This is a genomic window from Terrabacter sp. NPDC080008, assembly GCF_040702505.1.
GTDB lineage: Bacteria > Actinomycetota > Actinomycetes > Actinomycetales > Dermatophilaceae > Terrabacter.
In genome coordinates, this window is sequence record NZ_JBFBLC010000001.1 from 169,220 (window position 1) to 282,096 (window position 112,877).

Annotated in this window: 107 protein-coding genes (1 of these 107 cut by a window edge); 54 read left to right on the forward strand and 53 right to left on the reverse strand. The window is 71.1% G+C overall.

Annotated features, from left to right (window positions below):
* The 6 genes from AB0316_RS00805 to AB0316_RS00830 all read left to right on the forward strand — a co-directional run.
* Positions 1-1,249, forward strand: partial view of a cytochrome P450 gene (locus tag AB0316_RS00805; protein ID WP_366269614.1) — the 3' portion only. The gene continues 101 nt to the left of window position 1, outside the view; only the last 1,249 of its 1,350 coding nucleotides appear in the window; the start codon falls outside the window, past its left edge; it ends in the stop codon at positions 1,247-1,249.
* 108 nt (positions 1,250-1,357) lie between these two features.
* On the forward strand, positions 1,358-2,788 hold the full coding sequence (locus tag AB0316_RS00810; RefSeq protein WP_366269616.1) for a cytosine permease: 1,431 nt from the start codon (positions 1,358-1,360) through the stop codon (positions 2,786-2,788).
* Positions 2,785-3,258, forward strand: a complete 474-nt coding sequence (locus AB0316_RS00815; protein WP_366269618.1) for a nucleoside deaminase — start codon at positions 2,785-2,787, stop codon at positions 3,256-3,258. Before AB0316_RS00810 ends, AB0316_RS00815 begins: the two co-directional genes overlap by 4 nt.
* A 68-nt stretch (positions 3,259-3,326) precedes the next feature.
* Positions 3,327-3,914: a DUF6529 family protein gene (locus tag AB0316_RS00820; RefSeq protein ID WP_366269619.1), complete on the forward strand. Its 588-nt coding sequence runs from the start codon at positions 3,327-3,329 to the stop codon at positions 3,912-3,914.
* A 122-nt stretch (positions 3,915-4,036) separates the two neighbouring features.
* Entirely contained in the window at positions 4,037-4,687 is a 651-nt protein-coding gene (locus AB0316_RS00825) for a ribonuclease H (RefSeq protein WP_366269621.1), read from the forward strand.
* A 48-nt stretch (positions 4,688-4,735) separates the two neighbouring features.
* On the forward strand, positions 4,736-5,350 hold the full coding sequence (locus AB0316_RS00830) for a YdeI/OmpD-associated family protein (protein WP_366269623.1): 615 nt from the start codon (positions 4,736-4,738) through the stop codon (positions 5,348-5,350).
* Between the two features lie 13 nt (positions 5,351-5,363).
* On the opposite strand, the gene AB0316_RS00835 is transcribed toward AB0316_RS00830, so the two are convergent.
* On the reverse strand, positions 5,364-6,272 hold the full coding sequence (locus tag AB0316_RS00835; protein ID WP_366269625.1) for an alkaline phosphatase family protein: 909 nt from the start codon (positions 6,270-6,272) through the stop codon (positions 5,364-5,366).
* A 221-nt stretch (positions 6,273-6,493) separates the two neighbouring features.
* Here AB0316_RS00835 and AB0316_RS00840 point away from each other — a divergent pair, with 221 nt between their 5' ends.
* Positions 6,494-8,044 (forward strand): HNH endonuclease family protein, encoded by a 1,551-nt coding sequence (locus tag AB0316_RS00840; RefSeq protein WP_366269627.1) that lies wholly within the window; start codon positions 6,494-6,496, stop codon positions 8,042-8,044.
* Between the two features lie 66 nt (positions 8,045-8,110).
* Positions 8,111-9,313 carry a DUF4236 domain-containing protein gene (locus AB0316_RS00845; RefSeq protein ID WP_366269629.1) on the forward strand — a complete coding sequence of 401 codons (1,203 nt, stop codon included), beginning with the start codon at positions 8,111-8,113 and terminating at the stop codon, positions 9,311-9,313.
* 16 nt (positions 9,314-9,329) lie between these two features.
* Here the strand turns inward: AB0316_RS00845 and AB0316_RS00850 are convergent, their stop codons facing one another.
* The 8 genes from AB0316_RS00850 to AB0316_RS00885 all read right to left on the reverse strand — a co-directional run bounded on the left by AB0316_RS00850 (position 9,330) and on the right by AB0316_RS00885 (position 19,679).
* Positions 9,330-9,677: a DUF2200 domain-containing protein gene (locus AB0316_RS00850; RefSeq protein WP_366269631.1), complete on the reverse strand. Its 348-nt coding sequence runs from the start codon at positions 9,675-9,677 to the stop codon at positions 9,330-9,332.
* A 79-nt stretch (positions 9,678-9,756) separates the two neighbouring features.
* Positions 9,757-11,655, reverse strand: a complete 1,899-nt coding sequence (locus tag AB0316_RS00855; protein WP_366269632.1) for an ABC transporter substrate-binding protein — start codon at positions 11,653-11,655, stop codon at positions 9,757-9,759.
* 239 nt (positions 11,656-11,894) lie between these two features.
* On the reverse strand, positions 11,895-13,100 hold the full coding sequence (locus tag AB0316_RS00860) for a Gfo/Idh/MocA family oxidoreductase (protein ID WP_366269634.1): 1,206 nt from the start codon (positions 13,098-13,100) through the stop codon (positions 11,895-11,897).
* A 5-nt stretch (positions 13,101-13,105) separates the two neighbouring features.
* Positions 13,106-15,508 carry an excinuclease ABC subunit UvrA gene (locus tag AB0316_RS00865; RefSeq protein ID WP_366269635.1) on the reverse strand — a complete coding sequence of 801 codons (2,403 nt, stop codon included), beginning with the start codon at positions 15,506-15,508 and terminating at the stop codon, positions 13,106-13,108.
* Positions 15,509-15,564: 56 nt separating this feature from the next.
* On the reverse strand, positions 15,565-16,293 hold the full coding sequence (locus tag AB0316_RS00870; RefSeq protein WP_366269637.1) for an alpha/beta hydrolase-fold protein: 729 nt from the start codon (positions 16,291-16,293) through the stop codon (positions 15,565-15,567).
* Between the two features lie 24 nt (positions 16,294-16,317).
* A complete protein-coding gene (locus AB0316_RS00875; protein WP_366269639.1) occupies positions 16,318-17,469 on the reverse strand; it encodes an alpha/beta hydrolase-fold protein in 1,152 nt (383 codons plus the stop codon).
* Positions 17,466-18,437 (reverse strand): hypothetical protein, encoded by a 972-nt coding sequence (locus AB0316_RS00880; protein WP_366269640.1) that lies wholly within the window; start codon positions 18,435-18,437, stop codon positions 17,466-17,468. The genes AB0316_RS00875 and AB0316_RS00880 overlap by 4 nt, the downstream gene beginning before the upstream one ends.
* Before the next feature lie 12 nt (positions 18,438-18,449).
* Positions 18,450-19,679 (reverse strand): ATP-grasp domain-containing protein, encoded by a 1,230-nt coding sequence (locus AB0316_RS00885; protein WP_366269641.1) that lies wholly within the window; start codon positions 19,677-19,679, stop codon positions 18,450-18,452.
* Between the two features lie 309 nt (positions 19,680-19,988).
* Between AB0316_RS00885 and AB0316_RS00890 the strand changes: the two genes are divergently transcribed.
* The gene (locus tag AB0316_RS00890) at positions 19,989-20,681 is read left to right on the forward strand and encodes a DUF308 domain-containing protein (RefSeq protein WP_366269643.1); all 693 of its coding nucleotides are present in this window, start codon (positions 19,989-19,991) and stop codon (positions 20,679-20,681) included.
* Positions 20,682-20,765: 84 nt separating this feature from the next.
* Here the strand turns inward: AB0316_RS00890 and AB0316_RS00895 are convergent, their stop codons facing one another.
* From AB0316_RS00895 to AB0316_RS00915, 5 genes are all read right to left on the reverse strand, one after another.
* Positions 20,766-21,131: a YciI family protein gene (locus tag AB0316_RS00895; RefSeq protein WP_366269645.1), complete on the reverse strand. Its 366-nt coding sequence runs from the start codon at positions 21,129-21,131 to the stop codon at positions 20,766-20,768.
* A gap of 129 nt (positions 21,132-21,260) precedes the next feature.
* Positions 21,261-21,875 carry a response regulator transcription factor gene (locus AB0316_RS00900; protein ID WP_366269646.1) on the reverse strand — a complete coding sequence of 205 codons (615 nt, stop codon included), beginning with the start codon at positions 21,873-21,875 and terminating at the stop codon, positions 21,261-21,263.
* Positions 21,872-22,996 (reverse strand): sensor histidine kinase, encoded by a 1,125-nt coding sequence (locus tag AB0316_RS00905; protein WP_366269648.1) that lies wholly within the window; start codon positions 22,994-22,996, stop codon positions 21,872-21,874. The genes AB0316_RS00900 and AB0316_RS00905 overlap by 4 nt, the downstream gene beginning before the upstream one ends.
* A complete protein-coding gene (locus AB0316_RS00910; RefSeq protein ID WP_366269649.1) occupies positions 22,993-23,739 on the reverse strand; it encodes an ABC transporter permease in 747 nt (248 codons plus the stop codon). Before AB0316_RS00910 ends, AB0316_RS00905 begins: the two co-directional genes overlap by 4 nt.
* Positions 23,736-24,743 (reverse strand): ABC transporter ATP-binding protein, encoded by a 1,008-nt coding sequence (locus AB0316_RS00915; RefSeq protein ID WP_366269651.1) that lies wholly within the window; start codon positions 24,741-24,743, stop codon positions 23,736-23,738. The genes AB0316_RS00910 and AB0316_RS00915 overlap by 4 nt, the downstream gene beginning before the upstream one ends.
* A 109-nt stretch (positions 24,744-24,852) precedes the next feature.
* Here AB0316_RS00915 and AB0316_RS00920 point away from each other — a divergent pair, with 109 nt between their 5' ends.
* Genes AB0316_RS00920 through AB0316_RS00940 form a run of 5 tightly spaced genes read left to right on the forward strand, consistent with a single transcriptional unit; the run spans position 24,853 to position 28,482 of the window.
* Entirely contained in the window at positions 24,853-25,299 is a 447-nt protein-coding gene (locus tag AB0316_RS00920) for an SRPBCC family protein (RefSeq protein WP_366269654.1), read from the forward strand.
* Positions 25,300-25,345: 46 nt separating this feature from the next.
* Positions 25,346-25,702, forward strand: a complete 357-nt coding sequence (locus AB0316_RS00925; protein ID WP_366269656.1) for a lycopene cyclase domain-containing protein — start codon at positions 25,346-25,348, stop codon at positions 25,700-25,702.
* On the forward strand, positions 25,695-26,132 hold the full coding sequence (locus AB0316_RS00930; protein WP_366269658.1) for a lycopene cyclase domain-containing protein: 438 nt from the start codon (positions 25,695-25,697) through the stop codon (positions 26,130-26,132). The genes AB0316_RS00925 and AB0316_RS00930 overlap by 8 nt, the downstream gene beginning before the upstream one ends.
* Positions 26,114-26,911 carry a class I SAM-dependent methyltransferase gene (locus AB0316_RS00935; protein ID WP_366269660.1) on the forward strand — a complete coding sequence of 266 codons (798 nt, stop codon included), beginning with the start codon at positions 26,114-26,116 and terminating at the stop codon, positions 26,909-26,911. Before AB0316_RS00930 ends, AB0316_RS00935 begins: the two co-directional genes overlap by 19 nt.
* A 17-nt stretch (positions 26,912-26,928) precedes the next feature.
* On the forward strand, positions 26,929-28,482 hold the full coding sequence (locus AB0316_RS00940; protein WP_366269661.1) for an NAD(P)/FAD-dependent oxidoreductase: 1,554 nt from the start codon (positions 26,929-26,931) through the stop codon (positions 28,480-28,482).
* Between the two features lie 21 nt (positions 28,483-28,503).
* Here the strand turns inward: AB0316_RS00940 and AB0316_RS00945 are convergent, their stop codons facing one another.
* Genes AB0316_RS00945 through AB0316_RS00960 form a run of 4 tightly spaced genes read right to left on the reverse strand, consistent with a single transcriptional unit; the run spans position 28,504 to position 33,141 of the window.
* Positions 28,504-29,559: a DUF5914 domain-containing protein gene (locus AB0316_RS00945; RefSeq protein WP_366269663.1), complete on the reverse strand. Its 1,056-nt coding sequence runs from the start codon at positions 29,557-29,559 to the stop codon at positions 28,504-28,506.
* Entirely contained in the window at positions 29,556-30,479 is a 924-nt protein-coding gene (locus AB0316_RS00950) for a phytoene/squalene synthase family protein (RefSeq protein ID WP_366269664.1), read from the reverse strand. Before AB0316_RS00950 ends, AB0316_RS00945 begins: the two co-directional genes overlap by 4 nt.
* 2 nt (positions 30,480-30,481) lie before the next feature.
* Entirely contained in the window at positions 30,482-31,981 is a 1,500-nt protein-coding gene (gene crtI, locus AB0316_RS00955; protein WP_366269666.1) for a phytoene desaturase family protein, read from the reverse strand.
* Positions 31,978-33,141, reverse strand: coding sequence for a polyprenyl synthetase family protein (locus tag AB0316_RS00960; RefSeq protein ID WP_366269667.1), 1,164 nt, complete (start codon positions 33,139-33,141; stop codon positions 31,978-31,980). The genes crtI and AB0316_RS00960 overlap by 4 nt, the downstream gene beginning before the upstream one ends.
* A gap of 156 nt (positions 33,142-33,297) precedes the next feature.
* Here AB0316_RS00960 and AB0316_RS00965 point away from each other — a divergent pair, with 156 nt between their 5' ends.
* The 6 genes from AB0316_RS00965 (at position 33,298) to AB0316_RS00990 (ending at position 38,807) form a co-directional block, all read left to right on the forward strand.
* Positions 33,298-34,821 carry a molybdopterin-dependent oxidoreductase gene (locus tag AB0316_RS00965; RefSeq protein ID WP_366269669.1) on the forward strand — a complete coding sequence of 508 codons (1,524 nt, stop codon included), beginning with the start codon at positions 33,298-33,300 and terminating at the stop codon, positions 34,819-34,821.
* A 142-nt stretch (positions 34,822-34,963) separates the two neighbouring features.
* Positions 34,964-35,638, forward strand: coding sequence for a fasciclin domain-containing protein (locus AB0316_RS00970; RefSeq protein ID WP_366269670.1), 675 nt, complete (start codon positions 34,964-34,966; stop codon positions 35,636-35,638).
* 63 nt (positions 35,639-35,701) lie between these two features.
* Positions 35,702-36,313: an ECF RNA polymerase sigma factor SigK gene (gene sigK, locus AB0316_RS00975; RefSeq protein ID WP_366269672.1), complete on the forward strand. Its 612-nt coding sequence runs from the start codon at positions 35,702-35,704 to the stop codon at positions 36,311-36,313.
* On the forward strand, positions 36,310-37,197 hold the full coding sequence (locus AB0316_RS00980; RefSeq protein WP_366269673.1) for an anti-sigma factor: 888 nt from the start codon (positions 36,310-36,312) through the stop codon (positions 37,195-37,197). Before sigK ends, AB0316_RS00980 begins: the two co-directional genes overlap by 4 nt.
* A 328-nt stretch (positions 37,198-37,525) precedes the next feature.
* Positions 37,526-38,284 carry a hypothetical protein gene (locus tag AB0316_RS00985; RefSeq protein WP_366269674.1) on the forward strand — a complete coding sequence of 253 codons (759 nt, stop codon included), beginning with the start codon at positions 37,526-37,528 and terminating at the stop codon, positions 38,282-38,284.
* Positions 38,285-38,363: 79 nt separating this feature from the next.
* On the forward strand, positions 38,364-38,807 hold the full coding sequence (locus tag AB0316_RS00990; protein ID WP_366269675.1) for an AAA family ATPase: 444 nt from the start codon (positions 38,364-38,366) through the stop codon (positions 38,805-38,807).
* Positions 38,808-38,937: 130 nt separating this feature from the next.
* Here AB0316_RS00990 and AB0316_RS00995 read toward each other — a convergent pair whose 3' ends face one another.
* Together AB0316_RS00995 and AB0316_RS01000 are read right to left on the reverse strand one after the other, a co-directional pair.
* Positions 38,938-39,894, reverse strand: coding sequence for a carbon-nitrogen hydrolase family protein (locus tag AB0316_RS00995; protein ID WP_366269676.1), 957 nt, complete (start codon positions 39,892-39,894; stop codon positions 38,938-38,940).
* On the reverse strand, positions 39,860-40,189 hold the full coding sequence (locus tag AB0316_RS01000; RefSeq protein ID WP_366269677.1) for an antibiotic biosynthesis monooxygenase: 330 nt from the start codon (positions 40,187-40,189) through the stop codon (positions 39,860-39,862). The genes AB0316_RS00995 and AB0316_RS01000 overlap by 35 nt, the downstream gene beginning before the upstream one ends.
* 236 nt (positions 40,190-40,425) lie before the next feature.
* Here AB0316_RS01000 and AB0316_RS01005 point away from each other — a divergent pair, with 236 nt between their 5' ends.
* Positions 40,426-40,803 (forward strand): nuclear transport factor 2 family protein, encoded by a 378-nt coding sequence (locus AB0316_RS01005; RefSeq protein ID WP_366269678.1) that lies wholly within the window; start codon positions 40,426-40,428, stop codon positions 40,801-40,803.
* Between the two features lie 196 nt (positions 40,804-40,999).
* Positions 41,000-41,347, forward strand: coding sequence for a YciI family protein (locus tag AB0316_RS01010; RefSeq protein ID WP_366269680.1), 348 nt, complete (start codon positions 41,000-41,002; stop codon positions 41,345-41,347).
* A gap of 90 nt (positions 41,348-41,437) precedes the next feature.
* Here the strand turns inward: AB0316_RS01010 and AB0316_RS01015 are convergent, their stop codons facing one another.
* Positions 41,438-41,851 carry a hypothetical protein gene (locus tag AB0316_RS01015; protein WP_366269682.1) on the reverse strand — a complete coding sequence of 138 codons (414 nt, stop codon included), beginning with the start codon at positions 41,849-41,851 and terminating at the stop codon, positions 41,438-41,440.
* A 29-nt stretch (positions 41,852-41,880) separates the two neighbouring features.
* On the opposite strand from AB0316_RS01015, the gene AB0316_RS01020 reads away from it, so the two are divergent.
* The 6 genes from AB0316_RS01020 (at position 41,881) to AB0316_RS01045 (ending at position 45,279) form a co-directional block, all read left to right on the forward strand.
* A complete protein-coding gene (locus tag AB0316_RS01020; RefSeq protein ID WP_366269683.1) occupies positions 41,881-42,357 on the forward strand; it encodes an NUDIX domain-containing protein in 477 nt (158 codons plus the stop codon).
* Positions 42,354-42,833: a hypothetical protein gene (locus AB0316_RS01025; protein ID WP_366269686.1), complete on the forward strand. Its 480-nt coding sequence runs from the start codon at positions 42,354-42,356 to the stop codon at positions 42,831-42,833. Before AB0316_RS01020 ends, AB0316_RS01025 begins: the two co-directional genes overlap by 4 nt.
* A 30-nt stretch (positions 42,834-42,863) precedes the next feature.
* Positions 42,864-43,805 (forward strand): phosphotransferase, encoded by a 942-nt coding sequence (locus AB0316_RS01030; protein WP_366269687.1) that lies wholly within the window; start codon positions 42,864-42,866, stop codon positions 43,803-43,805.
* Between the two features lie 39 nt (positions 43,806-43,844).
* Complete coding sequence (locus tag AB0316_RS01035) at positions 43,845-44,399, forward strand: hypothetical protein (RefSeq protein ID WP_366269689.1); 555 nt, start codon at positions 43,845-43,847, stop codon at positions 44,397-44,399.
* 78 nt (positions 44,400-44,477) lie between these two features.
* Complete coding sequence (gene trxA, locus AB0316_RS01040) at positions 44,478-44,855, forward strand: thioredoxin (RefSeq protein ID WP_366269691.1); 378 nt, start codon at positions 44,478-44,480, stop codon at positions 44,853-44,855.
* Between the two features lie 16 nt (positions 44,856-44,871).
* Positions 44,872-45,279, forward strand: coding sequence for a DUF302 domain-containing protein (locus AB0316_RS01045; RefSeq protein ID WP_366269693.1), 408 nt, complete (start codon positions 44,872-44,874; stop codon positions 45,277-45,279).
* Here AB0316_RS01045 and cobA read toward each other — a convergent pair.
* The 8 genes from cobA to AB0316_RS01085 form a co-directional block, all read right to left on the reverse strand.
* Entirely contained in the window at positions 45,276-46,514 is a 1,239-nt protein-coding gene (cobA, locus tag AB0316_RS01050) for a uroporphyrinogen-III C-methyltransferase (protein WP_366269695.1), read from the reverse strand. The two genes, AB0316_RS01045 and cobA, sit on opposite strands and share 4 nt — an antisense overlap.
* Complete coding sequence (locus AB0316_RS01055) at positions 46,502-47,854, reverse strand: GTP-binding protein (protein WP_366269697.1); 1,353 nt, start codon at positions 47,852-47,854, stop codon at positions 46,502-46,504. The genes cobA and AB0316_RS01055 overlap by 13 nt, the downstream gene beginning before the upstream one ends.
* Positions 47,854-48,846 carry a sulfate adenylyltransferase subunit CysD gene (cysD, locus tag AB0316_RS01060; RefSeq protein WP_366269699.1) on the reverse strand — a complete coding sequence of 331 codons (993 nt, stop codon included), beginning with the start codon at positions 48,844-48,846 and terminating at the stop codon, positions 47,854-47,856. Before cysD ends, AB0316_RS01055 begins: the two co-directional genes overlap by 1 nt.
* Positions 48,843-49,592, reverse strand: a complete 750-nt coding sequence (locus AB0316_RS01065; RefSeq protein WP_366269700.1) for a phosphoadenylyl-sulfate reductase — start codon at positions 49,590-49,592, stop codon at positions 48,843-48,845. Before AB0316_RS01065 ends, cysD begins: the two co-directional genes overlap by 4 nt.
* Positions 49,589-51,313, reverse strand: a complete 1,725-nt coding sequence (locus AB0316_RS01070; protein ID WP_366269702.1) for a nitrite/sulfite reductase — start codon at positions 51,311-51,313, stop codon at positions 49,589-49,591. The genes AB0316_RS01065 and AB0316_RS01070 overlap by 4 nt, the downstream gene beginning before the upstream one ends.
* A 211-nt stretch (positions 51,314-51,524) precedes the next feature.
* On the reverse strand, positions 51,525-52,376 hold the full coding sequence (locus AB0316_RS01075; RefSeq protein WP_366269704.1) for a lytic transglycosylase domain-containing protein: 852 nt from the start codon (positions 52,374-52,376) through the stop codon (positions 51,525-51,527).
* A 109-nt stretch (positions 52,377-52,485) separates the two neighbouring features.
* Positions 52,486-54,099, reverse strand: a complete 1,614-nt coding sequence (locus AB0316_RS01080; RefSeq protein WP_366269706.1) for an urea amidolyase family protein — start codon at positions 54,097-54,099, stop codon at positions 52,486-52,488.
* Between the two features lie 36 nt (positions 54,100-54,135).
* Positions 54,136-54,894, reverse strand: a complete 759-nt coding sequence (locus AB0316_RS01085; protein ID WP_366269707.1) for a 5-oxoprolinase subunit PxpA — start codon at positions 54,892-54,894, stop codon at positions 54,136-54,138.
* 160 nt (positions 54,895-55,054) lie between these two features.
* Between AB0316_RS01085 and AB0316_RS01090 the strand changes: the two genes are divergently transcribed.
* Positions 55,055-58,225 carry a discoidin domain-containing protein gene (locus AB0316_RS01090; protein WP_366269709.1) on the forward strand — a complete coding sequence of 1,057 codons (3,171 nt, stop codon included), beginning with the start codon at positions 55,055-55,057 and terminating at the stop codon, positions 58,223-58,225.
* 10 nt (positions 58,226-58,235) lie between these two features.
* On the opposite strand, the gene AB0316_RS01095 is transcribed toward AB0316_RS01090, so the two are convergent.
* Complete coding sequence (locus AB0316_RS01095) at positions 58,236-59,597, reverse strand: 6-phospho-beta-glucosidase (protein ID WP_366269710.1); 1,362 nt, start codon at positions 59,595-59,597, stop codon at positions 58,236-58,238.
* A gap of 168 nt (positions 59,598-59,765) precedes the next feature.
* Here AB0316_RS01095 and AB0316_RS01100 point away from each other — a divergent pair, with 168 nt between their 5' ends.
* Positions 59,766-60,887, forward strand: coding sequence for a PfkB family carbohydrate kinase (locus tag AB0316_RS01100; RefSeq protein ID WP_366269712.1), 1,122 nt, complete (start codon positions 59,766-59,768; stop codon positions 60,885-60,887).
* 170 nt (positions 60,888-61,057) lie between these two features.
* Here the strand turns inward: AB0316_RS01100 and AB0316_RS01105 are convergent, their stop codons facing one another.
* The gene (locus AB0316_RS01105; RefSeq protein ID WP_366269714.1) at positions 61,058-61,528 is read right to left on the reverse strand and encodes a VOC family protein; all 471 of its coding nucleotides are present in this window, start codon (positions 61,526-61,528) and stop codon (positions 61,058-61,060) included.
* A 47-nt stretch (positions 61,529-61,575) separates the two neighbouring features.
* Between AB0316_RS01105 and AB0316_RS01110 the strand changes: the two genes are divergently transcribed.
* Positions 61,576-61,908, forward strand: coding sequence for a cupin domain-containing protein (locus tag AB0316_RS01110; protein WP_366269716.1), 333 nt, complete (start codon positions 61,576-61,578; stop codon positions 61,906-61,908).
* Between the two features lie 43 nt (positions 61,909-61,951).
* On the opposite strand, the gene AB0316_RS01115 is transcribed toward AB0316_RS01110, so the two are convergent.
* From AB0316_RS01115 to AB0316_RS01130, 4 genes are all read right to left on the reverse strand, one after another.
* On the reverse strand, positions 61,952-62,803 hold the full coding sequence (locus AB0316_RS01115; RefSeq protein WP_366269718.1) for a carbohydrate ABC transporter permease: 852 nt from the start codon (positions 62,801-62,803) through the stop codon (positions 61,952-61,954).
* Positions 62,803-63,729, reverse strand: a complete 927-nt coding sequence (locus AB0316_RS01120) for a sugar ABC transporter permease (protein WP_366269720.1) — start codon at positions 63,727-63,729, stop codon at positions 62,803-62,805. The genes AB0316_RS01115 and AB0316_RS01120 overlap by 1 nt, the downstream gene beginning before the upstream one ends.
* 74 nt (positions 63,730-63,803) lie before the next feature.
* Positions 63,804-65,117 carry a sugar ABC transporter substrate-binding protein gene (locus AB0316_RS01125; RefSeq protein WP_366269721.1) on the reverse strand — a complete coding sequence of 438 codons (1,314 nt, stop codon included), beginning with the start codon at positions 65,115-65,117 and terminating at the stop codon, positions 63,804-63,806.
* 196 nt (positions 65,118-65,313) lie between these two features.
* Positions 65,314-65,844 (reverse strand): hypothetical protein, encoded by a 531-nt coding sequence (locus tag AB0316_RS01130; RefSeq protein WP_366269722.1) that lies wholly within the window; start codon positions 65,842-65,844, stop codon positions 65,314-65,316.
* A 173-nt stretch (positions 65,845-66,017) separates the two neighbouring features.
* Here AB0316_RS01130 and AB0316_RS01135 point away from each other — a divergent pair, with 173 nt between their 5' ends.
* Positions 66,018-66,935 carry an SDR family oxidoreductase gene (locus AB0316_RS01135; RefSeq protein ID WP_366269723.1) on the forward strand — a complete coding sequence of 306 codons (918 nt, stop codon included), beginning with the start codon at positions 66,018-66,020 and terminating at the stop codon, positions 66,933-66,935.
* A 158-nt stretch (positions 66,936-67,093) separates the two neighbouring features.
* Here the strand turns inward: AB0316_RS01135 and AB0316_RS01140 are convergent, their stop codons facing one another.
* The 5 genes from AB0316_RS01140 to AB0316_RS01160 all read right to left on the reverse strand — a co-directional run bounded on the left by AB0316_RS01140 (position 67,094) and on the right by AB0316_RS01160 (position 73,784).
* Positions 67,094-68,140: a LacI family DNA-binding transcriptional regulator gene (locus AB0316_RS01140; protein ID WP_366269725.1), complete on the reverse strand. Its 1,047-nt coding sequence runs from the start codon at positions 68,138-68,140 to the stop codon at positions 67,094-67,096.
* Positions 68,141-68,229: 89 nt separating this feature from the next.
* Complete coding sequence (locus AB0316_RS01145; RefSeq protein ID WP_366269726.1) at positions 68,230-70,083, reverse strand: ABC transporter ATP-binding protein; 1,854 nt, start codon at positions 70,081-70,083, stop codon at positions 68,230-68,232.
* Positions 70,080-71,012 (reverse strand): ABC transporter permease, encoded by a 933-nt coding sequence (locus AB0316_RS01150; protein WP_366269728.1) that lies wholly within the window; start codon positions 71,010-71,012, stop codon positions 70,080-70,082. Before AB0316_RS01150 ends, AB0316_RS01145 begins: the two co-directional genes overlap by 4 nt.
* Positions 71,009-71,998: an ABC transporter permease gene (locus tag AB0316_RS01155; protein ID WP_366269729.1), complete on the reverse strand. Its 990-nt coding sequence runs from the start codon at positions 71,996-71,998 to the stop codon at positions 71,009-71,011. The genes AB0316_RS01150 and AB0316_RS01155 overlap by 4 nt, the downstream gene beginning before the upstream one ends.
* A 100-nt stretch (positions 71,999-72,098) precedes the next feature.
* Positions 72,099-73,784 carry an ABC transporter substrate-binding protein gene (locus AB0316_RS01160; RefSeq protein WP_366269730.1) on the reverse strand — a complete coding sequence of 562 codons (1,686 nt, stop codon included), beginning with the start codon at positions 73,782-73,784 and terminating at the stop codon, positions 72,099-72,101.
* Positions 73,785-73,963: 179 nt separating this feature from the next.
* On the opposite strand from AB0316_RS01160, the gene AB0316_RS01165 reads away from it, so the two are divergent.
* The 3 genes from AB0316_RS01165 to AB0316_RS01175 are packed head-to-tail and all read left to right on the forward strand — an operon-like array spanning position 73,964 to position 81,895.
* Positions 73,964-77,347, forward strand: coding sequence for a cellobiose phosphorylase (locus AB0316_RS01165; RefSeq protein WP_366269732.1), 3,384 nt, complete (start codon positions 73,964-73,966; stop codon positions 77,345-77,347).
* Position 77,348: 1 nt separating this feature from the next.
* Complete coding sequence (locus AB0316_RS01170) at positions 77,349-79,568, forward strand: glycoside hydrolase family 3 N-terminal domain-containing protein (protein ID WP_366269734.1); 2,220 nt, start codon at positions 77,349-77,351, stop codon at positions 79,566-79,568.
* On the forward strand, positions 79,565-81,895 hold the full coding sequence (locus AB0316_RS01175) for a beta-galactosidase (protein ID WP_366269736.1): 2,331 nt from the start codon (positions 79,565-79,567) through the stop codon (positions 81,893-81,895). The genes AB0316_RS01170 and AB0316_RS01175 overlap by 4 nt, the downstream gene beginning before the upstream one ends.
* Before the next feature lie 630 nt (positions 81,896-82,525).
* On the opposite strand, the gene AB0316_RS01180 is transcribed toward AB0316_RS01175, so the two are convergent.
* Positions 82,526-83,269 (reverse strand): DUF2971 domain-containing protein, encoded by a 744-nt coding sequence (locus AB0316_RS01180; protein ID WP_366269737.1) that lies wholly within the window; start codon positions 83,267-83,269, stop codon positions 82,526-82,528.
* 800 nt (positions 83,270-84,069) lie between these two features.
* Between AB0316_RS01180 and AB0316_RS01185 the strand changes: the two genes are divergently transcribed.
* Both AB0316_RS01185 and AB0316_RS01190 read left to right on the forward strand, forming a co-directional pair.
* Complete coding sequence (locus AB0316_RS01185) at positions 84,070-85,371, forward strand: AAA family ATPase (RefSeq protein ID WP_366269739.1); 1,302 nt, start codon at positions 84,070-84,072, stop codon at positions 85,369-85,371.
* A gap of 68 nt (positions 85,372-85,439) precedes the next feature.
* Entirely contained in the window at positions 85,440-86,009 is a 570-nt protein-coding gene (locus AB0316_RS01190; RefSeq protein ID WP_366271266.1) for an HNH endonuclease, read from the forward strand.
* A 306-nt stretch (positions 86,010-86,315) separates the two neighbouring features.
* Here AB0316_RS01190 and AB0316_RS01195 read toward each other — a convergent pair whose 3' ends face one another.
* Entirely contained in the window at positions 86,316-86,789 is a 474-nt protein-coding gene (locus AB0316_RS01195; RefSeq protein WP_366269741.1) for an NAD(P)-dependent oxidoreductase, read from the reverse strand.
* 453 nt (positions 86,790-87,242) lie between these two features.
* On the opposite strand from AB0316_RS01195, the gene AB0316_RS01200 reads away from it, so the two are divergent.
* From AB0316_RS01200 to AB0316_RS01210, 3 genes are all read left to right on the forward strand, one after another.
* Positions 87,243-88,139, forward strand: a complete 897-nt coding sequence (locus AB0316_RS01200; protein ID WP_366269743.1) for a TIGR04255 family protein — start codon at positions 87,243-87,245, stop codon at positions 88,137-88,139.
* 101 nt (positions 88,140-88,240) lie between these two features.
* Positions 88,241-88,879, forward strand: a complete 639-nt coding sequence (locus AB0316_RS01205; RefSeq protein ID WP_366269745.1) for a hypothetical protein — start codon at positions 88,241-88,243, stop codon at positions 88,877-88,879.
* A gap of 4 nt (positions 88,880-88,883) precedes the next feature.
* Positions 88,884-89,822 carry a hypothetical protein gene (locus tag AB0316_RS01210; RefSeq protein WP_366269747.1) on the forward strand — a complete coding sequence of 313 codons (939 nt, stop codon included), beginning with the start codon at positions 88,884-88,886 and terminating at the stop codon, positions 89,820-89,822.
* A 232-nt stretch (positions 89,823-90,054) separates the two neighbouring features.
* Here the strand turns inward: AB0316_RS01210 and AB0316_RS01215 are convergent, their stop codons facing one another.
* Entirely contained in the window at positions 90,055-90,774 is a 720-nt protein-coding gene (locus AB0316_RS01215) for an NAD(P)-dependent oxidoreductase (protein WP_366271269.1), read from the reverse strand.
* A gap of 25 nt (positions 90,775-90,799) precedes the next feature.
* On the opposite strand from AB0316_RS01215, the gene AB0316_RS01220 reads away from it, so the two are divergent.
* On the forward strand, positions 90,800-92,377 hold the full coding sequence (locus AB0316_RS01220; protein ID WP_366269749.1) for a Na+/H+ antiporter: 1,578 nt from the start codon (positions 90,800-90,802) through the stop codon (positions 92,375-92,377).
* A 123-nt stretch (positions 92,378-92,500) separates the two neighbouring features.
* Positions 92,501-94,867 carry an excinuclease ABC subunit UvrA gene (gene uvrA / locus AB0316_RS01225; protein WP_366269751.1) on the forward strand — a complete coding sequence of 789 codons (2,367 nt, stop codon included), beginning with the start codon at positions 92,501-92,503 and terminating at the stop codon, positions 94,865-94,867.
* A 99-nt stretch (positions 94,868-94,966) separates the two neighbouring features.
* Here uvrA and AB0316_RS01230 read toward each other — a convergent pair whose 3' ends face one another.
* Complete coding sequence (locus AB0316_RS01230) at positions 94,967-95,314, reverse strand: YciI family protein (protein ID WP_366269753.1); 348 nt, start codon at positions 95,312-95,314, stop codon at positions 94,967-94,969.
* A gap of 163 nt (positions 95,315-95,477) precedes the next feature.
* On the reverse strand, positions 95,478-95,732 hold the full coding sequence (locus AB0316_RS01235) for a Smr/MutS family protein (protein ID WP_366269755.1): 255 nt from the start codon (positions 95,730-95,732) through the stop codon (positions 95,478-95,480).
* A gap of 162 nt (positions 95,733-95,894) precedes the next feature.
* Here AB0316_RS01235 and AB0316_RS01240 point away from each other — a divergent pair, with 162 nt between their 5' ends.
* Positions 95,895-96,311, forward strand: a complete 417-nt coding sequence (locus AB0316_RS01240) for a nitroreductase family deazaflavin-dependent oxidoreductase (RefSeq protein ID WP_366269757.1) — start codon at positions 95,895-95,897, stop codon at positions 96,309-96,311.
* Between the two features lie 134 nt (positions 96,312-96,445).
* Here the strand turns inward: AB0316_RS01240 and AB0316_RS01245 are convergent, their stop codons facing one another.
* Positions 96,446-97,345, reverse strand: a complete 900-nt coding sequence (locus tag AB0316_RS01245; RefSeq protein WP_366269759.1) for an NAD(P)-dependent oxidoreductase — start codon at positions 97,343-97,345, stop codon at positions 96,446-96,448.
* Between the two features lie 93 nt (positions 97,346-97,438).
* Between AB0316_RS01245 and AB0316_RS01250 the strand changes: the two genes are divergently transcribed.
* On the forward strand, positions 97,439-97,903 hold the full coding sequence (locus AB0316_RS01250; RefSeq protein WP_366269761.1) for a cupin domain-containing protein: 465 nt from the start codon (positions 97,439-97,441) through the stop codon (positions 97,901-97,903).
* 87 nt (positions 97,904-97,990) lie between these two features.
* Here AB0316_RS01250 and AB0316_RS01255 read toward each other — a convergent pair whose 3' ends face one another.
* Complete coding sequence (locus AB0316_RS01255; RefSeq protein WP_366269763.1) at positions 97,991-98,206, reverse strand: hypothetical protein; 216 nt, start codon at positions 98,204-98,206, stop codon at positions 97,991-97,993.
* A gap of 184 nt (positions 98,207-98,390) precedes the next feature.
* Between AB0316_RS01255 and AB0316_RS01260 the strand changes: the two genes are divergently transcribed.
* From AB0316_RS01260 to AB0316_RS01270, 3 genes are all read left to right on the forward strand, one after another.
* Positions 98,391-99,662: a threonine/serine exporter family protein gene (locus AB0316_RS01260; protein ID WP_366269765.1), complete on the forward strand. Its 1,272-nt coding sequence runs from the start codon at positions 98,391-98,393 to the stop codon at positions 99,660-99,662.
* Positions 99,663-99,823: 161 nt separating this feature from the next.
* Entirely contained in the window at positions 99,824-100,630 is an 807-nt protein-coding gene (locus AB0316_RS01265) for a GTPase (RefSeq protein ID WP_366269767.1), read from the forward strand.
* 156 nt (positions 100,631-100,786) lie between these two features.
* Entirely contained in the window at positions 100,787-101,350 is a 564-nt protein-coding gene (locus tag AB0316_RS01270; RefSeq protein ID WP_366269769.1) for a GNAT family N-acetyltransferase, read from the forward strand.
* 17 nt (positions 101,351-101,367) lie between these two features.
* Here the strand turns inward: AB0316_RS01270 and AB0316_RS01275 are convergent, their stop codons facing one another.
* The 3 genes from AB0316_RS01275 to AB0316_RS01285 form a co-directional block, all read right to left on the reverse strand.
* Complete coding sequence (locus tag AB0316_RS01275) at positions 101,368-102,294, reverse strand: NAD-dependent epimerase/dehydratase family protein (RefSeq protein WP_366269772.1); 927 nt, start codon at positions 102,292-102,294, stop codon at positions 101,368-101,370.
* A 52-nt stretch (positions 102,295-102,346) separates the two neighbouring features.
* Entirely contained in the window at positions 102,347-103,201 is an 855-nt protein-coding gene (locus AB0316_RS01280) for a hypothetical protein (protein ID WP_366269774.1), read from the reverse strand.
* Between the two features lie 442 nt (positions 103,202-103,643).
* Positions 103,644-104,006 (reverse strand): hypothetical protein, encoded by a 363-nt coding sequence (locus AB0316_RS01285; protein WP_366269776.1) that lies wholly within the window; start codon positions 104,004-104,006, stop codon positions 103,644-103,646.
* A 196-nt stretch (positions 104,007-104,202) separates the two neighbouring features.
* Here AB0316_RS01285 and AB0316_RS01290 point away from each other — a divergent pair, with 196 nt between their 5' ends.
* Positions 104,203-104,799, forward strand: coding sequence for an excalibur calcium-binding domain-containing protein (locus tag AB0316_RS01290; protein WP_366269778.1), 597 nt, complete (start codon positions 104,203-104,205; stop codon positions 104,797-104,799).
* A 68-nt stretch (positions 104,800-104,867) separates the two neighbouring features.
* Here AB0316_RS01290 and AB0316_RS01295 read toward each other — a convergent pair whose 3' ends face one another.
* Entirely contained in the window at positions 104,868-105,437 is a 570-nt protein-coding gene (locus AB0316_RS01295) for a dihydrofolate reductase family protein (RefSeq protein ID WP_366269780.1), read from the reverse strand.
* 144 nt (positions 105,438-105,581) lie between these two features.
* Here AB0316_RS01295 and AB0316_RS01300 point away from each other — a divergent pair, with 144 nt between their 5' ends.
* Entirely contained in the window at positions 105,582-106,391 is an 810-nt protein-coding gene (locus AB0316_RS01300; protein WP_366269782.1) for an LLM class flavin-dependent oxidoreductase, read from the forward strand.
* Between the two features lie 18 nt (positions 106,392-106,409).
* Here AB0316_RS01300 and AB0316_RS01305 read toward each other — a convergent pair whose 3' ends face one another.
* Together AB0316_RS01305 and AB0316_RS01310 are read right to left on the reverse strand one after the other, a co-directional pair.
* Positions 106,410-106,994: a sugar O-acetyltransferase gene (locus AB0316_RS01305; protein WP_366269784.1), complete on the reverse strand. Its 585-nt coding sequence runs from the start codon at positions 106,992-106,994 to the stop codon at positions 106,410-106,412.
* Positions 106,995-107,061: 67 nt separating this feature from the next.
* Positions 107,062-108,081, reverse strand: coding sequence for a zinc-dependent alcohol dehydrogenase family protein (locus AB0316_RS01310; RefSeq protein WP_366269786.1), 1,020 nt, complete (start codon positions 108,079-108,081; stop codon positions 107,062-107,064).
* Between the two features lie 160 nt (positions 108,082-108,241).
* Here AB0316_RS01310 and AB0316_RS01315 point away from each other — a divergent pair, with 160 nt between their 5' ends.
* From AB0316_RS01315 to AB0316_RS01335, 5 genes are all read left to right on the forward strand, one after another.
* Positions 108,242-109,165, forward strand: coding sequence for a helix-turn-helix transcriptional regulator (locus AB0316_RS01315; RefSeq protein ID WP_366269788.1), 924 nt, complete (start codon positions 108,242-108,244; stop codon positions 109,163-109,165).
* Positions 109,149-109,559 carry a cupin domain-containing protein gene (locus AB0316_RS01320; RefSeq protein ID WP_366269790.1) on the forward strand — a complete coding sequence of 137 codons (411 nt, stop codon included), beginning with the start codon at positions 109,149-109,151 and terminating at the stop codon, positions 109,557-109,559. The genes AB0316_RS01315 and AB0316_RS01320 overlap by 17 nt, the downstream gene beginning before the upstream one ends.
* Before the next feature lie 263 nt (positions 109,560-109,822).
* Positions 109,823-111,673 carry a sialidase family protein gene (locus tag AB0316_RS01325; RefSeq protein ID WP_366269792.1) on the forward strand — a complete coding sequence of 617 codons (1,851 nt, stop codon included), beginning with the start codon at positions 109,823-109,825 and terminating at the stop codon, positions 111,671-111,673.
* 247 nt (positions 111,674-111,920) lie between these two features.
* A complete protein-coding gene (locus AB0316_RS01330) occupies positions 111,921-112,223 on the forward strand; it encodes a hypothetical protein (protein ID WP_366269794.1) in 303 nt (100 codons plus the stop codon).
* Between the two features lie 72 nt (positions 112,224-112,295).
* Positions 112,296-112,757, forward strand: coding sequence for a phage tail protein (locus AB0316_RS01335; protein WP_366269796.1), 462 nt, complete (start codon positions 112,296-112,298; stop codon positions 112,755-112,757).
* Positions 112,758-112,877 lie beyond the last annotated feature (120 nt).

The following is a 112,877-nucleotide window of genomic DNA, read 5'->3' on the forward strand; positions in this document are numbered from 1 at the left end:
GCGCACCGCGCTGCGACGAGCCGCCGAGCAGGGCGACCTCCACGGCCGGATGTTCGTGGCCAGCCAGTCCGGTGGGCGGGAGGCGCTCGAGCCGGTGCTGAGCGAGCTGCGCGCCCACACCCCCTTCTACCGCGGCAAGTTCGCCTCGGTCACGGCCGACCACGCTGCCGTGCGGGCCCTGCTGTCCAACCCGGACGCCGGCGCCCGCTTCCGCGCCGACGGGCAAGGCACCCTGGCGCGCCTGCAGGCGTGGGCCATGGAGGACGCGCCGCTCGGCCCCCTCACCCCGCCCTCCCTGCTCGTCACCGAGCCCCCGGACCACACCCGCTACCGCAAGCTCGTGTCGCGGGTCTTCACCGCCCGGGCGGTCGAGAGGTTGCGCAGCCGCACCCAGCAGATCGCCACCGAGCTCCTCGACCGCATCGACCCGAAGACCCCGACCGACCTCGTCGCGGCGTACTGCGGCCTGCTCCCGGTCACTGTGATCGCGGAGATCCTCGGCATCCCGGCGCGCGACCGCGACAAGGTGCTCCGGCTGGGTGCCGCGGCCGCGCCGAGCCTCGACCTCGGCCTGCCCTGGACGACCTTCCGCCACGTCGAGTCCGCGCTGCGCGAGTTCGACCAGTGGCTCGGGCAGCACCTCGAGGACCTGCGTCGATGCCCGGGCGACGACCTGCTCAGTCAGCTCGTCGTCGCCCAGGAGGACGGGGTGGGCCTCACCGAGGTCGAGCTGCGATCCACCGCCGGGCTGGTGCTCGCCGCCGGCTTCGAGACCACCGTGAACCTCCTCGGCAACGGCATCACGCTGCTCGCCGGCAACTCCGACCAGCGCGCGCTGCTCGCCGAACGGCCGGACCTGTGGCCCAACGCCGTCGACGAGGTGCTGCGGCTCGACCCGCCGGTGCTCCTCACCGGGCGGATGGCCATGGCCGACACCGAGGTCGCGGGCGTCCCGATGCCGCGCGGCTCCGTCATGGTGGCGCTGCTGGCCGGCGCCAACCGTGACCCCCGGGTCTTCCCCGAGCCCGACGCGTTCGACGTCGAGCGGCCCAACGCCCGCGAGCACCTCTCCTTCTCCGGCGGGCGGCACTTCTGCCTCGGGGCGGCGCTGGCCCGGATGGAGGGCGAGGTCGGGCTGCGCAGCCTCTTCGAGCGCTACCCCGACGCGCGCGTCGAGGGCGGCGCCGTGCGCCGGAGCACCCGCATCCTGCGCGGCTACGAGCGCCTTCCCGTGACGCTCAGCCCCTGACCTCGGCCGCCTGCCCCCTGCCCCGGCGGCACACCACTCAGGATCCACCCAGCGTTCCGTTACACCTCCGACACCTGCGGGCCGGGCCGATGCGCGAGCATCGTCACCATGACACCAGCCGAGGGGCCGGGCCTCTCCGTCGAGGACGCCAACCCCATCGCCGCCGAGCACTACGGCGCCAAGACGCTGGCGGTCGAGCCGGGTGGGATCGAGCAGATTCCCGAGAGTGAGCGGCACGGCAGGCCGATCAACCTCCTGTGGACCTGGATGAGCCCGAACCTCGAGTTCGCGACCGTCGCCGTGGGCATCATCGGGCCGCTCTTCTTCGGCCTCTCCTTCGGCCAGACGCTGGGTGCGATCGTCCTTGGCACGGTCCTGGGCTCGGCGACGCACGGCGTCCTGTCGAGCTGGGGCCCGCAGCACGGCCTGGCGCAGATGGTGCTCTCGCGCACCGGTTTCGGCTACCGCGGCAACATCCTGCCCGCGGGGCTCAACGCACTGGTCGCCGGCATCGGCTGGTTCGCCGTCAACAGCATCAGCGGCGCCCTCGCCCTGCACGCCCTCGTGGGCGGCCTGCCCACGTGGGTCTGCCTGGTCGTCGTGGTCGCCGCGCAGCTGCTCATCGCCTTCCTCGGGCACAACCTCGTCCACGCCTTCGAGCGCTATGCGCTGCCGCTGCTCGCGGTCGTCTTCGCCCTCGGCCTCTACTACGTCTTCTCGAAGGCCGACCTGGGCGCGGCGGGCAAGCCGGTCCCCGGCGCCTTCCTCATCCAGACCGCTGCGGCGTTCGGCTACGCCTGCGGGTGGAACCCGTACGCATCCGACTACACGCGCTACCTGCCGCGGACGTCGCGGTCCAGGACCGTCGGGTTGTATGCCGCCCTCGGCATCACCATCTCGTGCGTGCTCCTCGAGGCGGCCGGCGCCGCGATGGTCACCGCCGCGGGCAAGACCGCCGCTGTCGACCCGGGCGTCTACACCGGGCTCATGCCGACCTGGCTGGGCGACCTCACCCTCCTCTGCATCGCCCTGGGGGCCGTCGCGGCCAACGCGCTCAACGTCTACTCCGGCGCCATGTCGTTCCTCGCCCTCGGCATCCACCTGCCGCCGCACCGGGCCCGCGCCATCGTCGCGATCGTCTTCGGCGTGCTCGGACTCGTTCTCGCGCTCTTCGGCCTCGCGAACGCCGGCACCAACTACGAGAACTTCCTCCTCGTCATCGCCTACTGGATCGGCCCGTGGCTCGGCGTCGTCCTGACCGACCGCTTCCTCCGCCGAGGCGACCCCCGGGCCGAGGTGACCGCGATCGCCACCGACCGCCGCTACGTCAACTGGGCCGGGTCCATCGCTATGTTCGTGGCCATGGTCGTCTCGATCTGGCTCTTCTCCAACCAGACGCTCTACACCGGCGTCGTCCCCCAGGCGAGCCCCGGCGTCGGTGACATCACCTTCCTCGTCGGGTTCGTCCTCGCCGGGGGGTTGTATGCCGTCCTGCGGCGTCTGCTGCCCACCCGCACCTCCGCGGGGGTGACGGCATGAGCGTCACGCCGTCCGCCGGGTCCGACGCCGACCGCGAGATGCTCGCCGTCGCCCTAGCCGAGGCACGGGCGGGGCTGGCCGAGGGCGGCATCCCGATCGGCGGGGCGCTCTTCGCCGCTGACGGCACGCTGCTCGGCCGCGGCCGCAACCGCCGCGTCCAGGAGGACGACCCCTCCATCCACGGCGAGACGGACGCCTTCCGCAAGGCCGGCCGGCAGCGCTCCTACCGCGGCACGACGATGGTGACGACGCTGTCGCCCTGCTGGTACTGCTCCGGGCTGATCCGCCAGTTCGGCATCAGCCGGCTGGTCGTCGGCGAGTCCCGGACCTTCACCGGTGGGCACGACTGGCTCGCGCAGGACGCCGGAGTCGAAGTGGTCCTGCTCGACGACCCCGACTGCGTGCAGATGATGACCGACTTCATCGCGGCGCGCCCCGACCTGTGGAACGAGGACATCGGCGTCGACTGACGTCGCCTTCGGCTGGTTGCGAGCGCGTTCCCCGGCGAGACGGGCAGGGCCGGGAGCATCCTGATCCAATGGCAACCAGCACGTCGCCGAGGGCCCTGGCCATCCCCCTGGCCGGGTTCGTCGCCGGCGCGGTCGTCGCCCTGCTCGTCGGGGTGTTCGGCACGGTCCACGACCCGACCCTCGCGGGCACGACGACGTTCGGCTTCCGCACGGTCATCGACATGAAGGTCGTGCTGTCCGTGGTGATCGGGGTCCTCGCCGTGCTCCAGCTCGTCGGGGCGCTCTGGATCTACGGCAGGCTCGGCGCCGCCGCCCCCTCGTGGGCCGGGACCGCCCACCGGATCTCCGGGATCGTCGCTGTCGTGCTCATCGTCGTGGTCGCCTACCACTGCCTCTGGGCGCTGGGCCTGGAGACCGGCACGTTCGCCGCCGGCGGATCCGTGCCGACCCGCACCGTCGTGCACGGGGTCCTCGGCTGCGTCCTGATCGGCGCCGTGGTGGTCAAGGTGGTGGCGGTCCGGTCGCACAGTGCACCGGGGTGGTTCCTCCCCGTGGCCGGCGGCCTGCTCTTCGCCCTCATCGTCGCCGTCGTGCTGACCTCGGCGGGCTGGTACATCGCCGCCAACGGCTGGCCCGGCACGGGCGGCTACGGCTGACCCCACAGGCCGCATACCGGTCCTCCGTCGCTGTCACTACGCTCTCCCCTGCACATCGGGTGTCCGCATGTGCAGGCCGCCTCCCGCGCGGTGGCCGCGTCGACCAAGCCTCGAGGAGAACCGTGCTGGCCAAGTTCCCAGGACGCTGTACGCGTTGTCAGTCCCCCATCCGGGTCGGCGACGAGATCGTCGGCGCGGGCAAGAACGGCACTGGCTGGGCACACGTCGACTGCGGGAGCGAGCTTGCGCTGCCTGGCCTGGCCACGCAGACGTCGGCACCGTCGAAGACGCCGCGGGCCAAGGCGGCGGGCACGGTGCGCGCGCCGAAGCCAGCGATGGTCGCTCCCGACGGCGCGACGTTCGTCTACACCGACGGCGCGTGCTCCGGGAACCCCGGCCCCGGCGGCTGGGCCTGGGCGATCGACCACGACCGCTTCGCGTCGGGCTCGGAGCGCCCCAGCACGAACCAGCGGATGGAGATCCGTGCCGCGCTCGAGGCCGTCACCGCGATCCCCGGTCCGCTCGTCGTCGTGAGCGACTCGACGTATGTTGTCAACTGCTTCCGCGACAAGTGGTGGGACGGCTGGCTCAAGCGCGGCTGGACCACCTCCGCGAAGAAACCGGTTGCCAACCGTGACCTGTGGGAGCCGCTCGTGCTCGCCGTCCAGGAGCGCGGCGACGTCGCGTTCCAGTGGGTCAAGGGCCACTCGGGCCACGAGATGAACGACCTCGTCGACCAGCTCGCCGTGGCCGCCAGCCTCGGCAAGGACTGACGGCGCGCAACCCTGCCGGCGTCGGCGGTGCATGCGAGGGTTGGACGCGTGAGTGACGATCTGCCCACGCTGACGCTGGCCGACCGGGCCGCCTGGCGCGCCTGGCTCTCCGAGCACGACGGTGACGAGCGCGGCGTGTGGCTGACGCTGGCCAAGAAGGGCGCTTCCGAGCCGACGAGCCTCACCTACGACGAGGCGCTCGAGGAAGCGCTGTGCCACGGGTGGATCGACGGGCAGCTGCGCGGTGGCGACGCATACAGCTATCGGCAGCGCTTCACCCCGCGCACGGCGCGCAGCGGGTGGTCCAAGCGCAACGTCGCGATCGCCGAGCGGCTCATCGCGGAGGGGCGCATGGCGGCGTCGGGACTCGCCGCAGTGGAACGGGCCAGGGCCGACGGTCGGTGGGACGCGGCATACGCGGGACAGGCGAGCATCGAGGTGCCGAGCGATCTCGCCGCGGCACTCGACGCCGACCCTGCCGCCCGGGAGATGTTCGAGAGCCTCAACGGGCGCAACCGCTACGCCGTGCTCTACCGCGTCGAGACGGCCAAGCGTGCCGACACGCGGAGCCGACGCATCGAGCAGCTCGTCGCGATGCTCGCCCGGGGAGAGACCATCCATCCGAACGGCACCAGGGCGCAGCAGGAGCCGCGCGACGCCTAGCCCGACGCGCGCGTCAGGAGCCGGCGAGATGCAGGCCGAAGGCTGTGGCCATGGAGGGAGCGGTGGCTGCCTCGGCGAGCGGCTTGGCCCCGAGGACCTCGCTGTAGAGGCGCGCGAGCGAGTAGTGGGTCAGGGGTGTGGTGACCACGGCGCCGTGCAGTGACGGGTGGGCCACGACGGTGAGGACGAGGTTGTCCTGGTGGTCGTCGTCCTCGTCGGCGGTCACCACGATCGCGAGGTGCCCGCTGCGCCAGTCAGGGCCGGTCATGACCTTGCCGACCTGGGTCCGGAGCCACTGGTCGGCGACCGAGAGGTCGCAGTTGTGGGCGTCGTTGCACAGGTCGGGGACCACCATGCCGGCGTTCGGCAGTGCGGCGTTGGTGACGTCCTTGCCCAGCTGCGTGGCCGGCACGTCAAACTGGTTGCACGAGGAGCGCTCGCCCAGGTGGTAGGCCCACGGGTTGTGCTTGACGGCGTACTGGTCCGAGCTCTCGAGGGCGCAGTTGCCGGGCATCGCCTCGGCGTAGACCTTCGCCGTCCTGCCCTTCGACAGCGCTTGCCCGAACACCGACGGCGCGTTGGTCGTGTGGCTCGAGGGCGGGTCGTCGTCGGTGACGCCGTGCGTGCTGCCGCCGGTCATCGCGAGGTAGTTGGGCAGCGAGGGGTGGGCCACCGCCCGATAGCTCATCGCGAGCGCGTACTGCTTGCCCAGCGCCGCCACGTAGGGCATCTCGGCGCGCATCTGGTCCAGCGAGTGGTTCTCTACGACGAACACCAGCAGCTTGGTCACGGTGGCCGGCTGCACCGTGGCGAAGGTGACCGGCGGGGCAGGCGCGGACGGCGCTGGTGTGCCGCAGCCGGCAAGGACGGAGAGCCCGGCGGCAACGGCCGGGCCGGCCACTGCGGCCCATCTGTGTGACACGAGTCCTCCTCCGCCCGAGACGGGCTGCCCGGTCGACAGTACCTGCCGTCCGTGAGCGTGAGCTGGGGTCTGCTGCGCCGGCTCGACGCGGTCGCGACGGGAGTCTGCCTTCGGCGGCCCCGGGGTTTCTCGATTCGAGGACGGGGGCCAAATCAGTGGATACGGTGCCGAAGGCGGCGATCCGTGTCCGCCACGATCCACCCAGGGACTGCTGACTACACATGGCTGCTGCGTTCAACCCACCTCCGGGCTGGCCCGCTCCCGACCCCGGTTGGGTGCCACCGAAGGGCTGGCGACCCGATCCGTCGTGGCCGCCGGCACCGCCGGGGTGGCAGTTCTGGACGAACCTGCCCGACCAGACCACTGGAGCAGCGGGCTTCCCCGCCGTGCCGGGCGGCTCGATGTCTGGGTTGGCTTACGGCAGTGCGGCTCCCGTCGTCGCCGACACCCCGACGCGCGGGTCCGCCGGCTCGCGCACCGCCCCGTGGTGGGGCTGGGGCGGCTTCGCGGGGTGCGCGCTGCTCGGGCTGACCTCGGGCCTCGGCGGCGTCATCGGCTTCGCGGGGGTGTTCGCGTTCGTCGTCGCGCTCGTGGCGCTGGTCCGCGGTCACGTCCGCTGGGCGCACCTCCCGGGGCGCGCGGCCGGAGCCATCGCGCTCGTCGCGGCCGTCGTCGCCGTCTCGGTCGGCTCGGCCCTGAGCCCGGCCACGGCACCCGTCTCCGCCTCCACGTCCGCAGACCAGAGCGGCGCGCCGGCGAGCCGGGCGCCCGACCCGTCGCCGATGGCGCCGTCCGCGGACTCGACGAGCACCACGACTGTGGCTCCCAGCCCGACCGGCGCCACCACCACGACCAGCGCCACCGCGCCGGACCCCGAGCTCGAGGCGGTCAGTGCCGCGCATCCCGGGACCGCGCTGGCGCTCGTGGGCACACTCGTCGTCAAGGGCCGCGGCCCGATGACCGGCTACTCGCGCGCGGCCTTCGGTCCGGCCTGGACCGACACCGACCGGAACGGCTGCGACCAGCGCAACGACACCTTGCGCCGCGACCTGCGCGCCGTCACGCTCAAGGCCGGCACCAATGGCTGTGCCGTGATGACCGGCACGCTGACCGACCCCTACACCGCAGCCACCATCTCCTTCTCACGGACGGCAGGGGCCTCCGCGGTCCAGATCGACCACGTCGTCGCGCTCGCGGACGCCTGGGTCAAGGGCGCCGCCGGCTGGCCGCAGTCCGAACGCACCGCGTTCGCCAACGACACGCTCAATCTCCTTGCGGTGTCTGGGTCCGCGAACGCCGCCAAGGGCAGCGGCGACGCGGCGACCTGGCTCCCCCGCAACACGGCATACCGCTGCTCCTACGTGGCGCGGCAGGTCGCGGTGAAAGCGAAGTACCACCTCTCCGTAACCTCGGCGGAGCGCGCCGCGATGGTGCGGGTGCTGAGCACCTGTGCCACCACCACCCCTCCGACCGCGACGGTCGCGAAGCTGGGTGGTGCTCCGCTGTATGCCGTTCCGACCCCCAAGACGTCCCCCTCGCCGGCGGCCCCGCCGGCGCCGAAACCCACGTCGAAGCCCGCTCCCAAGCCGGCGCCCGCTCCCCCGCCGGCACCCAAGCCGGCGCCGAAGCCGGCGAGCCCGGCGACGGTCCAGGGAGTGCACCCCGGCGCCTTCTGCGCCCCGCAGGGAGCGCTCGGCTACACCGTCAAGGGCACCCTGATGCGCTGCACCTTCAAGTCCGGCGACATCCGGGCCCGCTGGCGCTCGGCCTGAGATAGACCGTTGAGCGGCATGGACGAGCAGGGTCGGCGGCTGCCCGCACCCGGGAAGGACCGATAGATGGGGCTCGGTGTCTCCTTCCGGATCGCGCCCGGCGTGCGCGTCCGGGCCTCGAGCCGGGGCATACGCGCGAGTGTCGGTCCGCGGGCAGCCCGCGCGCACGTCGGCGCGGGTCGCACCCGCATCTCCACCGGTGCGGGCCCGGTCACGTTGTCCACGACTTTGGGCGGCAGTGGGAGGCGCCGCGCGCCCTCCGGGCCGTCCACGCGGTCCCGCCAGTCGTCGGCGCAGTCCTCCTGGTCGTCCACGCCGTCGAGCAGCACCCCGGTCGCACGCACTCGGCAGCCCACCGTCGCGCAGCTGCAGGCGCAGGCGCGCGCCGCCGAGCGAGCGCAGGAGGTGGCCGGTGTCGCCGCCCTCGAGAACTCGCTGACCACGCTCCACCAGGCGGCCTTCGCGGACTCCGCCCGGCAGGTCCTCACCCCTCCGCCCGCACCGGGTCGCGCCGAGATCGAGGCGGTCCGGCGCGAGCTCTACCGCACCGCGACCACGTCGGTGCCGCTCTGGAGACTCGCCCAGCGCCGACAGGCCAAGGAGTGGGCCGGGCAGCAGGCGCCCGTCGAGGCCGAGCGGCGGCACACCGGCGACCTCGTCGGCGTGCAGTGGGAGCAGTCGCAGCTGGACCTGCACTGGCAGGCGCTCTGCGACCACGACCAGCACACCGTCATCGAAGCCGTCGACGACGCGTTCGCCGACAACGCCAGCGACTCCACCTGCGTCGACGCCGGCACCGTGGCCGAGACGGGCGCCCGCTACGTCACCGCTGTCGTCACCTACGCTGGCCTCGAGCTCATGCCGGAGCACCGCGCCGACCGCACACCCGGCGGGAAGCCGACGCTGCGCAAGCGGACCAAGACCGACCGCAACGCGCTCTATGCCACCTCCATCGCCTCGACCGTGCTCGCCACCGCCAAGGAGGCACTCGCCGTGGCGGTGGCGGCCACCGAGGCCCGCGTGCTCGTCGTGCGCCCCGACGGCATGGGCGACGTCGAGCCCGTCTACGCCGGCACCCTGCGTCGCGACCACCTCGCCCACCTCGACTGGGCCACGATCGACCCGCTCGCCGTGGCGATGGAGGCCGAAGACGCGCAGATGAGCCGCAAGGGCAGCACCCGGGAGGTCGTGGCCCTTGCGGTGGAAGCGAACTCGCCGGCCGCAGCACTCCTCGGCGCCTGGTCGCAGCCCGTCGACGAGGACAGCTGACCGCCAGGGGTCCGACTCAGGCCTCGGCCCGCAGGACCTTGACCATCGGCCGGCCCTTCGCGAGCTCGTCGACCAGCTTGTCGAGGTAGCGGATCTTGCGCATCAGCGGGTCCTCGACCTCCTCGACGCGCACGCCGCACACCTTGCCGGTGATGAGCGCGACGTTGGAGTTCAACTCGGCGTCGGCGAAGAAGTCCTCGAACGTGGTCCCTGCGTCGAGGTGGTGCTGCAGCTCGGCCTCGGAGAAGCCGGTCAGCCACTCGATGACCTCGTCGAGCTCGGCCTTCGTGCGGCCCTTCCGCTCGACCTTGGCGAGGTACGCCGGATACACCGACGCGAAGGACGTGGTGAAGATGCGGCTCATCTCGCCCACCATAGCGACGAGCGGCCACCGGTTGGCCCGCACGCCGGCCGAGGCCCGAGGGCCCGTGCCGGCCCCGCGGTCAGTGGATGCGGGCCAGGTCGAGCGTCCAGACCGGGTTGCCCGGCGCCGCCTCGACTCGCGCCCCGCTGGCGACGCGCGTCGCCGGCTGGAGCAGCGGGACGAACGGGCTGCGCGCGTTCATCGCGAGCTGCCACGCGGCATACGCGGCCGCCCGGTCGTCGCCGACCGACGCGCTCGCGGCCTCGGTCAGGTCGTCGAGGGCCGGGTCGGTGCCGCGGCGCCAGCCGGCACGCGACCCGAGCAGCTCGCCGGGCCCGAACGCGAGGTAGTTCTCCGGGTCGAGGTAGTCCGGGCTCCAGCTCCAGAGCCCGAACGCGGTGCGCCCCTCGCGGTAGGCCGCGAGCGCATCGCGCGCCGGCGCCGGGTTGAGCTTCACCTTGACCCCCACCTCGGCGAGCTGGTCACGCACGGCCGTCGCGAGAGCGGTCCGCGGGATGCCCTGGATCGGCAGGTCGGCGGCATACGTCAGCGGGATCGGCTGGCCGGCGTAGCCGGAGCGCTTCAGCGCCGCCCGGGCGGCCGCGAGGTGGCGCGGCGGGACGAGGGGCAGCGTCACGACGGGAGTGGGTATGCCGTCCGCCCCAGTGGTGACGACCGCGCTCGGTCCCCCGGCGGGCCCGGTCGCCGACGTCACCGGGCCGCCGGGCGTGCTCGACGTGGTCGGGGTGCTCGGCGTGCTGACCGTGGGGGTCGGCGTGCCGGTCGAGGCGGTGGGGCCGCCCGCTGTGGTGGTGCCGCTCGGCGTCGGTTGCGGCACGACGTCCTTGAGCGCGCCGACGATGCCGGCGGGGACGAGGCCGGCCGCGGGCTCGGACCCCGGCGCGGAGTCGGCGAGGGACACGCGGTCGAGGCCGAGGCGCACGGCATCGACGAAGTCGGGGTTCGAGGTCCAGGCGTTGACGGCCTTGGTCCGGCTCAGCGCCAGGTAGACGAGGGTGCTCGACCGCATCGTCTTCACCGTCACCGCGGGCATCTCGGGGGCCGGCGCCGCGTCGGGGCCGGCCGTCGCCGAGGGGCTCGCGGTGGGGTCGACCCCGGCCCGGGCGACCTCGCTCGCCTGCGACGGGGAGAGGTCGAGGGCGACGTCCGCGCGACCCGACGTGATGTCGGCGAGCTGCTGCTGGGGGGCGACGTTGCGCACGAGCAACTCGGGGAACTTCGGCCGCGTGCCGGTCCAGTGCGGATTGGGCGCCAGGCGCACCTCGGAGCTGCCGCGCACGCCGTCGAGGACGTAGGGGCCCGAGCCCGCCGAGTGCGTGGACAGGTAGCCGGTCGCCGTGTCATCAGGGCCGATGGTGCCGCCGTTGGCCTTGACCACCGTGCTGTTGAGGATGCCGAACGCCGGGTTGGCCAGGATCGCGGGCAGGGCGAAGTTCGCCGACGGGGAGCTGAGCGTGAAGGTGCGCTCGTCGACCTTCACGGTCGAGACCTGGCCGAGCAGCGAGGCGACCGGTCCGCCGAGGCCCTTGGCGCGCTCGATCGTGAAGAGCACGTCGTCGGTCGTCATCGGCGTGCCGTCGGAGAAGTGGACGCCCTTGCGCAGCCGGAAGGTGAGCCAGCGCCCCTCGGGCGAGATCGTGTAGTCGGCGAGTCCGGGCTCGACCTTCGTCGGGTCGCCCGGGTCGAGGCTCGTCAGCGTCTCGTAGAGCGCGTGCGAGAGCATCGACCCGCTGCGGTTGAACTGCTGGGTCGGGTCGAGGCTCGTGTGGTCGAAGACCGCGTCGACGACCAGCGGCTTCGGCGGCGCCGTCGTCGTGGTCACCGCCGCGGGCGTCTCCCGGGGGCTGGTGCCGCCGGTCGGCGTCATCGGCGCCGGGTCCGCGGTGCAGGCGGTCGCGCCCAAAGCGAGCACGCCGAGCGTCGCCACCGCGAGCAGGCGGACCGGACGTCGACGCATGGGCTTCCTTCGGGCTGCCCGGCGGTCGGCGCGAACGCGGGGGCTGTGGTCACGGGTGCAGCGACAGAGGTGTCCACGCGCACCACTGCGAACCGGAGCACCCCTGCCCGTGCCTCGCAGTCTAGCCGCCGCCACCTGAGGCGCCGGTCACGCGTGACGCGGCCCCTTCACCCGGGTCGATGTATTCCGCGACCGCCGGTGATCGCGGAATACATCGAATGCGGTGAGGCGCGGCCTGCTCAGGCCTGCCCGCCCTCGAACCAGGCGACGAGCTCGGGGTCGAGCGCGGCCACGTCGACCGGGTGGCCGCCGGTGCGCAGCGACACCGTCGCCGAGGCACCCGCCGCCACGGCCTCGCGGGCCGCGACCGGGGAGGTGTCGGTGACGCCACCCTCGCGGGCGAAGCGGACGAACTCGGCGATCAACAGCGGGTCGGCGCCGCCGTGCCCGAGCGTGTCGGCCGGCGGGATCTCGATGACCTCGTCGGCGTCGTCGCGATAGCTGTCGGTGCGGCGCGTCCACACCTTGACCTTCGCGCCCGGGCCGTCGCCGAAGTTCTCGAGACGCCCCTTGGTGCCGATGACGGTGTAGCTGCGCCAGTAGTCCGGCGTGAAGTGGCACTGCTGGTAGGAGGCGAGCACGCCGTCCTCCAGCACGAGGTTGGCCATCGAGAGGTCCTCGACGTCGACAACCGGGTTGAGCTCGCGCTGCTCGGTGGGCGGCCAGTTGTCGAGGGAGTACCAGTCGGCCATCCGCCGGTCGGAGTTGTCGCGGTGGTCGTCGATGTCGCCGTACACCGCGAGCGCGCCGACCGCGCTCACCCGCCGCGTGTAGGCGCCGGCGAGCCAGTGGATGACGTCGAGGTCGTGGGCGCCCTTCTGCAGCAATAGCCCTGTCGTGTTGCGCCGGTCGGCGTGCCAGTCCTTGAAGTAGTAGTCGCCGCCGGCGGAGACGAAGTGCCGGCACCAGACGGCCTTGACCTCGCCGATCGTGCCGGCCTGGATGACGTCGCGCATCGCGCGGACCACCGGCATGTGCCTCATGTTGTGCCCGACGTAGAGCCGCGTTCGCGTGCGGTGCGCGGCCTCGAGGATGCGGTCGGCGTCGGCGAGCGTCGTCGCGAGCGGCTTCTCGACGAACGTCGGTATGCCGGCCTCCAGCGTCCGCACGGCGTGCTCGGCGTGCACGTGGTCGGGGGTCAGGACGAGTACCGCGTCGAACTCGGCCCGCACGTCGGGACCGAGCAGCTCGTCGAGACCGTCGACGAGGCGTACGCCCTCGATGCGCTCGGCGGCGTCGGCTCGGCCCCGCTCGGCGGAGTCGCAGACGACCGTGACCCGGCTGCCCTCGCCGGGGCGGTGGGCGTAGCGGGCGAGGCTGGCACGCAGGCCGAAGCCCACGATGGCGATGCGCAGGTCACCCTGCGGGTCGAGGGGTTCAGTCACGCGGGTCAGGCTCCCACATAGGCCGCGAGGTGCTGACCGGTGAGCGTCGAGCGGTCGGCGACGAGGTCGGACGGGGTGCCCTCGAAGACGATCCGGCCGCCGTCGTGGCCGGCGCCCGGGCCGAGGTCGATGATCCAGTCGGCGTGCGCCATGACCGCCTGGTGGTGCTCGATGACGACGACCGAGCGGCCCGAGTCGACGAGGCGGTCGAGCAGGGCGAGCAGGTTCGCGACGTCCGCGAGGTGCAGCCCGACGGTCGGCTCGTCGAGGACGTAGACCTCGGCCTTCTCCGCCATCTGCGCGGCGAGCTTGAGCCGCTGGCGCTCGCCGCCGGAGAGGGTCGTGAGCGGCTGGCCGAGCGTGAGGTAGCCGAGGCCGACGTCGGCGAGGCGCTCGAGGATCTTGTGCGCGGCCGGGGTCTTCGCCTCGCCGTCGGCGAAGAACTCCAGTGCCTCGGACACCGAGAGGTCGAGGACGTCGGCGATGTTGCGGCCGCCGAGCGTGTAGTCGAGGACCGCGGCCTGGAAGCGCCGGCCCTCGCACTCCTCGCACGTCGACTCGACGGTCGCCATGACGCCGAGCTCGGTGTAGATGACGCCGGCGCCGTTGCACGCGGGGCAGGCGCCCTCGGAGTTGGAGCTGAAGAGGGCGGGCTTGACGCCGTTGGCCTTGGCGAAGGCCTTGCGGATCGGCTCGAGCAGGCCGGTGTAGGTCGCCGGGTTGCTGCGGCGTGACCCCCGGATGGCGCCCTGGTCGACGACGACCACGCCGTCGCGGCCCTCGACCGAGCCGTGCACGAGCGAGCTCTTGCCCGAGCCGGCGACCCCGGTGACGACGCAGAGGACGCCGAGCGGGAGATCGACGTCGACGTCGCGCAGGTTGTGGGTGCTCGCGCCCCGGATCTTCAGGGCGCCCTTCGGCTCGCGGACGGTGTCCTTGAGGCTGACCCGGTCGTCGAGGTGGTGGCCGGTGACGGTGTCGCTGGCCCGCAGCCCATCGACGCTCCCCTCGTAGACGACCTGGCCGCCGCCACTGCCGGCGCCCGGGCCGAGGTCGACGACGTGGTCGGCGATCGCGATCATCTCCGGCTTGTGCTCGACGACGAGGACAGTGTTGCCCTTGTCGCGCAGCTGGACCAGCAGCCGGTTCATCCGCTCGATGTCGTGCGGGTGCAGGCCGATGCTCGGCTCGTCGAAGACGTAGGTCACGTCGGTGAGAGAGGAGCCGAGATGGCGGATCATCTTGGTGCGCTGGGCCTCCCCGCCGGAGAGCGTGCCGGCCGGCCGGTCGAGCGAGAGGTAGCCGAGGCCGATCTCGTCGAACGAGTCGAGCAGGTGCTGCAGCCCCTTGAGCAACGGCGCCACCGAGGGCTCGTGCATCCCGCGCAGCCACTCGGCGAGGTCGGTGATCTGCATCGAGCACAGCTCGGCGATGTTCTTGCCCTTGATCTTCGAGCTCAGCGCCTCCTTCGACAGGCGGGTGCCGCCGCACTCGGGGCAGGTCGTGAAGGTGACGGCGCGCTCGACGAACCGGCGCACGTGCGGCTGCATGGCGTCGAGGTCCTTCGACAGCATCGACTTCTGGATCTTGCTCAGCACGCCCTCGTAGGTGAGGTTGACGCCCTCGACCTTGATGCGCTCGGGCTGGCCGTAGAGCAGCTTCTCGCGCTGCTTCGCGGTGAACTTCCCGATCGGCTTGTCCATCGGCAGGCCCGCGCCGGCGAAGATCCGGCCGTACCACCCGTCCATGCTGTAGCCCGGAACCAGCAGCCCGCCCTCCGACAGCGACTTCGTCTCGTCGTAGATCGCGGTGAGATCGAAGTCGTTGACCGACCCCATGCCCTCGCACCGCGGGCACATGCCGCCCTGGTAGACCGCCTCGCGCACCACCGAGGTCTCCGTGTGGCTGCCGCGGTCTGTCTTCATGACCCCGCTCGCCACCCGCGTCGGCACGTTGAAGGCGAACGCGGTGGGCGGGCCGATGTGCGGCTGCCCGAGGCGGCTGAAGAGGATGCGGAGCATCGCGTTCGCATCGGTCGCGGTGCCGACGGTCGAGCGCGGGTTGGCGCCCATCCGCTCCTGGTCGACGATGATCGCCGTCGTCAGTCCCTCGAGCAGGTCGACGTCGGGCCGCGCCAGCGAGGGCATGAAGCCCTGGACGAACGCGCTGTACGTCTCGTTGATGAGCCGCTGCGACTCGGCCGCGATCGTGGCGAAGACGAGAGAGCTCTTGCCCGACCCCGAGACCCCGGTGAAGACGGTCAGCCGCCGCTTGGGCAGCTCGACGGTGACGTCACGCAGGTTGTTCTCGCGGGCACCCTGCACCCGGATCACGTCGTGGCGGTCGGCCGGGACGGCATACGACTGGGTCGACGAGGCGATCCCCGGGCTGGTCATGGTGTCGGCCATGCGGCAACGCTACGGTCGGCGACCCGGCTGCGCACGCGATTACGGGCGCCTCACGCTCAGGGCAGCAGGTCGTCGAGGTAGAGCGGCAGCATCGCCCACCACGTCGGCCAGTCGTGGTCGTAGGACGTGCCCCAGTCGTCGACGCGGTTGGGGATGCCCTTGCGGCCGAGCACCTCGGCGACCGCCCAGGACTCGCCGACGTCCTCCCAGCGGCCGCTGCCGGAGGCCAACACGATCATCCGCTGGCGCAGCAGGTCGAGCGTCGGCCCCTCGAGGCCGGGCAGGAAGCGCAGCGGCGAGCTGAAGTAGAGGTCGTCGTTGACGTGGCCGCCGATGAACTGCTCGATCGCGTACGTCCCGCTCATGCAGACGGCCGACTGCACGAGCTCGGGGTAGCGGCAGGTGATCGCGAGGGCGTTGAAGGCGCCGATCGACGCGCCGGCGACCGTCACCGGCAGCTGCTGGCCGCCGAGGTCGGAGTGGATCGCCGGGATGACCTCGCGGGCGATCGCCTCGTGGAAGGCGTTGAAGAGGGCGAGACGGTAGTCGGCGCTGCCGCGCCGCTCGGCGAGCGCCCGGCCGGCGATGCTGTCGACCGAGTAGACCTTGGCCCGGCCGGCCGCGATGAGCGGCTCGAGGTGGGCGATCATCTGGTGGCGCTCGACCTCCTCCGCGTCACCGCCGGCGGTCGGGAAGAGCAGCACCGGCGAGCCGTAGCTGCCCCACCGCGCGACGCTGAGGTCCTGGCCCAGACGGTCGGAGTACCACCGGTCGGTCACCTTCATGCGGGTTGCTCCTGTCTGCTGGATCTACTCGTAGACGAACTTCTGCGGACCGGGGAAGAGCCACGAGAGGGCGTCGCCGAGGCGGTCGCGCCAGTCCTCCCAGTTGTGGCCGTCGCGCGCCTCGACGTAGCGCACCTTCATCCCGGTGTGGCGGAAGACGGGCACCATCGACCGGTTCGGCGTGATGAGCGGCTCGTAGACCCCGCACGACATGTAGATGCGGTCGACGACGGCGGTGGGCTTCGCGCGGTAGCGGTTGACGAACTTCACGACCGGGTCGAAGGCTGGGCCGCCGCCATGGTCGAAGCCGATGTCGGTGAAGATGAGCGACGCCGACTGCAGCAGCAGCGAGCCGAAGAGCCCGGGATAGCGCACCGCGACCGACAGCGCCGCGATGCCGCCGAACGAGCTGCCCATCAGGCACCGCGCCTCCGGAGCGTCGATGAGCGGCAGCCGCTCGTTCAGCAGCGGCACGAGCTCGCGGGCGATGAACCGGGCGTGCGGCGCGTGGTTGGGGTACTCCTTGAGCCGGTCGCGCGGGGAGACGAAGACGGCGACGAGCGGGTCGACGTCGAGGCGGTGGATGAGGTTGTCGAGGACCGTCTTCATCGCCGCGAACGCGAGGTAGTCGCCGCCGTCGTGGACGATCAGCAGCGGGTAGCGCTGCGCCCGGTTGAAGCGGGCCGGCAGGTAGATCGTCACCGGCTGGTCACGGCGCAGCGCCCGGCTGCGGACCGTCTCCTCGACGAGGGTGCCCTCGCGGGCCTCCGGGTCGTGGGCCACCCAGTCCGGCACGCGGTAGCCGACGGCCGCGCACACCGACGACGAGCCCATCGGGCTGTGCGCGAGACGCGGGTTGAGCGGGTCGTTGAACCGCTCGTACTGCTCGCCCTTGCGGATCTCGATCTGGTACTCGACCCGCGACCCCTCCGGCAGCACCGTGGTCACGGCCCACAGGTCGGACTCGCCGATCCGCTTCAGCGGCAATGGATCCGGCAGGCCGACGACCCGGTGGCGCACCCACACCTCGTCGACGTCGCCGCGGTAGAGGAACGTCGCCCGCTCGCCCTCGATGATGGGGCTGCCGAAGCGCTCGAGGAACCGGTCGATCGCCGGCCCGTCGAGTGGCTGCTGGGCGCGCAGCCGGTTGACCGCGAGCCGCTCGACCGGGCTCATGCCGCCTCCACCACGCAGACGTGACCGTTCGCGTCGATGACCCGCGCGCCCGCCGGGATGCTGGACGCACCTTGCCGTATGCCGTCCGCACCCTCGCGTGTGCCGTCCACCCCCTCGAAGCGCACCACCGCGCCGTCGTCGAGCAGGAGCAGCTCGTGCCCGGCGAACCGGCGCGCGAGGAGCGCCATCCGCTCGTGGTCGTCGAGCCGGAGGCGCCGCTTGGCATGCGGCAGCGCGATGACGCCCCGCAGCCGGCCGAGGCCCCGGTCGTGCAGCTCGGCGGCGGTGACCCCGTGCGGGGCGAAGTCGTGGAAGAGGACGACCTGGTCGGTCAGCGCCATCGCCCCGGCCGACCAGGCGACGACCGTCTGCTCCGGCCGCAGCGAGACGTCGAAGAGGCGGAGCGTCTCGAGGAGGACGCGCACGTTGCCGCCGGCCAGGACGACCGCCTCGCACTCGGCCAGGACGGCGCCGACCTCGCCGCGGTGCCAGCCGACGATGCCGCTGACCTCCGGTGACGTCGCGGCGCGGAGGGCGGCGTGCCGCTCGGCGACCGCCGCGGCATACCACTTGTCGACGTCGCGAACGGACTGGATGGCGGCCTCCTCGGCCCACGGCCGCACGTCGTGCAGCGACGTGCGGTGCGCGACGGCCTCGACGGCGTCGATCGCACTCTGCAGCCGGATGCCGTAGAAGGCGCGCAGCTCGTCCACGCCCTCGCGGAACTCGCGGACCGCGGTCGCGACCTGCTCGTCCTTGGCGAGCACGTCGGTCATCCGGTGGTGCAGGGCGAGGTTGACGCCCCGGCCGTCGAGGTGGCCGGCGAGCTCGGCGTCGTCGGACTCGCGCTCCTCCCAGCCGGCGTTGACCATGGCGATGCGCCCGGACACGCCGAGGCCGCGCACGACGGCGCCCACGGTCGTCGTGAAGCGCTGCGGGCCGAGCAGGATCGTCGACATCACGGACATCAGGCGGCCGCGTCAGCCCGCGTGGACGCGGACGGTGCGGCCGATGTCGTCGAGCATCGCGCGGGTCGTGTCGAAGTCGGGGTGGCGCACCCGCACCCACGCGTTGGCCATGTAGCCGGCCTCGACCGCCTGCGTGCCGTGCCCGACCGGCGGAAAGTGGCCGTCGATCACCCACTCGCCGTAGCGGGCCTGGATCTCGTCGATGCCGGTGTAGCCGGTGATCGTCCCGTCCCGGTCGGGGCGCAGCGCGACGATGCCGGCGGCATACGTCCGCCTCATCTGCTGCTCGGGCGCGCGGTGCGTGATGACGTGCGCCCACTCGCGGTAGACGTCGACCTCGTTGGCCGCGGAGTAGAGGTCCCACGCGCCGACACCCGGCGGGCGGCAGCCGATCTCGCTGAAGCGCAGCCCCTTCGGTCCGTAGAACCACTCCATGTGCGTGGCCGACGTCTCGATGCCGAGCGCCTCGATGACCCGCTGCCCGAGCTCACGCACCTCGGCGTAGAAGGCGTTGCCCGGCTCGTCGATGCGGTTGGTCGTGACGAACTGCGGCGAGATCCAGCGGTGGCGCATCGCCTCGAGGACGTTGGGGTAGTAGTGCGTGGCCCAGTCGTGAACGACCCGCCCGCCGAGGGTGATCGTGTCGTAGAAGCCCTCGTGGCCCTCCACGAACTCCTCGATGGCGATCGACGTGGCGCCCTCGCGGCCGTACGCCTGCAGCGCCTGCTCGAGCTCGGTGTCGTTGTCGACGCGGACCGTGCCCTGCGCGCCGGCGCCCGCGCGCGGCTTGAGGATCAGCGGATAGCCCTCGCGCGCAGCGAAGTCGCGCGCCTCGGCCGCCGACTCGATCGCGGCGCTGGCGGCGGTCGGCACGCCGGCAGCCCGCAGCGCCTCCTTCATCGACGGCTTGTCGCGGCACAGCCACGTCGTGCGCACGCTCGTGCCCGGGATGCCGCACGCCTCGCGCACCTGCGCCGCAGTCATCGTGTGCGACTCGACGACCGCCTCGAGCGCGTCGATCCACACCTTGTCCTGGAAGTAGCGCACGGCCTGCGTCATCTGGTCGACGTCGGTGACGTTACCGACGCGGTAGTAGCCGCGCAGCGCCCCCAGCACCTCGTCGTCGAGGTGGCCCTCTTCGGTCTCACCGATCCCGTAGACGTTCGCCCCCACCGCGGCGAGCGCGTGCACGAAGCGGCGCTGGTTCGCCGGGAACGACGGCTCCACGAAGATGATGTTCACGACGCCGACGCTATCTGTCCCTCGGGGACCCCGCCACGGAAGACACAGCGACGCAGCCGTCCACGTGCCGCCGGGGCAACGCTGGACAGAGGGTGGCGTCCCGCCCGAGGCCGGCGCGACACTGAAGGCGCACCCGCCACGGCCTGACGGCACCCAGCGAACCGGCACCACGGACACGGCCACACGGCATACGGGCTCGGGGCGTATGCCGTGTGGCCGGCCGCCGGAAAAGCCCGCGGCAGGCGTGTGGCGGCGCGACACTGGAGGAGCCGCACCACGGGCGAGACCCTCACCCCTCAGGAGGAGCTCATGTCGACCCCCGTCCCCAACGCACCGACCCCCGACCCGGGGCACCGCGCCGACGAGCCGGTCTCCGGACCCGCCCCCGGGGCGCCGCAGACCCGCCGCGACGCCGCCGCCGCTCAGGCCGGCGCCTGGTCCACCGGCAGCTCCGGGCCGCCCGCGCGGTGGTCGGGAGCGATCGTGGCCATCGGGATCGTCTCGGTGGTCCTCGGCGTCCTCGTGCTCGTGTGGCCCAAGGCGACCCTGCTCGTCGTGGCCCTCATCTTCGGGCTGCAGCTGATCGCGGCCGGCGCCGTGCGCCTGTCGGTGACCGGCGACCTGCCGCACGACCCCGGCTGGGTGCGACCGGTCTCCGTCGCGCTCGGCATCCTGTCGATCATCGCGGGCATCATCTGCCTGTTCCGGCCCGGCACCTCGCTGGTCGTCATCGCGATCCTCATCGCCGCCGGCTGGATCGCCGAGGGTGTCGCGGCGCTCGTCCACGGCTTCGCCTCGGGCCGGTCGACGGGCTCGCGGGTCTTCCTCTTCATCTTCGGGGCCATCTCGATCGTCGCCGGCATCGTCGTGGCCGTCTGGCCCGGTGCCACGCTCGTCGTGCTGACGCGGCTCGCGGGGATCCTGCTCATCGTCATCGGGGTGGCCGAGCTGGTCACGGTGTTCGTGGTCCGGCGGGCCGTCAAGGCGCCGGCAGCCGCCTGACCGCGCCGGACGGCATACGGCGGGAGCAAGGAAGGTCGCACCCCCTCTGCGGGGGTGCGACCTTCCGGGCTGCGGGTGCGGCGGTCAGCCCTGCGGCAGGTCCTCGAACTCGGCGACGCGGCGCACCTCGACCGACACCTCGTCGAACAGCGAGGCGAACCGCTCGGCGAGCTCGAGCGCCTGCTCACGGCTGTCGACGTTGACGAGGGCGAAGCCGCCGATGACCTCGCGGGCCTCGGTGAACGGCCCGTCGGTGACGGTGACACCGCCGCCGTCGGTCTTGCGCACCATCGCGCCGTCCTTGCTCTGCGTGACGCCCTCGGCCGCGAGCAGCACGCCCGACTCGGCGTACTCACCCATGAGCTCGCCCATCGCCGCCTGGAACTCGGGGCTGGGGTTCCAGGCCTCGGGGCGGGACTCGTCGAGCTTGTGGATCATGAGGAAGCGCATGCGTCTCTCCTTGGGTCGTATGCGTGGTGCCGGCTGGTGGTCGGCCGGGTCGGTCCCAGCCTTCACCACGACGTCGAACGGCGCCGCCCGGTTTCGACACGGCGCCCCGGGCGTGACCGGACCGACGGCTCAGAGCCAGCCGCGCTCCTGCGCGACGCGGGCAGCGCCGGCCCGGGTGGACGTGCCGGTCTTGCCGATGGCCGAGCTGAGGTGGTTGCGCACCGTGCCGGGCGAGAGGTGCACGACGGCGGCGATGGCCGCGACCGTGCCACCGCCGAGCGCCACGCGCAGGACCTCCTGCTCGCGCTCGGTCAGCGGGTTCGCGCCGTCGACGAGCGACTCCGTGGCCAGGGAGGGGTCGACGACCCGCAGGCCCGCGTGCACCCGGCGCACCGCCTCGGCCAGCTGCCGGGCCGGGGTGTCCTTGACGACGAAGCCGGACGCGCCGGCCTCGAGTGCGCGGCGCAGGTAGCCGGGACGGCCGAACGTCGTCACGACGAGGCTGCGCACACCGGGCAGGGCCGCACGCACTGCTGCAGCGGCGGCGATGCCGTCGGCCCCGGGCATCTCGATGTCGAGCAGGCACACGTCGGCCCCGGACTGACGTGCCGCGTCGACGACCTCGTCGCCGCGACCCACCTCGGCGACGACCTCGAGGTCGGGCTCGAGCGCGAGCAGCGCGGCGAGCGCGCCGCGCACGAGTGCCTGGTCGTCGGCGAGCAGCACCTTGATCGTCTCGCTCACAGCGTCACCTCCAGCACGGTCCCGTGGCCCTGGGGGCCGGTGGCGATCGTGAGCCGGCCGCCCGCGGCCCCGACTCTCTCACGCAGACCGCGTATGCCGTTGCCCTCGGGTCGCCCGTCGACGCCGCGTCCGTCGTCGCGCACCGTCAGGCGGTTCGGTGCCAGCTCGACCCAGCACTCGTCGGCGTCGCTGTGGCGCACGACGTTGGTCGTGGCCTCGCGCAGCACCCAGGCCAGCACGGTGCGGTGGCGCGGGTCGACGGCGCTCGGGTCGTCGGGGACGTGCGCCTCGATGCCGGCGCCGGCGAGCGCCGCCCGGGCGGAAGTGAGCTCGTCGCCGAGCCGGGCCACCCGCAGCCCGCCGACGGTGGCCCGGATCTCGGCGAGCGCCTGGCGGCTGAGCGCCTGGATCTCGAGGAGCTCGGCCTTGGCCCGCGCCGGGTCGAGGTCGACGAGGCGTTCGGCGAGCTCGGCCTTGACGGTCACGACGGTGAGCGAGTGCCCGAGCACGTCGTGGACGTCGCGGGCCACCCGCTCGCGCTCCTCGACGATGGCGAGGTCGCGCTCCATCCGCTCGTAGTCCTCGCCGCGGTCGGAGACGAGCCGTACGCCGCCGGTCATGACACCGACGGCGAAGACGATGATCGCCACGCTCCACACCCCCTCGTCGGGGTTGGAGACGACTGCTGCTGCGCCCGCGGCGAGGGTGGCGGCGATGCCGACCGTCATCGCCCAAGGCAGGGGCAGCGCGAACATCGCGAAGGCCACGACGAAGGGCAGGAAGCTCAGGCAGCCGCCGCCGATGATCGGGGCCGTGCCGACCATGCAGCCGACGAGCAGGACGAGGTAGGCGACCGCCCACCTCGTCGCGCCCCGCCCCCGTCGCATCCGCTCGAGGTTCTGCGAGCCGCGCACGTAGGCGACGGCGAAGACGGCCACGAGCACCAGGCCGAGCACCGTCTGCCAGAGCGGGTGCGGCTCGGTGACGAGCGAGAGTACCGGGAAGATCAGGAAGACGAGCCAGACCCCGCGGACCACCCAGCCCCAGCGCTCCCACGGGTTGCGGGCCGGCGACCGGGCCCCTGCAGGACCCGGTCGCCCGTCGGTGCACGCGTCGGTCACTGGCGCTCCCGGCCGCGGCGCACGAAGTAGGTGGCGAGCGCGCCGAAGACGAGCGTCCAGGCCACGACGTTGACGATCGGCAGCCACAGCGGGTCGCGCGAGCCGTCGGTCAGCCAGCCCTCGGTGAGCGGGTAGCGGGCCAGGGCCGCGTAGCCGTAGAGCGGCGTGAACTTCGCGAAGGCGAGCAGGCCACCCGAGAGCGGGACGAAGAGGTTGCCGAGGAAGGCGAAGACCACGATCGAGCCGGACGCGGCGCCCGCGGCCGCCTCGGACTGGAAGGCCGTTCCCACGAGGAGACCGTAGACCGCGAAGACGGACGAGCCGGCGAGGGCGAGCAGGGCACTGAGGCCCCACGCCGACGCGGAGCCCCGGGCCCCGGTGGCCACGCCGAGCGCGTACGTCAGGGCGACGGGCACTGCGGCGACCGTCATGGCCACGAGCGCCTTGCCGGTGATGAAGGCCGAGTCGGCGAGCGGCGTGAGCCCGAGCTGGCGGCCCCAGCCCTGGACGCGCTCGACGGCGGCGTTGGCGCTGACGCTCGTCGCGGCCAGCACGGCGCCGTAGGCGGCCATCGTGATCATGACGTACATCGCGACGTTGCCGTTGCCGATCTCGGCGCCCTTGGCGTCGACCGTCGCGCCGAAGATCAGGTAAAAGAAGGTCGGCAGCACCGCGGTGAAGAACATGGCGCTCCAGTTGCGCGTGATGCGGCGCAGGTCGAGCAGGACGAAGGTGGCGTTCATCCGACGAGCTCCTTGTCGGTCGTGGCGGTGGGGGCGACCGTGGCGGCGGCGCCGATCGCCTCGGTGGTGAGGGTCATGAAGGCCTCCTCGAGGCCGGCGGTTGCGATCTCGAGGTCGCAGCCGCCCGCGCCGAGGACGAAGCGGGCGACGGCGTCGGAGTCGCTCGCGGCGACGACCACGCGGGCCCCGCGCTCCTCGACGGAGCCGACCCCGGGCAGGGTCCGCAGCTGTGCCACGAGCTCGGCGGCCCGCAGCTGCGGCAGCGTCGCGGAGACGATCCGGCCGCTGGCCCGCGCGCGGATCTGCGCCGTCGTCCCGTCGGCGACGACCTTGCCGCCGGCGACCAGGACGATCCGGTCGGCGAAGGAGTCGGCCTCCTCGAGGTAGTGCGTCGCGAAGACGACGGTGCGCCCGGCGCTCGCGTCGGCGTGCATCGCGTCCCAGAAGTCGCGACGCGCCGTGACGTCCATCCCGGCCGTCGGCTCGTCGAGGACGAGCAGCCGCGGGTCCGGCAGCAGCGCGAGGGCGAAGCGCAGCCGCTGCTGCTCACCGCCGGAGCACTTCGAGACGCGCCGATCGGCGAGCGGGCCCAGCCCCGCGCGCTCCATCACCTCGTCGACCGGGGTGTGGACGGCATACGTGCTCGCGATCATGCGGACGGTCTCGCGGACCGTCAGGTCGCGCAGCAGGCCGCCGGTCTGCAGGACGGCCGAGACGAGGCCCGAGACGACGGCCTCGCGCGGTGCGCGGCCGAAGACCTCGGCGGTGCCGCTCGTGGGCGTGGTCAGCCCGAGCACGACGTCGAGCGTCGTCGTCTTGCCGGCGCCGTTGGGGCCGAGGAAGGCGACGACCTCGCCGGGCTCGATGCGCAGGTCGACGCCGTCGACGGCGCGGACGGTCGCGTCGCGCGAGCCGCGGCGGCCCGGGAAGGTCTTGACGAGCGAGCGCAGCTCGACCGCCGGCGCCCCCGAGGTGCCGGCGGCCGAGAGAGGGGTGTTGGTCATGGTGCAACTGTGTCGTGCCCGTGATGCCCGCGTCAGCGGTGATCGTCATGTCCTGTGCATGACAGGTGTCACGGTTCCGGCTGCCCCGCGCACCAGTCAGACTGGGTCCATGGCGACCTTCACGGTGCACCTCGACTCGGCGCTGGCGGCCCGGGAGGCGTGGCGCCGCGTGCTCGACCTGCACGCGCACAGCGCGGTCATCCCGCTGACGACGGTCACCGGCGAGACGATGACGGCAGACGGTCTCGTGCCGGGCTCCCGCTTCGTGGCCCGCACCGCGGTCGGGCCGGTCGGCTTCGACGACGTCATGGTGGTCGAGGCCATCACCCAGCCGGGGGCCGAGCACCCCGGCACGGCGTGGATCCAGAAGGAGGGCAAGGTCGTCCGCGGCTCCATCGACCTGCGGGTCAGCCCCGCCGGCTCGGGCTCCACGGTCGACTGGTCCCAGGAGATCGGGGTACGCGGCGTGCCCCGCCTGCTCGACCCGCTCGTCGGGCGCGTGGCCCAGCTCGCGTACGGGACCGCGCTCCGGCGCCTGCTCGCGCACCGAGGTTAGGCTGGGCCGACGGCCGCCGGGCCGTCGACGACTGGAGGGCTCGGCCGTGGATCGCTACCAGTACCTGCTGCTCATGGCGGGCTGCCTGGCCATCACCCTGCCGCTGGAGTTCGTCCTGCGCGCCCGCGTCTACCGGCGGCCCGGCCTGCTCGTCACCGCGCTCGTGCCGATCGTCGTGATCTTCTCGGCGTGGGACCTGCTCGGGATCTGGCGCGACCACTGGCGCTACAACCCGGCCTATGTCACCGGGCTCGACCTGCCGGGCGGGATGCCGATCGAGGAGCTCGTCTTCTTCGTCGTCGTCCCGATCTGCGGCCTGCTGACCTACGAGGCCGTCGGCTGGGTGCTGTCGGTGCTGCGGCGCCTGCACGAGACGCGGCGGCGGGAGCGCGCCGATGCGTGAGTACACCGTCCTCGCGGTGCTGTCCGTGCTCGCCGTCGTCGCCCTCGAACGCTGGTCGGGCACGCGCGTCTTCGCGCGAGCCCAGTTCTGGGTCAGCATGGCCATCGTCTTCGGCTTCCAGGTGCTCGTCGACGGCTGGCTCACCAAGCTCAGCGCCCCCATCGTCATCTACGCTCCCGACCAGTTCCTCGGCATCCGCTGGCCCTGGGACGTGCCGGTCGAGGACTACCTGTTCGGGTTCGCCATGGTCGGCGGCGCCATCATCCTGTGGGAGCGCGCCAAGCAGCGCCGGCCCGCCCGAGCGACGGGCGACACCCCCGGCCCCACCCGGGCGACCAATCCGACCGGCGCGACCGGCCCGAACAGCTCGAACGACCCCACTGTGGCCGCACCGGCCCGCCAGGAGGATGCATGCTCGAGGGACCAGTAGCCCGCCGCGAGGACGTCCCCGAGGCGTTCGACGACGTGGCCGAGCGCTACGACCTGATGGTCGGCCTCAGCCCCGGCTACCACCGCCAGCTGCGCTCCTCGGCCCACGCCCTCGTCCGGGCCGTCGCCTCCCCGCCGGCCCACGTGCTCGACCTCGGCTGCGGCTCGGGCGCCTCCACCGCAGCCCTCGTCCAGGCCCTCACCGTCCACCACGGCCCCGAGCCGACAACCGCCGTGCTGGCCATGGACGGCTCGGCCGGCATGCTCGAAAGCGCCCGCCGGAAGAGCTGGCCCGCCACGGTCTCCTTCGCCCACGGCCGCGCGGAGGCGCTCGCCGGGCATCCGGAGCTCGAGACGGCCCGAGCCGCAGGCGGACTGGACGGCGTGCTGGCGGCCTACCTCGTGCGCAACGTGCCCGACCGCGACGCCACCCTCAGCGCCATCCACGACGAGCTGCGGCCTGGCGGCACGCTCGTCGTGCACGAGTACTCCGTCCGGGGCCGTCTGGTCCCCTCGCTGCTGTGGACGCTCGTGTGCTGGGGCGTCATCATCCCGCTGGGCTGGGTCACCTCGCGCAACACGAGTCTCTATCGCTACCTCTGGCGCAGCGTGCTGCACATGGACTCGACCGCGGACCTCGAGGAGCGCCTGCGCCGGGCCGGGTTCGAGCGCGTGGCCACACATCCGGTGCCGGGCTGGCAGCGCGGCACCGTGCACACCGTCGTGGGCCACAAGCCGCTCGCGCCCGCGTCCACCCCGACGAGCGCGGGTATGCCGTGAGGCCCCGTCGCGGTGCTGTGACCTGGCTGCCCGGCCGCGACCCGCGGGCCGAGCGCCACCTGCCCCAGCCACCGGCGCGCGGAAACGCCTCGGCCCCAACCGGTCCCGTCCTCGTCGTCGGTGGCGGCGTCGCGGGCCTGACGGCTGCCACAGGCCTCGCCGAGCGTGGTGTCGACGTGATCGTCGTCGAGCGCGAGGCCACCCTCGGCGGGCGGGTGCGCTCGTGGCCGCTCGAGACACCCGAGGGTGACGCTCCCCGGCTGACGATGAGCCGCGGCTTCCACGCCTTCTTCCGGCAGTACTACAACCTGCGCGCCCTGCTGCGCCGCTCCGACCCGGGCCTCGAGCGGCTGCGTCCCGTCCCGGACTACCCGCTGACGCTCGCCGACGGCCCGACCGACTCGTTCGCCGGCATCCCGCGCACACCGCCGCTGTCGATCGCGTCCTTCGTCGCGCGCAGCCCCAGCTTCCCGGTCTCCGCCCTGGCCAAGGTCGACGTCGGGGCGGCGCTCGGGCTGCTCGACGTCCGCTTCCCCGAGACCTACTCCGAGCTCGACGGGGTCAGTGCCGCAGAGGTGCTCGACCGGCTCCGCTTCCCGCACCAGGCCCGCCACCTCGCCCTCGAGGTCTTCGCCCGCAGCTTCTTCGCCGACCCCACCGACTTCTCCGGCGGCGAGCTCGTCGCGATGTTCCACACCTACTTCACCGGCTCGGCCGAGGGCCTGCTCTTCGACGTGCCCGACGACGACTACGACAGCGCCATCTGGCAGCCCCTGGCCCGCCACCTCGCCGGGCTCGGGGTCGAGATCCGCACCGGCACGTCGGTCACGGGCCTCGAGGAGGACGGCGACGGCATACGTGCTCGGCTGGACGACGGCAGCACGCTGAGGGTGACCGACGTCGTGCTGGCCACCGACCGGGCGACGCTGCAGGGGCTCGTCGCCGACGCGAGCTGGCTCGGCGACCCGACGTGGCGCGAAGCTTTGGCGAGCCAGCGTGTCGCGCCACCTTTCGCGGTCTGGCGGCTCTGGCTGGACCGCCCTGCGGCACAAGGCAGCCCACTCTTCCTCGGCACGAGCGGCTACGGCCCACTCGACAACATCACCTTTGTCGACCAGATGGAGTCCGCGGCAGGCGCGTGGGCGCGTCAGTCGGGCGGCTGCGTCGTCGAGCTGCACGCGTATGCCGTCCCGTCCGGCACCGAGGAGGCCACCCTCCGCGAGGGGCTGCGTCGCGAGCTGCACCGCCTGCACCCCGAGCTGGCCACGGCGACGGTCCTGCACGAGGAGTGGCTGCTGTCGCAGGACTGCCCGCTCGCCGGCACCGACCCGTGGGCCGACCGGCCCGGCGTCGTCACCCCCGACCCGCGCGTCGTGCTCGCGGGCGACGGCATCCGCTGCGAGCTGCCGGTGGCGCTGATGGAGCGCGCCGCCACGACGGGCTGGATGGCCGCGAACGCCCTGCTCTCCCGCCGCGGACTGCCGGGGCACGAGCTGTGGACCGTGCCGATGCGCGGGCGCGGTCAGTCGGTGGCGCACTCGGCGCGGCGCCTGCTCGGCGCCGCGCGCTGACGGACGTCGGGAGGCGGGCGGTCAGTAGCCGTAGGTCTCCCCGCGGTCGCGCAGCAGCCAGCGGCGCTCGGCGTAGGCGAGGTCGTCGACCCACAGCCGCCGCGCCGTCGACGCGACGGCGGGGCGCAGCAGCGGGGCGAGGGCGCGCGCGACCCCGAACCCGGAGCGGTCGGAGTAGGCGATGGTCGCCTCGGTGACGACCGTCGTCGGGCGGCCGCTGCGGTCGTGCCCGACGAGCGTCGCGTGGGTCTCGACGACGCTGCCCTCACCCTCGCCGTCGACGATGGTCATGACGATGGTGCGCGCGTCGGGGCAGGTGAACTCGGCGCGGACCGGCACGGCATACCGCTTGGTGACGCGGAAGGCGACGTCGACGACGAGCCGGTCGACGGACGAGGCGGCGTCGTCGACGGTGAGGTGGCTGAACGCGTACGGGTGGTACCACGTGCCGTGCCACGGGTCGAGGCGGTTGGCGATGACGTCGGACGGCTCGCACGTGCCGCGCAGCGACACGACGGTCGCGAAGGCGCCCTCGGCCGGCGGCCGCACGGGCAGGGCGGGCGCGTCGGTCGGCTCCTCGCCGTCGGTGGGCAGGCGCACCCAGAGCAGCACGCCGTCGTCCTGTGCGGGGTAGGTCAGCCAGTCACGGCGCACTCCCGGGCCGAGCGCGAGCCCGTGCCAGCGGCAGTAGACCCGGTCGTGCATGACCTCGCAGTCGTCGAGGAGCGCGCCGAGGTGCGGGCAGGTGCCGGGCCCGGCGAGCAGGGTGCCATCGCCGGCGCGCCAGAGGACGACCTCGCGGCCGCCGACGGTGCGCGTCACCGAGCGGGTGGTGCCGACGTCGGTCGAGGCGCCGACGACGTGCCAGCCGCCGGGGTTGCGGCCCTGGGCGTCGAGGAACGAGCGGTGGATCCGTGACGGGCGCGCCTGCCGCCACGTGCCGGCGAGCCGGTCGCGCGGCTCCTCGGGCATGAGTCGCAGCGGGTTGGGGCTGCGACGCTCCGTGGCGTGGCTGGCGTGCCGCCCGGTCGGACGGTCGACGTGCGCGACGAGGTCGCGGGGCAGGCGCAGGGTCATGGGGTGACCTCCCGTGGGCGGGCGGACGAGGCGGGGCGGGCCGGCCCGAGGACGAGGACGCGGGCCGAGAGCGCGGCCTTGTGCCACGTGGGCACCCGGGCGCGGTCGGTGAAGACGTCGTAGTCGCGGGCCTCGATGCGCTCGAGGATGCGCGCGTAGAGGGTGCGCGCCGTCGACACGCACCGCGCGGACGCGGCGGGGAGCAGGGGTATGCCGGCATCGGCCTCGCGGTAGAGCGCGCGGTTGCGCTCCACCTCGAAGCGCATCAGCTCGCGCCACTCCGGGGTCACGCGCCGGGCGGCGGGCTCGGCGCCGAAGCGGCGCAGGTCCTCCTGGGGCACGTAGACCCGCCCCCGGTCGAGGTCCTCGCCGACGTCGCGCAGGAAGTTGGTCAGCTGGAAGGCGTTGCCGAGGGCACGAGCCGGCTGCAGGGCGAGGGGCGAGCGGGGCTGCAGGACCGGCAGCATCATCTCGCCGATGACGGCCGCGGAGCCGTCCATGTAGCCGAGGAGGTCGTCCCACGTGTCGTAGCTCGTCTGGGTGAGGTCCAGCGCCATGGCTCCGAAGAAGCGCTCGAAGCACTCGTCGGCGATGCCGCACGAGCGGACGCTGTGGCCGATGGCCGCGAGCACCGGGTCGGGAGTGGGCTCGCCGTCGGCGACGCGCCGGAAGGTCGCAGCGAGCTCGTGCAGGCGGGCGGCCGTGGCCTCGACGTGCGCGGGAGTGGTGGCGCCGTCGTCGTCGACGATGTCGTCGGCCAGGCGGCACAGGGCGTAGACGGCGTACACGTGCCGGCGGCGCTCGGGAGGCAGCAGCAGGGCGCCCCAGTAGTAGGTGGTGCCGTAGCGGCGGGTGATCTGCGCGCAGCGACGGTAGCCCTCGGTCAGCAGTGGATCGGCTTGCCTCGCAGCGCTTCTCACGGTCAGCCCCTGTCGGTTCGAAGACGGGCTCGCGGACCCGGGAGGTAGGCGTCGACCCGGTCGGCGGCGAGCTTGCCGCTGATGAGGACCATCGGCACGCCGACGCCCGGCACGGTGCCGGAGCCGGCGAAGACCAGGCCCGGGACGCGCCGGTCGAGGTTGCCCGGGCGGAAGGGACCGGTCTGCATGAACGTGTGCGCGAGGGCGAACGGGGTGCCCTGGTGCATGCCCAGCTGCTGCCACTCCAGCGGCGTCACGAGCTCCTCGGTGAGGATGCGGTCGGGGTAGCCGTTGGCGGTGAGGAAGGCGTGCAGCCGCTCGCGCATCGGCTCACGCTCACGCCGCCAGTCGATCGATCCCGAGAGGTTGGGCACCGGCTCGAGCACGTAGAGCACCGAGTCGCCCTCGGGCGCCAGGCCCGGCTCGGTGAGGGTGGGCACGGTGACGAGCCGCGACGGGTCCGGCATGAGCCGGCGGTCGTCGATGAGGGCGCGGAAGGCGCCGTCCCAGTCGGCACCGAAGTGGATGTTGTGGTGGGCGGTGCCGGGGGCCGGGGTGCCGGACGCGCCGACGTGCCAGACGACGGCCGAGGGAGAGTACGTGCCGGACCGCACGACCCGCGGCGCCTTGAGCTGGGGCAGGAGCTGGTCGTAGGCCGTGGGCAGGTCGAGCGTGCACACGACGGCATCGGCGCGCAGCCGCTCCCCGGAGTCGATCTCGACCCCGGCGACGGCGCCGCGGCGGTCGAGCACGAGCCGAGTGACGCTGGTGCCGTAGCGCAGGTCGGCGCCCGCCTTGCTCGCTGCGGTGGCGAGCGCCGCCGGGACGGCGTCCATCCCGCCCTCGGGGAACCACACCCCCTCGATGCTGTCCATGTAGGTGATGACCGCGTAGAGGGCGAGCGCGCTCTCAGGCGACAGTCCGGCATACAGCGCCTGGAAGGAGAAGAGGCGGTGGAGGCGCTCGTCGCGGAACCATTCGCGGATGACGGGCCCGAGGCGGCGGAAGCCGCCGAGCCGCAGCAGTCGCGCGGCGGCGCGGGGGTTGCTGGCCAGGTCGAGCGGACTGTCGAAGTTCGCGTCGATGAAGTGGGGCATCTCGACGCGGTAGAGCTTGCGCAGCCAGTCGGCGAAGTCGACGAACGACGCAGCGTCGACGCTGCCGCACGTGTCGGCGATCTCCTGGCGCATCGCCTCGACGCCGTGGCGGACCATGATCTGGCTGCCGTCGTCGAAGAGGGCACGGTAGGCCGGGTCGAGCAGGCGCATCGGCAGCGCGTCGTGCAGCGACGTGCCGGCCGCGGCGAGTGCCTCGCCGACGAGGTCGGGCATCGTCATGACCGTCGGGCCGGTGTCGAAGGTGAAGCCGTCCTGGCGCAGGCGCAGGCCGCGACCACCGGCGGCGTCGTGGCGCTCGACGAGGGTGACCTCGTGGCCACGCCCGACGAGGTGGCAGGCGGCGGCGAGCCCCGAGAGGCCGGCACCGATGACGACGACGCTCACGAGTCGCGCCACGCGATCAGCTCGGCGAGGGTGCGCAGCTCGGCGACCGCCTCGGCCTCGAGGTCCGCGCCGTCGAGCGCCTCGCAGGCGAGCTGCACCTCGGCGGAGATGCGCTGCTCGGTGCGCTCGAGCACGCCGGCCTCGCGCATCAGGTCCTGCAGGACCGGCACGGCGTCGGGCGTCACTACCCCCTGCTCGCCGAGGTGCTGCTCGGCCAGGTGCGGCGGCAGCGCCTGGCGGGCCTCGGCGAGCAGCACGGTGGGCTTGCCCGACAGGAGGTCGTCGCCGACGGGCTTGCCGGTGCGGGCGGGATCGCCCCACACGCCGAGGATGTCGTCGCGCAGGGCGAAGGCCTCGCCGAGGTGGGTGCCGTAGACGTCGAGTGCCTCGGCCACCTGTGGCTCGGCGCCGGCCGCGAGCGCGCCGAGGTGCAGCGGGCGCTGGACGGTGTAGGCGCCGGATTTCAGGCGGGCGACGCGTCGGGCGCGCTCGAGGTCGCGCCGGCGGGCGGCAGCGCCGGTGACGTCGAGGAGCTGTCCCTGGACGAGCTCGCGCAGCATGTCGGACCAGGCGCGGCGCAGCGGCGGGGCGCACGCGGCAGCGAGGTCCCAGGCCTCGTTGAGGGCGAGGTCGCCGTAGAGGATCGCGATGCTGTCGCCGAAGAGGGTCGGGTCGCCGAGGGCACCCGCGTCGACGTGGGCGCGGGCCGCCTCGACGTGCGTGGTCGTGCGGCCCCGACGGGAGTCGGAGCGGTCCATGACGTCGTCGTGGACGAGGGCGAAGAGGTGGACGAGCTCGAGGGCGGCGCACATCGCGACGAGGTCGTCGGCCCCGCCGCGCTCGGGGCCGTGGGCGGCGGCCCAGCCCCAGTGGCACATGACGGGGCGCAGCCGCTTGCCGGCCGTCGGGAGCAGCCAGGCGCGCAGCAGCTGCGGGAAGTCGGCCGTCAGCACGTCGGGCGGCTCCGGCGACCGTTCACGCCACTGCTCCTCGAGGCGGTCGCAGACCTGCTCGAGGAGCTCGTCGGTGCGCGCCAGCGTGTCGGCGGGGCTACGGACCGTGCAGTCGGCGTGGGCGTCGGCTGGATCGGCCGAGCCCGCCTGACCGCCGCGGGGCATCGTGAAGCTCGCGCCCGCCTGCATCGACACCTGGGAGGTCATGCAGCCGGCCGTGGTGCGGCGGCTCGGTCCTTCGGCGACACATGCCCACCTTGAGCCACAGCGGCCACACCGGCAAGTGGGGTGTCCAACGTTCACCGTTTTGCGAGAGGACATCTCGCGCAATCCGTGCGGCCGCGCCGCACCGAACCACCGACCATGACGCGAACACGACTTGCCCTGAGCGGGGTCCTCGCCGCGGTGGCCGGGACCGCCGCCGGCCACCTCGTCGCCGGCTTCCTCTCGCCCGCGTCGTCACCGGTCCTCGCCGTGGGGTCGACGGTGATCGACCTGACGCCGACTCCGTTGAAGGAGTGGGCGATCGCGACGTTCGGCACGAACGACAAGGTGGTCCTGCAGGGCTCGGTGCTCGTCGTGACGCTGGCCCTCGCCACCGTCGCGGGGCTGCTCAGCCGTCGGCGGCTGGCCGTCGGCGTGGCCTTCCTCGTCGTGCTCACGAGCCTCGCCGGCGCCGCCGCGCTGCTGCGTCCGGCCGCCCACCCGCTCGATGTCGTGCCGGCGCTCGTGGCGATGGCCGTCGGGGTGGCCACGTTCGTCTGGCTCGCCCACCTCACGCATACGACCTCGGGACGGTTGCGGGACGGCGACGCGCAGCGGAGCATGGGCACCAGCGGGCGCCGGGGCTTCCTCGCCGGGGCGCTCGGCGTCGCGGCGCTGTCGGTCCTCGCGGCCGCGGGCGGGCAGCTGCGCGCGGGGGCGCAGGCCGTCAAGAAGGTCGTGCTCCCGCGGCCGAGCGACCCGGCCGCGCCGTTGCCGAAGGGCCTGGAGGCCACCGTGGCGGGCATCTCGCCGCTACGCACCCCGACCGACTCCTTCTACCGGGTGGACACCAACCTCACCGTGCCGAAGGTCGATGTCGACTCGTGGACGCTCGAGGTCGACGGCATGGTCGAGCGGCCGTTCAGCCTGACCTTCGCCGAGCTGGCCGCGATGCCGCTCATCGAGCGCGACATCACGATGACGTGCGTCTCCAACGAGGTCGGCGGCGGCTACATCGGGGCCGCGCGCTGGCTCGGGGTGCGCCTGACCGACGTGCTCGACCGCGCCGGCGTCAAGGGCAGCCCCGACCAGGTGTTGAGCACCGCCGTCGACGGCTTCACCATCAGCACGCCCCTCGCGGTCGTGCGTGACGGCCGCGACGCGATGGTCGCCATCGGCATGAACGGCACGCAGCTGACCGATGTGCACGGCTTCCCCGCGCGGCTCATCACCCCGGGCCTCTACGGCTTCGTCGGCGCGACGAAGTGGCTCACCAAGCTGACGTTGACGACGTATGCCGCCGAGCAGGCCTACTGGACCAAGCGCAAGTGGGCGACCGACGCCCCCATCAAGACGAGCGCGCGCATCGACACCCCGGCGCCGCTGTCGACGATCAAGGCCGGCCGCACCGCCATCGGCGGTGTCGCGTGGGCGCAGCACCGCGGTGTCGGCAAGGTCGAGGTCAAGATCGACGACGGCCCCTGGCAGCCCACGCGGCTCGGGCCCGACGTCGGCGTCGACTACTGGCGCCAGTGGTACCTGCCGTGGGACGCCAAGCCCGGGCTGCACCGGCTCTCGGTGCGCGCCACCGACCGCAGGGGCCAGGTGCAGACCAGCGAGCGCGCGACGCCGTTCCCCGACGGGTCGAGCGGCATCCAGGAGGTCGTGGTGACCGTCGAGTGACCGTCGAGTGACCGACCACCGAATCGGGAGCAACCGCGAAAAAACCTCTCCGACAGGCAATCCGGGGCCGCAGCGGCTCCGAACCCCTGATGACAGTGCACGACACGAACAGCAACAGCCGCCCCACCAAGGAGTGACCGACATGAAGAGCATGAAGACCCGCACCGGCCTCGCGGCCCTGGCCATCGCCCTCCCGCTGAGCCTCGCCGCGTGCGGGAGCAACAGCGACGCCGCGTCGCCGGCTGCCAGCAGCACTCCCGCCGGCACGATGGCGAGCACCCCGTCCGACACGATGTCGAGCACGCCCTCCGACACGATGAGCTCGTCGGCCTCGATGGACGCCGCGTCCGCGGTCTTCGGCGAGGGCTGCGCGGCCGTGCCGAAGGACGGCAAGGGCTCGTTCAACGGCATGGCGACCGACCCGGTCGCGACGGCCGCGAGCAACAACCCGCTGCTCTCGACGCTCGTCACCGCCGTCAAGCAGGCCGGCCTCGTCGACACCCTGAACTCGGCCCCCGAGATCACCGTGTTCGCGCCGACCAACGACGCATTCGCCAAGATCCCTTCGGCCGACCTCAAGAAGGTCCTGGCCGACAAGCCGACCCTGACCAAGATCCTCACCAACCACGTCGTGTCCGGCAAGCTCTCGCCGGACCAGCTCGCGGGCGACCACAAGACGCTGGCCGGCACCACGATCACGGTCAAGGGATCGGGCAAGGACTTCACCGTCGGCAAGATGAACGCCAAGGTGATCTGCGGCAACGTGCCGACGGCGAACGCCACCGTCTACATCATCGACAGCGTCCTGATGCCCTGACGGTCCGCCGACCGATCAGCGCACAGAACCAGGTAGACGCAGACCACGACGACGGGCGACACAATGGACCCCATGTCAAGGATCTCGGTGGTCCCCTCCGGCGATGACTCGCCGGAGGGGACCGCCCGCCCAGTCCAGCTCGAGCACCTGCTCCGAAGAGCCGCGACCGGGGACGAGACCGCGTTCGCGCAGCTCTACGACGCGGTCTCGCCCCGGCTCTTCGGTCTCGTGCGACGCGTCGTGCGTGACCCCGCCCAGTCCGAGGAGGTGACCCAGGAGGTCTTCCTCGAGATCTGGCGGCACAGCGCCCGCTTCGATCCGAGCAAGGGCGGGGCGATGTCGTGGATGCTCACGATCGCCCACCGCAAGGCCGTCGATCGCGTGCGCGCGGCCGAGGCCGCCCGGAATCGCGACGAGGGCTACGGGGCCAGCAACCAGGACGTGACCCACGACTCCACCGCGGAGGCCGTCGTCGAACGGCTCGACGCGGAGCGGGTCCACCGGGCGCTCGAGACGCTCACGCCGGTGCAGCGGCAGGCCCTCGAGCTCGCCTACCTCTCCGGCTACACCCATACCGAGGTCGCGACGATGCTCGAGCTGCCGCTCGGCACGGCCAAGACACGCATCCGGGATGGACTCATCAGACTTCGAGACACGTTGGGGGTGACCCTGTGAGCGACGACATCCACGCGCTCTCCGGTGCGTATGCCGTGGACGCCCTCGACGACGCGGAGCGGGCGCGGTTCGAGCGCCACCTCGCCCACTGCTCCGCCTGCCAGGCCGAGGTCGACAGCCTCGTCGCCGCGGCATCCGAGCTGTCGGTGCTGACCGAGGTCGCACCGCCGGCCTCGCTGCGGGCCAAGGTGCTCGCCGAGATCGCGACAGTGCGGCCCCTGCCGCCGCTCGTCCCGTCCGGGGCGGAGTCGGCCGACGACTCCGCGGTCGACTCGGCTCCTGCCAACCGGCCTGGTGCCGGTGCCGTCGGCTCCGGCGGCGCGGGTGCTGTGCCGACCGCCGGTGCCGCCGGTGACTCTTCCGAGCGGACGCACGAGTCGACGGGCGCTCCGGGCGCCGGGGACGAGCTGGCAGCGCGGCGCTCGCGCCGTGGTGGCGGCTTCACCCGCGGCTGGCGGCTCGTGGTCGCGGCGGCCACGGTGGCGGTGCTGGCGATCGCCGGCTTCACGGTCTGGCGGCAGGTTGAGAAGGATCCCCAGCAGGCCCTCGCCGACCAGGTGCTCGCTGCACCGGACGCCGCCCGCTACGCCAAGCGGCTGCCCGACGGTGCCACCGCGACCATTGTGCGGTCCACCTCGCTACAGAAGGCGGTGCTCATCACCTCCGGCATGCCGCAGCCGCCCACGGGCAAGGTGTTCCAGCTGTGGCTCGAGGACTCGACCGGTCACATGACCTCCGCGGGACTCATGCCGACCGGCGGCGACAAGGTCGTGGTGCTCGCAGGCGATGCCACGCACTCCAAGGCGGCCGGGGTCACGGTCGAGCCGCCGGGCGGCTCCGACCAGCCGACCTCCGCGCCGGTGGCCCTGATCCCCTTCGCCTGACGGATCGGGCCGAGCAAGTACAACTGGTCCCGCCACCCGCACGGGTGGCGGGACCAGCTGTACGCGGGCAGCCTGTCTTGCTTTCCTTTCGGGTTCCCCTGCGCGGGTGAAGTCGATGAACCAGGCGGGCGTGAGCGTTTGACTCTGCCGCTGGTCGGACGTTCTCCCCTCAGGGAGTCCTGGGTGATTCGGGAAATGCCTCTCGAGCATTTCGCCGCGTAGCTGCGGCAGACCGCCTCTGCGCCGCTACCGTTCCCTCGAGGAAAGGCTGCGCGCCGAACAGCCGTCCCCGCTTTGAGTCACGACCCGACCACGTGGGAGACGAGCCATGAGCCAGAGCCCGGTGCAGAACTACTACAGAGCCCACGCGCGCCAGTTCTCCTCGGGACGGATGAGCCCTTTGGGCCTCTCCGCCGGCGGCATCGGGTCTATGGCCGGCGGCCTCGCGATGACGTCCCTGGCGCCCGCCGGTGCGCAGGATGCCCTGATGGCGGTGGCCGTGATGGGTTGGCTCGTGGGCATGGTGGACGTGGGGATCGCGCTCCTGGTGGGGCCGCGACCGTCTGGAGGCAGGCCCGTGGCACGACAGCTGGGGCAGACGCAGACGCTCACCGCTGACCGACAGTTCCTGGTCTCGAGCATCGTCGGTGGTCTCGGTCTAGGAGTCCTCGGCTACGGCCTGACCTCGTCCGGACGGGCACCCGGACCCCCCGCTCTCGTGGCCGCGTTCATTGCGGTCGTGGCCCTCTGGGGCGGTGTGCTGATAGCCAAGAGCCGCACGCTGACCGTCACGATCAACGACAGCGGTATCGAAGACAACACCTTCCCATTGCGGCACCGCTTCGCCAGCTGGGAACGCATCGCCTCCGCACACATCCTCGCCACCACCCCGGTGAGCGCACAGGTGGTCCTGGAACTGCGTGATGCACCCGCGCCGACCGGGGCGGCGGGCGCCGCGACGAGCGGCGGAAGTCGACTGCGCATCCCCTGCGGGTACCTCACCCTGTCCGCAGACGAGCTCCTTGCGACCATCACGGCAGACCCGAACTTCGGCGCGACTACCGCGCCGAGCGTGGGCAACAGATAGGGCCCCACGTCCGGTCATGTAGCCGCTGACGTCGGGACGCAACCGCCTCGATGTCCGCGTCTCGGCATAGGGTTCCGGCATGGCACGGGTGCTGCTGACTGGGATGTCCGGCGCAGGCAAGAGCACCGTCCTGGACGCCGTCGCCCGCCGGGGCTACATGAAGGTCGACACCGACTACGGCGGCTGGGAGATGCCCGGCGCGTTGTGGGACGAGCCCCGCATGAGCGCGCTGCTCGGCGAGCACGACACCATCGCCGTGAGCGGGACAGCACAGAACCAGGGCCACTTCTACGACAGGTTCGAGCATGTGATCTACCTGCACGTCCCGTTGCAGGTGCTCCTTGACCGGGTGCGCTCCCGGACGAACAACCCCTACGGCAAGACCGCAGACCAGACGGCTGACATCACCACATATGTCGCCGAGATCGAGCCCCTGATCCGACGGACCGCCACGCTGGAACTCGATGGTCTGTTGCCGGTGCGGGACCTGACCGACCGCGTTGAGCAGTGTCTGTGCTCCTGAGCCCCGAACGTCCTCTACTGCCGCGAGGGGACTGTTGTGGGCACTGTCAACGATGGTCTCTTGCCTGGCCTCGACTGTTCGCTTCGGGATCAGTCGAACGACGGAACGCTCTCGAATCCGGCTCACTTCGTCAGAACTCTGTGCGCACTCGGCTCCGCTCGTCGGTGACCCGGCGCTGCTCGTAGACCTCGCCGGCCCGCGCCATCGTTCGCCAGGGGCGGGCAAGCTCGAGCGCACAGCGCAGTGCGGGGTCCGCTCGGTCCAACGTGCCGACCACCAAACTGGACTCGCCACCGGCATCGGCCACCTCGCCGTGCGGGCCGATGAGTCCGGAGTGGAACAGGTTCGTGGCCTGCGCCGGCACCGACAGGCTCAGCCAGTAGTTGTGGACCGCGGCGTACGCGCGGGCCTTGATCGCGAAGATCGAGTCGACCGGGTAGGCGGACAGCAGCAGACAGTCGACGCCGAGCCGGTCGTACTCGGCGAACACGTCGGGAAAGTTGATCTCGATGCAGATCGCCAGGCCGAAGCGGAAGCCGTCGATCTCGAAGACCACCGGCTCGAAGCCGGGTGTGTAGAACCGCGTGAGCTCGGTGTGCGAGCACTTCCGCTTGTCGTACCGGTCAACCAGCCTCCCCTCGTCCGAGATGACGTACAGGCTGTTGTGCGGCCAGTGCGGCTCGGTCAACGGGTGGGCAGAACCGAGCACCACCCACATCCCCAGCTCGCCGGCGAACGCGGCCACATCTTCGAGCTCGCGATGAACCAGTGCCCAGTCGACCTCGCCCCAGGAGGCCACGTCCTCGACCGCGTACCCCGACAGGAACCCCTCGGGGAAGTGGGCGAGTCGCGCACCTGCTGCCGAGGCCTGCCTGAGCATGCGACGCACCTCGGCACCGTTGGCGCGAGATCTGACGACGAGCTGGGCTGGCAGGTGGCGATCGCGAGGCTCACCCGCGCATGCTGGCAGGTCACGATGACAGGCGGAGGGTCGACTCACAGACAAACCACTCGTCTGATCGGCGTGGATCCGCAGCAGCCACGCTCCCACCTCAACGTGAGCCCTGGCTCGTCCCCGAGCCCTCACCCCCCAGTTCGGCAACTTTCACCAGGACAGCGGCTTTGCTTCCCTGTGGGACCAGCGCCGTCAGCTCATCGTCATGCAGCTGCTGTTCTTGAGCCCAGACCTCGATGACCGCTTCGCTATCCCAACGACGCACGACAACAAAGTGCGTGGAGTCGTGCACGTCCTGCAGGATCATCCCCTCACGGGCGCCTCCCAGCGCGGTTGCCGCATCGGCGAAGCGGGAGAAGGCCGCGATGAACGCTGCGGGATCAGCCTCGCCGATCGCCCAGTCGCTGACCGTCCAGACATCTGCCATGGGGTCCTCCCCCTCCCTCGATCCGCGCCACCGCGCCCTGTATCAACGGTCCTCCGCGCCTGCCATGCCGTCTTGGGATTCTCGGGAACGCTCTGCGGGTGATCCCGCGCGAATGCGGAATGCGGTACTTGTGCGCAGGCCGATCGGGAGGAATGCCGCCGAAGTCGAGGGGACCCTTGACGGCCCCCGCTCGCCGCGCGCTCCATGGACTGGACCGGGACGTCGAGGAGGATGCCGTGTCCGCTGCAGAGAACAAGTCACAAGCCCAATCTGCGTACAAGGCTTTCGATGCCGGCGACATGGGCGAGGTCATGCGAGTGATGGCCGATGACATCGAGTGGGTCGTGCCCGGGAACAGCACGATCAGCGGGGTCTACCGGGGCAAGGAGGAGGTGGCCGGCTTCTTCCAGACCATTGCCGCCAAGTCCTTCCGAACGGAACCGCAGCACTTCATCGCCGACGGCGACCACGTGGTCGTTTTGACGCGCATCTCCGCCGACGGGCAGTCCGCCGACCAAGCCGATGTGCTCACGTTCGGGCCAGACGGCAAGATCACGAACTTCACCGCCGCTGCGGACACCGCGTTCCAGGAACGCGTCTGGGGCAAGCGGTAGGTCGTTTCCCACGTTCTTGCTGGCTGGCGGGCCCATCTGCCTTGGCGCTGCCGTCGCCGAGCGCTCGTGTCCACGGGAGGAGAAAATCTCGCGAAGCCTGTCGAAGAGGTGCCCACCCGCTCGACGTACGAGCACGAAGGACCCTCAACAAGCAGAAAGAGAGATCGTCATGCCTCGTTTCATGGGATCCGTCAGGATGGCAGAGGGCATCGGCACGCCGCCGAAGGCCCTCTTCGACGCGATGGACGTCTACATCGCCGAACGGGCCGCTGCCGGGGTGTTCCTCGACGGCGGCGGGCTCTACGGCACGGAGGACGCCGTGAACTTCGTGGCCAGCCAGGGCGAGGTCACCCAGCACGAGGGGCCCTACGCCGAGACCAAGGAGGTCGTCGGAGGCTGGTCGCTCCTGAAGTACGACACCGTCGAGGAGGCCGTGGCCGACCAGCGGAAGTTCGCCGAGCTGCACGCCGAGCACTGGCCCGAGGTCACCGTGGTGGCGACCCTGCGCCAGATCTCGGAAGGCCCCGAGGCCGCTGACGACTGAGGAGGGGAGCGCCGAGGCGGGCCCAGGAGCCTGCCTCGGCGCTCCATCCTCCTGACGGGAACGGAGGGGCTCAGACAGCCGCTGAGCCCGTCAGGCCTGAACCGGCAGGAGCTTGTAGTGCAGGCGCAGCACCGAGGCCGACCACAGCCTGAGGTTGTGGTCAGTGCGCAGCGTTCCCTCCTCGTCGACATACAGGGTGAACGTCTCGTGGATGGGCACGCGGGTCGCGTGGGTCCCGCCCTCGTCGACCTTGACGTATGCGCCGTTGCCCCCGAACTGCCCTGCCGGGGAGTCCAGCTCGAGCCCACCACCGGCCAAGGCGCGCGGCTTGAGGAACACCTGTACGTTGCCGTGCTCGAGCGGGAAGGCCACGTGAACGCTCGGTTGGGTCTCGCCTGGCAGCGGTCGTGCCGAGTAGCAGCCGCTGTAGACGTACTCGCCGGTGGATCGCAGCGTTCGCAGCCAACCGGCCGCCACCGGATCGCCCGCCGCGTCGACGATCACCTCCCGTCTCGGGTGAGACCATCCCTCACGTGCACTTCAGCGAGTACGACACACGGCTGGCGGCGTATGCAGCCATCGTCGATGAGGAGCAGCGTCTGCTGTTGACGTGGTGGAACGGTGAGGGGCGTGAAACGCCCTGTTGGACCCTGCCGGGCGGCAGGGTCGAGTACGAGGAGTCGCTCGTCGAGGCTGTGGAGCGCGAGGTACTCGAAGAGACCGGCTACGTGGTGCGGGTGGGTCGTCCTCTCGCAGCCCACTCCTTCACGGCCCCCGCCGCAGGACGTGACGGGCGGCCGTACAAGTCCGTTCGCATCCTCTTCTCGGCGAGCATCGTCGGCGGGAGCCTCGGCACGACCGAAGTGGGCGGGTCGACCGACTTCGCGCAGTGGATGCCACTGAACCGGATCAAGGCGCTGGACACCAAGGCCGAGATCGTCGACGTCGCCTACGACGCGATAGTCACTGACAGCCCGACGGTGCGGCCCGGGAGTACCTTGGCGCCATGAGCGACACGCCGGGGTGGGCAAGCGCACAGGGGACCGACGAGCAGTTCACCGTGCCGGTGCCGCAGCCGGCGCATGCCGCCGCAGCGACGGCTCCCGCGCCCGCCAACCCGTATGCCGGTCAGCCCGTCTGGCCTGCCCCCGCCCCGTCGCAGGTCGGCGGGCGCGCAGCCCAGGCGGCCGACGACCCGCTCATCGCCCAGGTCGGGATCGCGCTCTTCTGGATCGCCGTGGGCTGGTGGGCCTTCGTCGTCATCCGGCTGCTCGGCTACCTCAGCCGGTTCGGGGTCACCGACACCATGCTCATCCGCACGGTCGACCGCGGCGCGGAGGAGACCATCGTCGCCGCCGTGGTCGCCGTGTTTGCAGCCGTGCTGCTGGTCACCACCGACCGCACCCGCCGGGCACCCCTCACCATCGCCTCCCTCGTCGTGGCCGTCGCCACCGTCGGCATCGCCGTCTGGCGCGTGCTGCCGTGAGACGACTCTCCTGAGCGCCGGTCGGTCCCGGTGCTCACCCCCTCGACGGCACAGGCGGTCGCGGACGCCTACGGGCTCCGCGGTCCGGCCCGCCTGACCGGACCGGTCGCGCGGGGACAGCTCGGGCAGGTGTGGCGGCTCGACACGGCCGAGGGCAGCCACGCCGTCAAGGAGTGGTTCGCCACCCCCGACCTCACCGAGGTCGCCGAGGACGTCGCGCTGGTCGACGCGGCGAGGGCCACGGGCGTGCTGACGCCGGCCGTGCGGCATGCGCCCTCGGGTGAGGTGGCCACGCTCGTGGAGGGCACGGCCGTGCGCCTCTTCGAGTGGTTCGACCTGCGCCGGCCCTCCCGCCGGCTCGACCCGGTGGCGGTCGGGCGCGCGGTCGCGGGCCTGCACCGTGCCGGCGCCCCCACCGAGGCGCCGGTCGAGAACTGGTTCGCCACCGGGCTCGGCGAGCGGCAGTGGCGCGAGGTGCACGAGCGCGTCGTCGCGGCCGGCGCCCCCTTCGCCGGGCAGCTGGGCGCCCTGGTCGACGACCTCGTCGCCGTCGAGTCGGTGCTCGAGCCGCACGAGTCGCCGATCGTCTGCCACCGCGACCTGTGGGCGGACAACGTGCGCGCGACCGCCGACGCACGCGTGTGCGTCCTCGACTTCGAGAACCTCGGACCCGCCGACCCCAGCCAGGAGCTGGCGATGGTGCTCTTCGAGTTCGGCGACGACGACCCGTCGCGGGCGCGGCTCCTGCACACGGCATACCGCGAGGCCGGCGGCCCGGGACGCGTGACCCGGCGCGGGCACTTCACTATGCTCGTGGCCGAACAGGCGCACATCGCCCAGCTCGCGTGCTCGCGGTGGGTGGGCGCGAGCAGCGAGGCGCACCGCGAGCGGCTGGCCACGTGGTTCCTCGAGGTGCCGGACGACCCGGTCACGCTGCCGCGTATTGACCGGATCCTCGCCGCGGTGAGCTGAACCCGCCCCCTCAGCCCGGCGCCGCCCTATCGTGACGGCGTGGTGAGTCTCGGGCGCCTGATGCTGGCGCGACTGCAGTCGATCGGGTCCCGCAACGTCTGCCTGCCGGCGGGCCAGGTGCCGGGCGGCCCGTGGACGGCCCGCGGTGCGTGGACGTATCGCACCGGCGCGGGCGGCAGCACGAGCGGGGCCACCACACGGGCCCGCGAGATGCGCTCGGTGACGAGTGCGCGCGCCTACCAGGAGGTGGGGCGCGCCGACCTGTTCGTGCAGGTCATCCCGTTCGCGTCGCCGGAGGACGCGCAGGAGGCGGTGGCGGAGCTGCGGGCGCTGCCGCGGACGATGCGTGAGACCAAGAGCATCACGGACGTCGGGGAGGCGAGGGACGTGGCGCCACCGGAGATCACCGGGGCGACGCGCGTCGAGGCCGCCGAACAGCCGTTCGTCCTCGACGGCCAGCACGCCCGCTCGCTGAACCTGTGGTGCGTGGCGGGCAGCCACGTGGTCGTGGCCGGTCTCGGCGGCCGGGCCGAGGCGGTGCGCTGGCCCGACCTCGCCGCCATCGTCGAGGCGCAGCTGGACGCGCTCGGCTGAAGGGGCTGGGAATCTTCCCGGGACTGGGCTCGTTGCATACCCCGAGGGGTATAGCATCGATACCGAGAAGGAGCACCCATGACCACTCGTAACCTGACCGCCGCCGACTTCCAGGCGACCATCGCCGACAACGACATCGTGCTCGTCGACTTCTGGGCGTCGTGGTGCGGGCCGTGCCGCATGTTCACACCTGTCTACGAGACCGCGTCGCAGCAGCACCCGGACATCGTCTTCGGCAAGGTGGACACCGAGGCCGAGCAGCAGCTCGCGACGGCTGCGCGGATCACCTCGATCCCGACCCTGATGGCCTTCCGCGGCGGCATCCTCGTCTTCAGCCAGCCGGGCGCCCTGCCGGCGGCCGCGCTGGAGCAGGTCATCACCGCCGTGCGCGAGCTCGACATGGACGACGTGCGCCGCAAGGTTGCGGCCTCGCAGGCCGACGACGTCACCGCCTGAGCCCGAGGAGCGCCCGATGAGCCACACGCTGAGCACCACCGTCGACCGGGGCTTCGCCGAGACTCTCGAGGCCACGCGGGCCCGGCTGGTCGACGCCGGCTTCGGCGTCCTGACCGAGATCGACCTGGCTGCGACGCTCAAGGCCAAGATCGGCGCCGAGATCGCCCCGCAGGTGATCCTCGGGGCCTGCCGGCCGCCGCTGGCCCTCGCCGCCCTCGAAGCCGAGCCGACGATCGGGGTCTTCCTGCCCTGCAACGTCGTGGTCCGCGCCGTCGACGAGCAGCACACGCTCGTCGAGGCGATGGACCCCGACGCCATGGTCGGCCTCACCGGGAACGAGGCCCTGGCGGACGTCGCTGCTGACGCCCGCCAGCGGCTATCGGCCGCGCTCGAGGCACTCGCCTCCGAGCACGCGAACCCCTAGGCCGGGTGCGCGGCGCGCCAGTCGGGGCCGAGTCGGACCACGTCACCGACGACGACGACCGCCGGCGACTCCACCGCGCGCGCCACCGCGAGGTCGGCGATGGTCTCGAGCGTGCCGACCGTGACGCGCTGGTCGGGCGCGAAGCCGCGCTCGACGATCGCCACAGGGCAGTCGGCATCGCGTCCGTGCTCTCGCAGCAGGGTCGTCGTCCAGCGCAGGCCGCCAACGGCCATGAGCAGCACGAGCGTGTGGTCTCCACCCGTAGGCAGGACCGGGATCTCCTCGTGGCCCGTCACGACGGTGAAGCCTCGTGCGACCCCGCGGTGCGTCACGGGTATGCCGGCCGCCGCGGGCACGCTCACCGCGCTCGTCACGCCGGGCACCGCCTCGACGGGTATGCCGTGTGCCTGGCACGCGTCGCGCTCCTCGCCTCCGCGACCGAGCACGTAGGGGTCACCGCCCTTGAGGCGCACGACGCCGAGTCCACGCTGCGCGTGCTCGACGAGCAGCTCGTTGATCCGCCACTGGGGCACCGGGTGGTTGCCCGGGGTCTTGCCCACGTCGATCACCTGCACCGAGGCCGGCAGCCGGTCGACGACCGCCCGCGGTGCCAGCCGGTCGAGCACGACGACGTCGGCGGAGGCCAGGAGCTCGCGCCCCCGGGTCGTCAGGAGGCCGTCGCTGCCCGGGCCGCCGCCGACGAGGGCCACCCACCCGGGCCCACCCGCCGAGCGAGCGCTCCGCAGGTCGAGGGCGCCGGAGGCGACGGCCCGCTGCACCCCGTCGCGGACCGTCTCGGACGCAGCCGGATCGCCGGCGGCATACGCGGCGATGGTGACCCGGCCGCCGGGGGTCGTGACGTCGACGCGGGCGGCGACGTCTGCCGACGCAGCGCCTGGGTCGGTGGCGTCGACGCACCAGACGCGCCTGGCCTCGGCGTCGGCGGCGACCTCGCGGTCGATGGACGGCTCGCCGGCGGCCGTGTGCACGAGCCAGGCGCCGTCGAGGTCGGCGGGACCGGCGTAGTCGCGCTCGACCCAGTCGATGCGGCCCGCCCGTGCCAGGTCGCGCAGGTCCTCGCAGAGCCACGGTGCGACGACGCGCACGACGGCGCCGTCCTCGAGCAAGTCACGGACCTGGCGGGCCGAAACAGGGCCACCGCCGACGGCGACGACGAGCCGGCCAGTCAGGTCCAGCGCGAGCGGGAAGGCCGGTCCCGGGCTCAGATGTCCCATGCCTCGTCGCCTTCCGGCTCGGTGGGGGCCGGCGCGGCGCTGGGCAGCGTGGCGCCGACCATCCCCGCTGCGACGGTGCGCCCGTCGTGGGCGTCGATGAGCAGGAACGAGCCGCCGCGACGTGAGACGGAGTAGTTCTCGACGGGGACGGGCGAGGCGAGACGCAGCGTGACGAGCCCGATGTCGTTGAGCGACAGGGCTTCTGCCGGCACGGCGTGCAGGTCGTCGAGGTCGAGCGCCCCGTCGAGCGAGCGGACCGCGGTCTGCACGGTGCGCGACCCGTGCTTGAGCAGCAGCCGCTGGCCCGGGCGCAGCGGCGCGTCGCCGAGCCAGCACACGACCGCCGTGATGGCCTGCGTCAGCTCGGGGGCATCGGCCGCGGCGGCGATGACGTCTCCGCGCGAGATGTCGATCTCGTCGGCGAGGCGCAGCGTGACGGACTGCGGCGCGAAGGCCTCGTCGAGCTCGCGGTCGCCCAGGTCGATGCCCGTGACGGTCGTGCGGCGACCCGAGGGCAACGCCACCACCTCGTCGCCGACGCGGACGACGCCCGAGGCGACCTGGCCGGCATACCCGCGGTAGTCGCGGTGCACCTCGTCCCGGGCGGCGCCCTGTGGGCGGATGACAAGTTGCACCGGGAGCCGGAACGACTCGTGGACGGGGTCGTCGGACGGGGGCAGGGACTCGAGGAGCTCGAGCAGGCTCGGGCCGGCATACCAAGGCGTGCGCGTCGAGCGCTCGGCCACGTTGTCGCCGTCGAGCGCGCTGACCGGGATGGTGGTGGCGTCGACGACGCCGAGCTCGCGGGCGACCGCCTGCACCTCGGCCTCGACGCGCTCGTAGACCTCCTGCGAGAAGTCGACGAGGTCGATCTTGTTGACGGCGACGACGACGTGCGGCACCCGGAGCAGCGCGGTCACGGCGAGGTGCCGCCGGGTCTGCTCGAGCACGCCCTTGCGGGCGTCGACGAGAAGCACGACGACGTCGGCGGTCGAGCTGCCGGTCACGGTGTTGCGGGTGTACTGCACGTGTCCGGGGCAGTCGGCGAGGACGAACGACCGTGTGGCCGTGGCGAAGTAGCGGTAGGCGACGTCGATCGTGATGCCCTGCTCGCGCTCGGCGCGCAGGCCGTCGGTGAGCAGCGCGAGGTCGGCGGCGGTCAGGCCGCGGTCGCGGCTGACCCGCTCGACGGCGGCGAGCTGGTCGGAGAGGACGGACTTCGTGTCGTGTAGCAGCCGGCCGACGAGCGTCGACTTGCCGTCGTCGACGGAGCCGGCGGTCGCGAGGCGCAGCAGCGTGCCCGTGGCGGATGCAGCGGCGTGTGCGGTGGCGCTGACCATCAGAAGTAGCCCTCCTTCTTGCGGTCCTCCATGGCGGCCTCGGAGATCCGGTCGTCGGCGCGCGTGGCACCGCGCTCGGTCAGGGTCGAGGCGGCCACCTCGACGACGATCTCGGCGTTCGTGCGGGCCGGTGACTCGACGGCCCCGGTGCACGACATGTCGCCGACGGTCCGGTAGCGGACCAGGCGCGTCTCGACGGTCTCGCCCTCGCGCGGCTCGCTGTACGGCCCGACCGCGAGCCACATCCCGTCGCGGCGGAACACCTCGCGCTCGTGGGCGTAGTAGAGCGGCGCCAGCGGGATGTCCTCGCGCTCGATGTAGCGCCAGATGTCGACCTCGGTCCAGTTGCTGATCGGGAAGATCCGCACGTGCTCGCCCGGACGGTGCCTGGGGTTGAAGAGGTTCCACAGCTCAGGGCGCTGGTTCTTCGGGTCCCACTGGCCGAACTCGTCACGGAGGGAGACGATCCGCTCCTTGGCGCGGGCCTTCTCCTCGTCGCGCCGCCCGCCGCCGAAGACGCCGTCGAAGCGGTTGTCGTTGATCGCGTCGAGCAGCGGCAGCGTCTGCAGCGGGTTGCGGGTGCCGTCGGCCCGCTCGCGCAGCCGGCCGTCGTCGAGGTAGTCCTGCACGCTCGCGACGACGAGCCGCAGGCCGAGGCGCTCGACGGTCTCGTCGCGGTAGGCGAGGACCTCGGGGAAGTTGTGGCCGGTGTCGACGTGCAGCACCGGGAACGGGATCGGCGCCGGCCAGAAGGCCTTGGAGGCCAGGTGCAGCATGACGACGGAGTCCTTGCCGCCGCTGAAGAGGAGCGCCGGGCGCTCGAGCTCGCCGGCCATCTCGCGGATGACGAGGATCGCCTCCGCCTCGAGCGCGTCGAGCTGGCTCAGCCGCCGGTCGGCGGAGCCGGTTGCGAATGCCGTGTGCTGCGTGTCGCGCTCGGGCGCACTCTCCGGGATGGCCTGCGTGGCAGTCGTCTTCACGGTCGTCGTCATGTGTGGAGTCCGCACTCGGTCTTGGCGAAGCCGGCCCAACGGCCGGCGCGGGGGTCCTCGCCGGGCTCGACCCGGCGGGTGCACGGCTCGCAGCCGATGGACGGGTAGCCGTCGGAGAGGAGGGAGTTGACCTCGACACGGTGCTCGGCGGCATACGCAAGGAGCTCGTCGAAGGTCCACGCGGCCAACGGGTTGATCTTCACGAGGCCGTTCTTCTCGTCCCACGTCACGAGGGGCGTGTCGGTGCGCGTCGGCGACTCCTCGCGGCGCACGCCGGTCACCCAGGCCTCGTAGAGCGGGAGGGTTCGCGCGAGGGGCTCCACCTTGCGCATCTGGCAGCACAGGGCCGGGTCGCGCTCGTAGAGGCGGGGGCCGTACTGCTCGTCCTGCTCGGCGACCGTCAGCTCGGGCCGGACGTCGACGACCGTGATCGGCAGGTCCTCGGCGACGATGTCGCGCGTCACGAGGGTGTCGGAGAAGTGGTAGCCGGTGTCGAGGAAGAGCACGTCGACGCCCGGCGCGTAGCGGGAGACGACATGCGGGAGGACGGCATCCGCCATCGAGCAGGCGACGGCCAGCGAGCCCTCGAAGTGGAACGCCGCCCAGGCGGACACCTCGTCGGCGGTCGCCTCGCTCTCCGGGTCGCCGGCGAGCGTCGCGTTGAAGTCGTCGACGAGAGCCTTGAGCTCGGCGTCACTGCGCCGCTTGCGCGGAACAGTGGGGGTGGCGAGCGGGACGCTGGTCACTGGAGGGCTCCTTCCTCGGCGCGGTGGCTCCACTCGGCGAAGGTCTCGCCGTCGTGGCGCTCGGCGACGTAGGTGCGCACGACGCGCTCGACGTATTCGGGAAGCTGGCTGGCCGGGACCTTGAGGCCACGGACCGTGCGCCCGAGGCCGGCCTCGTCGCGCTCGTCGGAGGCGAGGCCGCCGCCGAGGTGCACCTGGAAACCGGCCTGCTGCACGCCGTCGACGGTGATGATCTGGCCCTTGAGGCCGATGTCGGCCGTCTGGATGCGGGCGCAGGAGTTGGGGCAGCCGTTGACGTTGAGCAGGATCGGCCGGTCGAGCGAGCCGTCCTCGACGAGGTCGGCGAGGCGCGTCTCGAGCTGGGTGATGGCTGCCGCCGCCGTGTCCTTGGTGTCGACGATGGCCAGCTTGCAGAACTCGATGCCGGTGCAGGCCATCGTGGTGCGGCGGAACGGGCTCGGCTTGGCGGTGAGGCCCAGCGCCGGGAGCCCGGCGACGAGGGCGTCGACGCCGCCCTCCGGCACGTCGAGGATGACGAGCTTCTGGTGTGCAGTGAGCCGGACCCGCCCGGCGCCGACGGACTCCATGAGGTCGGCCAAACCGGTGAGGGTGTTGCCGCCGACGCGCCCGACGACGGGAGCGGCGCCGACGTAGAAGCGACCGTCCTTCTGGGCGTGGACGCCGACGTGGTCACCGGGGGCGGTGGCGGGGGCCGGGGCGGGGCCGTCGGGGAGCGGGTGGCCGAGGTACTCCGTCTCGAGGACCTCGCGGAACTTGGCCGGTCCCCACTCGGCGAGCAGGAACTTCAGGCGCGCCTTGTTGCGCAGCCGGCGGTAGCCGTAGTCGCGGAAGATCTGGATGACGGCGTGCCACACGTCGGCCGCCTCGTCCTCGCTGACGAAGACGCCGAGCCGCTCGGCCAGGCGCGGGGTGGTCGAGAGCGCGCCGCCGACCCACAGGTCGTAGCCGGGGCCGAGCTCGGGGTGCACGACGCCGACGAGCGACACGTCGTTGATCTCGTGCACGACGTCGAGGCTCGGGTGGCCGGTGATGGCCGTCTTGAACTTGCGCGGCAGGTTCGCCAGCTCGGGGTCGCCGAGATAGCGGCGCTTGATCTCGAGGATGACCGGCGTCGGGTCGATGATCTCGTCGGCGGCGATGCCCGCGACCGGGCTGCCGAGGAAGCCACGCGGGGTGTCACCGCAGGCGGTCGTCGTCTCGAGCCCGACCGTGTCGAGGCGACGCCAGATCTCCGGCATGCTCTCGATGTCGATCCAGTGGTACTGCAGGTTCTGCCGGTCGGTGATGTCGGCGGTGCCGCGAGCGAAGTCCCGCGAGATGCCGCCTAGGACCCGCAGCGCCTCGGGGCTCAGGGCCTGGCCGTCGGTGCGGACGCGGAGCATGAAGTAGCGGTCGCTCAGCTCGTCGTCGCTCAGCTGGGCGGTGCGGCCACCGTCGATGCCTGGCTTGCGCTGGGTGTAGAGGCCCCACCAGCGGAAGCGGCCGGTGAGGTCCTGGGCCGGGATCGAGTCGAAACCGCCCTTGGCGTAGACGGACTCGATGCGCTCGCGCACGGCGAGGCCGCCCTCCTCCTGCTTCCACGTCTCGTTGGCGTTGAGCGGGGTGGTGCCGTCGACCTTCCACTGGCCGTTCGAGCGGTCACCACGGGGCGGGCGGGCGGCGGGCCGCACGGCCTGGCCGGAGGTCTCGGTGACGGTCATGTAATCGAATGTATAACCGCGACTTATTCGTGGCTCGCTGGGGTCCACACTCCGGGCGTTCCCCACCAGACGGGTGGGAGTTCGAGCCGGGACCGATGACCCACCTTCGCTGGTGGTGCCGCCTCACCCACGCACGAGCGACCCGGCCGGCGTCCGGAAGGTGGGTCATCCGTCCCGCCGTAGGCCGTATGCCGTGTGCCGTGCCGCGCGGTCAGGGCCCGGCGAGCTGGCCGGAGTTGACGGCCTGGACGATGCCGAGCACGGTGGAGAGGTACTGCGTCGAGTGGTTGTAGGAGAGCACCGCCGCCTGCAGGTCCGCCGGCCTCGACAGGTCACGGCCCCCGGAGCACAGGTAGTCGGCCGCCGCGAGCGACGCGTCCTCGATGTTCTCCGGGTCCTTGACGCCGTCGCCGTTGCCGTCGGCGCCCCACAGCCGCCAGGTCGCGGGGATGAACTGCATCGGCCCGACCGCGTGGTCCCAGACCGGGTCGCCGTCCCAGACACCGTGGTCGGTGTCGGGGATCGCGGCGAAGGATCCACCCGACAGCGCGGGCCCGATGACCGGTGGCACCGCGTCGTGCGCCGCGTTCAGTGTGCGCCCGCGCAGCGACGATGACTCGACCTCGCCGATCGCGGCGAGCAGCATCACCGGCAGGTGGCAGCTGCCCTGCTTGGCCGCCGCGGAGGTGTAGGCGGCCCAGATGATCTGGTCCTTCGACAGCACCGAGCCGGAGCGGACGCCACCCGACGGCGCGGGGGCGGCCGTGGGCACCCGGATGTCGGCCCGCCGCTTCCACGGCGTCGGGTTGCTGCTCGACCCGCCGCCGGGCTCGAGCGCCGTGACGGGCACCGGACCAGTCCCCTCGACGCTGAGCGCCGCCGCGACGCGGATCTCATCGAACACGGGCCCCACCGCATCTCCGGCGACCGCGCCGAAGCCCGGGTCGGGCGGGGCTGGCGCCGCAGTGCCGCCGTCGGCCACCGCGGAGGCGGCACTCGCGAGGACACACGTCATCGCCGCGGCTGCGGCCGCGGCGATGACGCGTTGTCTCCGGCTCACCATCCCCACACTCTCTCCGCACTCGCCCCCCGGCAAGTCGAGCCCCCCGGCCCTGCCTCCAGTGAAGCGCGGAAGCCTCCGGAGCGGGCGCAAACCGAGGAGATGCCGGACATCACCGCCGGTCTCGCGCCCACCGCAATCGGACGCGATCGCCGGGACGCAGCTGCGCCGCCCGCGCGAGTGACGACGCCGTCAGCACCGCGACGACCGGGTATCCGCCGGTGACCGGGTGGTCGGCGAGGAAGAGGACCGGCTCGCCGCCGGGTGGCACCTGCACCGCCCCGGGGACGAGCCCTTCGCTCGGGAGCTCGCTGTCCGCATACGGCAGAGACCGGCGAACTCGCTTGCCCTGCAGGCGGATCCCGACGCGGTTGCTACGTTCCGTCACGGTGCGTATGCCGTCCGTCAGGTCCGCGAGGTCGCACCAGTCCGTGCGTGGTCCGGGTGTCATGGTGAGCACGGCGTCCTCGCCCTCGGAGCCGTGCGGGGCCAGCTCGACCGAGGGGAACCCCTCCGGGGCGGGGCCGACCGGCAGCACGTCCCCGGCCTGCAGCGGCGGCGGGCCGACGCCGGAGAGCAGGTCGGTCGAGCGGGAACCGAGTACGGGCTCGACGTCGATGCCGCCGCGCACCGCGAGGTAGGTGCGCAGGCCGGCTGGCGGCACCCCCAGCGCCAGGGTGCGGCCGTCGGCGAGCCGGAACGGCGCGGCGTGGGCGACGGGGACCCCGTCGACCGTGGCGGGGCAGCGCGCGCCGGTGAGCGCGACGAGCAGGTCGCCCCGGGCGCGGACGACGAGTCCGCCGAGCGTGGCCTCCACGGAGGCGGGCGCGCTCCGCCGCTCGTCCACGGCGTGGCCGACCAGCCGGAGCCCGAGGACGTATGCCGCCCGGTCGGCCGCGCCCGAACGCCCCACTCCCACGTCGGCGAGGCCACCGCGACCGAGGTCCTCGACGAGCGCGAGCGGGCCGGGCTCGACGACGAGCAGCCCGCGTCGGCGAGCGCGTGTCGTCGACGGGCGCCGCTGTGCCGCAAGGGACTTGGACTCGACAGGTGCGGCTGCCGGTGCCTGCCAGTCGACCCGCTCGGCGTCGACGAACCGCACCGTCGTGCCGGGCGCGAGCAGCGCGGGCGGGTCGCGGTCGACGTCCCAGAGCACGACCTCCGTCGTGCCGAGCAGCTGCCAGCCACCGGGCGACTCCTGCGGGTAGACGCCGCTGAACTCGCCGGCCAGGCCGACGGCACCGGTGGGCACCCGGGGACGCGGCTCGGGCCGGCGCGGGACGTGCAGACGGCGGTCGCCGCCCACGAGGTAGGCGAAGCCCGGCGCGAACCCGCCGAAGCCGACCCGCCACGGCGTCGACGTGTGGGCGCGGATCACAGCCGCCGGCGTGAGGCCGGTGTGACGGGCGACGTCGTCGAGGTCGGGCCCGTCGTAGCGCACCGGCAGCTCGACGGTGCGGTCGCTGCCGGCGTCCTCAAGTGCCTCGGGGTCGAGCATCCGCGCGAGCTCGGCCGCGGCCTCGCCGACGACGTCGCGGTGCTCGGGTGCGGCGACCCGGAGCAGCACGGTCCGGGCGGCGGCCACCACCTCGGTCACCGCCGTCCACGGCTCCCGCCCGGTGGTCACCCGGCCGCCCACGGCCAGCCGCAACGCCACTGCATGAGCCGTGCCTACGACCTCCACGAGCACGGCCGTGCGCCCCATCGGGAGCAGTCGGGCGTCCATGGTGTCCAGCTCTCGTCGGTCCAGGTTGTCGGTGGCTCAGCGGGTGAAGGGGCGGATCGTGACGCCGGCCGCCTCGAGGGCGGAGCGCACTTCGCGCGCCAGCACCTGGGCGCCGGGGGTGTCGCCGTGGATGCAGACCGAGGCCGCGGCGACCTCGACATCGGTCCCGTCGACCGAGGTGACCTTGCCCTCCTGGACGATGCGCACCACCCGAGCGGCCACGGCCTCCGCGTCGTGGATGACAGCCCCTGGCTCAGTCCTCGGCACGAGCCGGCCCTCGCTCGTGTAGGCCCGGTCCGCGAACGCCTCTGTCACGACGGGCAGTCCGGCCGCCTCCGCCGCCTCGAGCAGGATGCTGCCGGGCAAGCCCAGGACCGCGAGCTCGTCGTCGTAGGCGAGCACGGCCTCGACGACGGCGAGCGCCTGGGCCTCGTGGTGGACGACCGCGTTGTAGAGCGCGCCGTGCGGCTTGACGTAGGCGACGTGCGTCCCGGCCGCCCGCGCGACGCCGGCGAGCGCGCCGAGCTGGTAGACGACCTCGGCGGCGAGCACGTCGGTGGGCACGTCGATGAACCGGCGACCGAAGCCGGCGAGGTCGTTGTAGCTGACCTGCGCGCCGACCGACACACCGCGGCTCGCGGCATACCGGCACGTCGTCAGGAGCGTGAGCGGGTCGCCGGCGTGGAAGCCGCACGCCACGTTGGCGCTGGTGACGACGTCGAGGATCGCCTCGTCGTCACCGAGCGTCCACTGCCCGAAGGACTCGCCGACGTCCGCGTTGAGGTCGATCTCCACGGCTCGATCCTCCCTCGCCGAGGCGTCCCACGTAAACGCGACATGGGACACCGCGAGTCCACAAGCGCGGCGTCGCCCCTGTCCAGCGCCCGTGTCCGCATCAGACAGGTCATCGGCGACTCGTTGACACCCATGCGGACGCAACCGAAGGATCACGCCCATGACAATGGCCGTCACATCCCGTCGCCGCTTCCTCGGACTCCTCGGAGCGGGAGGTGTTGCCGCCTGCCTGCCGTTCACTCAAGCATCTCCGGCGTCCGCGCTGGGCGTGGGCTCGCCACTCGCGGCTCCCACCGACTGGCTCGACTCGGACGAGGTCGCGCAGACCTACCACCGCGCGCTGCTGCGCCACACCCGATGGTCCGAGACCCAGTGGGACGCGGCGGCCGGTCACTACCGCACCACGGACTTCGGTTTCGCCGTGGTGCTGGGGCACGCCGTCCTGCTCACCCGGGGCGGCTTCGACGCCGACGAGGCCGGCATCGACGAGGCCACTCTCCGAGAGCGGACTCTCGCCAGTCTGAAGTACTTCGCCGGGGCCAACCGCAACGTGGGCGGCACGGTCTGGGGCAAGAAGCTCTTCTTCGACACGACGTTCCAGCTCTACGTCCAGCTCGCTGCACGCCTGCTCTGGGACGAGCTCGACGCGCAGACCCGGGACCTCTACCAGGCCATCGCCGTCGAGCAGGCCGCGTACACGACCTCACTCGGAACCGCCGACGACCCCGCGTCTGGATCGTGGACGCCGAACGGGCTCAAGGGCGGCTGGGTCGGCGACACCAAGCTCGAGGAGATGGGCGTCTACGCCCAGTCGATCGCGCCCGGACTCGCCTGGGCGTCCGACGACGCGCGCTGGAAGGACTGGTTCGCGGCATACGGCCGCTGGAGCCGCAACGAGGGCAGCCTGCCGCAGGCCGACGCCGCCAATCCGGCGATCGTCGACGGCGTCCCGGTCCTGACCAACACGGCGCACAACGTCTACGACACCTTCGTCGTCGAGAACCACGGGTCCTTCGGCCCGCACTACCAGTCGGAGATGTGGCGCACGTCGGGCCGCAACGCCGTGCACTTCGTCGTCGCCGGCCGGCCGCTGCCCGAGGTGCTCACCGCCCAACCGAACGGCGACGTCCTCTGGAATAGGCTCGTCGGCTTCATGAGCGACTCCGGCGAGCCGCTCATGCCCCTCGTCGACGACCGCGAGCACCTCTATGGTCGCGACGTCATCCCGCTCGCCTTCCTGGCCCAGGTCCTCGGTGACCGCGCGGCCGCCCGCTCCGAGGCCGACCTCGCCGAGCGCCTGCTGCCCTACCTCGACTACGCGCCGCAGTACCGGCTCACGAAGTTCTCCGGCGAGCCGAAGTACGAGCCGGAGGCCCGCGCCGAGGTCGCGATCAGCTTCCTCCTGCACGAGTGGCGGGCCGCCCGCGGCGGGTCCCCCGAGCCACTCACCGCCGCCGAGCTGTATGCCGCCGGCGCCGGGGCCGTCGACCTCGGCGAGGGCCCGGGGATCGTCTCCCACCAGACGGCCCGCGCGTGGGCCGGTGCCGTGAGCAAGCCGGGCTACGTCAAGCTCGCGTGGCAGCCGGACCACGACGACTGGTTCTTCAACCTCGGCGGCTCGTCCCCCATGTACCTGCCTCGGACCAGCGTGGCCGTGTCGTCGCGCGCCGTCCGCACCTACACCGCGGCCCGGGACGGCTATGACGCTTCGGTCACCGTGCTCACGCTCGGCAGCCTGGGGCGCGTGGCACTGGCCACCCTGCCGGGCGGCGAGGTGGTGATGACGAGCTCCGGCGTGCTCGACCGGGAGGGCACGTTCGGCCTGCACAACCTGACCATGCCCGGCGTGCGTGGCCTCGACGGCAACCGGACGTTCGTGACGGCCGACGGCGTCGTGGACGCCACGGCCGGCGACGCCCAGGGAGACCTGCCCAAGGGGGTCGCGCGCCGCGACGTCCTCGACCTGCCGTCGCGGGTCACGGCCCGCCACGTCCGGATGCTCGGGGTCACTCCCGACCCGAGCTACGGGTACTCGGTCTTCTCGTTCGAGGTGCGTGCCGGGTCGGGCGGAGCCGACCTGGCCGCGCACCGCCCCACGACCGCGTCGTCGAGCGACACCGGCAAGGGAGCCTCCCTCGCCACGGACGCCGACGCGGCGACCCGGTGGGCCGTGTCACGCGCGGACCGGTCCCGTGCGGACAGCTGGCTCGCGGTCGACCTCGGGACACCGACGACCATCGGCGAGGTGACCATCGACTGGGAGGCCGCAGCCGGACGCGCCTACGTGGTGCAGACCTCCGACGACGGGGCCACCTGGACCACGCGGGTGGCCTACCCGCAGGTCCTGCGCACCTCCGGCTGGGTGGGCATCGACGACCGGGTCGGATTCCTCGTCCGCGGCTCGGCCAACCCCATCGAGGTGAGCGACAGCCTGCTCACCCTGTCCGCCGGACCCGCCTCGGGCAGCGCGGGCATGGTCGTCGAGGGGCTTCCGGACGTCCGGTCGGCCGACCTCGCGGGCCTGGCGAAGGCCGCCGAAGCTGCGGCGCCCCGGCCGGTGGCGGACGGCGTGACCGCCTCCCTCGCCGGCGGCCTGCTCAGCGTCGTCAACCTCACCGCAGATGCGGTCGAGACCGATGTCGCGATGGCAGGAACCGGCGCCGTGTCGTGCTTCGACGGGATGCAGAAGGTGACGGCGGACGGCACCACGCTGAGGGTCGCGCTCGCGGGCTCCTCGGGCATCGTGCTGTCCCCGCGCGCCACGATCTCGGCCGTCGGTGGTGGCCGCCCACCTGCCGGACTGGTCGTCACCGTCGAGAACGCCGCGACGCTGCGCCTCGAGGGCATCGACGGCCAGGTCGAGGTGGTCTTCGCCGACGGCGAGCGTCGTCGCGCCACCGTGGGCAGCGGCCGCACGACGACGATCCGAGGCAAGGGCAAGGCCTATCCGATCGACGACCTCGCCCTGGCCCGTCAGACCTTCCCCACCTCCCCACTGCCGCCGACGATGACCTCACCCGCGGCGGCGGTCGACGGCGACGACGCCACGGCCTGGGAAGTCACCGGATCCGGCCGAATGGTCGTCGATCTCGGGGAGGTCCGTGACCTCGGCACCGCTGTCGTGGAGTGGGGCTCGGCGCCGGGCTTCGGCGCGGTCGAGGTCTCGGACGACGGCCTGGACTTCCGCCGCGTCGGGGGTGTCGGTCCGGGTGCCCGGCAGGGCTCGCTGCGGCTCGGCACATCGGCGCGCTACGTGGCCCTGTCGGTCAACGCCCCCGGGAACTCCGGCCGACGGGTCAGCGTGGTCTCCCTCGGGGTCACGGCGGGGTGAGCCTCGCGCCCTACCTGAGCAAGCCGTAGTAGGCCGGAAGAGCTCTCTCGTAGCCTTCGAGGAGCTGTCGGGCGACGGTGACGGAGTCGACGAGGGGGTGCAGGGCGAAGGCCTCGACGGCGAGCCGCCGCGACTGCTCGGTGGCGGCCCGGATGACGAGCTCGTCGACGGCCTTGACCTGCTGCGCCAGGCCGAGCGAGTGCCCAGCCAGTGGGCTGACCGGCAGCGGCAACGGGCCCGCGGCGTCGACCCGGCAGGGGACCTCCACGACCGCGTCGGGCGGCAGCCCCGGGATCGCCGTGCCGTTGCGGACGTTGAGGATCAGCCGAGCCGGCTCGTCGCGGGCGATCGCGGCCATGAGCGCGAGCGCCACGCCCTCGTAGCCGCCGCCCTCGACGTCGGCCTCGGACCGCTCGTGCGACTCCCCGTCGTCGGCCTCGCGGGTCTCCTGCATGTACGTCGCGTTGCGCTCGCGCCGCACCGCGTCCCACCGCCGCCAGGCGTCGTCGTGCGAGCCGGCCACGGCCGCATAGAAGTCGGCCTGCTGGGCCACGAGGTACTCGCCGCGGGTCTGCGGGGCGCTCGTGATCTGCGCGATCGCGTCCCGCGTGAAGTAGTAGTAGTAGAGGTACTCGTTGGGGAGCGCCCCGAGCGTCTGCAGCCACTCGGTGCCGAAGAGGTGCCCCTCCTCGATGCCGCCGAGGGCGACGGTGTCGGCGAGCAGCTCGGGGAGCAGGTCGCGACCGTCGAGTCGCAGGCCGCTGAGCCAGCCGAGGTGGTTGAGTCCGGCGTAGTCGATCTTGAGGTCGTCGAGGTTGTGCCCGAGCGCCCCGGCCGCGCGCTTCGCGAGCCCGAGCGGCGAGTCACAGATGCCGACGACCCGCTCACCGAGCACGGTCTGCATCGCCTGGGTGACCATGCCGGCCGGGTTGGTGAAGTTGATGACCCACGCGTCGGGCGCCAGCTGCCGTATGCGTCGAGCGACGTCGAGCGCGACCGGCACGGTGCGCAGGCCGTAGCCGACACCACCGGGTCCCGTCGTCTCCTGCCCGAGGAGGCCGAGGTCGAGGGCGATCCGCTCGTCGGCGGTGCGCCCCTCGAGCCCGCCGACCCGCATGGCCGAGAAGACGAAGTCGGCTCCGGCGAGCGCGGCGTCGAGGTCGGTCGTCGCAGTGACCGTGGGCGGGGCTGCTGCGGCCCCGGCGTGGGACTGCGCCTGGGAGGCGAGGACCCGCTCCATCACCTCGAGCCGGTTGCGGTCGGTGTCGTGCAGGACGACCTCGGTGACGCGGCGAGCGCCCGTGTCGCGCAGCAGTGCCCCGTGGACGAGGGGCACGCGGAAACCGCCGCCGCCGAGGATCACCAGCTTCATCGCGCCACCACCCTCGGACCGTACCAAGGTGTCGCGAATGCCCACTCGACTGGGACGGGGCGCGCTCTCGACTGGGACGGGGCGCGCTCTCGAGTGGGACGGGGCGCGCTCTCGAGTGGGACGGGGGAACTCGGCGAGTCGTCGGCGGGGATGCGAGATCATGGGAGCGTGCCTCTGAACCAGTCCTTCGACCCGCTCGCCGCGCGGCGGGCCGCCGACGAGCCGTCGCTCGACGTGTTCGTCTGGGGCACGGTCTTCCTCGACATGATCTTCGCCGGGCTGCCGAGCGCCCCGAAGCCGGGCACCGAGGTCTGGGCCGACGGGCTCGCGTCGTGCCCCGGGGGCATCGCGAACCTCGCCGTGGCCACCCGACGGCTCGGCCTGCGTACGGGGCTTGCGGCGGCGTTCAGCGACGACGACTACGGCGACTTCTGCTGGCGCACGCTCGAGGAGCAGGAGGGGATCGACCTCGGCTCGAGCCGCCGCTTCGCCGACTGGCACAGCCCGGTCACCGTCTCGATGTCGGTCGACCGCGATCGCAGCATGGTCTCGCACGGACACCCGTCGCCGGTGCCGGCCAGCGAGCTGATCGGCACGCCACCGCGTTCGCGCGCCGTCATGGTCGACCTCGGCGAGGACGAGGTGTTCGGTGCGAGCGGCGAGACCTGGGTCGACGTCGCCCGCACCAACGGGGCGCTGGTGTTCGCCGATGTCGGCTGGGACCCGGAGGAGCGGTGGTCGCCGCACGTGCTCGACCGGCTCGACCGCTGTGACGTCTTCATGCCGAACGCGGTCGAGGCGATGGCCTACACCGGGACCGCGTCACCGGCCGAGGCCGTCTACGCCCTGGCCGACCGGGTGCCGGTCGCCATCGTCACGAACGGCTCCGAGGGCGCGCTGGGGATCGACGGACGCACCGGCGAGGAGGCGAGCGTCCCGTCGCTGTGCGTCAAGGCGGTCGACCCGACCGGCGCCGGCGACGTGTTCGGTGCTGCCCTGCTCGTCGGCACGCTCGCCGAGTGGCCGCTGCAGCAGCGGATGGCGTTCGCGAGTCTCTGTGCGGGCCTGTCGATCCAGCAGTACGGCGGATCGCTGGCGGCCCCGGGCTGGGGTGACCTCGCCGACTGGTGGAACGGCCTGGTCGCCGAGACGAGCGCCGACGCCTACCACCGGTCGCTGCGACGGCGCTTCGCCTTCCTCGACGACATCGTGCCGCGCGTGCCGGTCATGGCCGCCAGGCGCGCCACGGCGACGATCGCCCGTCGCGCCGACGTCCACGACCTCGACTGAGGCCTGGCCTGTCAGCCGTCGCCGGCTGCGTCATTGCTGCGTGGCGTGCAGCAGTGACGTAGCGCGTGACGGGACATCGGTCGCAACCGTGAGTGCCTGAGCTCTGCGTCAGTGCTGCACGGGGCGCAGCAGTGTCACGGCCCGCGCCGGATAGCGCTGGCCGACAGCGATCAGTCGAGGCAGAACTCGTTGCCCTCGACGTCCTGCATGACGAGGCACGACTCGTTGAAGTCATCGGCCGTCAGGAGGCGTACGCGGGTGGCGCCGAGCGCCTCGAGGCGCGCACCCTCGGCCTCGAGCACATCGAGCCGCTCCTGGCCCACGAGACCGGTGCCGACCCGCACGTCGAGGTGGACGCGGTTCTTCACGACCTTGCCCTCGGGGACGCGCTGGAAGAACAGCCGCGGACCGGCCCCCGTGGGGTCGACGCACGCGAACGCGGAACCCTGCCGCTCGGGCGGCAGAGACCGGTCGAAGTCGCCCCACGAGTCGAAGCCGGGCGGGGGCGGCGGCACCTCGTAGCCGGGCACCTCGCACCAGAAGCGCGCCACGCGTTCCGGGTTCGCGCAGTCGAACGTCACCTGCACCGTGCGGACCTGCCTGCCGTGATCCGCCTGCCTGACCTGCCCCGTTGCCGTCATGGCGCCCACCCTAGGCAACATCGGACGACGGGTGCCATCGTGAATTCATGGAGAAGTCGTCGCTGACCGCCCTCGCCCGCGAGCTGCTCGAGCACGCCACCCACGCCTCGAACGGACGGGCGGCCGACACCGTCTACGGCGGTCACGAGCACGTGCTGCGCCAGACGGTCGTCGCGCTCGCCGCCGGGCAGTCGCTGACCGAGCACGAGAACACCGGTGAGGCCACGGTCCACGTCCTGCGCGGACGCGTGCGGCTCAGGGCCGGCGACGTCTCGTGGGACGGCGCGCCCGGCGACCTGCTCATCGTTCCCCAGGCGCGCCACTCGCTCGAGGCGCTCGAGGACTCGGCGGTGCTGCTCACGGTCGCCAAGAGCGACTGAGCCGTCCGCGCGGACGCAGCACACGGCATACGCCCTCGGTGGGTCAGTCGCCGGCGATGCCCGTGCGCTCGACGCCCTCGACGATCCAGCGCTGGAGGAAGAGGAACATCAGCAGCAGCGGCAGGATCGCCACGAGCGCGGCCATGAACAGCTGGCTGACCTGCACCGACTGGGCCGTGAGGAAGGTCGAGAGCGTGATCTGCACCGTCCACGCGTCTTGGTCGCGGCCGATGACGAGCGGCCAGAGGAAGGCGTTCCACGAGCCGATGAAGGTGATGGTGCCGATGGCCGCGACGAAGCCCATCGAGTTCGGCACGACGATCTTCCAGAAGGTGCCCCAGTAGCCGAGGCCGTCGATGAAGGCCGCCTCCTCGATCTCCTTCGGGAAGCCGAGGAAGAACTGCCGGAAGAGAAACGTCGCGAGCGCCTGGAACAGGCCCGGGATGATGAGGCCGCGCAGGGTCGAGATCCAGCCGAGCGTCGAGACGAGCACGAAGCTCGGCACGAACGTCACCGCCGCCGGGATGAGCAGGGTCGCGGTGATGAGGTAGAAGACGACGTTGGACCAGCGGTAGGGGATGCGCGCGAGGCCGTAGCCGGCGAGGCCCGAGACGACGAGCACGCCGATCGTCTGCGTCACCGCGATGGCGCCCGAGTTGAGCAGGCTGCGCGCCATCGGGATCGCCGGGTTGTCGAAGAGGCCGGTGAGGTTCGAGGTGTCCCACTGCGGCGGAAGCCAGTGGAAGTCGGGCGAGCCGAGGTCCTGCTCGCGCATGAAGGCACTGCGCAGCAACAGGTAGAAGGGGATGAGGAAGAGCACGGCCCCGACCACGAGGGCGCTGTAGCGCGCCCACCCGACGACGCGGGACTGGCGCTTGCTGCGGACGATGGCCATCAGTCGCCCCTGTCGCCGAGCCGGAGGACGCGACCCTGCACCACCGCGATGATCGCGATGATGAGGGTCAGGATGACGGCGCCGGCCGAGCCGTGGCCGAAGTCCTGACCCGAGCCGAGCGCCGTGTAGTAGAGGTAGACGAGCGGCGGGCGCGCGTAGGGTGGGTAGGTGCCGAAGCTCGCGAGGATGTTGTAGAACTCGTCGAACGCCTGGAACGCATTGATGAGCAGGAGCAGCAGCACCGCCGTCGACGTGGCGCGCAGCTGCGGCAGGGTGATGTGGCGGAAGACCTTCCAGCCCTCGGCGCCGTCGATCGCGGCCGCCTCGTAGAGCGTCGGGCTGATCCGCTGGATGCCGGCGAGGAACAGGATCATGTAGAAGCCGACCTGCAGCCACAGGCGGGCGGTGACGATGACGAGCCAGTACCACGGCGGGTCGGCGAGGCTCAGCCACGGGATCGAGTCGACGCCGAACCAGCCGAGCACCGCGTTGGCCAGGCCGGAGCGGATGCCGCTGAAGATCGACATCTTCCAGATCAGCGCCGCCACGACGTAGGAGCAGGCCGTCGGCAGGAAGAAGACCGACCGGAAGAAGGCCTGCATGACCCGCGTGCGCGCGACGAGCAGCGCCGCGGCCAGCGACAGCACGAACGTCGTCGGCACGATGAACACGGCGAAGGCGAGGAACGTCAGCAGGCTGCTGCGGAACGCGGGGTCGCCCAGCATGTCGAGGTAGTTGCCGACCCCGACGAACTTCGTGGGCGTGACCGTGTTGTACGACTCGAAGAACGACAGGTAGATCGACCAGGCGATCGGGATGTAGACGAAGACGACCAGCCCGATGACGAACGGCCCGACGAACACCCAGAACCACAGGTTGCGGTCCTGCCGGCCGCGCAGGCGGCGACCGAGCGACGGCCTCGACACCTCGGTGGCTCCCGGTGAGCCGGGTGCCCGAGGCTGCGTCGCCCGGTCGTATGCCGCCGGGTCGGCCTGCGCTGTCAGGCCTGGACCCGCTTCAGCTCGGGCTCGGCGACGGCCTTGACCTTCTGGATCTCGGCCATCGGGTCGGCGCCCTCCTTGACGATGCGGTTCATCGCGTCACCGAACGCGGTGGAGCACTTGGGCGTCCACAGGATCGGGCTCTGCGCGTGGCCGACGTCGGTGGCGAGCTTGGCGGCCTCGGCCGCCTGGCCGCTCTTGAGGCTGTTCGCCTGGCTGATGAGGCTCGTGCGGGCCGGGATGTGGAAGCCGTAGGAGGTCGCGAAGTCGAGCTGGTCCTGGGTCTGGTCGATCCACAGCCACTTGACGAACTTCTTGGCCGCCTCGACGTCCTTGCTCTTGGCGCTGACGCAGGAGCCGTAGGCGCCGACGGGCACCGAGGCCTTGCCCTGGCCGTCGAGGGCCGGCCACGGCATGACGCCGAAGTCGTCGCCGAGACCCTTCTTGATGTCGGGGAAGGTCCACAGGCCGGTGAACTGCATGGCGGTGAGGCCCGAGACGAGGGCGGACGGGTCGAACCAGTCCTTCGGCGCGCCGAGCAGGAGCACCTTGGCATCCCACATCTCGCGCAGCTTGCCGAGGGCCGTGGCGGCGCGCGGGTCGTCGAAGCCGAACTGGTTGTCCTTGGTGAGGTAGTCCAGGCCCGCCGACCACAGCATCGGGCCGCCCATGAGGTCGGCGCCGCCGGCGTTGCCGAGGAAGAGGCCCTTGACGTTGCCCTGGGTGAGCTTCTTGGCCGCGGCGATGAGCTCGTCGATCGTCTGCGGCGGCGTGATGCCCGCCTTGTCGAGCATCGACTTGCGGTAGACGAGCAGCTGCATGTCGATGACCTGCGGGATGGCGTACGTCTTGCCCTGGTAGGTCATCCGCTCGAGCAGGCTCTGGTTGAAGTCGGACTTGGTGTCGCCGAGCAGGTCGGTGAGGTCGACGACCTGGCCGCCCTTGATCATGTCGATCGTCGGGCCGTTGCCGTACTCGAAGACGTCGGGGCCGGCGTCGGTCAGCAGCGAGGCGGCGGTCGACTGGTCGTAGTCGCCGGGCTTCCAGCTGACCTTGACGGTGGCCGGCTTGTAGGCCGCGGCGTACTTCTCGACGGCCTGCTGCGTGCCGGCCTCGCCGTACTGGTGGTACCACTGGTTGAGGGTCGGGCCGCTGCCGCCACCGCTCGCGCCGCCGGACGAGGCGGTCTCGCGCCCGGTGTTGCTGCCGCAGGCGGCTAGCGCGCCGGTCACCGCAGCGGCGCCGCCGAGGGCGAAGAGGGACCGCCGGCTCAGGCTGGCCAGCAGGGCCTGGTCGATCTGCTTGTCAGACATAGGTTCCCCTGCGTCCTTCCTGCCCGGGCGTGCGGGCACATTCGTGCTGGGCGTTCGGCCAGTCTGCTCGACCTCGCCCACCCGGCGATCGTATGCCCGTCGTATACCCGTATGCCGGATGGATCGGTCCGTGGTCGGGGCGCGTGGTCCGGCGGCGCATCGCGACCGGTCGGGTCGAGCGCGCGTCGGGTGCCGCTCAGATGGCGGCGGTGGAGTCGAGCGGGTTGTCGGCCGCCTCCTCGGCGGCGGTGCGCAGGAGCTGGCCGACGAGCAGGAGGGCCTGCTCGTCCTGCGCCGTCATCCGCCGGCCAAAGGGGCCGCGGGCCCGGGCCACCGACTCACCGATGCGCAGAATGCTGGCGCGCACGTCCTCACGGATGTCGGGGGACATCCGCTCGAGCAGGCGCGTCACGGCCAGCAGGCCCGAGACGATGGGCCGGCTGTCCAGCTGAAACTCGTCGAAGAGCCACCGCCGCTCGGTGGCGGCCGTGCCGAGCAGCTCGCGACCAGGGCCGGTGCTGCGCAGCGCGGCGTCGGTGACGGCGTCCCAGAAGGCTGCGCGCTCGTCGTCGTCGAACCGGACGCGGCCCGTGATCGCGCTCAGGACCCCCACGGGGGCGAGCCGGAGCGTCGCCAGCTCCGCGTCGGTCCACTGCTCCAACCACTGCGAGCCGACCACGGGCGTCACCTCCTGCGCCTCCCCCATGAGGACCCGACGGGTGCCCATCCAGCGTACGACCGCGCGGACGAGCGGGTCCTCACTCGGCCAGAGGCTCGGGCACGCTCCCGGCCACGGGCTCGGGCATCCCGGGGCGGGCTCGCACGTTGTCCCGAAGGACCCACTCCCCAGCCGGCGCCCACCGACGCCGCACCGGGCCACCACCCCCAGAGAGGCACCGCATGGACCAGCTCCCCGACCTCGCCGGCCGGCACGTCGTCGTCACCGGCAGCAACAGCGGCACCGGCAAGGAAGCCGCCCGACGCCTGGCCGCCGCCGGCGCCGACGTCGTCATGGCGGTGCGCTCCACCGACAAGGGCGAGGCCGCCCGCGCGGAGATCCTCGCGAGCATCCCGGACGCGTCGGTGACGGTCCGGCGCCTCGACCTCGCCGACCTCGCCTCCGTGCGGTCTTTCGCGGGCGCGATGCTGGCCGAGGGACGGCCGATCGACGTGCTCGTCAACAACGCCGGCGTCATGGCACCGCCGAAGCGGTTCGAGACCATCGACGGCTTCGAGCTGCAGCTCGGCACGAACTTCCTCGGCCCGTTCGCGCTCACCAACCTGCTGCTGCCGCTCGTGCTCGCCGGCGACCGGCCGCGGGTCGCGACGATGACGAGCGGCGCGGCCGCGTTCGGCAGCATCGACTTCGCGGACCTGCAGTGGCGGACGCGTCGATGGAGCCCGTGGCGCTCCTACGCCCAGTCCAAGCTCGCCGACAGCCTCTTCGGCCTGCAGCTGGCGCGGGTCGCCACCGAACGCGGCTGGCCGCTGCTCAGCACGCTCGCACACCCGGGCTACACGCGTACCAACCTGCAGGTCGCCGGCGCGAGCCTCGGCCGCGAGGGGGCGAAGCCGCCGCTCTACACCCGCGTCCACGTCGTGCCCGCGCAGGAGGTCGGGCAGGGGACCGAGCCGCTGCTGCACGCGATCGCCGACCCGGCGGCCACCCAGGGCGCCTTCTACGGTCCGGGGGGCCGGTTCGGGATGACGGGCCCGGCGACGCTCGTGACCCAGCCGCGGTCGGCCCGCAAGCCGGAGCTCGCCGCCTCGCTGTGGGCCGTCGCCGAGAGCCTCACCGGCACCGCGCTCCCCGCCTGACGCGAGGCCGACGCGTCAGCGGGAGGGCGCGACCCGGCATACGCAAGGGGTGTGGACAAACGTCGGAAAGTGCCCACTCGATGTGGGAGGGCGGGGCGGGATGTGGACAAACGTCGGAAAGTGCCCACTCGACTTTGGGGTTGGCTCTGGACTGGGCCTCAGCCGCCGACGACGGCGGTCTGGTCCCAGCCGCAGCCGCACGAGCCTCGGACGACCATGCGGGTGGGGAGCACCTGGGGGTGCACGTCGAACTTGCGGCCGCCGATGCGCTCGTGGAGGCGGATCGCGGCCCAGCGGCCGAGCTCGCGCATCGGCTGCTGGACGGTGGTCAGGCCGGGTGCGAGGTAGCGCGAGGTCATGATGTCGTCGAAGCCCACCACGGCCACGTCCTCGGGCACCCGCCGACCCTCCCTGCCGAGCAGGACCATCGTGGCCAGCGCCAGCTCGTCGTTGGCGCACACCAGCCCGTCGACGGCAGCGCCACCGGCCTCGGCCTCGCGCAGCGCCTCCATGACGCGACCGCCCGACGTCTCCTCGAAGGCGACGCGGATCGGCCCGGCCACCTCGGCGCCGCGCTGGCGGGCGAGGGCGTGCAGGAAGCCGCGGTAGCGCTCCGAGACGTCGTGCGAGATGTCGGGGTCGCCGACGAAGGCGAGCCGCTTGCGGCCGTGGTCGAGCAGGTGCCGGGTCAGCTCGGCGGAGCTGATGAAGTTCTCCACCTGCACCGCGTCGCACCCCGGCACCGCGTTGCGGGCCACGAGCACGGTCGGGGTGCTCTTGACGACCTGGCGCACCATGGCGTCGCTGATCGTGTCGTTGGCGATGACGATGCCGTCGACCCGGCCGAGGATCTTGCGCACCGAGGCCTCGGCGTCCTTGTGGGCGTCGCAGACCACGACGACAACCGAGCGCCCGTCGCGGGCGGCCGTCGACTCGAAGCCCGACAGCAGCTCGGAGTAGTACGGGCCTCGCAGCCCCGGCAGGACGAGCCCGTGCGTCTCGTGCGACGGCACGTCGACCGGCCGGCCGGCCCGCAGGGGGACGTACTCGAGCTCCTCGACCGCCCGCAGCACCCGCTGGCGGGTCATCGCCGAGGCCGGGGTGGAGCCGCTCAGCACCCGCGACACCGTGGCGATGGACACGCCGGCGCGCTCGGCCACGGTGTAGATCGTGACCGGCCGCGCGTCGTCGTGCTCCGTGGACACCCAGGCTCCCTCGCTCGGGAACACTGTGCCCGGGCTCGCGCCGCTGCACAACTCAGCACAACTGCACGCGAACCGTGCCGAAGCGACTCCTAGAAGGGGTTGGGGATCGCGTCGATGAGCCGCCGGGTGTAGTCGTCGCTGGGGTCGCGGATGACCTTCAGGGTCGGGCCCTGCTCGACGACCTTGCCCTCGTTGAGCACGATCACCTCGTCGGCGAGCATCCGGGCACTCAGCAGGTCGTGGGTGATGTAGAGGATGCCCACGTCCTTGACCTGCACGAGGTCGTTGAGCAGCTCCAGGATCTCCGCGCGGATCGACACGTCGAGGCTGCTGATCGGCTCGTCGGCGACGATGATCTGTGGCTCGACCGCCAGGGCCTTGGCGATGACGACGCGTTGGCGCTGGCCGCCCGACAGCTCGTAGCCGTAGCGGTTCATGAACCGGTCGGCCGGGGTCAGCGCGACCGTCTCGAGCAGCTCCTTGACCCGCTCGCGCAGGGCGTCGCCGCGCAGCCCGTGGTAGTTCGCGAGGGGCCGGGCGAGGATGTAGCCGACGCGCTTGGCCGGGTTGATCGAGCTGTACGGGTCCTGGAACACCATCTGGACCTCGCCGCGGTAGTCGCGCAGCGCCCGGCCCTTGAAGCCGGCCACCTCCCGGTCGCCCTCCGGTCCGTGGAAGACGATGCGGCCGCCCGTCGGGCTGTCGACGCCGGTGATCATCCGGGCCAGGGTCGACTTGCCGCTCCCGCTCTGGCCGACGAGCGCGGTGACCTGGCCCTTGCGCAGCACGAAGGTCGCGTCGGTGACCGCCTCGGTGCGCTGGACGGCGAGTCCGCGGCGGCGGGTGAAGACCTTGGAGACGTTCTCGAGGCTGAGCACGGCGGGGCCGCGCAGCGCGTCGCTCGACTCCTCCGCCGTCTTGACGAACTGGGGCCCCTCGAAGACGCGCGTGGGCTCACCGTGCTCGCCGGCGCCGTCCTCGTCGCGCTGCAGCCTGGCGACGTGGCAGGCGCCGCGGCCCTCGCCGAGGGGGTGGAGCGGCGGCTCCTGCTCGGCGCAGATGCCGATGCGCTCGGGGCAGCGCGGGCAGAAGCTGCAGCCGACGATCGGCAGACTGAGGTCCGGCGGGCGCCCCGGCACGTAGGTGATCCGCACCGTCTCCGCGCGGGGGTCGCCGTACGACCCGAGCAGGCCCTTGGAGTACGGGTGGAGCGGGTCGCGCAGGAGCGCAGCGGCCGGCTGCTCCTCGACGATGCGGCCGGCATACATCACGAGGATGCGGTCGGAGAGGTCGAGCACCGTGCCGATGTCGTGGCTGATGAAGAGCACCGCGAAGCCCTGCTCGGCCTGGAGGCGCCGCACGTTCTCGAGGATCGAGTGCTGCACGACGACGTCGAGGCCGGTGGTCGGCTCGTCGAGGAGGACGAACTTCGGCTCGAGCGCGAGCGCCAGGGCGAGGTTGACGCGCTGGCGCATGCCGCCGGAGAGCTCGTGCGGGTAGGCGCCGATGAACTTGTGGTCGATGATGACCATGTCGAACAGCTCGCGTATGCGTTTGGTGACGGCCTCGCCGCGCAGCTGCGAGTGCTGCTCGATGACGTCGCGGAACTGCGCCTCCACGCGCGTCACCGGGTTGAGCGCGTTCATGCTGCTCTGGAAGACGGTCGACAGGTCACGCCAGCGGATCGCCCGCAGGTCGTCCTCGGGCAGGTGCGTGATGTCGGTGCCGTCGAAGGTGATGCTCCCACCGCTGATGCGCCCGGGCCGCTGGAGCAGCCGCAGCAGCGCGGTGCCGAGCGTCGTCTTGCCAGAACCGGACTCGCCGATGAGTCCGACGAACTCGCCGGGCTCGATCGCGAAGCTGACGTCCTGGACGGCATCCAGCGGCCGGTGGCTCTTCGGCTCGTAGCGGACCGACAGGTCCTTGACCTCGAGCAGGCTCATGAGTCCTCCCTCAGGTGGGGGTTGCTCAGCAGGTCGACGCCGAAGTTGATGAACGACATGCCGGTGATGAGGATGGCGAGGACGAGGCCGGGGGTGAAGACCCAGAGCCACAGCCCCTGCGTGATGGCGCCCTGCGCGTTGGCCTGGTAGAGCATCGTGCCCCACGAGACGCTCCGGGAGTCGCCGAGGCCGAGGACCGCGAGGCCCGCTTCGGCGCCGATGGCGCCGGTCGCGGCGCCGACGAAGGCGGCCACGACGAGCGAGCTCATGTTGGGCAGGATCTCGCGGAAGATGATGCGGAAGGTGCCCTCGCCGGAGAACTTCGCCGCGGTGACGAAGTCGCGGTTGCGCAGCGTGATGATCTGCGCGCGCTTGGCCCGCGCGCCGCCGGCCCACGACGTGATCGAGATGACGCCGACGATGAGCCAGACGCCGCGCACCTCGCTGTAGGCGACGAGCGTGATGATGAGCGGCAGCGCCGGGATGACGAGGGCGACGTTGGTGATGAACGACAGGATGTCGTCGACGATCGTGCCCTCGGCGTAGCCGGAGACCATGCCGACGACCAGGGCGATGAGCGTCGCCAGCAGTCCGCCGAAGAGGCCGACCAGCAACGAGATCCGCGTGCCGTAGATGAGCTGCGAGGCGATGTCGCGACCGTCGTTCGTCGTGCCGAGCCAGTGGTCGCCGCTCGCACCGAGGAGCGCCTCGAACGAGGAGTCCAGAGGGTCGTGCGGCGCGAGAAGCGGCGCGAAGACCGCGACGAGGACGTATGCCGTGACGATGACGATGCCGACGCGTGCCTTCCTGCTGCTCCACATCACCTCCCACCAGCGGTCGGGCCGTTCGGCGTCGGGGACCTGCTCGACGCTGGCCGACTGGGCCGGATCGCCCTCTGCCAACACGTCGTTCACGGGCAGGATCGTCATGACTGGGCCCTCCTCGCCCGCGGGTCGAGCACTCCGTAGAGCAGGTCGGCGACGAGGTTGGCGACGAGCACCCCGACGGTGGTGAGCAGCATGAGGGCCTGGAGCAACGGGTAGTCCTTGTTGCCGACGGCCTCACCCATGAGGCGGCCGAGGCCCGGGTAGTCGAAGGCCTGCTCGACGAGGATCGTCCCGCCGAGCACTCCGCCGAGCGCCAGCGCGAAGCCGGTCACGCTGGGCAGCAGGGCGTTTCGCGCCGCATACTTCAGCGCGACCACCCGGTCGGGCAGGCCCTTGGCCCGCGCCAGGCGGATGTAGTCCTCGCCGAGGTTCATGATCATCGTGTTGCGCATGCCGAGGATCCAGCCGATCGGCGTGACGACGAGCAGGGCCACGGCCGGCAGGAACGAGTGCGACACCGCCTCCTGGATGAACGGGAAGTTGAAGCCCGGCGTCGAGTCCTCGTAGCCGCCCGACGTCGGGAACCAGCCGAGGCTGTAGCCGAAGACGTAGAGCAGCAGCAGCGCGATCCAGAACGGCTGCAGTGTCCCGAGGAAGGTCGACCCGAGGGTCACGACGGAGTCCAGGCGCGAGTTGCGGCGCCACGCGGCATACGCCCCGAGGACGATGCCGACGACGAAGGAGAGCACCTGCGTGATGGTGACGAGGATGACCGTCCACCAGAAGGCGTGGCCGATGACCTCGGTGACCTTGAACGGGTAGTAGCTGTAGGACAGCCCGAGGTTGCCGTGGAACAGCTGGCCGAGGTAGTCCCAGTACTGCGAGACCAGCGAGCCGTCCGGCGCGCCGAGCATGGCGCGCATCGCCTTGACCTGGGCCGGGTCGAGCGCTGCGTCCTTGCCGGCCAGCTTCTTGACCATGATCTCGGCGGGGTCGCCGGGCTGCAGGCGCGGGATGAGGAAGTTGAGCGTCACCACGGCCCAGAGGGTCGCGAGGAAGAAGCCAAGCTTGCGGGCGAAGTACTTCACCGCGTCCTCCTGCCCTTGGTCATGCCCTCGGCCTCGCCGGGCCGGCCGGGTGGGGTGGGCACGCGTGCCCACCCCACCGAGCCGGTGGTTGCCGGCTCCATCACTTGGGCGCGGTGAGCCGCGTCATGACGAGGAGGGCGTCGTCCACCGGGTTGGCGTACGGGTTCTGCTCGCTCGGCCAGCCGACGGCGTGGTCGGTGCGGTAGAGGATGCGGGCCGGCGCGTAGATGAGCGAGGTGACCGGGTACTTCGTCATCATCGTGTCGACGAGCTCGCCGACGTACTTCTTCTGGTCGGCCTTGTCGGTGGACGCGGCGAGGTTCCTGACGGCCTCGTCGGTCACCGGGTCGCTGTAGCGCTCGACGTTGGGGAAGATGTCGGTCTTCGTCGGCATCGACTTGCTCGAGAGCTTGGCGCCGATGTTCTGGGCCAGCTCGCAACCGCCGTGGAGGTACTCGAACAGCAGCTGGAAGTCGCCGGTCTTCTTCTGGCCGTCGACCGAGTCGGGCGCCGAGGCGGTGACCTTGGTGTCGACGCCGGCGGCGTTCATGCCCTGGGCCACGACGTCGGCCATCGCCTGGTAGTCGATGAAGCCGGCCTGGACCGAGAAGTTGATCGACAGCGGCGAGCCGTCCGGGTTGGTGCGCTTGCCGTCCGCGCCCTTCTTGTAACCGGCGGCGTCGAGGAGCGAGTTCGCCTTGGACACGTCGAACGGCAGCACGGTGTCCTTGCCGGCGTACTTCTCCGGCAGCAGGTTCTCCATCGAGGGCAGCTTGAGGCCCGTCTGGCTGGCCGGCTTCATGATGCCGTAGGTGGCCTTCGTCGACATGGCCTGCTTGTCCATCGCGTAGCTGATCGCCTCGCGGAACTTCGGGTCGTTGAAGGGCGCCTTCTGGTCGTTGCCGGTGAGCACGGTGGTGCCGTTGGGCGCGTAGTAGAAGTGGTTCTTCTGCGGGTCGGCGTCGACGAACGACTTCTGCGGGTTGGGGATCTCGCCGTAGTACGCGTCGAGCTGGCCCGAGCGCAGCTTGAGCGCCGCCTGGGAGGCGTCGTAGGTGCCCTCGAGGACGAGCTTCTTGACCTTGATCTTGTCGGCCTGCCAGTAGTCGGCGCGGCGCTCGAGCACGAGGCGGCGGCCGTTGTAGCTGCCGATCTTGAAGGGTCCGGTGAAGACGGGCGCCTTGTCGATGAACTTCGTCGGGTCGCCGACGCTGCCGTAGTAGTGCTCCGGCAGGATCAGGGTGCGGATGATGCTGTCGTACTTCGCCGCGGCGTTGCCGGTGAACTCGAAGACGACCTTGTCGCCCTGGGCGGTGACGGACTTCGCCGGGGCGCCGATGGCGTCGTTCCACAGACCGGCCTTGTCGGCGCCCGGGTACTTCTTGCCGAGGTTGAAGGTGAAGGCGACGTCCTCTGCGCTGAAAGGCTTCCCGTCGCTCCACTTGACGCCCTGGCGGATGTCCAGCGTCAACTTGGTGGGGCCGTCCCACGTCGCCTTGGTGGCGAGCCAGGGGGTCTCCTCGCAGGTGAGGTTGTTGCGCACGATGAGCGGCTCGTAGAGCCAGCGCGTCGTCAGCGGCTTGGGGGAGAGCGGGTTGTAGTTCACGAGGCCGCCGACGGTGGCGTCGGCCTCGGAGGGGAACGTCAGCTGCTCGATCATGCCGTCGCTGGAGCCGCTGCCCTGGCTCGCCTTCTGGGCGGCGCTGCCGGCGCATCCTGTCAGGGCGAGGGCGGCGGCGGTCAGGCCGGTCACGAGGAGCAGGGGCTTGGTGCGTGTTCGCGTCATTGCGGACCTCCGTGGGGGGCGGGTTCGGCGCCAATCTAGGTCCGCTTCGTCGAGCACTGTCAACGCTCTGGAAGCATGTAACTACTTTCATGGGGTCGGCCGTGCGTGCGCTGACTTTCATTTGTTTTCAAGGGGATTCGCTCTGGTGTGAAAACAGGGCCGGTTGGTAGACAAGAGCAGTGCTCGACGACAACGACGTCCTGACCGCCCCTCGCATCCACACCCTCCGGGGCGGCCCATCCCTCTTCGCCGAGGTCCTCCCGAACGGCGGCCTGCGCCGGCTCGAGGCCTTCGGCCGGAGCCTGCTGCTGCACCCCGCCACCGTCGCGGAGGCCGGGCTGACGAACGTGCACCTGCGGGTGCACGCACCGGACGGCATACGTCGTCGGGCACTGCTGCGCCCCGGGTCCGGGTCCACGGTCACGGCCGGGAACGACAGCGTCGTCGTGACCGGTCGGCACGAGGCGCTCGACTACCGCCTCGACCTCACCCTCGGTCGCGAGCACGCCAGCTGGCACTGGGACCTGGCCCTGACGAACACGTCCGGCGAGCCGGTCACCGCCGACGTCGTGCTCACCCACGACCCCGCGCTGGCGCCGCTCGGTGCCGTGCGCACCAACGAGTACTACGTCAGCCAGTACCTCGACATCTCGCCCGTCGCGACGGACGGCCACGGCACTGCGGTCGCCGTGCGGCAGAACATGCCGGGCGAGCTCGTGCCCTGGCTGATGGTCGGGTCGGCGGGCACCGGTGCAGGTTGGGCCACCGACGCGCTGCAGCTCATCGAGCGGACCGAGCGCGGCGTGCGCTGGCCCGGGCTCGACGCCGCCACGCTGCCCGGGGAGCGGCTGCAGCACGAGCACTCGCTCATCGCCCTGCAGGACGCCCCGGCCGTCATCGCGCCGGCCGCCACCCACACCACCGGCTTCTGGGGCATCGCGCTCGAGGACCACCCCGACGCCACCTCCGACGCCGACGCCCGTTGGGCCGATGTCGCCCTCGCCGACCGGGCAGCCGAGCCGTCCGCGACCGACGCGACCGGTGACGCCTCGGCGCCCGCACCCGCCACGCTGTGGTCGGCCAGCCCGGCCTTCCCGTCGCGACCGCTGGCGCACACCGAGCTCGAGGCCGCCGGCCTGCTCGACGACCGCACCCAGGTCGAGACGGCCGAGGACGGAACCGAGCTCGCCTGGACCGTGGCCGGCGGCCAGCTCGTCACCCCGGCCAAGGAGCTCGCGGTCCTGCGCCCGCACGGTCACATCCTGCGCACCGGTGACGCGTTCACCCCCGACTCGCGCTCGGTCGCGTCGACGGTGTGGATGGCCGGCACCTTCCACTCGCAGATCACCCGCGGCCACGTCGGCCGCAACCCCGTCGCGACCGGCCGCCGCACCTACCTCGGCCTCCAGCGCGCCCACGGCGTCCGCCTCTTCGTCGAGGACACCGACGGCTCGTGGAGCCTCCTCGAGACGCCGAGCGCGTGGTTCACCGGTCTCGACCACTGCACGTGGTGGTATGCCGCCGCGTCCGGTCCCGTGCTCACCGTGACCTCGAGCGCCCCCGCCGACGAGCACGAGCTGCGCCTCTCGGTCGCGCAGAGTGGTGACACCCCGCGGCGGGTGCTGCTGACCGTGCAGGTCGCCGACGACCTCACCGACGCGCCCTCCCTGACGACCGCCGACGACCACGTCGACGTCGTGACCGCGGGCGACCCGCGCCCGTGGCGCCTCTCGTGGACCGGCAGCGGCAGCGCCGATGCCGGCGACGCCCGCCTGCAGTCCGACGGCGTCACGCGCGGACCCGGCTGGCTGACCGTCCTCTTCGACCCCAGCGAGCAGGTCGAGGTCACTGTCGCCTCCGCGCCCGGCGCCGGTGACGCACCAGCCGGCGAGGTGCTCCCCGTAGGCGAGCAGCTCGGAAAGGCTTTCTGGGACAGGGCGGGTCACGCCGTCGCGCTCGACGGTGCCGGTCTCGGTGACGCCGGCTCGCAGGCCGCGAACCTGTCGGCCGCGCTGCCGTGGTTCACGCACAACGCCTTCGTGCACTACCTCTCCCCGCGCGGCCTCGAGCAGTTCTCGGGCGGTGCGTGGGGCACCCGCGACATCTGCCAGGGACCGGTCGGCCTGCTGACCGCGCTCGGGCGTCAGGACGCGGTGCGCGACGTGCTGCTGCGGGTCTTCCGCGCGCAGAACGCCCGCGGCGACTGGCCGCAGGCCTTCGAGTTCCTCCCGCCGCTGCCCGAGACGGGCCAGCAGGACTCGCACGGCGACGTCGTCTTCTGGCCGGTCCTCGCCGCGGGTGACTACCTGCGCACCACGGGTGACGCGAGCATCCTCGACGAGCAGGTCGCCTTCGTCGGCGACGACGCCTTGGGCGAGCCGGACACGGTCGCCGAGCACCTGCGGCGTGCGGTGGCCCGGATCGCGGAGAGCACGGTCCCCGGGAGCCCGCTGCCGGCATACGGCCACGGCGACTGGAACGACTCGCTCCAGCCGGCCGACCCGCACCTGGCGGCGCACCTCGTCTCGACGTGGACGGCGGTGCTGCAGACCCAGTCGCTGCGCACCCTCGCCGAGGGCCTGCACGCTGTGGGCACGCCCGGCGACACCGCGGAGCTCAGCGCCGACGCCGACGAGCTGGCCGAGCGCACCCACGACGCGCTGCTCGAGCAGCTCGACGCCGACCCGGTGCTGCCCGGCTACCTGCTGCACCACGAGGACGGGTCGTTCGAGCCGCTCGTGCACCCCTCGGACGAGCGGACCGGGCTGCACTACGGCGTGCTGCCGTGGATCCACGCGATCGGCGCCGAGCTGATGACGCCCGAGCAGGCTCGCCACCACCTCGACCTCATCGGCGAGCACCTGATGGGCCCCGACGGGGCGCGCCTCTTCGACCGGCCGGTCAGCTACGTCGGGGGGCCGATGACGGTCTTCCAGCGCGCCGAGGCCAGCACCTTCTGGGGCCGCGAGATCGGCCTGATGTACATGCACGCCCACCTGCGCTACGCCGAGGCCTTGGCCCGCGTCGGCGACGGCGCCGAGCTGCTGACGGCGCTGGCCAAGGCGAGCCCGGTCGGGCTGGATGCGCTTGTCCCGCAAGCGCGTCCGCGCCAGACGACGTGCTACTACTCCTCGTCCGACGCGGCCTTCACCGACCGCTACGACGCGTCGGAGCGGTATGCCGCGCTCATGGCCGGCGACGTGCCGCTCGAGGGCGGGTGGCGCATCTACTCCTCCGGCCCCGGTCTCGTGCTGCGCCTCGTCACCGAGGTGCTGCTCGGCATCCGCCAGCGCGGCGAGGAGGTCGAGGTCGACCCCGTGCTGCCGCCCGCGCAGGCCGCCGACGGCGCCACCGAGCTGACCGCCCGTCTACCGCTCGCGGCCACGGACCTGACCGTCCGCTACGTCGTCGGTCCCGAGGGCCACGGCGTGCGCCGGGTCACGGTGGACGGCCGCGAGCTCGAGACCCGACCGCTCAGCAACCCCTACCGCCGGGCCGGCGTAGCCGTCCCGCTCCAGGACCTGCTGTCCGCCCCCACCGAGATCATCGTGGAGACCCACTGACATGACCGACGCCACCGGCACGACCGACGGCACCGCCGCAGCCGAGGGCCAGTCCGAGCGGCCCTGGCTCGACGCGACCCTCCCCGTCGAGGAGCGCATCGACCTGCTTCTGGCGCAGATGACGCTGGCCGAGAAGGTGGGCCAGACCCACATGGTCGCCAACATCGACCCCGAGGCCGACGCCGACGAGATCGCGGCCGCGCGGATCAGCTCGAGCCTCTACGCCTCCGGCCCGACCGGCGGCAACGAGCGCGACGAGGGCGTGCTCGTCGGCAACATCGACGCCGCCCAGCGCCACGCAATCGAGGGGAGCCGCCTCGGCATCCCGCTGCTCTTCGGCCGTGACGTCATCCACGGCCACCGCACGGTCGCGCCGATTCCGCTCGGCATCGCCGCGTCCTTCGACGCGGGTCTCGCCGAGGAGGTCGGCACGATCGCCGCCCGCGAGGCCGTCGTCGACGGGGTCGCCTGGACGTTCGCGCCGATGGTCGACCTGTCCGAGGAGCCGCGCTGGGGCCGGGTCGCCGAGTCGCTCGGCGAGACACCGGTCCTCTCCGGCCGTCTGGCCGCCGGGCTCGTGCGCGGCTTCCAGGGCGACGCCGCCAGTGACCCGGACCGGCTCGCCGCGTGCGCCAAGCACTTCGCCGGCTACGGCCTGTCCGCCGGCGGCCGCGACTACGACACGGTCAGCGTCGGTGAGAACACGCTGCGCAACCTGCACCTGCGCCCCTTCAAGGACGCCGTCGACGCCGGGGTCCTGACCGTGATGGCGGCCTTCAACGACGTCGACGGCATCCCGATGCACGCCCACGAGCACCTCATCCGCGAGGTCCTCAAGGGCGAGTGGGGCTTCGACGGCATGGTCGTCGCCGACTGGAACGGCGTCGGGCAGATCGTCAACGCCGGCGTCGCGGCCGACCTGCGCGAGGCGGCAGCCCTGGCCATCCGCGCCGGCGTCGACCTCGACATGTGCGGCGGCGCCTACCTCGCGCACCTCGAGGAGCTCGTCGAGTCGGGCGAGGTCGAGCTCGCGCTCGTCGACGACGCGGTGCGCCGGGTGCTGCGCCTGAAGTTCCGCCTCGGCCTCTTCGAGCGGCCGTATGCCGCCCGCCCCGGTGCGTCGAACGCGCCGACCCCCGAGACCCGCGAGGTCGCCCTCCGGGCCGGCCAGGCCGCCCATGTGCTCGTCAAGAACGACGGCGTCCTCCCGCTCGACGCCTCCCCCGACGCGACCGGCTCGGTCCTGCTCAGCGGTGCGTTCGTCGACGACGGCGACGCCCTGCTCGGCACATGGGTGCTCGACGGCCGCGGCGAGGAGGTCGTCACTCCGGGCGACGCCCTGCGCGAGCGTCTCGGCGACCGGCTCACCGTCGCCGACGGCCGCTTCTCCGACGTGACGCTCATGCAGGCGCGCGCCGCCGAGACGACGGTCCTGCTGCTCGGCGAGCACCGCTCGCGCTCCGGGGAGGCGCAGTCGGTGGTCGACATCGGCCTGCCGCCGGGCCAGCTCGAGGTGCTGCGCGCGGTCGCCGCGTTCGGCAAGCCGCTCGTCGCCGTCGTCTACACCGGCCGCCCTCTCGACCTGAGCGAGGTGCTCGACCTCGCCGACGCGGTGGTCGTCGTGTGGCACCCGGGCACCGAGGCCGGCAACGCCCTTGCCTCCGTGCTGCTCGGTGAGGTGGAGCCGAGCGGCCGCCTGCCGATGACCTTCCCGCTCTCGACGGGTCACATCCCGACGAGCACGCACCAGCGGCCGACGGGCCGGCTCATCCGGGCCGACGTCGACCACAAGGAGGGCCGCTACATCGACGCCCTCACCTACCCGCGCCTGCCGTTCGGGTTCGGCCTGTCCTACACGAGCGTCGGTTACAGCGAGCCCACCGTGTCGGCACCGACGATGCCGACCGACGGCTCGGTCACCCTCACGGTGACCGTCGCCAACATCGGCGACCGGCCCTGCCGCGAGGTCGTCCAGCTCTACTTCCGCGACCCCGTCGCGCAGGTGACCCGCCCCCTCGTCGAGCTCATGGACTGGGCGCTCGTCGACCTCGTGCCCGGCGAGGCGCGCGAGGTCACCTTCGACGTGCGAGCCGAGCACACGGCATACGCAGGCCGTGACCTCACGACCCGCGTCGACGACGGCGAGATCGTCCTGCTCACGGGGCCCGACTCCGCCCGCCTCCAGCCCGTGTCCGTCACGGTGACGAAGAAGGACTCATGATCGAGATCACCCAGCGCCAGATCCGCATCGACGGCGAGCCGCGCATCGTCATGGGCGGGGAGGTGCACTACTTCCGCGTCGCGCGTGCCGAGTGGGGGCAGCGGCTCGACCTGCTGCGCGAGGCCGGCTGCGACACCGTCGCGACCTACATCCCGTGGATCTTCCACGAGCTGCCCGACCGCACGATCGACGTCACCGGCGAGACACGGCCGGAGCGCGACATCGGCGCCTTCATCGACCTCGCCGCGTCCAAGGGCTTGCGCGTGCTTGCCCGGCCGGGGCCGTTCATCATGGCGGAGCTGAAGAACGAGGGCATCCCGTTCCGCGTCTACCGCGACCACCCGGAGATCATGCCGCTCGGCTGGGACGGCGTGCCGGTCACGTCGAGCACCGTCGACTACCTCGCGCCGGCGTTCCTGTCGGAGAGCGCGCGGTGGTTCGACGCGATCATGCCGGTGCTCGCGCCGAGGTTGCAGCCGGCCGGCGGCCCGATCGTCGGGGTCCAGCTCGACAACGAGATCGGCATGCTCGCCTGGGTGACGAACTCACCTGACCTCACCGACGGGCTCGTCGAGTCGTTCGGGGAGTTCGTGCTCTCGCGCCACGGCGGGGCGGGGGCGTATGCCGTGTCGCCGGGTGAGCCGGGCTGGGCGGAGGCCGTGCGGTCGCCGAAGGAGGAGTGGGCCTGCGCGCTGCGCCTCGACCTCGGGCTCTTCATGCGGCAGCGCTTCGCCGACTACGTGGCGGCGCTGCGCGGGCTGTGCGAGGAGCGCGGCGTCACGGGCGTGCCGTTCCTCATCAACATCCACGGCACCGAGGGCGGCAACGGCGCCCCCTTCCCGATCGGCATCAGCCAGCTCGTCGACACGTATGCCGGCATCCCGGGGATGCTGTCGGGCTCGGACCACTACCTGGGCGAGGCCACGCTCAACACGATGACCGACCTCTACGTCATGAACGCTTTCATGGCGGCGGTGCACGACGCCGACCAGCCGCTGACGTCGCTGGAGTTCGAGGCAGGTTCGGGCGACTACGGCGCGGGGGCGGAGATGCAGTACGACCCGTCGACGGCCGACCTCAAGACGCGGCTGTGCCTGGCCCAGGGCAACCGGCTCATCAACTACTACCTCTTCGCCGGCGGCATCAACCCGCCGCTCGACGAGAAGGTGGACGACGGGAACGAGCGGATCTCGTTCACCGGTGAGCGACACGGCACCGCGGCTCCCGTCGGGCCGGAGGGGCAGCGCGGCTACGCCTATGAGGCGACCGCGCGGGGGGTGCACGCCGTCAAGGCGAACGAGCCGTGGCTGGCCCGGATGGACGAGGAGCACGACGACGTCACGCTCGGGCTGGTGCTCGACGCGTACATGACGGAGTACCGCTATCCGGGGTCCGACGTGATGACGGAGGTCGTGAATGACCTGACGTCGCACCGTGGTGCCGGCGAGCGGAAGACGCTGGCGCGGTCGCTGCTGCTCGGCGGGTTCCGGTTCGGGGCCACGCACCTGGAACGGCGGGACCCTGCGCCGGGGTCGACGGTGCTGCTGGGGACCGGGCGCTACCTGTCGAGGGTGGTGCAGGAGCGGCTCGTCGGTCACGTCTCGTCCGGTGGCAACCTCGTGATGCTGGGGCTGGTGCCGGAGCGGGACCTCGATGGCTCGCCGTGCACGGTGCTGGCGGACGCTCTTGGTCTCACGGCTGGTGAGGTCGTGCGCGACTCGGGGCACTACTTTCCGTCGCTCGTCGCCCAGGGCTGGGCGCAGCCGTGGCCGGAGATGCGCGCCGGATGGCTGCAGCAGCTCGAGCACGAGCGCGGTGACGTCGTGCTGACCGACGTCTACGGAGCCGTATGCGGCGTCGACGTGCCGCTCGGCGAGGGCCGGGCGATCGTCTTGGCGGCGCAAGTGCCGTCGGACCCGGTGCTCTTCGACCGCGCACTGTCGAGCCTCGGCGTCACGCCGGGGCTGCGGCTGGAAACCCAGTGGCCGGGTGTCTTCGCGACGACGACTCGCAGCGAGGACGGCCAGCGGGCGCTGCACGTTCTCAACATCTCCGGGTCGCCCGCGACGGTGACGGTCGCCCTCGACGGGACCCCGATCGCTGCTGGTGTGACCTTGGAGCTGCCGCCGCGGTCCGGGCACATCCTGCCGCTCGGCCTCGCCGTGGCCGACCGCCGGATCGACTGGGCCTCGGCCGAGATCGCAGGCGTCGATGGCGACGGCGCGATCCACTTCCGCCCCGGCCTCGACGAAGATGGCAGCACAACCTTCGTAGTCGACGGTGCTCAGATGATCCTCAAGCCAGGCGAGCACAAGCTCCGCCCCTGAACCACGCAACGACCGGACGGACGGCCGGGGGCGGCGACCAGTCGCGCCCCGGCCTCCCTCAGTGACCTGCAGACGCCATTCTGGCACCACGCTGCGAATCCCGAGCCGCGGCTCGCTCACACCAGGCTGCTGAACCGCACGCAACGACGCGTGACGTCACAACCACGGACTTACTTGCGCACCGTCCCGAGGAGGGTGGTGATTGCGGTCACGAGGGCCGTCGGGTCCTTGAGATCAAGGGGCTCAAGCGAAGCAGGTGGGGTGGCCCGAGTGTCTGCAAATACTCTATGCCCAAGAGTCATCATGAGATCACGCTTATGGTCCAACTCGAGCGCAGTTCCTTGACTTTCTGGCAAAGATCCCCTCAAATCCCGTCTGGCTTACTGTTGAGCAATATGTCAGCAAGGTGTGGCCGTTCGTGATAGTGGCCATAGAATGGTATCAGGAACTGGGGTCTAGATTTGCTTCGGTTGTGTCAGGAGAACTGATGGCGGCGGTAGCAGACTCGCGGATTTTTTGAACCTCAAGAGTCAATACAGATTTCAAATCCTCTAAGTACTGCTTTCCTGCCAATTGAAACTCGTCCTGTGTCAAGTCGCTCGCCCCAGGACGATACTACGGGGCTCGGGACTATGCGATTGGATCGCGAGCGAGATCCGATTGGCTGACGCGAAAGTCGAAGCCGTATCGTCGCGTCACGTCCTGGACGACACCGTGAATCCAGTCCGGAGCATCTGGCGCGACACGCACTTCCTTGATCATCACGCTCAGGTTCACGTCAACAGGCACAACCGGGCCCTCAGGGATCACCCCAGCCACCCCCTCATGGCTTACTTGCCCGTGGATGCCAGTCATGGCGATGAGACGGACTTCCCTCTCGTGTGCGTAACTCTCCCGCTTAAACATGAATGCGTTGAGTACGTTACCTTCCGAGATTAGGGTGGTGTCGTAGTCGATGTACTTGATTCGACCGCCGAAGATCGTGCGGTCGGACGTGATGCTTTTCGTAAGCGACGCCCAATCGGTCACAACGGCCACGCCCCGACCTTCGCGTTGATACAAGTGCCACATGGCGGCGGACTCAACGTCCGACAAATGCCAGCAGTTCATGTGCACGACGGACCGGGCGAACTCACGCCTATGAGGCCGATTCGCCTCCATCATCGCGTAGTGCTCCCCATACATAGCGGGTCGAGCAAGTACGTTTGCCGAGCCGTAGGCACCTTCCCACTGGTCGAGCATTTGATCAGCTCGCGCGAAGTGGAGAGCCTCGGTGCCCAGCATGGACAGGTACCGCGCCAAGTCCATGTAGCGCCACAGACGCTGACTTGCGGCTGGTTGGTCAACGAAGCTCTCATGGGTTGACTCGAACATGGGACGACTCTAGGTCGGGCGAGGTGTGGCCACCCGAGAAGTTCACCTCGCCAACGCCTCCTCGGTAACGGCTACTCCCCCGACTAACCCCGATCGTCGTCAGGATGAGCACGCAGCTCGAGCCCTTCTGTGGAGCGATCCTTGTCCGCCCGCTATTGAGGTGGCGGCGCGTCGAACCCCCAGCTCCGCTGCGAATCCGGGCGACGACACTGACGAGACCGATTTTCCTAGCTGTTCGGCAACCAGGAGGACGGCGACAGCGCGGCCGTGGTCCATGGCGCTCAGGCGCTCCACTCGGCGAGCACGCACCCCGTCATTCAAAACTGGCCATGCCACGGCCGGGATGCGACAACCCAGTCGCGGCGCACTTCACTGGCTAACCCCGCCCTCTCCGGGATAGCCGCCACTCGGCGGCCCGGGCGAAGACGACGGGTCCCCCCGAAGACCTCCGTCCGGACCTACGAGACGGCCAATGCCCTGAGGGCAGAGACCAACGGGCGGTCGTCGAAGTCAGTGCCGGTGAGATGACGCGCGAGACAGTCTCCGCCCCCAATTGGCGTGAGAGGTGGTCGGTTGTCGCCCTCGACGCAGCGAGCGGGGAGAGGGCCGGTTCCAGGCGAACGCTGCAGGCTGCCTGCCCTGTCGCGAATGAGCTAGGTGTCATGCTTCCGGTCTTGGCGGACCCGTCCTCGCATCGCCCCGCGCGCAGCGCCTACTGAGCCCATAATCCTTTGACTGTGAGGGCCTGTGTCTTCGCGTCGAGAGGCGCCGGGGGCCACTGTCTCGAATATGGTGTCGCCGTGACTTCGACTGGCATGGACGGTTCTGGTTCTCCGACTCCGGCAGGCTTCGCTGCCCTTGCCATCGAGGACTGGCGTCAATTCGACTCCGTGCACCTTCGGTTCCATTCACGGCTGACCATCCTGACCGGCGCCAACGCCACGGGCAAGAGCACGATCCTCAGCATCTTGGCCCGGCACTTCAACTGGACCCGCGCCTTCTCGACCGCTCCAGTTCGGACCAGGTCGGAGTACGGATGGGTGTCCGTCGGTCGAAAGCGTGCTCGCAAGTGGGCTCGTGACCGGTCTTACGCCAGCGTAGGAAAACTGACGTACGGAACCGGAATCGTTACTGATATTCAGGTGCCACCACCCACGGAGCTTGCGAAAGCTTCGCACTATGATCTCCTGCTGACCAATCAGCAGCCTGTAACAGGGTCATTCATCACTTCCCATCGCACGTCTTCGGGAAACTACACACCCGTGCAGCAAATACCCACTTCTTTTGCTGCACCCGACGATCTGTACGAGCAGTTCACCCAAGAAGCACGAACGCGATGGCAAGGCGGCTGGACCGGCCGATCACCTCAGCAAGCACTGAAGGAAGCGCTCATGTCAGCGGCCGTCTTCAGCGTCCGAAACAATCCGCATGTTCACTTCAATCGAGATGCCGCCTCGGTGTGGGATGGTTTCCAAGAAATTCTCAAACTAGTGATGCCCGCGTCTCTCGGCTATCAGGGCATGCATATTCGCAGCCCAGACTTGGTGATCGAGACAAGCACGGGCGACTTCATAATCGACGACGCCTCTGGAGGCTTGGCCGCAATCATCGAAGTGGCGTGGAGCATTTTTCTCCGTTCAAGAACCGAATTTGGCTTTACAGTACTTATGGACGAACCTGAGAACCACTTGCATCCAAGCCTCCAGAAGGAGTTCATGCCAGGATTGGTTGCGGCATTTCCTCATGTGCAATTCATAGTCGCCACACACAGCCCTTTCGTCGTCACAGCGACACCGGACTCCTCCGTTTATGCCCTGCATTACAACGAGGCGCGCCGGGTCGTCGCTCGAGGTCTGGATTATGCGAATAAGGCGGCCAGCGCTGACGAGACCCTCCGGGAGGTGCTTGGTGTCGGTAGCACAGTCCCGTCTTGGGCGGAGACAGCTTTTAGACGCGTCCTAAAAGATTACCCGCCGGGGACCCTTAACGATGAGCGCCTACGGCAGTTGCGCCGCGATTTGGCCGCGCTAGGCCTCGAAGCAGAGTTCCCAACGGCGATCATGAATTTAACCAGTCCCGGCGAGCAAGGACGCCCAGGGTGAGGCGCCTAGTCAAACTACCCAAGCCTAAAATTTTGGTGGACAACGAGGCGCTTTGGACTCGAGCTTACGTGGCTGCCCATGCAACTGAAGGCGCGAAGAACCACGAGAAGTGGCGTCACGAGCAAATCAAACTGACACTTCGAGCCGAAACTAACGATAAGTGCGCGTACTGCGAATCCTTCATTGCCGACGTCGCCTATCCCCATGTAGAGCACATTGTGCCAAAGTCGCTTCACCCCGAACTGGCTCACACTTGGCATAATCTAACTTGGGCGTGCCCACGGTGCAATGTCTCGAAAGACGTGGCTTACCACCCGACAGCAGGGGTATTAAATCCCTACGTGGATACCATCGAAGAGCATTTGGAGTTCTACGGCGACTTAGTCGACTGTCCCCTGGGCAGCCAACGCGGGGAAGCTACGATCATTGCCTGTGACCTGAACCGGTACGAATTATTGCGGTCGCGCGTGGCGCGGCTACGAGCCATTCGCCAAATGGCGGAGAGATGGAACGCCGCCATAGATCCGATGAGAACGACCATCGAGTCAGCGATAAGACTGGACGCGGCACAGGGCGAGTACAGCGCTCACGTCAGCGCCTATCTTCGGAAGATCGGATTCCCACTAGATGCGCAATAGGACTCCAACGCGTGAGCGCCATGCGCGGTCAGCGCCCAGTTGGATCGGCGATCGAATGTGGAAGCGCACACGCCGCCGCAACTTCGCGGTAAGGCAACAGTTAGTACCCTTGCCTCGTTCCGCTTGAATAGATTTTGGGCCTACGATTCACTGCACACGAGAAATCTGATTGTGTTGCTGTTCGAGAGCAGACAAGTCTTCGATTAGTGAACCGGCGAGATCGGGCAGCCGATGGGGGATCATGCACCGCGGCCGCACTCGGAAAGCCACCTTCCGATGAACTGAGTCGGCACCTTATCCACCCCTTTACAACCCGTTGCGGTGGTCGGGTAGGACGTCGCGCCAGGAGTGTTGGGGCGAGTAGCCGAGCAGGTCGCGGGCCTTGTCGATGGAGTAGAAGGTCTCGTTGCGCCCCATGGGGCGGCGCAGCTCCACCCCGTCGTAGAAGCGCTCGCGCACCTCGTCGGTCGTCGCGGCGACGGACATGTCGGCGTTGGCGACGTTGAGGACCTCGTAGCCGAGCCCGTCGGTCTCGAGGCAGCGCTGCAACATGTGGCCGAGGTCGCGGGTGTCGATGTAGGCGAAGACGTTGCGCCGCCGCAGCGCCGGGTCCTCGAGGAACGGCGGGAAGAGTTCGGCGTACTCGTGCGGCTCGATGACGTTGTTGATCCGCAGCCCGTAGATGTCGGCGCCGGTGCGGGCCTGGAACGAGCGAGCGGTCACCTCGTTCGCGACCTTCGACATCGCGTACGAGTGCTCCGGCACCGTTGGGTGCCCCATCCGCCGGCTCAGCGCGCCGTCTAGGCGGACGAACTGTTACTCGCCCGGCGGCACGAGGAACGCGCGACGTCGCGCCAAGGCCCATGCTCCATGCCCACCTGACGGAGTACACATCCCTCTATGGACGTGGCCGCCCGGTTCGACTGGGGCGCGGCCTAGATCGGCGCCATGGATGCTGACGGCATGGTCCACTTCCGCTCCGGCCTCGGCGGGGACGAAAGGACGCAGGTTGGCATCCCGGCAGCGAAGCGCGGCTCTCTCCGTAAGCCACAGGAAACCGGTAGTTCGCAAGGGGACGAACGATCGCACCGCCCGAGGTGAGCGCCGGCCACACCCCGCCCGGGGCGCCCGTGTGGGGCGAAGCGCACCATTGGATACCGCGAGGCGTACCCCATTGTCAGATCCCCGCGCTAGTGTGCAACATGTGCGCAAGTACGGGATTGGGGTAGGCAGATGACCGACTACGACACCTCGCATGATGGGCCGATAGGAGGGCTACCTCCTGCGGATCCCGTCCTGCTGCGAAACCCTCAGATCGAGGCCGCACTCGTTGAGATCCGCTTCAGCGGTGTTGAGCATGAGGTCGCCTCAAAGGTGGCATTTCGGGTGCGCGATGCTGCTGAGCGCTCTGGTTTTGAATTTCCGCAGATGCGCGCTACGCAGTCACAGGAAATCACGGTCCGAATTGAGGATGGTAAGGCCCTCCCCGATCTTCAAGAGCGCGCCTCCGGTTGGCAGATGGCAACCGAGGATGGTCACCTTGCTGTGACTCTGCTTCCAGGGGTCTTTGCTGTGCAGGCCACCAAGTACGAGCGGTGGCGGACCACGCTTGAGCCTGTCCTCGCGCAGGTGGCAGAGGCGGTGGAAGCAACCATGTCGCCCGCGATGCTCAACCGCGTCGGCGTGCGTTTCATCAACAGACTGACGCGCGCAGATGCAGAGAGTCCCCTAGCATGGAAGGACGCAATCAATCCGACGTTCCTGGGTTCACTCCTGGACCCCAATATCGGGCCGAAGGTTGTCGGGACGCAACAGCAAGCAGAAGTCCGACTGGGGCCTGCCAAGGGCGCCCTGATACGACACGGTCTCTTCAGCGATACCGCCCGGCTCGGCGCTTACAGCTACTTAGTCGACCTGGACGTTTTCGATCAGGCCGCAAGTCCTTTCGAGGCGGATCGAATCGTGACAACCGCTCGCACGCTGGACCGCACCGCACTGAGCCTGTTCCAGCAGATCGTGCTGCCGTCGTATCGAGCCACTATGAACCCGTATGCACGCGTCGATGCCACCGGTACGGTGATCGCAACGGTAGATCGAAAGCAATCAGATGTTGAAGGGGGAGAACGATGACTGTGGCTGTTGGGGCGCAGCACCTCGGAGACTGGACGGGATCAATATTTGGAAGCCGTCAAAGGGACGCTCGCGCCAGCGAGTCAATGTCTGGCCGTTCAATGCTTGATGACTCGCTGCTGGGCCCCAACCTGCGCGAACTCCTTCCGTTGTGGGATGAAGCGCTAATTCCGACCTCCTCGGACGCGCTGATCGACGCCGGCTCGATCGTGATCCGCTTTGAGGGCGCGACCGCGCCCCCCCACGTGCGATTCTTGCTCACGCAGCGCACTGCAAAATCAGCTTCCCAGCGAGCAGCTGACCAGCTGAACAACATCGGTGAAATGCTCGACGTGCCCATCCGAGACGTCTGTAAGGCAGCAGGCGTGCCTCGCCGCACCTATTACGCGTGGCGCAAGAAGGGCTCTGCGGTGAGACTAGGCGCGGCCAACCGCATTGAGGACTTGCACCTGGCGGTTCAGGACTTGCAGGAAATGCTCGGTGACGACCTTAAGCGGTGGATCAGGGGGTCACGCCAAATGAGCTACCTGCGAAGCGGGCGCTTTGACGAGCTCCTCAGTGAAGCCATGACCCGACGGACTCGGACGCGCCCGATGGAGGGCGTCCCAGACTGGAGCAACGCAACCGCCGTGGATTGGCCCAGCGTTGTGGACGTCGATTCCTCCGCTCCCGGTGCGCGACGCGCGGCGACACGTCGCACGAACACCTACCGCCGCAACAGCCAGGATGAGAAAGCCTGACTTGATGAGCGAGACGGGGATGGGGATACCTGATTTGGATCGTTCTGACGCGGTCCCGGAGCCGACCGGCTTAGGACAGCCATACGAGCCGCGCATCAACGGTCTGATCCCGGGTGAACTCGGCCGGAGTGTGAAAGGTTCAATCGAAAGATGGAAGCAGGGCGACGCCTTACTAGGAGGACCTCTGTTCTGGGCCGGACCTCGAGGTTCGGATCCGTACCTGCCGTACGATGGAGCGCCCACAGACTTTCATGTGTCTGAGGAGCCCGGAAGCGGCTTTCTGGTGCTGACATCCCAGACCTGCGACATAGTGACGACTGGCACCGGTGCCAAGCACCCGCTCGTGAACGCGTCACCGGTCTATCGGCTTGCGCGTGATGACCCGAATCGGGGAAATGCGAAGGCAGGCAGGGTCGCTTACCTCGTCCCAGTGACCAGACCTCCAGGGGACGACGGCGACTACGTGGTGGACCTACGGGTCAGCTTGCCTCTGAGCAAGGGCATTTTGGTCGGGGCCACGCCAGTCAACGTCTGGGCTACTGAACGAGATCGTCTCACGTTCGCTGAAACTCTGGCGCGAAAGTATCGTCGCGGCGCTCTTTCCTCGGCCCTCAGCGAGGCCTTGGTGTCGTCCCTCAACGAGCACATCAAGGTCGCCGACGTCGAGTTCAGCGAACGCGTGGAAGAGTTGCGACTCCGCATAGAAGGGGACCGCCTCCTACCTACCCAGGTGCAGCTGATGGTTCTCACCGACCACAAGCCTGATTCAGCAACTAAAAAGATGTGGCGTGGCTGGACCAAGAAAGGAGCCAAGGTTCTGAAGAATAGTGGCATCACTTTGCTCCCGACAATCGTGCTTGCGATGGACGACTGCTCTGCCCGGAGCTACAAGAACTCAGTGCCGCTGTATGTTTCGCAACTTGGCCGCCCACCAACCTGGTAACCGAACGCCAGATCACTCACACTTATAAGTAGGGCCGTTACGACTTAAGAAGCCCGTTTCTGCGCGGCCATCGCACCTGGCCGAAGCATGTCCTGCGATGGGGCAGGCGCCCCTTCAGACATGCCGAATATCGGCCTCTGCCGCGTCATATCGGCGCGCGGAGCGCTATCGGTTCACCTCCTCGGGTCATCTCTCGCGTTAACTCGTGCCCTATGTCCCGCGCTCTTGGACTTCAACCCTGAACGCGACTGTCGGGTAGGACGTCGCGCCAGGAGTGTTGGGGCGAATAGCCGAGCAGGTCGCGGGCCTTGTCGATGGAGTAGAAGGTCTCGTTGCGCCCCATGGGGCGGCGCAGCTCCACCCCGTCGTAGAAGCGCTCGCGCACCTCGTCGGTCGTCGCGGCCACGGACATGTCGGCGTTGGCGACGTTGAAGATTTCGTAGCCGAGCCCATCGACCTCGAGGCACCGCTGCACCATCTGGCCGAGGTCGCGGGTGTCGATGTAGGCGAAGACGTTGCGCCGCCGCAGCGCCGGGTCCTCGAGGAACGGCGGGAAGAGTTCGGCGTACTCGTGCGGCTCGATGACGTTGTTGATCCGCAGCCCGTAGATGTCGGCGCCGGTGCGGGCCTCGAACGAGCGCGCCGTCACCTCGTTCGCGACCTTCGACATCGCATACGAGTCCTCCGGCGCCGTCGGGTGCTCCTCGTCGACCGGCACATAGAGCGGCTTGCGCTCACCCTGCGCTAAACAGATCCCGCAGGTCGTCTCCGACGACGCGAAGATCACCTTGCGGATGCCGAGCCGGGTCGCCGCCTCGAGCACGTTGTAGGTGCTGAGCAGGTTCGTCGCATACGTCTTCGCGTCCGACGTGAGCAGGATCGCCGGCACCGCGGCGAAGTGCACGACGGCCTCGTATGCCGGCTTGGCCGGACGGTCAAAGGTGGTCGGCAGGACGGCGGCCGGTCAAGATGAGTTCGTGTTCGGACTCGAGATGGTCGTCGTCCTCGGTGTCGCCCTGGTCGCGAGTGGGGCGCTCGCGCGCCGCTACCCGATCGCGCCGGCCATCCTTCTGGTCCTGGTGGGGGTGCTGATCGGTTTCGTGCCGCACCTGCGGCAGGCCCAGCTGCCGCCGGAGGCGGTGCTGCTCCTGTTCCTGCCCGCGTTGCTCTACTGGGAGAGCCTGACCACCTCGCTGCGGGAGATCCGCAACAACCTGCGGGTCGTCGTGCTCACCAGCACCGTGCTGGTGGCCGCCACCGCGGCCGCCGTTGCCGCGGCCGCGCACGCCCTCGGCCTCGAGTGGGGGCCGGCCTGCGTGCTTGGCGCGGCGCTGGCGCCGACCGACGCGACGGCGGTCGGCGTGCTGGCCCGCGACCTGCCGCGCCGAACGGTCACCGTGCTCCGCGCCGAGAGCCTGGTCAACGACGGCACCGCGCTCGTCCTCTACGGGCTGGCGGTGGGCGTCACGGTCGGAGAGGTGCAGCTGACCGGCTGGCACGTGGTCTGGCTGCTGGCCTGGTCGTACGCCGGGGGCGTGCTCGCCGGCGCGCTCATCGGACTGGTGAGCTGGCAGCTCCGCCGCCGGATGGACGACCCGATGCTCGAGGGCCTCGCCATGCTGGTGACCCCGTTCGCGGCGTTCCTGCTGGCCGACGCCGTGCACGCCTCCGGGGTGCTGGCCGTCGTCGCCTGCGGACTCTTCATGAGCCAGGTGGCGCCCCGGATCACCGCCGCCGCGACCCGCCAGATCGTCATCCCGTTCTGGGCGCTGTCCACCACGGTGCTCAGCAGCGTGCTGTTCGTGCTGATCGGCCTCTCCGCCCAGGCCGCAGTGCGCGGGCTGAACAGCACCCCGCCGATGCGGGCGCTCGTCGACATCGTGGTCGTCACCGCCGTCGTGATCGGGGTGCGGTGGGCGTGGGTCTACACCACGCCGTACCTCATCCGGCTGCTCGATCGCCGTCCCGCGCAACGGCTACGTCGGGTCCCGGCGAGGCAGCGCACGGTCACTGCGGTCGCCGGCTTCCGCGGCGCCGTGTCCCTCGCCGCGGTGCTCGCCGTGCCGCAGACCCTCGCCTCGGGCGCCTCGTTCCCCGACCGGGACCTCATGGTGCTGATCGCCTGCGGGGTCATCGTCCTCACCCTGCTCCAAGCGCTGTTCCTGCCAGCGGTCGTGCGGTTCGCCCGGCTGCCCAGGGACACGGCGGTCGACGAGGAGCTCCAGTTCGCCGACGAGTACTCCCTCGAGGCAGCGCGCGATGCTCTCGACGCCACGGCCACCGAGCTCGGCAGCGGCGAGGCGGTGGTCGAGCGCGTACGCCGCGAGCTGGACAAGGAGCGGCAGCTGCTGGCGTCCGCCGGTGACGACGACCATCCGGTCGTCCAGCACGACGACCAGTACCGAGACCTCTCACTCGCCCTCCTGGGGCGGCGGCGCGAGGCGCTCCTCGACCTGCGCGACAGGCAGCGCATCGACGACATCGTGCTGCGCCGGCTGCAGCACCGTCTCGACCAGGAGGAGGTGCGGTTCGCGCGCGCGGACCCCCTCGAGTGACGCAGGTCCGTGCGGCGAGGTCCCACGTCGAGCCGGTGGGACGGCGACCGGCTGACTCCCACCCGGGGAGGGGCGGGTCGGCGACCGGGTTTGCGCACGCCTCCCACCGGATACGACAGGCTTGTGACCACTGACGCGATCGACCACTTCGTCCGCGTCCGCGGCGCGAGCGAGCACAACCTGCGCAACGTCGACGTCGACATCCCGCGAGACGCGATGGTGGCGTTCACCGGCGTCTCCGGCTCGGGCAAGTCCTCCCTGGCGTTCGGCACCCTCTACGCGGAGGCGCAGCGTCGCTACTTCGAGTCGGTGGCGCCGTACGCCCGCCGCCTGCTGCAGCAGGTCGGCGCCCCGCACGTCCAGGGGGTCACCGGCCTGCCGCCCGCAGTCGCCCTCCAGCAACGCCGGGGCGCCGCCACCTCCCGCTCGTCGGTCGGCACCATCACGACGCTGTCCAACCTGCTGCGGATGCTCTACTCGCGGGCCGGTGACTACCCCGAGGGCGCCGAGCACCTCGCCGCAGAGGCGTTCTCGCCCAACACCGTCGCCGGCGCCTGCCCGCGCTGCCACGGGCTGGGGGTCGTGCACGACGTCACCGAGGAACTGCTGGTCCCCGACCCTTCCCTGAGCATCCGCGAGGGCGCGATCGCCGCCTGGCCGGGAGCCTGGCAGGGCGCCAACCTGCGCAGCATCGTCACCGGTCTCGGCATCGACGTCGACAAGCCGTGGCGCACGCTGCCGAAGAAGGACCGCGACTGGCTGCTCTACACCGACGAGCAGCCGTCGGTGCTCATCAAGCCCGAGCGCGACCGCATCGACTACGGCTACCACGGCACGTTCTGGAGCGCGCGCAAGCACGTCATGCACGTGCTCGCGGACTCCAAGAGCGACCGGATGCGCGAGCGGGCCCTGAGGTTCGTCGAGGACGCGCCCTGCCCCGACTGCCATGGCAGCGGGCTGCGACCGGAGGCCCTCGCGGTCACCTTCGCCGGCCGTTCGATCGCCGAGGTCAACGAGCTGCCGCTTGTCGAGGTCGTCGCGCTGCTGCGGCCGTACGCCGAGCAGCCCGAGGAAGCCAACGAGGTCGCCGTACGGCTCTGCAGGGATCTGGTCGCGCGCGTCGGGGTGCTCCTCGACCTCGGCCTGGGCTACCTCAGCCTCGGCCGCAGCTCGACCACGCTCTCCCCGGGGGAGGCGCAGCGGCTGCGGATCGCCACCCAGCTGCGCTCCGGGCTGTTCGGGGTCGTCTACGTCCTCGACGAGCCCTCCGCCGGGCTGCATCCCGCGGACGCCGAACCGCTGCTCGACGTGCTCGACCGGCTCAAGGCCTCCGGCAACTCCCTGTTCGTCGTGGAGCACGACATGGACGTCGTACGCCGCGCCGACTGGGTCGTCGACATCGGCCCGGGTGCCGGCGAGGCCGGCGGCCGAGTGCTCTACAGCGGGCCCATCGACGGGCTGGAGGACGTCGCGGAGTCCGCCACCAGCGCCCACCTGTTCGGTCGCGCCGAGCGGCTCGAGCACGCCGTACGCGACCCCCAGGGCTGGCTGCAGCTGGCCGGCATCACGCGCCACAACCTGGAAGGCCTGTCCGTCGACATCCCGCTCTGTGTGCTGACCGCCGTCACCGGCGTCTCCGGGTCGGGCAAGTCGACGCTGGTCAGCCAGGTCCTCGCCGAGGACCCGGCGGTCGGTGACCAGTTCGACCGGCTCGTGCTCGTCGACCAGCGGCCGATCGGGCGCACGCCGCGGTCCAACCTCGCGACGTACACCGGCCTCTTCGACTCGGTCCGCAAGCTCTTCGCCGCGACCGACGAGGCGCGCGAGCGCGGGTACGGCGCCGGCCGGTTCTCCTTCAACGTGCCCGAGGGCCGCTGCGAGACCTGCCAGGGCGAGGGGTTCGTCGCCGTCGAGCTGATGTTCCTGCCCGGCACGTACGCGCCGTGCCCCACCTGCCACGGCGCGCGCTACAACGAGGAGACCCTCGAGATCACCTACCGCGGCAAGAACGTCGCGCAGGTGCTCGAGCTCTCCGTCGACGAGGCCGCGACGTTCCTCGCCGACGTGCCGGCCGCCGCGCGGAGCCTGCGGACCCTGCGCGACGTCGGCCTGGGCTACCTCCGGCTCGGGCAGCCGGCCACCGAGCTGAGCGGCGGCGAGGCGCAGCGCATCAAGCTCGCCACCGAGCTGCAGCGTGCACACCGCAGCCACGCGCTCTACCTGCTCGACGAGCCGACCTCGGGGCTGCACCCGGCCGACACTGCGCTGCTGCTGCGCCAGCTGCACCGCCTCGTCGACGCCGGCAACACCGTGGTCCTCGTCGAGCACGACCTCGACGCCATCGCCACCGCCGACTGGGTCATCGACCTCGGCCCCGGCGGCGGCGACGCGGGCGGCCAGGTCGTCGCCACCGGCACCCCGGCCGAGGTCGCGAAGGCCGAAAGCAGCGCGACCGCGCCGTACCTCGCCCGCCGGCTCTCGCGGCCCTGAGCGAAGTGCGCTCGGCGGCGATACTGCGGCCACGAGGTGGGCGCGGGGTGAGGTCTGCGCCGGCAGGGGTGCTTGCCGGTGCCGGCGCAGACCGCGACCTCACGCGCTGGGTGCGTCCGGCCCCTCGGAGATCTGCCGCAGTGTCGCGACCACCTTGACCTCCGGCCAGTGCTTCGCGTGCAGCTCGGCGAACTCCTGCTGGTCGGCGACGGCCTCCTCGAGCGAGCCGTACTGCATGATCGCCCAGCCGCCGACGATCTCCTTGCTCTCGGCGTACGGCCCGTCGACCCGCGTCACCGTGCCGTTGTCGACGACGAAGTTCACGGCGTCCTCCGTGCCGTAGAGGCCCCCGCCGTCGAGGAACACGCCCTTGGCGGCGCGCTCGCCGATGTGGACGTCCATCGCCTCGAAGAGCGACTGCGGGGGCGCTCCGATGCCCTCTTCCATCCTCACGAATCCCATGAAACGCGGCATCTGCATCTCCTTCTGGTAGCTGGTGGTCCTGCCTGTCACCGCTGCGTCGATCGGCCCGGCACGTCTTCGACATCGTCGTCCGAGATAGTTTGCGATCCGCCGCTGGGGTTGGGTCGACGACGTGGAGGTCACCGTGCTACCTCCACCTGAAGTGGACGAAGACCCGACCGAAGTTGTCGGAGTCCTTCTCGACCCGGTGGTAGAGGGCCTTGACGTCCTTGCGGTCCAGGAACCGCAGCACCCGCTTCTTGAGCTGACCGGAGCCCTTCCCCGGGATGATCTCGACCAGGGGCGCCTTCTTCGCGACGGCCTCGTCGATGATGCCCTTGAGCGCTCGCTCGATCTCGTCACCGCGGTTGTAGATGTCGTGCAGATCGAGCTTGAGCTTCATGCCCCGATCTTCCACCCACGGCATCACCAGTCAGCAGGCAGCCGAGGCCGGCAGCAAGAGCAGCAGGAGCCGGAGAGCGAGTGGCGTCATCAGCCGCATCGGCGCACGGAGGGCAGCTCGCCGTAGAGTTCTTGGATTGGTTCCGGTCGGAAGGGAACGGACATGGACCGCGCCAACGCAGACAGTCAAGCCACTCGAGCCGCCTTGAACCACAGCCAGATCATCGACTTCACGACCACTGGCCGGCGGACCGGTCAACCTCGGCGCATCGAGATCTTCCTGCACCACGACGGTGACCGACTCTTCATCACCGGAATGCCCCGGGCTGACCGGACGCGCGACTGGATCCACAACATCGAGGCCGATCCGCACGTCGTGATCCACCTGAAGCAGTCGGTGGTCGCCGACGTGCCCGCGACGGCCCGGGTGGTCACCGATCCCGACGAGCGTCGACCGCTCATCGAGGCCGCCGCCAGGCATTGGCGCCGGACGGATGTCCCGGAGATGCTGCGCCACAGTCCCCTCATCGTGCTCACGGTCGAGGACGCCGCCAGCACGACCGGTGACGGCTCTGCCTAGGAGACGACTGAGTCGCCTCCCGAACGGTCAGGGGCGGACGACCGTCAGCCCCGTCCTGCCGGGCTGGTCCGTGGTGGCCAGAGAGGCCCCGACTTCCTCGAGGGCGATGACGTACTTGTCGTAGACGACCGCCCTCACGACGCGTGCGGGTCCGTCAGCACGTCGCGCCAGGAGTGCTCGGGCGAGTAGCCGAGCAGGTCGCGGGCCTTGTCGATGGAGTAGAAGGTCTCGTTGCGCCCCATCTGCCGGCGCAGCTCCACCCCGTCGTAGAAGCGCTCGCGCACCTCGTCCGTCGTCGCCGCGACGGACATGTCGGCGTTGGCGACGTTGAAGACCTCGTAGCCCAGCCCGTCGACCTCGAGGCAGCGCTGCACCATCTGGCCCAGGTCGCGGGTGTCGATGTAGGCGAAGACGTTGCGCCGCCGCAGCGCCGGGTCATCCAGGAAGGGCGGGAACATCTCGGCGTACTCGTGCGGCTCGATGACGTTGTTGATCCGCAGCCCGTAGATGTCGGCGCCGGTGCGGGCCTGGAACGAGCGGGCCGTCACCTCGTTCGCGACCTTCGACATCGCATACGAGTCCTCGGGCACCGTCGGGTGCTCCTCGTCGACCGGCACGTAGAGCGGCTTGCGCTCACCCTGCGCGAAGCAGATGCCGTAGGTCGTCTCCGACGACGCGAAGATCACCTTGCGGATGCCGAGCCGGGTCGCCGCCTCGAGCACGTTGTAGGTGCTGAGCACGTTCGTCGCATACGTCTGCGCGTCCGAGCTGAGCAGGATCGCCGGCACCGCGGCGAAGTGCACGACCGCGTCGTATGCCGGCTTGGCCGCAAGCTCCAGCTCGTCGAAGCGCGCCAGTCCCGCGAGGGCGGAGTACGTCTCGCCGATGTCGGTGAGGTCGACGCGGAGGTCGTCGACGCCCGGGTGCTTGAGCGGCACGAGGTCGGCGTTGGTGATCTGGTGGCCCTGCGCTGCGAGGAACGGGGCGACGTGCTTGCCGGCCTTGCCGCTGCCGCCGGTGAAGAAGATGCGCATGTCCCGATCCAACCACCGATCCCGCCCGAACCCCCGGGCGGCGACTCCGGCGAAGCCCCGCCCCGGCCACCCGCGCCGGTCTACCGTCGAAGCATGAGCATCGACGACGTCGGTCCCGATCCGCAGGCGTTCGACCTCGAGGGGGAGACGCTCGAGAACGAGAACTACCGGACCGTCGCCTGGAGCGGGAAGTACCTGCAGGTCACGCTCATGTCGATCCCGGTCGACGGCGAGATCGGCCTCGAGCAGCATCCCGAGACCGACCAGTTCATCCGCCTCGACAGCGGCCACGGCCGCGCCCAGATGGGCCCCTCCAAGGACGAACTGACCTTCGACGAGCCGGTCACCGACGGCTGGTGCGTCCTCGTCCCGGCCGGCAGCTGGCACAACATCACGAACGTCGGCGACCAGCCGATGCAGCTCTACACCGTCTACGCGCCGCAGCACCACAGCCCCGGCAAGGTGCACGAGACCAAGGACGTCGCCGACCACGACACCGACGACGAGCCCGCCGACTGGTCCGTGCAGCCCGCGTCCGCGCCCGACCAGCACGCCTGAGCCGAACGCCCCGAGCCCGGGCAGGCGAACGGCGGCCCGAACCCCCGAGATCCGAGCCGCCGTCGCGGCTAAATGACGGTCAGCGTGTCAGCAGAGCGACTTCGCGACCGCGTTCTTGGGCTGGCCGCCGCCGACGGCCTGGACGAGCTGGCCGACGTTGTCGAAGCCGGGAACGCCGCCGTGGTTGACGGTCTTGTGCACCTGGCCGAAGCAGGCGTTGGAAGAGGGAGCGGCACTGGCAGCGCCGGCAAAGCCGATCGTGGCGAGGACGGCGATGGAACCGGTGGCGAGGATGCGCTTCATCGAACAATCCCTTCAGTGACGTGGGTGCGGGTTCACCCATCACTCCTGCTTCGGCGCGGCGGATGGATCGGATTGGGCGCGCGGCCGACTTCATTCGACGAGCCCTTGCGTATGCGTGCAGCGGGCTCTCGCTGACGCCCACAGCGGCGCTGGGGCCCGGTTAACGGCTGACAGAATGGCGACCATGCCCGCACCCGATCCCGTCGATGGGGACGAGCACACCGAGACCGAGACCCGCGCCCTGCTCGCCGAGCTCGGCACCACGATGATCGCCACCGGCCAGCCGGTCCAGGAGATCGAGGAGGAGCTCGCCGAGGTCAGCGCCCACCTCGGCTACCCCGACGTCCAGTCGGCGGTCGGGCCCACCGGCCTGATGCTCACCCTGACCCCGGGCGGCCCAGCCACCTTTCGCGCGGCCCCGCCCGGCCTGCGGCTGCACCAGTCCGCGGACGTCCGGGTCGTCCGCCACCGGCTCCTCACCGACCAGCTGACGCTCCGCGAGGCCCGCGACGAGCTCGCCGCGGCCATGCGGCGCCCGCTCCAGCGGCCGTCGTGGCTCGTCGCCCTCGCCTGGCCGGTGCTCGCCACCGGCATCGCGCTCATCCTCCAGCCCGGCTGGGCCAACGTCGCCGCCGCCGCGGTCGGCGCCCTCATCGTGCTCGCCCTCGTCCAGCTCGCCGAGCGCTTCGAGGTGGTCAAGGCGCTGCTGCCGACCCTCGCCGCCTTCGCCGTCTCGCTCGTCGTCTTCGGTGCCGCGAACGCCGGCCTGCTCGAGGGCCCGCTGCGCACCGTCCTGCCGTCGATCGCCGTCCTGCTGCCGGGTGCCCTCGTCGTCAACGGCATGTCCGAGCTCGCCGCCGGGCACATGCAGGCCGGCTCGGCCCGCCTCGCCTACGGCCTTGCCCAGCTCGGCCTCTTCGCCTTGGGCCTGCTCATGGCGACCGCCCTGCTGCGCGTGCCCACCTCGACGATGGTGAACCTCCGCGTCGACGACATCGGCTGGTTCGCCGCGCCCGTCGGCCTGGTCCTCGTCGGCGCGAGCATCTGCCTCATGGAGGGTGTGCCGCTGCGCCTGCAGGGCTGGGTGCTGCTCGTGCTGGCCCTCGCCTTCGGCGCCCAAGTCGCCGGGCAGCAGCTCGGCACCGTCGCCCTCGGCGGCTTCTGCGGCGCCATCGCCGCCAGCCTCGGCGCGAGCATCGTCGAGCTGCGCCACCCGCTTCTGCCGCGGCTCGTGCTCTTCCTCCCCGCCTTCTGGCTGCTCGTGCCCGGCAGCCTCGGCCTCGTCGGCGTCACCGAGCTCGCCGCGGGCCACGAGTCCGTCACCGACGTGGCCCTCGGCCTGCTCGGCGTGGCCATCGCCATCTCCCTCGGCCTGCTCGTCGGCTCGGCCGTCGGCCGGGCCCTGCGCGGACGCTTCGCCGCGCCCGTCGACCCGGCCAGCCCCCGACCCGCCTGAGCAGCGCAGACCCGGGCACACGGCATACGCCCCCAAACGGCCGGCGACCGCGCGAGGGCACCGGAGCGCGGGCGGGTACGCACCGCAGTGCGCCCGGGCGCCCACGGACCGTAGGCTCGTGGGGCCAACTGGCACCTGAACCAGCATGCCGAGGAGGCACCGTGTCTCAGACTTCATCGCGGATCCGGACGATCCTGCCGCCGACGAGCCGCACCGCCATCGGCGCGACCGTCGCGACCGGGCTGCTGACCGCGCTCGCCTCGGCGCCCGAGCGGATCGGCCGGCTGCTGCGCGACCGCTACCCGACGGTGGCCGTCACCGGCATGACCGGCGTCGGCAAGAGCCAGCTCGTCGACCGGCTCACCCGCCGCTCCACCGACGACGCCGCGGCCGAGGTCGGCTCGGCGACGATGGAGCGCCGCACCCGCCGCTCGGCCAAGCTGCACGGCTTCCGCTTCCTCGTCGTCCCCGGCGACAACGCCGCCACCCGCCTCGGCGCCCTCGACGAGGTCTTCCACGACCAGCCCGTCGACGGCGTCATCCACGTCGTCGCCAACGGCTACGCCACGCCCCGCCGCGCCGCCGGCATCACCGGCGCGGCCACCGCGACTCGCGAGGAGCAGCTCGCCGCCGAGCTCGAGGACTGGACGATCACCTCGCACCGGATCGCCTCGATGGCCGTGCGCCGCAACAAGCCGATCTTCCTCGTCATCGCCGTGACGAAGACCGACCTCTACCCCGACGACGTCGACGAGGTCGTGCGCTACTACTCCCCGGGCAGCGGCACGCCCTTCGGCGACCGGGTCGACGCCCTGCGCGCCCTCGCCGGCGGCGCGAAGCTGTCCATCGACGTGCTCGCCGTCTCCAGCCAGGGCGGCGACCGCAAGTCCGCCTTCCCCGAGAAGCGGGCCTCCGCCATGGTCGACGCCCTCGCCGACCGCTTGGAGCGGCTCAGCGGTCACGTCTGAGGAGCCTTGCGGCCGCTTGCGTATGCCGGGTGCTGGCGGCTCGCGGGCCTGCTGCGTCGCGTCGGGCGTCCGTTAGACCCCGCGATGTCGGTCTCGCGCGGCATGCTGTCTGGGACGGCGACGACCCGTCGCCCGCGCGGGAGTGGGGGAGGCCACGTGACGGCATACGAGATCAAGGCGCTGACGCCGGAGACCTGGGACGCCTACGCGGCGATGGTGGAGCGGCACGGCGGCGTCTTCGGCGGCTGCTGGTGCACGTGGTTCCACACGATGGCCGCCGAGAAGGAGCGCACCTACGAGGCGAACCGCGCGCTCAAGCAGCTCCTCGTCGAGGAGGGGCGCGCGCACGCAGCGCTCGTCTTCGACGGTGACGAGGCGATCGCGTGGGCCCAGTTCGGCTCTCCTGCAGAGCTGCCCAACATCTACCACCGTAAGCAGTACGACGAGGAGACCGACGTGCTGCCCGACTATCGGGTCACGTGCATCTTCGTCGACAAGCGCCACCGACGGCAGCACGTGTCGGACGTCGCGCTGCAGGGGGCGGTCGACCTCATCGGGGCGGCCGGTGGGGGCATCGTCGAGGGCTACCCGCACGACAACGCCGGCAAGAAGAAGTCGGTGCTCTACGACGGGACCCGGGCCCTCTTCGAGCGCGCCGGCTTCGAGTACATCCGCCCGAAGGGGCAGGGCAACTGCGTCATGCGCCGGACGGTTGGTTGAGGCGTCCGGGGGCCGGGTCAGGGGGTCGCGACCCAGGCGTCGATGGCCTCGAGGACGGTCTCGGTGACGGTGTGCTTCGGCTCGAAGCCGAGGAGGGTGCGGGCCTTGTCCATCGAGAAGACCGGCGAGCGGCCGATGTGGTCGAGCGTGATCGCGACCTGCTCGGGATCGGTGGTCCTCTCGAACTCCGACCACGGCACGAACTCGAGCTTCGGCTCGTGGCCGAAGTGGCGGGCGACGAGCTCGGCGTAGCCGCGGAGGGTCAGCGCCTGGGTGCAGACGCTGTTGAAGCTCTGACCGGCTGCTGCGTCCGGCTGCTCGAGGCAGGCCTGGTGCAGGCCGGCGACGTCGTCGGCGTGCGCGTGGTGGACCGTCTCGCCGCCGCGGTCGGGGAGGGTGCACGAACCGTCGGCTCTGAGCGACTCGATGACCTGCGGGTCCACGTTGCCCGCCGGGCCGATCGGCATCCAGCCGGGGCCGCTGATGTGGCCGGGATGCACGACGCTGGCGCGGACGCGGTCCTGCCCCATGAGGTAGCGCTCGATCGCGAGCTTGTTGACGCCGTAGTAGCCGTAGGGGTGCTTGGCGGCGTCCTCGGTCGTGGGGACGAGGGTGCTCGGGCCGTAGGACCAGATGCTGCCGGTGTGGACGAGGTGCTGGCCGTCGAGCGCCTGGACGAGCTGCTCGGCCTGCTCGGTGGTGAAGCAGGTGAGGTCGACGACCGCGTCGGGCCGCTGGCGCGCGACGAGCGAGCCGAACTCCCCGTCGGCCTCGGCGGCCTCACGGTCGCACCTCACCATCTCGACTTCGCCCCACGCGGGGTCGTCCCGGTAGGGCCGCCGCTCACCGCGGCTGATGACGACGGCCTCGTGGCCCGACCTCACCAGGCTCGGGACGAGGTAGGTGCCGATGTGGCCGGTGCCCCCGATGACGACTACGCGCATGGGCCTGACGTACCCACCGGGGTCGGTACCGCGGAGGCGAACAACCCTTCGGTCAGCAGCGGGGCAGCGGAGGGAGCGCCGCCGTGGCCAAGTGGAAGCTCCTGCCGACTCCCTTGGACACTCCGATGTGCAGGTACGGGCCCCAGGTCCCGGCACCGCCCCACGCCTTGGTCATGGCGACGTACGAGCCGCTCCGAAGGTCGGCTGTGTAGGTCCGGTCGGCGACCCAGCTGACGGTGTCGCCGCTGACCTTCGGCCAGGTGATCGCGTTGCCTTCGGTCGAGCCGGCGACGAGCCGCGGCTCGGGCCAGCCCTGCCGCCAGGCCATGAGCCGGGTCCGATCGGCCGACGCCCATGCGAAGGTGCGTCCGTCGGACGACATCTCCTGCGGGTCGCGCAGCTCGGCGAGCTGCGGCGGTAGCAGGACCGGCTGGTGGGTCTCCACGTCGACCGCGACCAGCCGGGCAGGAGCGTCCTGGGCAAAGGCCTCGGGCCACATCAGCAGTCGCCCCGCGATCAGCGGCGCCCCCACGTGACCGACGTGGACGACCGTGGTCTTGCCCGTCCCGAGGTCATGGAGCCGGACCTCCCGGCGTCCGTCGCGCAGCGGGTGGAGCCAAGCCAGCGCGCGGTCGGTCGCGGTGACGAGGAGGAAGGGAGCGGCCGGGACCAGGCCGTCGCTCTCGTCGAGCCTGACGGGCCCACGTCGCCTGGTCGAGTCCCAGAGGAAGAGCTCCCAGTCGCCCCAGTTCTCCTGGGACCTAGGCCGTTCGAAGGCGACGTGCTCGCCGGCAACCCACACCATCGACACCCCGGGCGGGCGGACCCGTGCGATGGTCCGGGTCGACGCCTGCTCGGTCCACGTCAGCTGTGGGTCGGACCAACGGACCGATCCGATACCGGACATGGCGACGGTCCCAGTGGGCTCCAGCACCTTGGCCGACTTCCACGATGCGGGCATCATGGTCGCGCAGAAGGGTTGGCTGCCGCTGCTCGCTGTTGTAGTCGGCTTTGAAACCCGGGAAGACGTGGCCACCGTCGGCGTAGGTGACACGGCGCTTGGCGAACGGCCGGCCGTACCTGGGGAGGCTGTCGCCTGGCCGTCGCTGCCGGTGCACGCACCCAGCGCTAGAGCCATCGTGACTGCAGTGCACAGGTGCACCAGGCGAAGACGCGTCACAAGATCCCCTGACTGTCATGGTCCGGCCACGGTCTCGGCGATGAGGGTGGCTACTGGCGGACCACTAGCCGGGGCAGTAGACCACAGGACGTCTGCCCTGTCTCTGCAGCGCCCCGTGCGAACGGAGTGTCGAGCGGGGAACGCCGGAGCGACGGCTGGCGGCCTGGAATCAGGACGCGCACACGGCATACACCGTTGCCGAATACGACGAGGTGGAGAACCGCCACCCGCTGTAGCTCGAGTACGAGCCGTTGATCTGCTTGGCTGCGGCCTTCCACCCGTTGCCGTAGGGCATGGAGCCCGTCAGCACGTACTCACGGCTGGTGGACGAGCCGTAGTAGTTGTCAGGCAGAGCGGCAACTCCTCCGCCAGTCATCCGCCAACCGGACGGGCACGAAACAGTTCCCCAGCCGGAAACGGTCCTCGTCGTGTCGAAGTAGTTCACCGCCGCCTGCACTGCCGGCGGCGAGACCAGCAGACCGACCGCGATACCGACAGCAGTGAAACCGACGTACTTGACGCGCTGGCGCATGACGACCCCTCTCCCGCAGGACCGTCCCGCAGACCGGTCGAACACTAGGTCGCCCGAAACTGCTCCGCGTCCGGTTTCGCCGTATTCATCAAGTATCGGCGAGCACCGAATCCCGGCAATGCGCCGATTCCGACCCGCGTTTGCGCTGCCGCACATAGCCTCGCAGGGCCAACAGGGAACGCACAGGAACAGGGACATGAACTCACGCATTCGCTTCACCCTTGCCGTCGCCGCCGGACTTCTCACGCTCTCGGCATGCGGAGAGTCCGCACCTCAGAGCCCTACTCCCGTCGCGCTCGTCGACGCACAGCGGGCAGCCACCGCGACCACCACCACTGAAGCCGCCACCCCCACGACCACTCCGACGAGCACGCCCACGCCGACCGCCGACACTGCCGCCGCCGCCCGGGCCGCTGCAGCGGCAGCCGCGGCCAAGGCTCAGGCGGCTGCTCAGGCGAAGGCAGAGGCCGAGGCCAAGGCGGCTGCCGCAAAGGCCAAGGCCACGGCGGAGGCCCGCGCGAAGGCGGCTGCTGCAAAGGCCAAGGCGGAGGCTGCGGCGCGTGCCAAGGCCTCAGCCGCACGGGCAAAGGCCCAGGCCGCGGCAAAGGCGCAGGCCGCGTCGAGGGCTCGAGCAGCCGCCGCGAAGGCCAAGGCGGCGCAGGCGGCCGCGAGCGTCTACTACCCCAACTGCGCTGCGGTCCGCGCGGCCGGCGCTGCCCCGATCTACGCCGGTCAGCCCGGCTACTCGCACAAGCTGGACCGCGACGGCGACGGCATCGCCTGCGAGCGCTGACCGGCGAGCAATGCTGAGGGCCGGCGGCCCGGCAACGAGCCGGGGCCGCCGGCGTCAGCACCGGTGGGTCACGGCGTGCCCGGCGGGCCGTTCAACACCGTGGGCGCGTACTCCACCAGCTGGATCTTGCCGTCGAACGTACGGCTGTCCAGCATCTCGAGGGCGACGTCGGGGTAGCCGTCGTAGATCCGCTCCCGCCCGGTGGCTCCGGTGATGACGGGGAACATCACCACCCGAAACCGGTCGACGAGGCCCGCCTTCAGCAGCGACCGGCACAGGGCAACGCTGCCGATCGTGCGCATCGACCTGTCCCCGTCCTGCCGCATCTTGCGCACGGCCTCGACCGCGTCCCCGGCCACCAAGGTCGAGTTCGCCCACTCGAGTGGCTCGGTCAGCGTGTTCGAGCAGACGATCTTCGTCAGGCCGGTGAGCACATCGGTCCCCGGCTCACCCTCCTTCGTGAAGGAGTGCATGAGCCGGTAGGTGTTGGCACCCATCAGGACGAGGTAGTCCTGCTCCGGGCTCTCGCCGAGCCAGGCGAGGTACTCCGGCCCCTCGAGACCCCACCAGCCCGGCCAGCCCTCCGCGGACGCGTAGCCGTCGAGCGAGGTGATGAAGTCGATGACGAGCTCAGGCATCTGCCCTCTTTTGGTCGCACGCCCAGTGTGCGCCGGAGCCCCGGCTGTGCGGACGCGAGTCGAGCAAGCCATGTCGCACCCAGGGGAGCTCGTTCGTTGTACATCTGAGAGGCAGAGGATCAGCCGTCAGAACGGAGTCCCACCATGAGCAGAGCCTTCCGCTTCGGCGTCGTCGCGGCGGTCGCGGCGGACGTCCGGTCGTGGCGCGACCAGGTGCACCGCATCGCCGACCTCGGCTACTCCACCCTGCTGATGCCCGACGTGCCGCACTGGCAGCCCGCCCCCGCCCCGGCCCTCGCCATGGCCGCGGCCCAGACGAACCTGCGGGTGGGCACGTGGGTCTACGCGTCGCCCCTGCGCCCCGCCTGGCAGATGGCCTGGGAGGCCCACTCGATGACTGTGCTCACGGAGGGCCGCTTCGAGATGGGCATCGGCACCGGACGGCCCGGGATCGAGGACCTCCTCCGCGAGCTGGGCCTGCCCGTCGAGCCACCCGGTTCGCGGCTGGCCCGGGTGCGCGAAACCGTTACGGGGCTGCGAGACCTGGACGGCCCGGCGGTCCACACGCCGGTGGTCATGGCCGTTCGTGGACCGAAGGCGCAGGCGCTCGCGCTCGAGGTCGCCGACACGGTGACCATCGCCTCGATGGCAGACGACGGTCGTGACGCGATCACCGCCATGGCCCGCGCCCTCCGTCAGCAGCGGGACCTGGAGCTCGCGCTGCACGTCCCGGTCGTGGGCGACGCGGTCGCGCCCTTCATGGCGTCCGCGAGGGACACCGACCCCGCCGCGATGCGGGCCGCCGACTCGCTGGCCTACCTACCGGCCGACCCGGCTGCCGCCGCCGAGGAGATCCAGCGACGGCGTGAGGAGATCGGCTACTCGTACTTCATCGTCGGGTCCCACGCCGTCGAGGCGCTGGCGCCGGTGGTCGCCGAGCTCGCCGGGACGTGAGTGACGAGGCCTTCAGCCTCAACCGACGTATGCCGTGAAGCCCGTCGGGCGGATGACCCGCGCAGGCACCCCGGCGGAGATCGTGTCCGCCGGGACGTCCTTCGTGACGACCGCTCCCGCCCCGACAATCGCGCCGTCGCCGATCGTCACGCCGGGCACGACCGTGACGCCGGCTCCCAGCCAGACGTCGCGGCCGATCGTGATCGGCGCGGGCTCCATGTCGGCGCGGCGAGCCGGGTCGACGGCGTGGTTGAGCGTGGTCAGCGTCGTGCCGTGGCCGATGAGCGTGCCGGCACCGATGGTGATGCCGCCTGTGTCCTGGAAGCGGCACCCCAGGTTGATGAAGGCGTCCTCACCGAGGGTGAGGTTCTTGCCGAACTCGGAGTAGAACGGCGGGAACAGGCTCACCGACTCGGGCACCGGCTTCCCGGTCAGCCGGGACAGTAGCGCCCGCACCTCCTCGGGCGTCCGGTAGCCACCGTTGAGCTCGGCGACGACCGCGAGCGCCTCCTGGGCCGCGCCGTGCATGAACCGGTGCGCCTCCGAGCCGCCCTCGACGACCTTGCGAGCAGCCACGTGCTCGAGGAACTCCGGCAGTTCCATGCTCACTCCTTCCCACCCGCGGGCCAGCGCGCGGAACTCTCGGCACCCGCCGCAGCGGACGACATACTCACAGCGTCAGCAGCACCTTGGTCGCGGTCCGCTCGTCCATCGCCTTGTAGCCCTCGGCAGCCTTCTCGAGCGGGAGGGATAGGTCGAAGACCTTGCCCGGGTCGATCTTCCGGTCCCAGATGAGCTGGAGCAGGTGCGGCAGGTACTCGCGCACCGGCGCGGGGCCGCCGTGGAGGTGAACGCCGGCCATGAAGAGCTCGTCACCCGGGATGGCGACGTCGTGCGAGACGCCGACGAAGCCGACGTGGCCGCCCGGCCGCGCCGAGTGGATCGCCTGCATCATCGCCTCCTGGGTGCCCACGGCCTCGACGACGGAGTGTGCGCCGAGCCCGCCGGTCAGCTCCTTGACGCGAGCGACACCGGCCTCGCCGCGCTCCTCGACGATGTCGGTCGCGCCGAACTCGCGGGCGAGCGCCTGCCGGTGGGCGTGCCCGCTGAAGGCGATGATCCGCTCCGCACCGAGCTCCCGCGCGGCCAGCACGGCGAGCAGCCCCACGGCTCCGTCTCCGACGACGGCAACCGTCTTGCCCGGCCCCGCCTCGGCGGCCACGGCCGCGAACCAGCCGGTGCCGAGCACGTCGGAAGCCGCCATGAGCGAAGGGATGAGGTCGGCGTCCGGCTGGCCGGGCGTCGCGACGAGGGTGCCGTCGGCGAGCGGGATCCGCGCCAGCTCGGACTGCGTGCCGATGGTGCCCATGAGGACGCGGTGGGTGCAGTACGCCTGGTAACCCGCCCGGCAGATGTCGCACGTGTTGTCCGAGGCCCAGAACGACCCGACGACGAAGTCGCCCACCTTGACGGTGCGCACCTCGGAGCCGACCTGCTCGACGACCCCGACGTACTCGTGGCCCATCACCTGGTGGTCGACCGGCTCGGCGCCGCGGTAGGGCCACAGGTCGCTGCCGCAGATGCAGGTCGCCGTCAGGCGGATGATCGCGTCGGTCGGCTCGACGATCGTCGGGTCCTCGCGCTCCTCCACCCGCACGTCACCGGGTGCGTACATGACTACTCCACGCATCGCGTGTTGCTCCTTCAGCTCGTCTCGTCTTCGGGGCTCGTGGCCCACCTGACGAGTCAAGCCACCGCCGACACCGCGAGGAAGTCCCTGTCGAGGCACGTACTGACAGGGCACCTCTGAGGGCTCGGCGCGCGTGCGGGCCCGGCCTAGTCTCGACAGCGTGGACAACCGCCAGGAGGTGCGCGAGTTCCTGATGACCCGCCGCGCCCGCATCACTCCCGACCAGGTCGGCCTCCCCGTCGGCAGGGGCCGGCGCGTGCCCGGCCTGCGCCGCAGTGAGGTCGCGGCCCTCGCCGGGCTCAGCGTCGAGTACTACGCCCGCCTCGAGCGCGGCCAGATCGCCGGAGCCTCCTCCGGCGTGCTCGACGCCCTGGCTCGGGCCCTGCAGCTCGACGACGCAGAGCGCGCCCACCTGCTCGACCTCGCGAGGGCAGCGGACGGCATACCCACGTCCGGGCGACCGCGTCGCCGCGCCGCCGGCCGGCCGGCGTCGCGGTCCAGCCTGCAGTGGGCGCTCGAGTCGATCCAGGACGCCGTCGCCTTCGTGCGCGACCCGCACCAGAACCTGCTCGCCACGAACGCCCTCGGCCGCGCCTTCTACTCGCCCGTCATCGGCGAGGGCGGCCGGATGCCGAACCTTGCGCGCTTCCAGTTCCTCGACCCCGCCTCGCGCGACTTCTATCCCGACTGGGAGCTCTTCGCCGGGATGTGCGTCGGCATCATGCGCGCCGAGGCCGGCCGCGACCCGCACGACCGCGGCCTGCAGGACCTCGTCGGCGAGCTGTCCACCCGCAGCGAGGTGTTCCGCCGGCTGTGGAGCGCCCACGACGTGCGCACCCACGGCACCGGCACCAAGCGCTTCAACCACCCCGTCGTCGGCGAGGTGACCCTCGCCTACGAGGAGCTCGCCATCACCGCCGAGCCCGGCCTCGTCCTCATGGTCTACACCGCCGAGCCCGGCTCACCGTCGGCCGAGCGGCTCCGGCTGCTCGCCTCCTGGGCCGCCGACTCGGCGAGTCCCACGGCGACCACCGACACGCCAACGCCCAACCCTGAGAAGGAAACCCATGCAGATCACCCGTAGCTCCGTCGACACCGCCAAGGGCCCGAGCGACTGGTTCACCGGCGACGTCTACATCGACGCCGTGGCCGCCGCGCCCGCGCCGTCGCGCGTCTCGGCCAACCTCGTGCACTTCATGCCCGGCGCCCGCACCCACTGGCACCGCCACCCGCTCAGCCAGACCGTCTTCGTCACCGAGGGCGTGGGCCTCTGCCAGCGCCGCGGCGGCCCGGTCGAGGTCATCCGCCCGGGCGACCGCGTCCTCTTCGAGGCCGACGAGGAGCACTGGCACGGCGCCGCGCCCGGCCGGCTCATGGTGCACCTCGCCATCAACGAGGGCGACGCCGACCACGACGTCGTGCACTGGCTGACGCCGGTCACCGACGAGGAGTACGCCGCCGCACCGTCCACGGACTGAGCGCCCTCCGCTACCCACGGTCAACGACGCGGCCGTATGCCGAGGGGTCCGCGATCTGCGAGCTCTCGCGAACCTGAGAGAAACCTGAGAGTACGAATCTCTCTTACGCCTCCTCGCCCCGTGCGATGGTGAATCCGCCGGACTGGCCCTGCGGGGTGGACCAGCCAGGTGTGTCCCCGGGCTCGACCGGGCACCGGGATCGCGTCGCCGACCACAGACCCGGCCGGCACCGGCACCGCGCCATGGCGCGGGGAGGGGGCCACATGCGCCACCGCAGAGGGATCCACCTGTTCACCGTCTCCGCCGTCTCGGCCGGCGCGCTGGTCCTCGGGCCGACGCTGCTGAGCGCTTCGGCATCCACCGTCGTCCGCACCGACACCCCGGTCTCGGTGGACGCGCCGTACGTCAAGGCGAACGCCCGGCCGATCACGCCAGGCGACGCGATCTCCGCGTGCGGCGCCAACCGGCGCCAGCAGAACGAGCCGTCCGCCGCCATCGACGCGCGCGCTGCATCCATCGTCGTCGCCGGCTCCAACGACTACTGCACCGTCGAGCTCGCCGGCGGCACGTGGACCGGCTTCTACCGCAGCACCGACTCGGGCCAGACCTGGACCGACAGCCTGCTGCCCGGCTACCCGACCGACACCTCACCCGAGGGCAAGGCGAGCCCGCTGCAGCAGGCCGGGATCACCAACGCCGGCGACCCGGTTCAGGCGTGGGACACGAAGGGCCGTCTGTTCTACATGGGCAACGCCTTCAACCGCGTCGCCCCGCAGAACGGCTCGGTGTGGGTGGCCACCTACGACCAGGACGCCGCGCACTACGTCCGCACCGTCATCGTCGGCAAGGCCGGCCCCGCGCTCAACGGTCGCTTCAACGACAAGACCGCCATCGAGGTCGACCGCGGCGTCAGCAGCCCGCACCAGGGCAACGTCTACGCGGCGTGGAGCCTCTTCCAGGGCATCAACGGCAACAACTCGATCCAGTTCGTGCGCTCCACCGACCACGGCGCCACGTTCAGCCACCCGATGAAGATCTCGACCGGCTCGAAGAACGTGCAGGACGCAGACGTCACGGTGACGAGCAACGGCACGGTGTACATCGCCTACCGCCAGTTCGAGTCCAACCGCGGGCACCAGGAGACCTCGATCCAGTACGTCGTGTCACGCGACGGCGGCGCGACGTTCAGCCCGCCCGCCACGGCGGCCACCTTCGAGCCGTTCGACGCGGCCGACTCCGCGGGCAACCCTGCCGCGGCCGAGGCCGCGCACGAGAAGGCGTACCAGTCGGCCGACGGACCCGAGTCCGAGCCCGGCGAGCAGTCCGTGGGCGACAGCCGCGACTGCGGCTCCGGGCCCTTCGCGTGCCAGAGCGGGTTCGTCTTCTTCCGGCACGACAGCCAGCCGCGGATCACCGCCGACCCCAAGGCCGCGAACCAGAACGTCTACCTCGTGTACGACGCCACGATCCCCGGCACCGAGCAGGCGTCGCAGACCACCTACAACACGGCCGACCCGTCGGGCACGACCCTGCGCGTCGGGCAGGGCGGCGTCTACTTCACGCGGATGAGCGGCGGCAGCTGGTCGACGCCCACGCTCCTTGCGCCGACAACGCGCGGACACCAGTTCTTCCCCGACATCAACGCGGACGGTGGCGTGCTCCACGCGGTCTGGCACGACAGCCGCAACGATCCCGCCTACAGCGTCCAGTACCCGCCGGGCAACAACGGCGCCGTGCGTGACTCCGCCGGATTCGCCACCGCGACGGCCGGTCTCGACACCTACGGCGCGTCGTCGACGAACGGCGGCACCAGCTGGGCCGTCGCCCGCCTGTCCGGCAGCAGCCAGATGCCGAACTACGAGATGTTCGGTGACCGGCGCGTGCCCTTCCACGGCGACTACAACTACGTGTCGTCGGTGGGGTCCTTCGCCTACAACGTGTGGACCGACACCCGTCAGGTCGCGCCCGGTGACGACCCGCGCTACGCGGGCGGCGTCGGGTTCGACGTGCTCCAGTGCCGCACGCAGGACTCGACCGGAGCCTGGTCGGCCGACACCTGCCCCAACGCGGGCGGGCTCGACCAGGACATCTTCGGCGCCGCCACGACCGGCTGACGCCTGAGCCCACGCGGTGTGCCGCGGACGCCACCGGTGTCCGCGGCACACCGCTGTCGACACGTCGGTCACCGACGAGGAGTACGCCGCCGCCCCGCGGTCACGGACTGCGCGAGCGAGAGCTTCCTATGCGAGCAGCTCGTTCTCCATCGGGGTTCCGGCGGCGCGCGTAGCGTCGATGTAGCCCCGGCGTGACCTTCGCGGGTCCCCTCCAGGCCGGGGCCCGAACAGAAGGAAGTGCATCGGCATGAGCTATGGCGTCGTCCACCAGTTCAAAGGGGGCACCAAGGAGCAGTACGAGGCCTCCATCGGCGCGGTCCACCCCTCCGACGGGAGCCTGCCCGCCGGGCAGGTCTTCCACGCGGCGGGGCCGTCGGCCGACGGCTGGACCATCATCGCGGTCCACGAGTCGAAGGAGAGCTGGGAGAAGTTCCGGAACGAGATCCTCATGCCCCGCATGCAGGAGGGCATCCCGGGCGGCTTCACCGAACCTCCGCAGGAGACCGTCTTCGACGTGGTCAACGAGGTAGGAGTCCCGGCGTCCGCCTGAGACCCGCACGGCCGGCGGCTAGCCTGTGACGGAGGCTGGCCGCACGGTCAGCGGCCGAGCAGGAGGTGCGTGATGGCATACGACGTCGACTTCACGAACGTCTCGACGGTCGGGCTCGAGTCCTCGCCCGTGGCGGAGGCGCTGGCAGGCCTGCGCGCCAACGAGGCCCGCTACTTCAAGAACAAGTACGACCACACCTTCAGCACGCTCCCCGCCCACGAGGCCGACGACGTCGTCGACCACGTCGCCCGCATCCTCAAGGAGGAGCGCGACATCGTCATCGGGTCGCCGGCGCTCGAGGGGACCCAGTTCGAGGTCGACGGGATCCGCTGGTCCTACGTCTTCTACGAGTCGGGCCTGTCGATCAACGTGCTCTGGACGCTCGCCGACCAGGGCAAGCGCGCCGTCGGGTTCAAGCTCTCGGACGGCATGGAGGTGCCGCCGGAGCTCGACGGCTTCAAGTTCGCGCGGCAGAAGTCGAAGCTCGCCGGCACCATCCGCGGCTCGTACTTCGTCATCAAGGGCGACTACTGACACAGCCCCGCGGCTGGGGGCCCGCCCCGCGGCGTCGGTGAACCTGCTGGGAATGCGGCGCCGGACCCTGCGCAACGCCCTGACCGGGCACGATCTCCGCCTATCGTCGAAGGACGCCCG

Bases quoted from the DNA above. Each gene is read 5' to 3' on its own strand.
- AB0316_RS00810 (WP_366269616.1), top strand. From the start codon at position 1,358: ATGACACCAGCCGAGGGGCCGGGCCTCTCCGTCGAGGACGCCAACCCC.
- AB0316_RS00815 (WP_366269618.1), top strand. From the start codon at position 2,785: ATGAGCGTCACGCCGTCCGCCGGGTCCGACGCCGACCGCGAGATGCTC.
- AB0316_RS00820 (WP_366269619.1), top strand. From the start codon at position 3,327: ATGGCAACCAGCACGTCGCCGAGGGCCCTGGCCATCCCCCTGGCCGGG.
- AB0316_RS00840 (WP_366269627.1), top strand. From the start codon at position 6,494: ATGGCTGCTGCGTTCAACCCACCTCCGGGCTGGCCCGCTCCCGACCCC.
- AB0316_RS00845 (WP_366269629.1), top strand. From the start codon at position 8,111: ATGGGGCTCGGTGTCTCCTTCCGGATCGCGCCCGGCGTGCGCGTCCGG.
- AB0316_RS00850 (WP_366269631.1), bottom strand. From the start codon at position 9,677: ATGAGCCGCATCTTCACCACGTCCTTCGCGTCGGTGTATCCGGCGTAC.
- AB0316_RS00855 (WP_366269632.1), bottom strand. From the start codon at position 11,655: ATGCGTCGACGTCCGGTCCGCCTGCTCGCGGTGGCGACGCTCGGCGTG.
- AB0316_RS00865 (WP_366269635.1), bottom strand. From the start codon at position 15,508: ATGGCCGACACCATGACCAGCCCGGGGATCGCCTCGTCGACCCAGTCG.
- AB0316_RS00870 (WP_366269637.1), bottom strand. From the start codon at position 16,293: ATGAAGGTGACCGACCGGTGGTACTCCGACCGTCTGGGCCAGGACCTC.
- AB0316_RS00875 (WP_366269639.1), bottom strand. From the start codon at position 17,469: ATGAGCCCGGTCGAGCGGCTCGCGGTCAACCGGCTGCGCGCCCAGCAG.
- AB0316_RS00880 (WP_366269640.1), bottom strand. From the start codon at position 18,437: ATGTCCGTGATGTCGACGATCCTGCTCGGCCCGCAGCGCTTCACGACG.
- AB0316_RS00890 (WP_366269643.1), top strand. From the start codon at position 19,989: ATGTCGACCCCCGTCCCCAACGCACCGACCCCCGACCCGGGGCACCGC.
- AB0316_RS00895 (WP_366269645.1), bottom strand. From the start codon at position 21,131: ATGCGCTTCCTCATGATCCACAAGCTCGACGAGTCCCGCCCCGAGGCC.
- AB0316_RS00910 (WP_366269649.1), bottom strand. From the start codon at position 23,739: ATGAACGCCACCTTCGTCCTGCTCGACCTGCGCCGCATCACGCGCAAC.
- AB0316_RS00915 (WP_366269651.1), bottom strand. From the start codon at position 24,743: ATGACCAACACCCCTCTCTCGGCCGCCGGCACCTCGGGGGCGCCGGCG.
- AB0316_RS00920 (WP_366269654.1), top strand. From the start codon at position 24,853: ATGGCGACCTTCACGGTGCACCTCGACTCGGCGCTGGCGGCCCGGGAG.
- AB0316_RS00930 (WP_366269658.1), top strand. From the start codon at position 25,695: ATGCGTGAGTACACCGTCCTCGCGGTGCTGTCCGTGCTCGCCGTCGTC.
- AB0316_RS00935 (WP_366269660.1), top strand. From the start codon at position 26,114: ATGCTCGAGGGACCAGTAGCCCGCCGCGAGGACGTCCCCGAGGCGTTC.
- AB0316_RS00945 (WP_366269663.1), bottom strand. From the start codon at position 29,559: ATGACCCTGCGCCTGCCCCGCGACCTCGTCGCGCACGTCGACCGTCCG.
- AB0316_RS00960 (WP_366269667.1), bottom strand. From the start codon at position 33,141: ATGACCTCCCAGGTGTCGATGCAGGCGGGCGCGAGCTTCACGATGCCC.
- AB0316_RS00965 (WP_366269669.1), top strand. From the start codon at position 33,298: ATGACGCGAACACGACTTGCCCTGAGCGGGGTCCTCGCCGCGGTGGCC.
- AB0316_RS00970 (WP_366269670.1), top strand. From the start codon at position 34,964: ATGAAGAGCATGAAGACCCGCACCGGCCTCGCGGCCCTGGCCATCGCC.
- sigK (WP_366269672.1), top strand. From the start codon at position 35,702: ATGGACCCCATGTCAAGGATCTCGGTGGTCCCCTCCGGCGATGACTCG.
- AB0316_RS00985 (WP_366269674.1), top strand. From the start codon at position 37,526: ATGAGCCAGAGCCCGGTGCAGAACTACTACAGAGCCCACGCGCGCCAG.
- AB0316_RS00990 (WP_366269675.1), top strand. From the start codon at position 38,364: ATGGCACGGGTGCTGCTGACTGGGATGTCCGGCGCAGGCAAGAGCACC.
- AB0316_RS01000 (WP_366269677.1), bottom strand. From the start codon at position 40,189: ATGGCAGATGTCTGGACGGTCAGCGACTGGGCGATCGGCGAGGCTGAT.
- AB0316_RS01010 (WP_366269680.1), top strand. From the start codon at position 41,000: ATGGCAGAGGGCATCGGCACGCCGCCGAAGGCCCTCTTCGACGCGATG.
- AB0316_RS01025 (WP_366269686.1), top strand. From the start codon at position 42,354: ATGAGCGACACGCCGGGGTGGGCAAGCGCACAGGGGACCGACGAGCAG.
- trxA (WP_366269691.1), top strand. From the start codon at position 44,478: ATGACCACTCGTAACCTGACCGCCGCCGACTTCCAGGCGACCATCGCC.
- AB0316_RS01045 (WP_366269693.1), top strand. From the start codon at position 44,872: ATGAGCCACACGCTGAGCACCACCGTCGACCGGGGCTTCGCCGAGACT.
- cobA (WP_366269695.1), bottom strand. From the start codon at position 46,514: ATGGGACATCTGAGCCCGGGACCGGCCTTCCCGCTCGCGCTGGACCTG.
- AB0316_RS01055 (WP_366269697.1), bottom strand. From the start codon at position 47,854: ATGGTCAGCGCCACCGCACACGCCGCTGCATCCGCCACGGGCACGCTG.
- cysD (WP_366269699.1), bottom strand. From the start codon at position 48,846: ATGACGACGACCGTGAAGACGACTGCCACGCAGGCCATCCCGGAGAGT.
- AB0316_RS01070 (WP_366269702.1), bottom strand. From the start codon at position 51,313: ATGACCGTCACCGAGACCTCCGGCCAGGCCGTGCGGCCCGCCGCCCGC.
- AB0316_RS01075 (WP_366269704.1), bottom strand. From the start codon at position 52,376: ATGGTGAGCCGGAGACAACGCGTCATCGCCGCGGCCGCAGCCGCGGCG.
- AB0316_RS01080 (WP_366269706.1), bottom strand. From the start codon at position 54,099: ATGGACGCCCGACTGCTCCCGATGGGGCGCACGGCCGTGCTCGTGGAG.
- AB0316_RS01090 (WP_366269709.1), top strand. From the start codon at position 55,055: ATGACAATGGCCGTCACATCCCGTCGCCGCTTCCTCGGACTCCTCGGA.
- AB0316_RS01095 (WP_366269710.1), bottom strand. From the start codon at position 59,597: ATGAAGCTGGTGATCCTCGGCGGCGGCGGTTTCCGCGTGCCCCTCGTC.
- AB0316_RS01105 (WP_366269714.1), bottom strand. From the start codon at position 61,528: ATGACGGCAACGGGGCAGGTCAGGCAGGCGGATCACGGCAGGCAGGTC.
- AB0316_RS01110 (WP_366269716.1), top strand. From the start codon at position 61,576: ATGGAGAAGTCGTCGCTGACCGCCCTCGCCCGCGAGCTGCTCGAGCAC.
- AB0316_RS01115 (WP_366269718.1), bottom strand. From the start codon at position 62,803: ATGGCCATCGTCCGCAGCAAGCGCCAGTCCCGCGTCGTCGGGTGGGCG.
- AB0316_RS01125 (WP_366269721.1), bottom strand. From the start codon at position 65,117: ATGTCTGACAAGCAGATCGACCAGGCCCTGCTGGCCAGCCTGAGCCGG.
- AB0316_RS01130 (WP_366269722.1), bottom strand. From the start codon at position 65,844: ATGGGCACCCGTCGGGTCCTCATGGGGGAGGCGCAGGAGGTGACGCCC.
- AB0316_RS01135 (WP_366269723.1), top strand. From the start codon at position 66,018: ATGGACCAGCTCCCCGACCTCGCCGGCCGGCACGTCGTCGTCACCGGC.
- AB0316_RS01145 (WP_366269726.1), bottom strand. From the start codon at position 70,083: ATGAGCCTGCTCGAGGTCAAGGACCTGTCGGTCCGCTACGAGCCGAAG.
- AB0316_RS01150 (WP_366269728.1), bottom strand. From the start codon at position 71,012: ATGACGATCCTGCCCGTGAACGACGTGTTGGCAGAGGGCGATCCGGCC.
- AB0316_RS01160 (WP_366269730.1), bottom strand. From the start codon at position 73,784: ATGACGCGAACACGCACCAAGCCCCTGCTCCTCGTGACCGGCCTGACC.
- AB0316_RS01170 (WP_366269734.1), top strand. From the start codon at position 77,349: ATGACCGACGCCACCGGCACGACCGACGGCACCGCCGCAGCCGAGGGC.
- AB0316_RS01175 (WP_366269736.1), top strand. From the start codon at position 79,565: ATGATCGAGATCACCCAGCGCCAGATCCGCATCGACGGCGAGCCGCGC.
- AB0316_RS01180 (WP_366269737.1), bottom strand. From the start codon at position 83,269: ATGTTCGAGTCAACCCATGAGAGCTTCGTTGACCAACCAGCCGCAAGT.
- AB0316_RS01195 (WP_366269741.1), bottom strand. From the start codon at position 86,789: ATGGGGCACCCAACGGTGCCGGAGCACTCGTACGCGATGTCGAAGGTC.
- AB0316_RS01200 (WP_366269743.1), top strand. From the start codon at position 87,243: ATGACCGACTACGACACCTCGCATGATGGGCCGATAGGAGGGCTACCT.
- AB0316_RS01205 (WP_366269745.1), top strand. From the start codon at position 88,241: ATGCTTGATGACTCGCTGCTGGGCCCCAACCTGCGCGAACTCCTTCCG.
- AB0316_RS01210 (WP_366269747.1), top strand. From the start codon at position 88,884: ATGAGCGAGACGGGGATGGGGATACCTGATTTGGATCGTTCTGACGCG.
- AB0316_RS01230 (WP_366269753.1), bottom strand. From the start codon at position 95,314: ATGGAAGAGGGCATCGGAGCGCCCCCGCAGTCGCTCTTCGAGGCGATG.
- AB0316_RS01235 (WP_366269755.1), bottom strand. From the start codon at position 95,732: ATGAAGCTCAAGCTCGATCTGCACGACATCTACAACCGCGGTGACGAG.
- AB0316_RS01240 (WP_366269757.1), top strand. From the start codon at position 95,895: ATGGACCGCGCCAACGCAGACAGTCAAGCCACTCGAGCCGCCTTGAAC.
- AB0316_RS01245 (WP_366269759.1), bottom strand. From the start codon at position 97,345: ATGCGCATCTTCTTCACCGGCGGCAGCGGCAAGGCCGGCAAGCACGTC.
- AB0316_RS01250 (WP_366269761.1), top strand. From the start codon at position 97,439: ATGAGCATCGACGACGTCGGTCCCGATCCGCAGGCGTTCGACCTCGAG.
- AB0316_RS01255 (WP_366269763.1), bottom strand. From the start codon at position 98,206: ATGAAGCGCATCCTCGCCACCGGTTCCATCGCCGTCCTCGCCACGATC.
- AB0316_RS01260 (WP_366269765.1), top strand. From the start codon at position 98,391: ATGCCCGCACCCGATCCCGTCGATGGGGACGAGCACACCGAGACCGAG.
- AB0316_RS01275 (WP_366269772.1), bottom strand. From the start codon at position 102,294: ATGCGCGTAGTCGTCATCGGGGGCACCGGCCACATCGGCACCTACCTC.
- AB0316_RS01280 (WP_366269774.1), bottom strand. From the start codon at position 103,201: ATGTCCGGTATCGGATCGGTCCGTTGGTCCGACCCACAGCTGACGTGG.
- AB0316_RS01285 (WP_366269776.1), bottom strand. From the start codon at position 104,006: ATGCGCCAGCGCGTCAAGTACGTCGGTTTCACTGCTGTCGGTATCGCG.
- AB0316_RS01290 (WP_366269778.1), top strand. From the start codon at position 104,203: ATGAACTCACGCATTCGCTTCACCCTTGCCGTCGCCGCCGGACTTCTC.
- AB0316_RS01295 (WP_366269780.1), bottom strand. From the start codon at position 105,437: ATGCCTGAGCTCGTCATCGACTTCATCACCTCGCTCGACGGCTACGCG.
- AB0316_RS01300 (WP_366269782.1), top strand. From the start codon at position 105,582: ATGAGCAGAGCCTTCCGCTTCGGCGTCGTCGCGGCGGTCGCGGCGGAC.
- AB0316_RS01305 (WP_366269784.1), bottom strand. From the start codon at position 106,994: ATGGAACTGCCGGAGTTCCTCGAGCACGTGGCTGCTCGCAAGGTCGTC.
- AB0316_RS01310 (WP_366269786.1), bottom strand. From the start codon at position 108,081: ATGCGTGGAGTAGTCATGTACGCACCCGGTGACGTGCGGGTGGAGGAG.
- AB0316_RS01320 (WP_366269790.1), top strand. From the start codon at position 109,149: ATGCAGATCACCCGTAGCTCCGTCGACACCGCCAAGGGCCCGAGCGAC.
- AB0316_RS01325 (WP_366269792.1), top strand. From the start codon at position 109,823: ATGCGCCACCGCAGAGGGATCCACCTGTTCACCGTCTCCGCCGTCTCG.
- AB0316_RS01330 (WP_366269794.1), top strand. From the start codon at position 111,921: ATGAGCTATGGCGTCGTCCACCAGTTCAAAGGGGGCACCAAGGAGCAG.
- AB0316_RS01335 (WP_366269796.1), top strand. From the start codon at position 112,296: ATGGCATACGACGTCGACTTCACGAACGTCTCGACGGTCGGGCTCGAG.